The sequence below is a fragment of the Solibacillus sp. FSL H8-0538 genome, from assembly GCF_038003525.1.
Lineage (GTDB): Bacteria > Bacillota > Bacilli > Bacillales_A > Planococcaceae > JBBOPI01.
In genome coordinates, this window is record NZ_JBBOPI010000001.1 from 345686 (window position 1) to 461028 (window position 115343).

Genomic DNA, 115343 nt, shown 5'->3' on the forward strand with positions numbered 1-115343 from the left:
ATTACAAAAGTAAAAGGGCTTGGTTTAATTGCAGGGCTTGAAATGCAGCATGAAACACTCGTAGCACCACTCGTGTTAAAAGAGGCGACAAAGCTTGGATTAATAAGTCGTGCGGTTGTACTAGAAGGACAGGATATTGTTGTATTCTCTCCACCATTATGTATTTCAAAAGAAGAAGTGCAAGAACTTATAAGCATGATCGATCAAGCTTTAGCAATCGTAGCACAAAATATAATGGCAAAAGCATAAGGAGGGACAAGGATGATTACAACTGTAAATAAAAAAAAGCTCTATATAAATGGACAATGGGTAGAAGCCGCACAATACGAGGAGTTGAAATCTCCGTATTCACTGGAGACGATTGCACACATTCCAATGGCGACAGATGATGAGGTAGAAGCGGCAATTCGTACTGCCTATGCTGCTCGGGAAGAAATGGCTGCAATTCCTGCGTATAAGCGTGCTGAAATGTTAGAGAAGCTTGCATCATTACTAAATGAACGCTCGGAGGAAGCAAGTCAGATCATTGCACTTGAAGCAGCGAAGCCGATAAAAACGGCACGCTTAGAAGTGGCACGTACCGTGCAAACGTATAAATTTGCAGCAGAAGAAGCGAAGCGCATTGGTGGAGAGTATATTCCAACAGATGCTGCACCAGGTGGAGAAAATCGAATTGCTTATACGTTTCGCGAGCCAGTTGGTGTTGTGGCAGCCATTACACCATTTAATTTCCCGATGAATTTAGTTGCACATAAAGTAGGGCCTGCACTTGCAGCAGGCAATCCGGTTGTCTTAAAACCTGCCACGCAAACGCCGTTATCTGCTTACTTTTTAGGTGAATTATTGCATGAAGTAGGTCTACCACAAGGTGCATTTAATATTGTGACAGGAAACGGGGCTCGTGTTGGTGACAAGCTTGTCACGGATGAGCGGGTGAAGAAAATATCGTTTACAGGTAGTGCAGCTGTAGGTATTGGGATTCGTAATAAAGCAGGGCTAAAAAAAGTGACGCTTGAACTTGGATCAAATGCAGCGGTTATTATTGATGACAATGTGGAGCTGACAGAAGCTGTTATTAGTCGTATCGTTTCGGGTGCCTTTAGTTTCCAAGGGCAAGTATGTATTTCTGTTCAGCGTATTTATGTTCATGAATCACGTTACGAAGAGTTAGTTGAAAAGTTAATTGCCGAGACGAAAAAACTAAATCTAGGTAATTCACTTGAAGAAGCTACAGATGTATCGGCGATGATCAGTCCACGCGAAGTTGAGCGCTCATTACAATGGATTGAAGAAGCAAAAGCTGCTGGTGCGGAAGTTGTGACAGGCGGAAAAGCGCAAGATACGATTTTACAGCCGACAATTTTGACGAATGTGCATCCCTCACAAAAGGTTTCTTGCCAAGAAGTATTTGCACCGATTGTGTCCGTAGTAAAGGTGGCATCTATGGACGAGGCAATCGAACAGGTAAATGATTCAAAATACGGCCTACAAGCAGGTATTTATACAACTAATATTAATACAGCACTCAATGCATCCAAACGTCTACAAGTTGGGGGTGTGGTAATTAATGATATTCCAACTTATCGTGTAGACCATTTCCCATACGGTGGTGTAAAGGAAAGTGGCGTTGGTCGAGAAGGTTTAAAATATGCAATTGAAGAAATGACGGAACTAAAATTAGTCATTATAAATCAAAACTAAGGGGTAGCGAACATGAAGATTGGTGTGCCAAAGGAAATTAAAAATAATGAAAACCGTGTCGGCATTACGCCAGCAGGGGTAGAAGCATATGTGAAAAATGGTCACGAAGTAGTCATTGAAACAGAAGCTGGTGTAGGAAGTGGCTTTGAAGATCATGATTATGAAAAAGCAGGTGCAAAGATAGTTGCAACGGCAGCAGAAGCTTGGAATGCAGATATGGTCATTAAAGTGAAAGAACCAATTGCAAAAGAATATGGATTTTTTAAAGAGAACTTAATTTTATACACATACCTTCATTTAGCACCGGAGCTAGAACTAACAAAGGCACTAGTTGAAAAGAAAGTCACTGCGATTGCTTATGAAACAATTCAATTAGAGAATGGTGCACTACCACTACTTACACCGATGAGTGAAGTAGCAGGACGTATGTCTGTACAAATTGGTGCACAGTTCTTAGAAAACTCCCATGGTGGGAAAGGGATTTTACTAGGTGGTGTACCAGGAGTGGCGCCTGCCAATGTCGTCATTATTGGGGGCGGGATGGTTGGTACAAATGCAGCGAAAATGGCGCTTGGACTAGGTGCAAATGTGACGATTTTAGATGTCAATACAAGTCGTTTACGTCAATTAGAAGAAATTTTCCAAGGACGTGTACGCACACTCACATCGAATTCTTATAATATTGCAGAGTCGGTTAAATCGGCGGACCTGTTAATTGGCGCAGTATTAATTCCGGGCTCCCGTGCACCGCAGCTTGTGTCAAAAGAGATGATTGAAACAATGCAAAGAGGTTCTGTTGTCGTGGATGTAGCGGTAGATCAAGGTGGTTCTATTGAAACAATTGACCGTATTACTACGCATAGTGAACCAACGTATATGGTCAATGGTGTTGTGCATTATGCCGTTGCAAATATGCCAGGTGCGGTAGCGCGAACGGCAACAATGGCACTAGTGAACGAAACAGTGCCATACGGTTTACAAATTGCAAACAAAGGTTATCGCCAAGCAGCATTAGCGAACAAAGCATTGGCAAAGGGGATTAATGTAGTAGACGGTAAAGTCGTTTATGAAGCTGTGGCATCTGCCCACCAAATGCCATACACGCCACTAACAGATGTATTAATAGAAGAATTAGTAACTATATAAAGTGGAAAAATGTGTGAAATCATAGTGATTTCACACATTTTTATGTTGGCAGACTTTAAATTTCACGTATGATTTTCTGCGATTTTCGTTCGCTTTCCAACGAGCATTGTGTGATAGCTATGTAGGAGCATGCCACCAATAATGACGCCAAGTCCCATGAGTGCGATTGGTTCTGGTAGAGGAACGCTTAATAATATCATTTCGCCAACCATCGCAAATAATACTTCTGTTGACTGGGTTGCTTCTACTGCAGCAAGTTTGCCTTGGTCATTACGCACGCGGTCTGTTGCGATGAAAAATAACACCGTTGCGATAACGCCAGAGGTAACTGCGACAAGTAGTGATTGAAAAACTTGGCTACCAGAGGGCAATCCTACTGTGAAGAGTGCATACACAGCGAGCACAATCCAAGCAGGTAGGGAAGCAATCGTCATGCCAAGCACGCGCTGGAATGTATCTACGCGTCCACTGCATACCTCCATCATTTTACGGTTGCCAAGCGGGTAGGCAAAGGCCGCTACAATAACAGGTAAAATGCCGAGCAGTAAGCTCTCCGTTGATACGGTTTTTGCTTGTGGCACTTGAATGAGCAAAATTCCGATTAAAATAATACAAGAAATTGCTAAAGAAATAAGCGGGATTTGTTGGCGTACAGGCTTTCCTGCAATGACTGTAATAAATAGAGGTGCTAACAAGACACCTGCGACAATTGTAAACTGCCACGTACCCGAAACGAGCCAACCTGGTCCGAACGCTGCGGCAAATGTTAATGGTGCGTAAAATAGTACGAAACCGACGAAGCTCCAGATGACCCACTCGCCTGGTTTGGCCTTTATTTCACTACGTAAATTAGTGAATCCGCCTCGTCCACGCATTACTACAATGACGAATAAAAAGGGTAACATAAAGAAATAGCGCAATGAGGAGCTCCATAGCCAGCTCCCACCTTCTAGCTCCATTGAGTGATTTAAAATAAATGTAAACGCAAAAAATAATGCAGCTACGATTCCTATAGCAATTTCCTTCATGCTGACACCACTTTCCTTTTGAATGAATTTTCTGATTATAATTATACTAAAAAAGAGCTTATCCCGAAAGTCCTTTCGGGATAAGCTCTTTGCGATGAAACAAGCGCAGCTATACAGGGGCAACCGAGAATACCCCCTAAATAATCGGTTTTAGTTATTTTCCTTGTGCTTCGAATAGCTGAACAATTTCTAGGATAACTTGTGTTGCTTTTTCCATTGTTTCGCCGGATACAAATTCAAATTTACCGTGCATGTTTTCGCCGCCAGCAAAGATATTTGGTGTTGGAAGGCCCATAAAGGATAGCTGCGAGCCGTCTGTACCACCGCGGATAGGTTCGATAATTGGCGTAATATTCAGCTTCGCCATTGCTTCTTTTACGATTTCGACGATTTCCATTACTGGTGTAATTTTTTCACCCATATTGTAATATTGGTCTTCAATGTCAACTGTGATTGAATCGTCGCCGTATTCTGTTTTAATTTTTGCTTCAACTTCGCGGAAATAGGCTTTTTTGGCTTCGAATTTTTCACGGTCATGGTCTCGAACAATATAAGAAAGTGTAGCTTCTTCAATATGTCCGTTAAAGCTCATTAAATGAATGAAACCCTCGTAGCCTTCCGTTTTTTCAGGAACAGCATCTGTTGGCATGGCGTTTTGGAATTTGATCGCCATCGTTATTGCATTGACCATTTGATTTTTTGCTGAGCCCGGGTGCACACTCGTCCCACGCGTCGTTACCTTTACGCCTGCCGCATTAAAGCTTTCGTATTGAAGCTCGCCAAGCGGTCCACCATCTAGTGTATAGGCGTAATCTGCATTAAATGCTTCGACGTCAAATTTATGCGGGCCGCGGCCAATTTCCTCATCAGGTGTAAAGGCTACGCGGATTTTTCCATGTTTAACTTCAGGATGCTGCACTAAATATTCCATTGCCGTCATAATTTCTGCGATGCCAGCTTTATCGTCCGCACCGAGCAGTGTTGTGCCGTCTGTTGTAATTAGTGTTTGACCAATATAATTTTTTAAGTTAGGGAAGTAGTTCGGTGACATAATAAGGCCGTTGCCAAGCTTGATCGGCTCGCCATCATAGTTGTCAATTCGTTGTGGATTTACGTTTGTGCCAGAGAAGTCAGAAGTTGTATCTACATGTGCTAAGAAAGCGAGTGTAGGCACAGACTTTTCAGTATTGCTTTCAAGCGTGGCAAATAGGTAGCCGTTTTCATCGAGTGTAATGTCCGTTAAGCCGATTTCAGCTAGCTCTTCCTTTAATAAATTGAGTAAATCCAATTGCTTTGCTGTTGAAGGGGTAGTGTTACTAGTAAAATCAGATTGTGTATCAATTTTTGCGTAACGAATTAAGCGTTCAATAACGGTTTCTTTCATATAAAGACCTCCTGATTATTCAATAAGTTCCTTTTATTGTACCATTTTACTTCGGATGGCAGCGTATTGTGTGATGCTTAAGGCGATGAAAAGCTGTGCGCCGTAGTAGGTGAACATGATGAGTTCGTGTGAAAACGGAACGTCTACAATAAATTTATTGATCGCCAGTACAGAATCCGACGAAATAAACAGCATAGCCCCAATGATCGCAAAACGACTACCTGTGCGAAAGGCCGTCCAGCCCATCGTTAAAATGACGGCAATATAGCAGCAAACTGCCACACCAAGTACGGTTTCCTCATTCTTAAATAATGTACCCGCAATCCACACAATCATGAACGCACCGTAAAGCAACAGTCCAATTTTCACGGCTCCTGGCACGTGGCTTTCATTCGTTGTACGGAATGCAAAAATATAAAAAATATGCCCAATTAGAAAGCTGATTAAGCCAATGATGAACCACTGCAATGTATAGTCACCAATCGCACAAAAAATGAGACCGATACATACGAGCGTGTAGTAGCGTGGGATATTTTTCGCTTTTGTCATAAAGGCGAGTATAATTAGTAAAATCATCGGAATAAGCTTGAATACCATTTTTAGTGAGCTATCAATGAAATCAAATAAAAATACATAAAATAAACCAAAAACTAAAAATAATGCGAGTAAAATATTTCGTTGCATGACATGTGGCCCCCTTTATTTGTCTAGGCATTCGCGCCGCCTGCTAACGGGGGAGAATGCACTATTCTTATGGTTAAGGAAATTATAAAATTTCGCCATGTGGAAAACTTTAAAAAAAGTAAATGCAACGTCTAGGCTAAAGCGCCAGCCCCTCGAGGTCGCTTCGATCCCTTCTGCGAAAGTGATGGAGCGTTTACTTTCGCTTCGGACTCGCAAGCGCTTGTCGGGGCTAAACAGGCGCTTTAGCGCTTTTGTTCTTTGTTTTCTATAATTTTATGAATCTTTATAATGTGCTATTCCGTAAATAACTTAAGAGAGGATGATTAGATGGGACAATTACTATTAATCGCCCTTATTGGATCAATTATGACGACGCTTTTAATTGTTCCGGTAACGCGTAAAGTTCGTAAAGGTGAACTAACAAGCAAACAGTTTAATATAACTACATTCTTTGTGTTTGTTATAAGCTTTATTTCGGTGTTTTTTGTCATTTATGTATCAAAAGTTGATTTAAATTGGACGATTTTTCTATATGTATTACCGGTCGTAGCGATAGCAGGCGCGATTTTATCTATTGGTGTAGAGCAACGCATTAAGTCGGCTATTGTCTTTATTGGCATTATCGCTATCGGCTATTTACTCAGTGCACCAATTTGGAATGCAGATGATAAATATAATTCAGCAGAAATGGCAAAGCAAGTGGAGATTGAACCGTTTGATGAAAGCAAGACACCCGCTAGTGTACCACCGAAATTCGTAAAAAATAAAATGAAAAAAGCGTTCGGACAGGTGCCAAATACGAGTTATTATGAGCTGGGGAATTTACAAATTCAGAAGGTCAATGGGGCGTATGTATATATTGCGCCGGTAGAGTTTTCCGGAATGTTTAAATGGTTTAACGGCAAAACGACGCCAGGTTATTTCACGATGAGCGCAACAGACTCGAGTGATAATCCGAAATTTATAAGTGCCGAGATGGACTATGTACCGTCTGCGTTCTTTAACAAAAATTTAGAGCGTCATATGCGTTTACAGTACCCAACACTTATTTTTTACGGGGAGCCACAGCTTGAAATTGATGAGGATGGCAAACCTTATTACATCCGCTCATATGGGGAATTTATTTCTGCGCGTAACGGTTTTGACGTAAAAGGTATTATCGCTGTGGATGCTGCAACAGGGGCAACTCAAAAAATTACTTTAGCAGATGTGCCAAAATTTATTGATGGAGCGGTGTCACCAGAGGCAGTGAGCTTGCAAAATAGCTATTACGGCAATTATGTACACGGCTTTTGGAATAGCATAGTTGGCAAAAAAGACATCAAGCTCCCTTCAGATGAAGGAACAGAAGCTAGTGTGAGTCCGATTTTCGATGAGGACGGGCAAATGTATTACTTTACGGATTTCACAAGTCCGAAAGAAGGTGTAGATTCGATGTTAGGCTATGCGTTAACAAATGCGCGTACAGGTAAAGCAACGTACTATACCGGTAATTTAGAAGAGTCGTATATGGATTCACAAGGTGCACTTGATATTATTAGTAAGAAATTTATCGAGAAACAGTGGACGGGCGAGATGCCGATTTTGTATAATTTCTACTCCGAGGCAAGCTGGCTAACGGCAGTACTTGATTCAAACGGCTTCCTGCAAAATTACTTCATAGTTTCTGCGGCAAATCCAGAAATTTCTGCGTACGGCACGACGCCAAAAGAAGCGCTTAAGTTATATAAAACAGCGCTTAGTCGAGGTGGTAGCACTGTAGAAGGTTCATCGAGTGCAGACGAGGCAAAGCTATCAGCAAAAGTTGTACGTGTGTATAAGGAACGCGTTGGGGATTTTACAATAGTGTCATTCTTCGTGGCGAGCGGTGAAAACTTTATCGTCAGCTCAGAGGCAGCACCACTTGCAATCTATCTAGAAGAAGGGGATTCTGTTACAATTACGTATTACGCAACAGGGGAACAATTCCTACCAGTGAAAGCTTTAACAATTCAAGGATTACAATAACAAAAGAGGAGAGCCATCGTATTAGCGATCGCTTTCCTCTTTTTAATTGGATAAGAAAGGACATCATCATACCCTTTTTGGGGAGAAATGATATCTTTCTAGAATTCCGCAATATACTGTGCCATTTTTTCTATACGAGCTTCGATTTGCTCATCTTTGTAGGGTTTTAATTCCTTGAAGGATAGATGCTGCTCAGCCAAAATTTGACGTTCTTTTAGGAAAGCGTCTGCCTCTTCGCGTTTGAAAATATAGTCTAAATGTAAAATTTGCATTAACACGACTTCGGGATTTTCAAGATTATAAACGAATTTCATATTCCAAATCGTTGTGTAGGAAATATATTGATCCACAAAGGACGTAGCTGCCGTATAGTGGCTTTTGTCGATTTGTCTTTCGATGGAGCGGTGAACCTTTGCCAATTCCAAATTAATATCAGCCATGGCATGATAAAATTTCCGCGCAGATTTTAAGTGCTGGCGCTCTACAGAACGAGCGACATGCTTATTTGTGAACATAAAAAACTTCCTTCCCGAGCCTTACTTATTTCTTTAGTGTAGCAAATTCTGTTCGTAAAGGGAAAGGTTGAAGGAATTAAAATGGAAAAAAGCAACACTTAAAAGAAGCATTCATTTAGTTCGAAAGTCACTATTCCCAGTTAAATCCTTTAGTGACTAAGAAGTCTTTCATATATGGACGTTTTTGGTCAACAAGAAACTCAGCCATTTGCTTCGTCCATGTCGCCATTTTTTGATTTGATGAACGGCTTGTATAATACGCTTCCATTGTTGCGTCGTATTCGTCTAACAACGTATCGTATTGTTCCACGTTATAGCCGTTTTCATGAAGTACAGCTGCAACAGGTAGGCGTGGTTTTGTTTCATTTCGTTTTGTTGGCGTACCAATTGTTAACGCAAATAAAGGGAATACATACTCTGGTAAGTTGAACAATTCACTAATTTCAGCGGGGTTATTACGCGCACCGCCAATATAGCAAATGCCGTATCCTTGTGCCTCTGCCGCGATGACAAAATTTTGTGCAAAAAGTGAAACGTCCGCAACCCCAACAAGTACATTTTCAGCTGAATCCGCTACGATGTCTACACCGTGTTTTTGACCTGCTACTTGCAAACGCTTGAAGTCTACGCAAAATAGGAAGGAAGCGCCAGCAGTTTTGAACTGGAAGTCATTTTTTGAAAGCTCGCCTAATTTTGCTTTTTTATCCTCGTCCGTTACCCAAATAACACTGTATGCTTGTACAAAATGTGAGCTCGCTGCCATTTGTGCCGTTTCGATTAGATCCATTACTGTTTCTTTTGAAATTGGTTCACCTGTATATTTACGAACAGATGAGTGACTACGTAAAAGTTCTCTTGTCATTTTATTCTCCCCTTTATGTAAAATGATTAGAAAGGCACATCTTGACCAAATATACGGCGAGATGGTGTCCTTTATTTTGTGGTTAAGAAAGTGCTACATTTTTATCCACAAAAAAGCTTAAAGGATTGCCCTTTAAGCTCATTTTATAATAACTTCTTACAATAAACCAATCCATTTCCAATAAGTTGCGCTTAGTAGAAGGATTAATAGGTAGCCGAAAATTGTTAACGGAATGCCTGATTTTAAGAAATCCTTCGTTGTAAAGGCGCCTGTACCATATGCGAGCATGTTTTGCGGTGCGCTAATTGGTAATAGGAAACCGAAGCTAATAACGAATTGTTGGATTAATACGAAACCAACTTGATCGACGTTTACTAGTGTTGACGCTAAAACGATAAATACCGGAATTAAGGCAGAGGCAAGGCTTGTTGCACTTGCGAAACCTAAGTGAATTAAAATGTTGAAAATCGTTACAAGTGCAATTGTTGCTAAAAGTGGCAATGAGTCTAGACCCATTGAACCGAATACCGCATCAGATAACCAAGCAGCACCTTGTGTGTTTAACAGCACTGTACCAAGCATGATTCCTACGGCAAATACAATAATTGTACCCCAAGGAATTAATGGCTCCACTTCTTTCCACGTATACACACCGATTTTCGGTAATAGTAAAATAGCGATTGCAACAATTGTGACTGTTGTTGTATCAAATGGGTGTAGCTTGCTTTCTGTTGCCCAAAAGAATAATAACGTAACAGATGCGATAATTAAACGAATTTCTGGGCCTTTTAGTGGTCCTAAATCGTGTAATTGCTTTTTAATAACTTCTTTACCACCTGCAATATTGTTTGTCTCAGGTTTAATAAGAGTAATCATAATAAAGAACAATGCGATTGACATAAGAATTGAGAAGGGCGCGGCATAAAGGAACCAAGCACCCCAAGTAATATCAACGCCAAATTGTTCTTTAATGAAGTTGGTGGCTACCATGTTTTGTGCGGCTGCTGTTTTAATGCCGACATTCCAAATGGAAACAGCTTGTACAGATGTAATAACGAGTAAAGCAGCAAGACGGCTATCTTTTGCTAACCCGAATGCGGCAACCATACCTAATAAAATGGGTACAACTGCACCTGCACGAGCTGTTGCAGATGGTACGAAGAATGCTAAGATAATGGATACTAAAATAGCACCAAATACGATGGCTTTTGTTTTTGTTCCTACAATAGATAAAATCCATAAAGCTAAACGTTTGTGTAAATTTGTTACTTGCATTGCTGCGGCTAAAAATAGGGCAGCGGCTACAAGTGCTACGGCCGAATTACTAAATCCACCAAGGGCCATTTTTAATGCATCCGATGTACCTAACTCTATGGTTGGATCTTCCATTGAAGGGGCGAGGCCTAACATTAAAGTGACAAGGGCAATAATCATTGCCGAGCTTACTGGATAGCTAACAGCCTCTGTTACCCATAAAATAACGGCGAACGCTAAAATCGCGAGTGCACGTTGACCTGCGACTGGTAAATCGCCGCCGTTTGGTAATAATGTAATGATGGTGAGTGCGACAAAGGCAAGAGCAATCCACAGCGGCTTTAAGTTAAGTTTTTTTTCAGTTTGAGTAGACATAACTAATTCCTCCTCTTGTTATATTTGAATAAAAAATTAAAGCGAACATCACCGTTAAATAAATTATGTTAAAAACGTCACTGAACAAAATGAACGTAATTAAAATGAAGCTGTACTTGCTATAACGATATGTAAATTATAACATTTACAGTAATTTCGATTGTTAAAGTTTGGTTAAAATACTATTTCTATATAAGTAGTATTTGCAATTTAACAAAATAAATGTTTGATTTATCAGAAAAAACTTAAAATTTAAGTTGACTTATAAAACTACTCTGCTTTATACTGTGAAACAACGATGGAACATGAATCACATAACTCTTATCAAGAGCGGCGGAGGGAATAGGCCCTGAGATGCCCGGCAACCAAGTGAGTGAGGAACTGACTAAGGTGCTAATTCCTACAAGATGCAATTGCATTTTGAAAGATAAGGGGAGGAAAACTTGCTCATTTGCGAACCCTCTTCTTAGCTGAAGAGGGTTTTTTAGTTTTCAAAAAATCCTCCTCTATTACACCGATCAAGCCATCGAAAAACAATTTAGGAGGAATTTATTCATGTCTAATTTACGACCAGAAACAGTATTATTACACGGTGGGCAAAAGCCAGACCCGGTAACAGGAGCAATTGCCGTACCGGTATACCGTACAACAGCTTACGCTTTCAAAGACACAGCTCATGCGCAACGTCTTTTCGCACTTCAAGAAGCGGGCAATATATACTCTCGTATTACAAACCCTACAGTAGCTGCATTTGAAGAACGTGTTGCGTTACTTGAAGGCGGATCAGCTGCAGTCGCACTTTCATCTGGTGCAGCGGCAATCGCATTCTCCATTTTAAATTTAGCCGGCACAGGCGACGAAATTGTTGCAGCAGGTTCACTATATGGTGGGACATATAATTTATTTGCGCAAACACTACCACGCTACGGCATTACGGTGAAGTTCGTAGACGAAAAAGACCCTGAAAACTTCCGTGCGGCTATTACGGAAAATACAAAAGCGGTATTTGCTGAAATTATTGGCAATCCGAGCTTAAACGTATTAGATGTTGAAGCGGTAGCAAATATCGCACATGAAAACGGCCTACCATTATTAATCGATAGCACATTTGCTTCTCCATACGGTAGTAACCCTATTGAGTTTGGCGCAGATGTTGTCATCCATTCAGCAACGAAATGGATTGGCGGTCACGGTACGACAATTGGCGGCATCGTTGTAGACGCTGGGAAATTTGATTGGGCGCAGGGGAGACATCCAAGCTATACAGAGCCAGATACGTCTTACCACGGCTTACGTTACGGAATTGACACAGCAGGGGCTGCATTTGCCACAAAACTGCGCGTTCAATTATTACGAGACTTTGGTCCAACATTATCTCCAGATGCGGCATTTAATTTCTTACAAGGACTTGAAACGCTTCATTTGCGTATTGTCCGTCATAATGAAAATACACAAAAAGTCGCGGAATATTTACGCAACCACCCATTCGTGGACTATGTAAATTACAATGGCTTTGAAGATTTCCCTTCGCATAACTTAGCGAAGAAATATTTGAAAAACGGTTACGGGTCGATTTTAACATTCGGCATTAAAGGTGGACGTGAGGCGGGTCGCCAAGTGATTGATAATGTTGAATTATTCTCACATGTTGCGAATGTAGGAGACGCTAAATCACTAATTATTCACCCAGCATCAACAACGCATCAACAATTATCCGCAGAAGAACTTAAAGTGGCTGGTGTATCAGAGGAGCTCATTCGCTTATCAATTGGCCTAGAAGCGGTAGAAGATATTATTGCAGATTTAGAGCAAGCGTTAGCAAAGGTTGCAGTTAAAATAGAAGCAACACCAACAAACGCATAGGTAAGTAATATAGAAGAATGGCGTATCAACCTGCATCATTTCGTAGGGAAGCGCCTTTTTTTTAAATCAAATACCAAGTAAACTAATAAGCTTTATTGACATCTTTAATTCCTAGCATTACAATAGGTTTAAGAATTGTGGATGAACAACCACTTGCAGAGAAATTTTAATAACCGTTGTCTTTATGTAAATAAAGATTAGTAATGAAAACTTACTACTACCGTGCCTTGCCAGCATGAACAACATCGTGTTGGCCTTTAGCACGGTTGGATTAGCTAATATAACAAAAGCAAAAGTTAAATTTGTTTTTTTGAGTGTTCCCCCACTTTATGAATAGATGAGTAAGCACTTTACGGTGGCGATTTTGCCGCTCAGCACAATCACCAAGAAAGCTTGAAAAAAGAAAAGGAGTTGTTGAAAATGGGAAATGTTTATAGTGCACAAAATGTCGCAGCGTACATAATTTATGAACTAAATGATGTCCACACTTTCGTTAATCAATTATCAATCCAACATTTATTGGCGGATGTGGAAATAATGTGGCAGAAGGTATATGGACATTGCGCATTTTCAGAGGCAACTCACTCTCTTGAAGCGGGCTATGTTGTAAAAGAAGTGTTCGATGCGTATAAGGAGTACTATAATAATCATATTCCTGCACCGGCAAAGGAATGGTTTTTAAGATACGGTGAGTTTCAATTAATTCACCGCCCTTATGGAATCCCTGCGTATACTGCTGATGAATTAACAGTAATGACCAAAATTTTAGATGCTTATCGTACTACTATATTAGAGAAGGTTAGCGTTGCGGTGTAACCCCCAATTTTTATAATGGCTGTTTTCTTACTAGTAACATTCGTTGCTAGTATTTTTTTTGGTAGATAAGAAAGTATAACTTTCTTATCTACATAAGTAAGGACATCATCTCGCCCTATATTGGGCGAGATGTGTCTTTCTAACTTTGTGTTGTTTTTTATCTTAATAAAGATTTGTAGGTAAATCTTACTTTCACCATGATCATCACCGTGTTGGCCTTTAGTACGGTTGGATTAGCTAATTAAACAACAGTAGCGTTTAACAGTGCCAAATTGCAAATGGACCAATTCGACATACAACTTAATTGCAAATAAGTGCCGGTGACGCATAATTTCAATTAAGTTGTACATCGATTTAGCCGAATTGAACAAATCCAAACAAAAAAAGAATGTAAAACTTATGATAGCCAAATAAAAAGCTAGCTAGTGCATTTTCACACCTGCTAGCTTTTTTAGTGGTTAAGCAAGTATAGCTTGCTTAACCACATATTAAAGGACATCAACTCGTCCTATTTTGCGCGAGTTGTGTCTTTCTATCGCTCCATGGTGAAAAACGGACTGCCAATTATCGATTCATCATTGGAAAATAAAATCGGCTTTGGTGCTACCGGAAAGATCGGATGAATAGTCTGAAAATTTTAAATTCATGCTCCGTATTATGTGCTTTTGCTGCTCCAGGTCCAAGTGGAGGACGATGTAACACATTTTGCTGGTGGCCAAGCGTTAGTACATACGTTAAGTTGGAATGCCTTGCACCGAATTGCTCGATGGCAAGCCGCTTGTCTACTTAGCCAGGCAAGTTCATTTAGAGCGAGGCCTGCAGTGCTCCAGTAGGTAGTTCCTCACCTTTTCGTACTGGTATTGTATCTTGCATAGTTACTCCTCCGTTTGCATCATTCCTTGTAATAGTAGGGTTGTGTAAGTATCCGCGAGTTCCGATAAGGACATAGTGCCGTCCACATCAAACCACTGGTAGCTCCAGTTCGTCATCCCGAGTAGTGCGTAGCTTGTTAAGCGCGGATTGAGTTCTCGTCTGAATTCCTTCTCTGCAATCCCTTGTTCAATAATGAGCTCGATGACATTACGGAACTGTTTACGTTTTTCTTTAATAAGTTCTGCATGATCCGGCGATAAATGCCGCATTTCGCGGAAATAAACACGAGCCTGTTGACCATTAGTTTGAATATCTAAAATGAGTAGTTCCACAACCGCGCGTAATTTTTCGATTGGAGAGGAGAGGGGAGCAAGCTTGATGAATAGCCGGTCATGTAGGTCATCAATGTAATCGGTATGAAAATCCATGAGCAGTTGTTCCTTGCTATTAAAATGGTAATAAAACGTTCCTTTTGTTGCCCCAGTTGCCTCCATAATTTGCTGAATCGATGTGGCACTAAATCCTTGTCGTTCGAACTGATTTAAGCTTTCTTCAATAATTTTTAGTTTCAATTTGTCACCTCCTAAATCATAGCCGCCATACCACCGTCTACTACGATCGTATCGCCAGTTACATAATTGGAGGCACTAGCTAAAAAGAGTGCTACCCCCTTTAAATCATTCTCAGAGCCGAGACGTTGAAGCGATGTAGCGTTCAGCAGATAGTCGTTGCGACGTTCAATTACCACTTTTGACATTTTTGTATTGAGGATCTGTGGTGCGATTAGTGAGCGCCCCATTATTTCAAAAAGAGGTGCATACTCTAAATTTGTTAAACCAGCGACGTACATACTATCCGGTAAAAATAAATTCCAAAGGTCAGCTTCCTGCGCTTTTAACTTTAATTCCTCCAAAATTGGTGGAATCGCACTAAAACGATTGGCTTGTGCCTCAAGCTGCTCATGATATACAGATTCGTTCGGATATACATGCTCGTCGATAAAAGCGATTAATTTTTCGCGTAATGCCTGTCCTTTTTGTGAATAGGAAAAGTACACTAATAATCCTCCTTTTTAAAAAAAGTGCTAACTGGTTGGTATTTGATTTCATTATAATCTCATTATTTAGGAAAAAACATCATTAAATAGAAAATTATGGATTTATAAAACAGATTTTTGTGAATTGTCATTCAAGATAAGTTATACTAGAAAAATAATATAATCATTCTTTGACCTTTTGAAATAAACAAATGTCCTTCTAGGAGAGATTTCTCTTGTTTTCGGCATACAGATGCGATAAAATTTTCTTTAAGTAAAATTTTTCGAATAGTTAGTATATATAGATGTTTTTATAGTGATTAAGAGAGTTATACTTTCTTAACCACATATTAAAGGACATTATCTCGCCCTATTTTGGAATGGGATGTGTCTTTCTAGAAATTTGGAGGATGAAAACGTATGGCAACAATAAAGGCAGCCATCTTAGGGTTTGGCACAGTCGGTCAAGGTATCTATCATATTTTAAATGAAAAGCGAGAAGAACTACGTGAGAAGCTAGGCGTTGAGCTAGAAGTGGCGAAAATTCTAGTAACGGATGCAAGTCGTGAACGTGTTCCTGGTACGAAGCACTTAATGACGGAAAATATTGATGATGTGTTTGAAGAAACAGGTTTACAAGTTGTATTCGAAGCAATTGTTAATGAGGAGCCGGCATATTCTTACTTAAAATGTGCGGTAGAAAATAAATGTCACGTCATCACAGCAAATAAAGTGATGTTTGCAAAGCGCGGGGAAGAGCTACAGGCGCTAGCAAAAGCGAACGGTGTTTTCGTTGGCTACGAGGCGTCTGTTGCAGGTGGCGTGCCAATTATTAAAACGATGAAAAATATTTTACTAGTAAATGATGTGAGTCGTGTGCAAGGCATTTTAAACGGCACAACGAATTACATTTTAACGAAAATGCGTGCAGAAGGCTGGTCATTTGAGCATGCGCTACTAGAAGCGCAGCGTTTAGGCTATGCGGAAGCGGACCCATTTAATGATGTATCTGGGCAGGATGCATTTAAAAAATTAATGATTTTATCTTCATTAGCATTTGGTGAGCAGCCAGACTGGGCAGACGTTGAAGTCATCGGCATCGATACAATTTCATCAGAGCAAGTAGCAGCAGCAACAGAGAAGGGCTTGCGCTATCGTCATGTGGCTGAGGTTGAAAAGCGCGAGGATGGCACAATTTACGGGAAAGTTGCGCCGCTATTAGTTGATGCAGAACATCCATTATATCCGGTTGATGATGTGTTCAATGCGGTAGCAATGGAAACAAATTATATTGGGACACTTTCGATTACAGGACCAGGTGCTGGTATGTATCCGACAGCAAGTGTCATGGTTGAAGATTATGCAGAAATTATTGGAAAACGAGCAGGTTTCGTAGTGACGATTTAAATTAAAAAAGCGGGGAATCTTAGGGAAGCACCCTTGAGAATTCCTCGCTTTTATTATTTTAGAAGCTATAAAATTTCAATAAATGAGAAATTAATTAATCCTCATCCTTAACGTCAATGTCTTCGGGAATAGGTGTGTTGCGCCAAATTTCAATTTCTTCCTTAATGCGTTCAAGCTGCTGATGGTAGGAGTCAAACTGAGCGCTATTAATTAAATAATCGCTGCCATCATGTATTGCCTTAATACGACCTGCATAAATGTATTGAAATATTTGATGCTCTGGCATTCCTAAATCCTGTGCTGTTTGTTCAACCGATTTATACATAAATGATGACCTCCATTTCTACTATGTACTCCCTTCATTATAATGAAAGTTCGGAAAGAATTCATCTCGCGGCTATGTGGGTGTTGTGGTAGCATAGAAATATTATTGGAATGTTTTTGGGAAGGTGGCTTGAGAGACGTGAATGTATTACCATACATATTTGTGTTACTCGCTGCGATGCTATGGGGAACGGTAGGCACGACGCAAACCTTTTTACAAGAAGGGGTGTCACCGTTTGCGGTAGCTGGTGTACGTTCTGGAATAGGTGGAGGCTTGCTACTACTAACGGTAATTTTTATGCGGAAAATTAATTTACGGGACTGGTCGTGGAAGTGGACGATTTTAGCGGCGCTCGCAATCGCGCTATTCCAGTGCTTATTTTTTACATCCGTCCGTTTTACAGGCGTGGCAGTTGGAACAGTGGTGACGATCGGGAGTTCACCGGTTTTTGCAGGTGTCATTGAGTGGCTTATCTGGAAAGTAAGGCCTACGCGCGTGTGGGGTATTGCGACGCTGCTTGCGATTGTAGGATGTGTGCTACTATTTGTGAATCGCGGCGGTGCAGTTGTGGATCCAGTGGGCGTGCTGCTCGCATTATGTGCAGGCATTATGTTCGCGCTGTATACGAATGTGAGTAAGCAGTTGATGGCGAAGGAAGAAACGCTACCAGCTGTGGCGATGACATTCTCTTTATGTGCATTATTTTTATTACCACTTGCTGCGCGCGGGGGATTTGGCTGGGTAGCTGAGCCACAAAATTTATGGCCTATGCTCTTTATGGGAGTCGTAGCAACGAGTGTGGCATACTTGTTGTTTTTAGCAAGTTTGAAAAAAATTAGTTCGTCGGCTGCGGTGACATTGAGTTTAGCGGAACCGTTAACGGCAGCACTGCTCGGCGTCTTTTTAATCGGGGAATATTTAAGTGCAACATCATGGGTCGGAGTCGCTCTATTATTAGGTGGTATTATCGTATTAACATTTGGAAGTCGGAGAGCCACTTAATTGAGTGGCTTTTTGTTTTGCTTTTGTAGTTAGAATGTGATCTAAATAGGTGGAGAACCGCATTAAACTAAGGGTTCTCCGCTCATAAAAAGGCCAAGCGCACTAAAATAAGAGTTGACCTCACTTAAGGAATGCTAAGTAATCTAAACAGCACGCGATGAGCTCTTAACTAGTAGCTATCCGCACATAAACAATCAAATCTTAAGAATTTCTTCAGAATTATCCTAGGTGAATGTTCATTTTTACCAGTTAATATTAAGTTATAAGAAAAAGTAGTGAGGTGAGTGTATGACGAAGCTTACGGTATTAGTGACGGATGATGATCAGGACATTCGTGACGGAATTGAAATTTATTTAAAGAACGAGGGTTACAACGTGTTAAAAGCGGCGGACGGTGTGGAGGCATTGGCGCTACTGGAAAAACATGAGGTACATTTAATTATTTTAGACATTATGATGCCGAAGATGGATGGCATTACAGCAACGTTTAAAATTCGTGAGTCACGCAATATCCCGATTTTGATGCTGAGCGCGAAGGTAGAAAATACAGATAAAATTCACGGACTGTCGGTTGGCGCAGATGATTATATTACAAAACCATTTCATCCACTCGAACTCATGGCGCGTGTGAAATCCCAGCTCAGACGTTACGTTGATTTAGGGACATACGAGGAGCAAACTACAGTAGTAACCGGCTTAGAACTTGATGCCGCAGCACGCGAAATCCGAGTAGACGGGGAGCCGGTGAAGCTAACGCCGATAGAATACAAAATTACGGAGCTTCTTTTAAAAAATGCAGGACGCGTGTTTTCTATCCGTGATATTTACGAGATGGTGTGGAATGAGGAAGCATACAACGCCGAAAATATTGTCGCTGTGCACATCCGTAAAATCCGTGAAAAAATCGAAGCCGACCCAAAAAATCCCCGCTATTTAAAAGTGGTATGGGGACTTGGTTACAAAATTGAAAAATAAACTAGCAACAGCATGCGGCATTATCAGCGCCGTAATTGGTGTCATACTAATCGGGAATTATACATGGCGCTATATTGACAGTCGGTTTGCGGATACGTTTCAGCTATTATTAAAATTATTTTAGGAGGTTTGTTGAATGAAAATTACTAGCAAGCTACTCCTCACGCTTTTTCTTATATTTTGGACTGTGTTTGCGACTCTTTGTTTTTTGTTTGAAAGCTCCGAGTATGTAGGGAAAACTTATTTTGAGTCAGAGTATTTTGAACAAAATCATTACGAGTTTCTTGATGGACTAAGACGGTATGAATTAAATACTTTTGATGCAGAAGAATCCAAAAAAAGTATAACTGTAACAGAGGAAGAAATCGATTATTACCGTAATTACTATGGTACGTTGGCAGAACAAGTAACAATTATTAAGCAACAGTATGCAGATGATATTGACGAAAATAAATCTACGTATGATGAAGAAACAACCACTATTCTAGAAGAAGAGCGAGACCGTAAAATTGCTGAAGTGAGAGCGAATTTTGAAGATGATTCGGTCGTTGAGGCAAAAATCCGTGCCATTAAAGAAAAGGCTCTAGATAACTTTGCGACTTCTTGGAAACAAGAGAAGAATAACTTTAAAAACAATTATAGTTATTTTGCTTATGATTTTACGAATGTAGATACGGGCCAAAACTATTCTTCAGGCGACGTGAAGGAAGCATCGGTATATAAGCAAACATTTGGTCAAAATAAGAAATTATTTGATGTGGATGAAGAAAGATATATTTATGTGAGTGAATATTCGGAAGAAATCGGTTTGCTTTATGATTCGTTTAAAGTAAATACAGTGGGTGCTCAGTTCAGCGGCACAATTACAATACCAAAATCATTAATGAAGCGTGCTGATTTTGCAGAAAATTATGAGGCATTTACGATTTCGAAAATGATATACTACATTGTTTGGGCAACAGGGGCTCTTACGTTATTGGGGCTATTGTTCTTTGCAAAGCCAAAACTCTCTTCATTTCATGTGTTGCCAGCAGTACGTCAGGTGTTTACAAAATGGCCGATAGATACGCGCGTTGTAGTTGTGGGCATATTTATATTTTTCACAGTTGCGTTTTTAGACGGCTTCACGGATACGATACATGCAATGGGGTATTATTACGAGCATTATTTAGATATTATGAATTTGATTGAGCTTGCAGTGCTCGTTGTACTAAGCTATATAGTCTTCAGTGCACTAATTATTAGTGCGGTTTGGCTGTATGAGGATGTTCGTTCGCTTGAGCAGTTAACACAGCAATTACAACAGACGATTACGTATAAAATCTGGGAAGCGGCAACGGGGATGTTTTTAATTCGTTCAATCGGCGTACAGTCACTCGCAATGATTATTGTGTTCTTCCTTGCAGGGTTGGGCTTGGCGGGTGTGCTACTGGCACCGGAACTGTTATTAATATATATACCACTTTTTGTATTAGTTTTAATTCCAACACTGTTTGTCTTCATGCGTCGAATGGGCTACCTAACTCGTATAATGATGCAGACGAAGGATATGGCAGAGGGGCGTTTAACGAGCAACATAGAAGTAAAAGGCAAGTCGCCGTTTGCGGATCTCGCGCGTAATTTAAATGATTTGCGTGATGGCGTAAGTAATTCAATGACAGAACAGGCGAAAAGTGAGCGTATGAAAACTGAGCTTATTACTAATGTGAGCCATGATTTGCGCACACCGCTAACGTCGATTATTACGTATACAGATTTATTGAAAAATCCGGATTTAGATGCAGAGGAGCGCGCGAAATATATTGGGATTTTGGATAAAAAATCGGCGCGTCTCAAAACATTAATAGAAGATTTATTTGAAGTATCAAAAATGGCGAGTGGCAATATAGAGCTCGTGAAGCAGCGTGTTGATTTAGCACAGCTTCTGCAGCAGGCAATCGGAGAGCACGGAGAAGATTATACAGCAGCGGGACTAGATTTACGTGTGACAATTAGCGAACAACCAATTTTCGCGTATGTGGATGGCCAAAAATGGTGGCGCGTAGTGGATAATTTAATTATTAATGCACGTAAATATTCATTACCGGGCACACGGGTTTACGTGAATTTGAAGGTAACTGGCAATGAGGCCGAATTCACCGTGAAAAATGTAGCGAAGTACGAGCTCAATGAAGACGCAACGGAATTAGTCGAGCGCTTCAAACGTGCCGATACATCGCGCCATACGGAAGGCTCTGGACTCGGGCTTGCTATAGCGCAGTCGATTGTCGATTTACACGGCGGCCGGATGAATATTTCGGTAGACGGTGATTTATTTAAAGTGTGTGTTGTTATTAATATTGCTTATTAGGATGAGGGGTCCCGCAGTGTATGCGGGGCTTTTTGTTTTGGGCGTTGTTGGTGAACGCACTAACTGGGAGTGTGAACGAACGAACTTCGTGTGGTAACGAACCAACGTGCCCCCTGAACGAACAAACAGCATACGCGAACGCCCCAACTTGCCTCTTGAACGAACCAAGTCGATGCGAACGCGAACGCACTAACTTCGGGTGTGAATGAACCCCCCTCACCCCCCATTCCCAATCACCTCTTATTCGCTGCAATGATCACCCATGTACTCCCAATGATAACAACAACTCCAAACAATATCCCAACCCATTCACCGATAAATTCCAATCCAAACGGCAGCAAAATCGCTAAGCCGCCTACTATGTACATAAAAAGACCGACTGTACGGGCTAAAAGTTGTTTGTCACCTTTAAAAGTGGAGGCATTGAAGCCTGATATTAAATGTAAGTATTCCTTCTTCCAAATGAGCCAGCCAAGTCCGATTGAACCGAGCCCGACTAAAAAACAAACAATAAATCCGGCAATGATTTCAGCGTCCATTACTAACACTCCCTTTACAAATATAGTAAAATAGCAAGCAACTACTATTATATACATAAAAAACAACTAGAAAGATTCATAATGAGGGAGGTATGCGATGAAAGCGTTACTTGGAATAATGGCGATTGCTGTTTATGGAGGCATTACTTATTATATTGGCTGGAATTTAAAGACTTGGATGCAATCACTTGATATATATCGTTGGCCGTTAGTATTTTGGCTTTTACTATTTGTGATTTCATTAGGCTTTATAATTGGTAAGCTACATCCGCTACTGACACCGGTTTATGTGCTAGGGAATTATTGGATGTTTGTTTTTCAGTATGGCATTGCGCTTTGCATTATTGCGAATTTACTTGTGAAGTTTACGCCGCTGACGACAAAATTTGCAGGGGCGGGTGTGCTGGTTACGCTAGTGATGCTATTGGCTGTTGGTACGTATAATGCATATTCACCAGTTGTGCGCGAATTAGCCATTCAAATTAATAAACCGGGGGAGGATATGCGGATTGTTGTCGCCTCGGATTTACATTTAGGCATTCTTTCAAATAAGCGCCATTTGCAAAATTTCGTGGACCTTTCGAATATAGCGAAACCGGACCTTGTACTACTCGCAGGGGATCTGATTGACGATGACCCGATGCGCTTTATTAATAAGGGAATGGGTGATGTCATGAAGCAACTGACCACAACATATGGTGTATACGGGGTGCTCGGTAATCATGAATATTACGGAGGAGAGATTCCGCGTTTAAAGCAAGCGATGTTAGATGCCAATGTCCAAATTTTAATGGATGAAACCATTTCTGTTGAAAATCGTTTTATCATTACAGGACGAGAAGACCGGACGAATAAAAATCGGCTCCCGTTACAAGCTCTGGCACCAGAAAGCAAGGATTTACCTTGGATTGTGATGGACCACACACCGGAAGACATACAAACGCCAGCAACTTTAGGTGCAGATTTCCATTTATCGGGGCATACGCACAAAGGGCAAATGTGGCCGAATCATCTAATTACACAGAAAATCTTTGAACTTGATTATGGTTATAATTTAAAAGAGGCAATGCATGCGCTCGTGTCTAGTGGCTTTGGTTTTTGGGGACCGCCAACGCGCATTGGAAGTCGTTCAGAACTTTGGGTTGTAGACGTTCAATTTACAAACATATAGAGTTGCTGTATTGTAATTGAGTATTTAACTTATTTGAGGAGATTTAATTATGGAATGGATAGAATTATTTAAAGCAATGATCCTCGGCTTTGTTGAGGGAATGACAGAGTTTGCACCTGTTTCATCAACAGGTCATATGATTATTGTCGATGATATGTGGCTCAAAACAGAGGAATTTTTAGGTTCGGGCTCGGCGAATACGTTTAAAATCGTCATCCAGCTCGGCTCGATTTTAGCGGTCGTATTTGTGATGTGGAAGCGCATGTTAAGCTTAGTTGGCCTGTATAAAATCGAAGGTCAAACTGCAGGTCGTTTTAATCTTGGACATGTCATTATGGGGATTATTCCTGCAGGTGTGTTCGGCGTATTATTCGAAGATATGATTGATGAGTATCTGTTCGGCATTGAAACGGTAATTATTGGTTTAATTATCGGAGCATTCTTCATGATTATTGCAGATAAATTCGGTCCGAAAAAACCGGCGATTACATCACTTGATGAAATTTCTTATACAAAAGCATTAAAAATCGGATTAATTCAGTGTTTATCGTTATGGCCAGGATTTTCACGTTCGGGTTCAACGATTTCTGGTGGGGTACTGCTAGGTTTAGATCATAAAACTGCAGCGGACTTCACATTCATCATGGCTGTGCCGATTATGGCAGGGGCAAGTGGCCTGTCATTACTGAAGCACTGGGATGAAATTAATGCAGACCACTTCTGGTTTTATGTAGTCGGCTTCGTGAGTGCGTTTGTGTTTGCACTCATTTCGATTAAGTTCTTCTTAAAACTAATTTCAAAAGTAAAATTAACGCCATTTGCGATTTACCGAATTTTATTGGCACTTGTATTAATTGTCATTTTAGCATTTTAAAAAAAAGACAAAATCCATCGTGGATTTTGTCTTTTTTTTTAAAATGTAAGAAAATATACACTTGTAAACTACTATATACTCCCCTATATTGTAAATATACGTTAAGTAATATGTGACAATTTAACTAAATTGTGGAGAGTGATGATGTGTTCTCATTTAAAAAGAAACAGCAAAAACGCTCGATTCCATCTGGAAATTTTTCGGATGTTGGAATATTTATTACAGATAAAGACCGTTTATTACAGCTAGAGATTATTGGCTTAACGAAAGAAGACTTACAGTTAATTCGTCGTATAAAGCCACTGGTAGAAGTTCGGATTCGTGAGGTTGTAGAAGGGTTTTATGGAACCATTGAGGCAGTGCCACACTTCCGAAGTATTATTAGCAAGTATAGTACGTCCGAGCGTCTGCGCCAAACATTACGCCACCACATTGTTGAAATGATGGAAGGGCGCATTGATAATACGTATTTAGAAAAGCGTCGTCGTGTTTCCATGATGCATGTTCATATTGGTTTAACGACGAAGTGGTATTTAGCAGCTTTCCAAAAGCTTGAAAGTACGATTCGTAGTATAGTATTTGATATGAATTTAGAAAAAGTTGAGGCTGAAAAAATTATTGAGGCCATAAGTAAAATTTGTAATTTTGAACAGCAAATCGTGCTTGAGGAATATGAAAAAGTATCGGCTCAGCAAGTAACTGAAAAGCAAAATCAAGTGAAAATGGAAGTAAAGGAAGTCATCGGTAGCATTTCTAAAACGTTAGAAGTACAGTCGCAGGATACGAATGAGGCTGTGTTGGAACTTGTCGCGAGCACAAAAAATGTGAATACGCATTTACGTAATAGCATTAATGACGCGGCGGGTACGAAACATGCGTCTGAGGAGGGTTATCAACAAATGCTGTTATTAAGCAAGCAAACAGCTGAAATTAACGAAAAAACCGTTGAGATGACGAAAATGGTCGCGGCCCTTGATTCTTCCTCATCAGAAATCCATGCGGTTATTGAAATTGTCAAAAGCATTGCGGGTCAAACAAATTTACTCGCATTGAACTCAGCAATTGAAGCAGCGCGTGCGGGTGAGCATGGGAAAGGCTTTGCAGTCGTAGCAGATGAGGTTCGCAAATTAGCGGATCAAACGAAGTCATCCGTTGAGCAAATTGCTTCGTTAATTGGCGTATCTAGTAATGTGACGTCACAAGTAATTGGTTCCATTCATCATATTCAAGCGCTTGTGCATGATGGCATGGCCCAAAATGAACAGTCATTAGCATCATTTGAAAAAATTTCAGTTGCAGTTGATGCAACGATTTCTGATTTCCGCAATGCTGGTCAGCAAGTGGAGGAGTTGTCATCCATCGTCGAGACAATAGGCGAATCGACAGAGCGCTTAGAAGATGCGGCAACAAAACTAGAAGAAACAATTGCTTCTTTTTAATATTAGGTAGACCTATCCCACTCAAAAATGAAGGTGAGATAATGTCTTTTAGTATATAGTGAAGAAAACCGTGTGAGCATTTAACGCTCACACGGTTTTTTGCATTACTTATTAAATAAATCGAATAACCCGCCGATGCCGCCTTCACCTGAAGACTTGCCGCCGCCGCCTTGAGAAATTGGTGCAGCTGCGAAGACACGGCTAGCTAAACGACTGAATGGTAAAGATTGAATCCATACTGTGCCGGGGCCTTGCAGTGTTGCGAAGAATAAACCTTCACCGCCGAATAATGCTGTTTTCACGCCGCCAACTGCTTGAATATCGTAATTTACGTTTGATGTCATCGCCACTAAACAGCCCGTATCAACGCGTAATGTTTCTCCAGGTTGTAATCGGCGCTCGTGAATTGTTCCGCCGGCATGAATAAATGCCATGCCGTCACCCTCAAGCTTTTGCATGATGAAGCCTTCACCACCGAAGAAGCCTGTCCCAAGTTTACGCTGGAATTCCACGCCAACTGAAACGCCCTTCGCTGCAGCTAGGAACGCATCTTTTTGACAAATAATTTTGCCGCCCATTTGACTTAAATCCATAGGAATGATTTTCCCAGGGTACGGTGATGCAAAATAAACGCGACGCTTGCCCATCCCTTCATTTGTGAACGTTGTCATGAATAAGCTTTCACCGGTAATTAAACGTTTTCCTGCACCCATCAATTTGCCCATGATACCGCCGCCTGAATTGCCAGAGCCATCCCCAAACACTGTTTCCATACGAATATTATCTTCCATCATCATTAAACTGCCCGCTTCGGCGACAACGGTTTCTTTCGGATCTAATTCTACTTCTACAAACTGCATGTCATCGCCGAATAGTTTGTAATCAATTTCGTGATTGTTCATTAATAAATTCCTCCTAAAAAAATGTGGTTAATGTTATGTACGTAGAAATAAGGTAAAAGTTTCATCGTTACTGACTAAATTCAAATTAATTGAAATAGAAAAAAAAGGAATAAAGTAGAATTTGTCGAATAATTAAACAGTATAAGTTGTTTTTTGAAAAGTATAGGGGGAGACGTAATGGAAATTAAAAATTTTATCGGTGGTCGTTGGGCTGATAAGCAGAAGTTACAAACGATGCCCGTTATGAATCCGGCAAATGGCGAACAGCTTGGAACAGTGCCGCTTTCGACAAAGGTGGAAGTAGATGAGGCAGTGCAACAAGCGAAGAATGCACAAAAGGAATGGGCACTCACTCCTGCGCCAAAACGTGCGGACTATTTATATGAAATTGCGTTTAAATTAAAGGAAAAGAAAGAGCATTTAGCACAAACGTTGACGCGTGAAATGGGTAAGGTTATTGAGGAAGCGCGCGGCGAAGTTCAGGAAGGCATTGATATGGCACTCTATATGGCAGCGGAAGGAAGACGTCTGTTTGGGGAAACGGTCCCTTCTGAGCTCGCCAATAAATTTGCGATGAGCGTACGTGCTCCGATTGGGGTTGTGGGTCTCATCACGCCTTGGAATTTTCCCATTGCGATTGCGACGTGGAAGGCTTTTCCGGCGCTCGTTGCAGGGAATACATTCATCTGGAAGCCCTCAAATGAAACGCCGTTTATGGCTTACGAAATGGCCAAGATTTTCGAGGAAGTTGGCCTACCAAAAGGTGTAGCAAATATTGTATTTGGTACGGGCCCGACTATTGGGACAGCGATGGTTGAGCATCCTGATATTCGGGTCATTTCGTTTACGGGCTCTACTTCGACAGGGAGTAAGGTTGCGGAGCTTGGAGGCAGGCATTTAAAGAAAATTTCACTTGAAATGGGCGGCAAAAATGCAGTCATTGTCATGGAGGATGCCGACATTGAGCTTGCAGTTGAGGGGATTTTATGGAGTGCGTTTGGTACGGCTGGTCAGCGCTGTACCGCTTGCAGTCGCGTTATTGTGCATAAGGACGTGAAGGAAGTGCTCCAACAAAAGCTACTCGCTGCAACAACAACTTTAACAATTGGAGATGGCCTTGATCCAGCGACAAAGGTTGGTCCAGTTATTAATCGTGCTGCGCTTGAAAAAATCAATCATTATGTGCAGCTTGGGCGTCAGGAAGGGGCAACTCTTTTAACGGGTGGTCGAATTTTAAGTGAGGCACCGTTTGACAAAGGCTTCTATTTTGAGCCGACGATTTTTACGGATGTGCACGCGGAGATGATTATCGCGCAGGAGGAAATTTTCGGACCGGTCATTAGTATTATTGAAGTGGCCGATTTGGATGAGGCAATTGAGGTTAATAATAGTGTGAAATTTGGCTTGTCGAGTTCTATTTTCTCACAAGATGTTAATACGATATTTAAAGCGCAAGCACGCCTTGATACAGGCATTGTGTACGTCAATGCTGGGACAACGGGGGCAGAAATTCATCTGCCTTTCGGTGGTACGAAGGGGACAGGAAATGGTCACCGCGATTCCGGTCAGGCAGCACTAGATGTATATACAGAGTGGAAAAGTATTTACGTTGATTACAGCGGCAAGCTTCAGCGAGCTCAAATTGATACGTAAGAAAACTGTATGCGAGTCCATTTTTATTCGCGCGGCAACCGTTGATTAATCGGCGTATTGCCAACCAAAAGGGGCTTTTAGGGTATGGCGCGAATGCCTGGACAATTTTTAATAAACTAGACAAAGGGGATGTTTACATGAAAGTAGTCGTTCTAGGTGCAGGCTTAATGGGGAAAGAGGTTGCACGTGATTTAGTTGCAAGTCCGTCTGTGGAAAGCGTATTTTTAGCAGATTTGAATGTGGAGCTTGCGGAGCAGTTCGTGGCAACATTAAATACAGATAAAGTTGAAGTAGTTAAACTAAATGCAGAATGTGAAAAGGATCTACGTGCAGTTATTGCCAAAGGGGATGTTGCGGTAAATGCGTTATTTTATGCATTTAATGAACGTGTGGCAAGAGCGGCGATTGATGCGGGGGTACATGCTGTTGATTTAGGTGGTCATATTGGTGGCATAACGGAAACGATTTTACAGCTAAATGAAGAAGCAGTTAAAAACAATGTGACAATTATTCCAGACTTAGGCGTAGCACCGGGGATGGTCAATATTTTAACAGGCTACGGGGCATCGAAATTAGAGAAATTGGAATCTATTAAACTTTTTGTAGGGGGGATTCCAACAGAGCCAAAGCCACCGCTTCATTACACACGCGTCTTTTCGTTAGACGGTGTATTTGATCATTACACAGAGCCATCAAAAATGATTACGAAAGGGAAACTAACAGAAGTGCCGTCACTTACAGGGATTGAGCCGATTTATTTTGATCAATTTGGTGTACTTGAAGCATTTTATACATCTGGTGGCATTTCTACGCTTTATAAAACCTACCCGGACGTCAAAACGCTTGAATATAAAACAATTCGCTATAAAGGTCATGCGGAAAAGTTTAAGCTACTCGCTGATCTTGGCTTTTTAAGTAAGGATAATTTTGTAGAAGTAGGCGGTCAGCAAGTAAGTGTGCGTGATGTGGCACGTGAGGCGCTGAAGAAAAAATTAGATTTAGGTAAAAAAGTGGATGCGGTGCTATTGCGTGCCATCATTGCAGGTGAAAAATCTCAGGAACAAATTACGTATGAATACGAAATGGTGATAAAGAAAGATGTGGAAGCAAATGTAACGGCGATGGCGCGGGCAACAGCGAATACAATTTCTGTCGTAGCACAAATGATTGGCAATGGAGTGATTACAAACCGCGGTGTACATGCGCCAGAAACGGTTGTACCGGGTAGAGAATTTATAGAAGAAATGGTGAAGCGCGGAGTCGTCATTAAAGAAATTTCACACCGTTCATCAATGATTGTGAAATGGTAGGAGTGATGAGATGAACTTTGATTTTACACAAGAGCAGCAGCTTTTAAGAAAAACAGTTCGTCAATTTGTCGATGCAGAAATACTGCCTTTTATAGCCGAATGGGATGCTACTGGTGGCTTTGATGCGCGTATATGGAAGCGGCTAGCAGAGCTCGGTCTCATGGGAGTATGCGTACCTGAGAAATACGGTGGCGTGGGTATGGATTATAATAGCTTAGCGATTGTGTGCGAGGAATTAGAGCGCGGTGATACAGCTTTTCGTACCGCTGTTTCCGTGCACACTGGCCTCAATAGTATGACGCTCATGCAGTGGGGTAGTAACGCACAGAAGGAAAAATATTTAGTTCCACAAGCGCGCGGTGAAAAAATTGGCGCGTTCGGTTTAACTGAGCCAGGTGCGGGTTCGGATGTGGCGGCGATGAGCTCAGTGGCAGTGCGTGACGGTGATTTTTATGTGTTACGCGGGCAGAAAACATGGATTTCTCTATGTGATGTGGCAGATCATTTTATTGTGTTTGCGTACACGGATAAAGCGAAGAAGCATCACGGGATTTCGGCATTTATTGTAGAACGCACATGGGAAGGCTTTTCATCGAAGGCGATTAAGGGAAAATACGGTATTCGAGCAGGAAATACCGGCGAATTATTTTTTGATGAAGTGCGCATTCCAGTGGAAAATCGTCTTGGTGAAGAGGGCGATGGCTTTAAAATTGCGATGTCTGCGCTCGATAACGGGCGCTTTACTGTAGCAGCAGGTGCAGTTGGTCTTATTCAAGCATGTATTGAAGCAAGTGTGCAATATTGTGAGAGCCGTGAAACATTTGGCAAGCCGATTGGGGAGCATCAGCTTGTCGGTCAAATGCTCGCTAAAATGGAGGCCGGGTATGAGATGAGCCGCCTACTTGTGTACCGCGTCGGGGAACTGAAAAATAAAGGGGTGCGTAATACGCGCGAAACCTCGATGGCAAAATGGCAAGCTTGCGATTTCGCGAACCGTGCTGCTGATGATGCGGTACAAATTCACGGCGCTTATGGTTATTCGGATGATTATCCCGTTGCCCGTTATTTGCGTAACTCGAAAGCGCCGGTCATTTACGAAGGCACTCGTGAAATCCATACGATTATGCAGGCAGACTATGTGTTAGGCCGACGCGCGGATAAGCGACTCACGCATATGCTACCAAGCTGGCCATTTGAATAGCTTTTTACTACGAGGGGAATGCGGATTCCTCTCGTTTTTTATTGTTAAGGGAATCGTGAAATTTCCCCTTGTGAATAACGATCAAATAAGTACATGTGGCGTCTAGGAAAAAGCGCCAGTCATTCGAGGTCGCGGTCTGTCCTCAGGCGAAGGCAAAGAGTGGTGCAAGCAAAAGCAGTAATCTAGCTAGTGTATCAATCAATCTCCTAACTAAAAAAACAAACCAAAAATTACCGTTAAATACTGTAACTTTTTCCAGTTTCCGCAGTCTAATAAACAAAAGCTGGAGTAAACGAGGAGGAATTAAATTAAATGAAGAAGAGCAAATTATACGCAGGTGGGCTTATACTAGCCATGCTCAGTTTAGTTATTGGCTCGTATTTTATGTTCAATAAAGAAATTAAAGCGTATGCCACGTCAACAGTGTTTGTAGATCAGGCGTATCATGTATCATTTTCAGGTGCGTTAAAAGAGGCGAGCATTACAGATGGCTCGATTTTTGTTGTAGATAAGGACGGCAAGCAGGTAGAGGCAGAGTTCATTCTAAATGATGCACGCAATATGTTGGCGGTACATGGCTTATCTGTTGGGGACTATACGGTGCATGTGAAAAAGAGCGCTTCTACTTCACGTACGGTTTTTAAAAGGGATAAAACCTTCGATGTAAAAGTGGTGGAGCAGCTGGAGGCAATCACTTCAGTAGATGATTTAACAACGTATTTTCAGGCTTTATTAAATACCGAAAACGTTTCTCCCACAACAGAATCAAAGGAAGAGTCATCAAATTCAGTTTCATCGGACCAGTCGGCAGAGAGTAGTACGGGTAGTGGGCGACATTCAGGGACGAATAATCAAGTAGAGGATATTGAAGAAGGGGATATTGTTGTAACGGATGGTCAGTTTATTTATTCGATTATGGATAATTATTTAGTCATAACGGACGCGAAGGACCCATCGGAAATGAAGGTTGTTAAAAAGCAAAAGCTTGGGAATGATATTTATCCCACGCAGCTAATGTTGCACGACAAAAAGCTAATTGTGACGTATTACGGGTATGAAGAAAAAAAACTAGCAACTGGTCACTATGACGGCAAATCAATTGTGAAATTTGCGATTTTTGATGTGAAAGATGCAAAAAATCCAAAGCTCGTTCGTGAAATTGGGCAAGACGGATCGATTGTGGGTATTCGTAAATACGGTGACGTGCTCTATATGATTACGAGCCAAACGCCGAATTACTGGATAATGCGCGAGAAGAACATGGACATTGATTTGCGCCCGGCTATTTATGACAGCGCAGCATCTACTAGCTCGCAACCGTTACCACTTGAAAAAATTCAGATTTTACCGGGTAGCACGGAGCCAAACTTCTTAATTGTGTCAGCATTTGATTTATCGAATGCCGAGCAGGGAAAGGTTCAAACGGAAAGTTATTTAGGTAGTAGCGGTCAGTTATATATGTCGACTAATGCTATTTATGTAACTGCAACAATGTATAATCCAATGTTTACGACGCGCATGATGGATACCGCAATGATGCCGTCTTCAATGGATACACAAGTTTATAAATTCTCGATTAATAAAACGACGATTGAAATGACCGCAAAAACGACAATTAAAGGGTTAATATTAAATCAGTTTTCAATGGATGAGTACGATGGTTATTTCCGCGTGGCAACGACAGAAGGTCATGGATGGGGCAACACGGCGGATTCTAAAAACCACTTGTTTATTTTTGATAAGGATTTAAAGCAAGTCGGGGAATTAACAAATCTAGCGCGCGGCGAACGAATTTATTCCGCTCGGTTTATGGGGGATAAAGCTTATATTGTGACATTTAAGGAAGTCGATCCGCTATTTGTAATTGATGTAGCGAACCCAGCAGCACCAAAAGTACTCGGTGAATTAAAAATTCCGGGCTTTAGCAATTATTTACACCCGATAGATGATAAACACTTGCTCGGTATTGGCTATGATACGGAAGTGAAAATCGATGACTATTCGAAGCAGCCACTGATTTTAACGAAAGGCATGAAGGTGAGTTTATTTGATGTAACGGATTTAGCCAACCCGGTGGAGCAGGATTCAGTCATTATTGGTGGGCGCGGTACGTATTCAGATGTGCAGCATGATCATAAGGCGCTATTCCGCGATGTGGAAAACGGCTATTACGGCTTCCCGATTACCATTTATGAGAATCAGGGCAAGGACAATAGTATTTACAAAGGAACAGGTGCTCAAATTTATAAAGTGTCTGTAGCTGATGGCATCAAGCTAGTTGGGGATTTAGTGCAACCGGCTGCAAAAGGTGAGCAGTATGAGGATTGGTATAATCTTGTGCAGCGCATGGTCTATATTGATGACGCACTTTACACAGTATCACGTGCACAAATTAGTAGTTATAATATAGAAACATTTAAACCCATTTCAAGTGTGAAGATTCAATAACAAAAGCGTTTCGTCCAGAAATAGGGCGAAACGCTTTTCGTTGGTGGATAAGAAAGTATAACCTTACCATCCACATAAGTAAGGGCATCAATTATAAGGTAATATTTCTGAAACAGTGACGAATTCATAGCCTGTATTTTGCAAATAAATCAGTATTTCTTCTAAGCCGTCTGCTGTTGATTGGTGAATATCGTGCATTAATATGATGGCATTATTATGCATGTTGTTTTGTATGATCGGTAGAAGCTTCGTTGCATCACGGTGCTTCCAGTCGAGTGTATCAATCGTCCAGTTCACAGACGGAATCGGAATCAGTTCCTTAATACGCTCATTTGTGGCACCATATGGAGGACGGAATAAAGTAGGTGCGACACCGAGTATATTCGTAATGGCTTTTTCAGTTGTCTTGTATTCGTGTAGCACTTGTTTCGATGTTAAATTCGGTAAAACAGGGTGGTTCCACGTATGGTTGCCAATTTCATGCTCTTTTGCCTGAATTTCTTTTACGATATCAGGATAATATTGGACGCGGCTACCAAGCATAAAGAATGTTGCCTTCGCATTGTATTTTTCTAGCAAACTTAAAATTTGCTTCGTAACCTTTGGGTGTGGGCCGTCATCAAATGTGAGGGCGACGCGTTTTTTCGTTGCATCACCGGCATGTGGAATAGTCGTCTCCTCGGCAGCCATTTGAATTTGGAATTCAGAGGCTAACAACGGATTTATAAATGATAACGATACTTTCACAACGGGTATGCCTGCAGATCCATCTGCAATTTCGCCTTTGTCAAAGTAAATAATGAGCGAATCATCTTTTAAGGCAAAGCGCTTGAATAGGCGCCATTTTGGTTCAGTTGCTGCAGTGAGCTGCTCCTGTGAAACGAGTCCTTGCAGCTCAGGCTTTTTCATGATTTCTGAGCGGATGTGAGCAGCAAACGTTTCTAGGCTTTTTAAATCTTTATTTAATAACGTTCGAATATCGAGCATTTCTCCTGTTTCATTATTTAAGAAAAACGTTTCAATGGATGTATCGTAGTCCGTACTGTTTAAGGAAGTATTTTTTGTAAAGACAAATGAATAATAATGTTCATCATATTGATACGTTTCAAAACTTATATTGAGTTCACCAGGCAACGGAGCTTTTGGATTTGCATTGTTTTGTAGACGCATCGCATTTATGTAACGTTCTTTTGATAATTGAATGTATGTAGTTACTGCTTCGTTAAATGAATCGAAATTCGTTAATGGGTACTGAAGTGCAAATGGCATCTCCTTATCATTAGAAATGTCTGTCGCAATGCGGACACCGGGGAAGGCTGAATCTTCTTCGGTTAAATCTGAGCTCGATTCCTTTTCAGAAGCGCTCGTTTTTTGAAACTTAAAATCGTCTGTTATAATTGCAAAAAACACAATAACTGCAATTAACGCGATTATGGAACTAATGAGTGTTATGTCAATCCAAGGCCCACGTTTTCTTCGAGGATTGTTTTCCATGCTGTATGCGCCCCTTTCTGTGTTAAAATATTCATAAAAAATTGCAAGCACAGGCATCCAAAAATGTTGAGTTTTTAACGTCAGTTCAGTTAATATGAGCAGAGAGTCTAAGGAGGTTTCCTATAATTCATGATAAACAATGAACAAAACGAGATGGCCATCGACTGCTTTCTATTAGCAGGCCGAATAATGATGGAAAGCGGAGCCGAAACGTATCGAGTGGAGGATACAATGCTTCGTATGGCGCGTTCGCAAAATTTGGGCGATGCGCAAAGCTACGTGACACCAACTGGTATTATTTTTTCGTTAGGAAAAACTCAGCCTACTCGAATCACATCGATTTCACTACGTATCACGGATTTACACCGCATAGTGCTCGTTAACAACGTTTCTCGGAAGCTTACATCTAAAATGATAACATTAGAACAAGCGTATGACGAGTTAAAGCAGATTGAAAAAACGAATTATTTTTTGCCTATAATAATACAAGTTTTAGCAGCCTCCATCGCAAGTAGTTGCTTTTTACTATTGTTTAACGGTATGTGGACGGATATTCCTGCAGCGTTTGTAGCCGGGGGAGTAGGGCTATATGTTGTTACGATTATACATGAAATGACACGTGTAAAGTTTTTCTCGGAATTTTTAGCGGCACTTGTCGTCGGCACGATCGCCTATACAGCCGTGAATTTTGGAATTGGCACGGAAATTGACAAAATTATTATCGCTTCTGTTATGCCACTAGTACCAGGACTGCTCATTACGAATGCTGTCCGAGATTTAATGGCAGGACATTTCACAGCAGGTATGGCAAAAGGGGCAGAGGCGTTTTTAACAGCATTTGCAATTGGTTCGGGTATTGCACTTGTTTTATCATTTTAGTGGAGGCATCAAGTAATGGATTATTTACTTCAGGCACTTTTAAGCTTTCTAGCAACCGCCTGCTTCGGTGTCGTCTTTAATGCACCAACGAAAGCAATTCCGTACTGCGGTTTTGTCGGTGCGGTTGGTTGGATGGTTTATTATGTATTATTTGAGTATGGGTTAGAAGAGGTACAGGCGTCCTTTCTTGGTGCCTTTATTGTAGCGATTATCGCGCATTTATTTGCACGTCGCTATATGATGCCGATGATTGTGTTTAGTGTTTCGGGGATTATCCCGCTTGTTCCAGGGGGGATTGCGTACAATACGATGCGTAATATTGTAGAACTTGATTATATTACGGGTTTGCAGAACGGCATGCGTGCATTTATGATTTCAGGTGCCATTGCGATGGGACTTGTTTTTGCAGAAGTTATTATGCAGCTCTTGTTCCGATTTATGCGTAAAGGAAAAACGTCGATGCAATCATTTGTGAAAGCGAAAAGACCAAGATAATAAGAAGGCTCTCCCTTAGTTTGTATGCTAAAGGAGAGCCTTTCATTTGTTTGTAATTAAAAAAGTAATCCTTTCTTACTTTTTCATTTTATATAGGGATCCGATTTCTTTTTCAGAAACGGGCTTGCTAATGAAGTAGCCTTGAACCGCGTCACAGCCATAGCTTGCAAGGAGCTGCCGTTGTTCGGTAGTTTCAACACCTTCTGCTACAACGGTTAAGTTCATTGATTTCCCGAACTGTACCATACCGTGCATGAGTTGTTGGGATTTCTCTGATTTTAACAGTGAGTTCGTAAATGTTTGGTCAATCTTTAAAATTTGGATTGGTAGTAATTGCATATAGCGGAACGATGCATAGCCAGTACCGAAATCATCTAGCGCAAAGATGATTCCTTTATTTTCAAGAGCGCGCATTTGCTTAATGATGGATGTTTCCGCTTCTGCTTCCAAGGCAAATTTCTCAGTAATTTCAATTTGTAGTAAATTTGCTGGACAGCCTGTGCGTTCGAGCGTTTCTAAAATAGATTTCGCCATATTTTTATCGCGGAACTCTCGTACAGATGAGTTTATACTCACTTTTAAATCAATGCCCGCATCACGCCAAGCAAGTGCCTGTTCACATGCTTTTTCGATCATGAACGACCCGATATTGTTAATTAAGCCCGTTTCTTCGGCGATTGGAATTAATTCATCGGGCGAAACGACTCCGATAACCTCGTCATCCCAACGTACTAGTGCCTCAACTGCTGTAATTTTTCCTGTGTTTAAATCTAATTGGGGCTGATAAAGAACCTTTAGATTTTTTTGATCCAGTGCAAGTAGTAGTCGTTTTTCTACAATTGATTTTCGGTTTAACGCTTGATGCGTTGCTTTTGATAGTGAAACAATGCTATCGCCACCAGCTTGGCGCACCGTGTTAATTGTAGCGAGCGAGGCCTTCATCATTTGTGAGAATGTTGATTGATCTTCAGGGAAGCGCGTAATGCCACCACTAATAGAAATTGGCACAGCAATATTGCCGTTATAAATCGGATGCTGCTGTAAATAATGAAGGAAACCCTGTGTAAACCACTCCGGAAGAGGCGTAATGACAACGAATTCATTTTCGTTAATACGCGCCATTGTACTATCCTGGAAATACATTTTTAAACGCTTAGTAAATTCAAGAATTAAATTATTGCCAGCGTTGTCATCGTGTAAGTCTTTAATTGTATAAAACTTATCGATACTCATATAAACGAACGAGAAATGGCGGCCATCTGCAGTCATTTCAGTAATTACCTGCTCGAGGCGGTGCGCATTCATTAAACCTGTTTCCGTATCAATGTAGGCGATTTTCTCAAGCTGAAGCTGGATCATTTTATCTTTAGTAATATCCTTTTCAATAAGCAGGAAACGTGTATTTTCTGAATTTTGGCTAATCGTCGGGATAGCTGTCAAGTAAACCCAGTAAGGCTGTTCATCCTTCGTAAGTTTTTCGACCTCACCTTGCCAAATTTGCCCGTTATTTAAAGTTTTCCAAATGTTTTTAACAATTTTTACGCTGCTCTCTTTACTTGGGAATAGCTGCCAGATGGTTTTGCCTAGAACACGCTTTGGCGTCCAGTGACTTGCCTTTAGAAATTGCTGATTGCTATTAATAATGAAACCTTCATTGTCTAGTGTCACCATCATAAACGAAGAGTGGATTCCATTCATTAAGTCCATTAAAAGCTGTTGCTGATCATCCAATGTACGGATTAATCCAGTTGGTAGACAAAGAATGTATACTGCTGCCTCATTATTAAAAATCCCAGGTTTTGTAATAATGGAGACGTCGATTAGCTGTTCGTTTTTCGCTAAAACTTGTATATGGTCAAATCGTAGCGTTTGTGTACTTTGTACAATCGTGTGCCATATACCTTCTCTTACTGGTGAAAATAACGTATCGGTAATGGATTTTTCAGAGGACGATGTAAAATTTGCTGTTGTGTAGCCAAATAATTGTGTATTTGATTCATTCCAATCCACTACATGTCCATGTAAATTAACAATAAAAGATGGGAAAGGAGCTAAATTCAATAATTCGCTATTCGGATTGTAAATTTGTTCTTTAGTCATGAATTTCGTCTCCTCAATTCGTAGATATATACTATTATTATAAATAAACTACGTCAGTTAGTCATTAGTATTATGATGGTAATATTTTGATAGGCAATAGTTCTAGAATAATGCTACTTTTAAACTAGGTGAATTACAAAAAAATATAAAAAAACAATAAAATGGATATTCAGTGTGTTAAATAACAATGTTGTTTAAAAATTAGATTTCATTATGAATAAATAGATGCCAAATACCGATTCAAACAATAAATTAGTGCCATGTCAATAATTTTAATTTATTCAAAGAAAAATACATAGTTTAGAGATTAGACATTTCCAATTAGATTTAACAGATTATTCGGAATTTATAGTAGTAAATTTTACTGATTTGCTACTAGATCCACTGGAACTATCAACTAGAAATAACTCCTCCTAAAGGGATTTTTTGAAAGTAAGTGAGAAAGGTTTCTACAAGGTATTATTAACCAAACTTACTAGAAAAATAAAGTGGGTAATAATAACTTAGTAAGAAAAAGGAAATTAAAATCTATAACTTCATCCCCATTTTGGATTTGTTTAAGAGAGAAATAATTTTATTGATTAAAGAAAATAAGTGGTAATTAGAGAAAAAATGTGAATAGTAAAAGGGGCGGGATGGACAGTTTTATTTAATAACAATACTGAAATTAATAGCATATAAATACTAACTGTTTCATAAATGTGGCGAAATTGTTAACTTTCGAATGGTCGGGTCATGTTTAAGGGGGGGCACTGAAATAGCCAGATTGTCAACCTTAGTGCTGACGGTTGTTCGTTCTAATACACGGGAAATTATGTCATAATAGAAATCAATTTATATTCGGAAACCGAATAATTTAGGGGGTGCCTTAGTGAAAACAGTATTTAACTATGTAAAGCCGTATAGATGGCCTGTATGTATTGCGATATGTTTAATGTTGTTTGAGTTATTTGTGGAGCTGATTCAGCCGTTAATTATGGCTAAAATTATAGATGAAGGAATACTACTTGGGAATGCAGATGCAGTGTGGCATTACGGGTTAATGATGTTCGGCCTGTCTATTGTTTCTTTATTGGCGGGGATTACGAATTCTTATTTTTCTTCCCATGTAGCACAGAGCTTCGGCTTTGATTTACGCAATGCGCTATTTAGTAAAATCCAGTCATTTTCCATGGCGACCTATTTGCGTTTTCCAACATCTGGGCTCATTACGCGTCTAACAAGCGATATTTCACAGGTGCAAAATGTACTCTTTATGAGCTTACGAATAATGTTGAGGGCACCGCTATCGGTTATTGGTAGTATTGTCATGGCATTTGTCGTCAATGCAAAAATGGCGCTTTTTTTATTAATCGGTGCCCCGATTTTAGTAATCTTCCTCGCTTTCATGGTAGTGAAGGGCGTGAAGTATTTTAGCTTGGTGCAAACGCGTCTGGACCGTGTGAACCGGGTACTTCAGGAAAGCTTGCAGGCGATACGTTTAGTGAAGGCGTATATGCGGAGTACATATGAAGCGAGCCGTTTTGATAAAGTGGCAAGCTCACTCAAACTAGATACGGTCAAGGCGCTGCGGGTGATGGAGTTGATCATGCCCGTGCTACTACTCATTATGAATTTAAGTTTACTTGCGGTGCTATGGTTCGGCAGTCAAGAAATTGGCAAGGGCAATGCGCAAGTGGGCGATCTTGTCGCGGTTGTGAACTATGCGATGCGGGTGACGGGAATGTTTTCGATGTTTGCTTTTATTATCATTGCTTTTTCTCGTGCGAAAGCATCGGCGGATCGTGTGGAGGAAGTGCTGCTTGTGGAGGATGGAATTGAGGTGTTAAAAACTCATGAGGTAGTAGCTACAAAAGATACTGCTTCAATTGGCACGCTTCGTTTTGACCATGTTTCCTTCTATTATAATGACGGTGTACCGGTGCTTCAGGATGTTTCGTTTACGGTGGCAGCGGGTGAAAAGCTAGCCATTATGGGGGCGACAGGTGCCGGGAAATCGACATTACTTAGCTTAATTCCACGCTTTTATGAGGCGACGGAGGGCGATATATTCGTGAATGGTCGCAACGTGCAGAGCTGGGCTTTAGATGATCTGCGTGCCAGTGTTGGCTTTGTGCCGCAGCAATCAACGTTGTTCACAGGTTCGATTTATGAAAATCTGAGCTGGGGTAAGGAGGGCGCTGTGTTAGAGGAAGTGCAGGCTGCTGCTGGACAGGCACAAATTCACGATGCAGTGGAAAGCTTCCCGAATGCGTACGAAACGCGCGTTGGCCAAAAAGGTGTAAATTTATCTGGTGGGCAAAAGCAGCGTCTCTCGATTGCACGGGCACTTCTACGCAATGCGCAACTACTAATTTTAGATGATAGTACGAGTGCACTTGATGTGAAAACGGAGGCTGCGCTTTGGGAAGCGTTAGAGTATGAGCGCGCGACGATGCTAATCGTCACACAAAAAATTGGGACAGCACGCGGTGCGGACAAAATTTTATTACTCAATGAAGGACGCGTTGTTGCTTTTGGCACACATACCGAATTAATTCGTACGAGTATGCTTTATCAAAAAATTGCGCAGTCGCAGCAGGAGGGGGAGGCAAACGGATGAAATTTTTTGAAAAACCTTTTGGCTACGAGCGCATTTTAATGAAGGAAGATTTACAAAAGCGAACGAAAAAGAAAAAAGGACCTCGTGCCAGTGACTGGAAGGCGACACTTGACCGCATTTGGAAAATTGTTGATGAGCAGCGGGCATTACTTGTGTTCGTGCTTGTAATGGTAGTGGTTAGCTCGGTGCTCGCACTAGTCGGGCCGTTTTTAATTGGTCAGATTATTGATCAATATGTTGTGCCAAAGCGTTACGGGGACATGTTGCCAATGCTTGCAGGGTTGATTGGGGTATATATTGTATTGTCCATTTCATTATTTCTGCAAAATTACTGGATGATTGGCATTGCCCAGCAGACGATTTACCGAATGCGAACGGGCCTGTTTAGTCATTTACTGCGCCTGCCGGTGACGTTTTTTGATAAGCGACAGCACGGTGAGTTGATGAGCCGCGCGACAAATGATATTGAAGCAGTCAGCTCCACACTAAATAGTGCGTTTATTCAAGTGTTCTCCAGTGTGTTGACGCTTGTCGGGACACTGGTTGTCATGCTGTATTTAAGCCCATTACTGACGTTGCTGACGATGAGTATTATTCCGCTGATGTTTCTGGCGATGCGCTGGATTACAAATCGAACGGGTAAATTATTTAAAGAACAACAAGCCGCGGTTGGTGCACTGAACGGCATGATTGAAGAGACAATTTCCGGGCAGCGTGTGGTGAAGGCATTTTCGCAGGAGGAACGAGTAAAGGCAGAGTTCTTAGAAAAAAGTGAGCGCTTGCGTACGACTGGATTTTGGGCACTTTCTTACTCTGGTTACATCCCAAAAGTGATGAATGCGCTCAATAATATGAGCTTTGCGATTGTCGCAGGGATTGGCGGCTTGCTCGCACTAAACGGCCACGTGACAATAGGTACGATCGTTATTTTCACCGAATATGCTCGCCAGTTTACGCGTCCGCTCAATGATTTGGCGAACCAATTTAATACGGTGCTGTCTGCAATTGCTGGTGCTGAGCGCGTGTTTGCAATACTGGACGAGGCACAGGAAGTGGACACAGGAAAAGTGCCGATGACGCATGAACTTCGTGGTGCTGTAGAGTTCCAAAATGTTTCATTTAAATATGAACTCGCAGAAGAAGAGCTAACGTTGGATGGAGTGAGTTTTCGCGTCGCACCTGGCCAAACTGCCGCACTCGTTGGCGCAACAGGAGCGGGCAAGACGACGATTATGCAGGTGCTCGCAAGGTTTTATGATGTGGCGGGTGGCTCCGTGCGCTTTGATGATGTGGACGTGCGTGATATACCGCGCGAAACACTTCGTAGTCAAATGGCATTCGTCCTGCAAGATCCTTTTTTATTTGAGGCGAGCGTGTATGACAATATTCGGTACGGGGCATTGGATGCGAGTGATGAGGAGATTGTGGCAGCTGCCAAAAAAGCGAATGCGCATGAGTTTATTATGAAGCTTCCAAAAGGCTATGATACCGTGCTGACCGCTGATGGCGCCGAAATTTCACAAGGGCAAAAGCAACTGCTGTCGATTGCACGAGCGCTAGTAGCCGATCCGGTTATTTTATTGTTGGACGAGGCGACGAGCAGTATTGATACCGTGACGGAAATGAAAATCCAAGAAGCGTTAGAGGTGCTCATGGCTGGACGCACAAGCTTTGTCATCGCACATCGATTGAATACAGTACGTGGGGCGGATCTTGTATTTGTCATGCAAAAGGGACGGCTTGTGGAGGCAGGTCCTCAGGCAGAACTTCTTGCACGTGGAGGGATTTATGCAAGCATGCTGAAGGCGGGGATTGAGGAATAGATGAGAACGTTCAGAAGCCGTTTATAGCAAGGCGCGTTCACCTCTCAAATTAGTGCGTTTACAATTTCTCTTTATTCAACAGTTGCGGCATCCTAAAACCTCCTCTAAAATAAGGACATAATTTAATTTGAAGTGGAGTATTATACATGAATTTTTCAATAATTACTGTGTCATTTCCGATTGATGAGGAAACTCATGCGGAAATTAATACGTTATGTAGAGAGGCGGCGACAACAGACGGCAGTTGCTATAACATAGTGTTGAATTTGCCGTTTGCCAAAAGCTATGAAACGAAGGGTTTTTATGTACTCGCTTATGATGATGACAAGGATCAGCTTGTAGGGGCGGCAAGTGCTGTTGATATAATGGGGCTCAACACCTATGAATGGTCAATTTTAGTGGCACCGATGTATCGACAGCTCGGGATTGGGGATGTACTGCTAAATGTGTTGCGTGAAGGCATGGAGGTGCGCGGTGCAGAAGGCGAGCTTGCATTAGCTGTTGAAGGCAAAACATACGCGCGTGAATTTTTAGAACGCCGCGGCTATATGTATAGCTTTTCTGAGGCGACGCTTGAAGCGAAGGCGGAAGTAATGACGCCTCGTATGGATTTAGAGATTCGCCCGTTCCAGTCCAAGGATACGGAGGAACTAGTTGATATTTTTAGTGAAGCATTCGGCGATATGCGTGATGAATCTTTGGATTTAATTACGTATAATACGACGACGGCTGGGCTCATTTTATGGGTAGCGGAACTGGATGGTAAGGTTGTTGGTAGTGTCACATCGCGCAAGGAAGGCGAAGTACAGTGGGTTACGGCGCTTGCGGTGCATCCAAAGTTTGAGGGGCGCGGTATCGGCTCCGGTTTACTAATGTGGATCAAGGATGTAGCACTGCGCGGCGGAGAGAAAACGATTTTACTCGACGTCGAAGTGGAAAATGATCGCGCTCTCGCTGTTTACGAAAAAGCAGGTTTTATGAAATCCTCACAAATTGATTATTTTGTTTATGTAGGATAAATTTTAATTGAAAAAGCAAGGGGAATCGTAACACCTGATTTCCCTTGCTTTCTTTTGTTTCATTTTAAACCACATGCAATAGTGACAGTTTATTTGAATAAATGGTGGGAATTTTGTTGAGTGGGCAAGCATTCCAATCAAAGGGAAATGCCGTCAGTTCAAGAACAATAGCTCAAGCTAGGTACATGGTTTCCGCTTCACAATTAGGGAACTCTACTACTGCTTTTTGTCGCATAAATGTGGCGGGGTACTCATACAATTATACAAAGAGGAGGAGGAATTATGCGTTTACCTGCATTGCCAAAGGATGATGACAAGAAACAAGAGAAACGATCGAGTTGGGAAGTACTCCGAGAAGCAGTGGGAAAAAAAGTACCGCTTAAGAAGCCATTTTTTAAAATACCGAAACGTAAATAAAACAGCGTCCCGTTACTCTAGGGCGCTGTTTTTTTATGAGGTTAAGAAAAGACATCACCTCGCCGTTTTTGGACGAGTTGTGTCTTTCTAAATGTCGGAGAGCGGCTAACTGGAATATTAGTTTGGTATTTCTTCTAGTAAAAAGGTCTCTTTACTCGGCCCAATTAAATACAATTCATGCATCGCACGCGTTAACGCTACATACAGCAGCTTGCGGTCAATGGCATGGTCAAAAAATGGAATATAGAAGGCAGCTATCATAACCGCATCAAACTCCAGTCCTTTCGCGAGATGACTCGGTACGACAAGCAGTTTTTCCTGATCAATACCAGAGTTCTCGTTTAAAATCTGCGCAGGGAAATCCGCAGTTTGTAATGCTTGAACAAAGGTTTTTGCTTCATCCGTTGTTTTACAAATAAGTGCGATTGAGCGGTGGCCATGTGATTGTATTGTGCGATACGTTTTTACAATTATTTCTGGATTAAAACTTTCACAGTATAAAAATTGCGGCAGGATGCCATGACGTACAACGGGTTCAACAAGCGGCAAATTGTCGTCCATTTTTTCGAGAATACGGTTAGCCACTTCCATAATTTCGATTGTTGTACGATAGCTTTTTTGCAGTGTAGCATACGTTGCGCGTGGGAATAATTCGAGCACTGGCGCCCATTCTGTAAGAGAACGGTAGCTATGAATTCCTTGCGCCAAATCGCCAACCATTGTGAACATATCCGTATCTAGGCCAGCTTTCAGTGCTGCAAGCTGGAACAAGCTATAATCCTGCACCTCATCAATGAACACGACGCGCATTTTCCATTTGTCATCAATGCCTTTCATTTTCGCATGTAAATAATAAAGTGCGGCTAAATCTTCTAATGCCCATAACTCTTTATGATGTGCCAGCGTAAATTGTTCGATTTCGTCAAGTGTCCATTCTGGTGCCAGTTCGTTAAGTAGCGTACGGTTTGTTACAATATCACGATAACATTTTTTGATTTTTGCTTTCTGGAATTTCCGCATGTACACAGTGGCGGTTGATTTGACTTCTTGCTTGATTTTTGGAATGCGCTCGTCTCGCTCATCGATGAATTTTGTCACAATGCGGCGGCGGTTTTCATCGTTGCGAATACCGTTTAATGCACGACCAATTGCTTCTTCATAACGATTGTTGAGTGCGCTCAGTACTGCTTTTGTTTTGCGTTTCACCTCAGTTTGAACAACTTTTTTAATCCGGTCGAGGCGTTTTTCAATCGGCATATACGCAAATTCAATAAGGAAAAGCTTTTGTAAATGGCTACCCCGTAGGATGCGATATTTTTCGATAAACACATCGTCGAAGAGAGCGGCAAGCTTGTGTTCATGTACGTGTAGATAACGATCCATCATGATTTGGTACTGCCGGGAGCCTTTTATTTGTGAAATATTAAACTGAGATAGTATGGCACTTTTACTAGCGATAATTTGTTCGAGCTGTTCATTTGGATTTTGCAGCTTAAGTTTAATACTCGTTGCATTTTGTACGTATTCGGCATACGTCGTTTGGCATATTTTATCAACGCCAAGTTCTGGTAACACATCACCAATATACTCAATAAATAAATTATTTGGCGCTAAAATCATGAGCTGCTCTGCTTTAAAATGCTCGCCCATCGTATAAAGGAAGTATGATATTCGGTGAAGCGCAATCGTCGTTTTCCCGGAACCCGCAGCGCCTTGGACAAGGATTGGCTGGCGTAGATGAGCACGAATAATTTCATTTTGCTCCTTTTGGATTGTGGACACAATTTCAGTTAAACGTACATCCGCCTTGCCTGAAAGCGCGTCCTGTAAGAGCTCATCGGTCGTTGTTAAATCTACATCCTGGAAACTAAGCAGTGTTGCCTGCTCGATTTTATATTGGCGCTTTGCAAATAGGTGACCCGTCAGTTCCTCATCGCGCACCTGGTACGTCAAATCGCCAAGCCGCCCGTCATAATACACGTTCGCAACAGGAGATCGCCAGTCGACAATGATCGGTTCATGGGTTTCATTATGAAAGAGCGATGTTTTTCCGATATAAAGAAATTCCTCTTCCTCGCCTTCACGCTGGAAATGGATACGCGCGAAGTAAGGCTTTTGACGAACAGCCTCAAGCCCTTCTTTTTGGTTGCGGGCCATCTCAAAAAATCTTGAGTTCGTCAATATATTTAAATAACTATCACTTGAATCAATATATTCTAAATTGGCCATCGCCGTTCGAATATTGTCCTGTGCCGACTGTAAATCACGTTGCGCACTCAGTAAAATTTCTTCCATATAGTGCGTCGTTTCGTGCAAATGGTCGACCTCTTTTTGAAAATCAGGGTGCTCCTCAATCATTGTCTTTCCTCCCATCACCTGTTAAGTTAGGATTTTATACTACTAGAGTTTTCCATCTGATTCAAGGAATGACGTAATTTTCATTTTGAATTATTTGTAATTTTTTTTCGTATCCTCATAATAAGAGAAAAGAAGACTCGATAGGAGATGTTATTGTATGAAAATATATGCGCATAGAGGATACTCTGGTCGTTATCCTGAAAATACATTAGCGGCGTTTAAGGCGGCAGCACGTTTACCAATTCACGGTGTGGAGTTGGATGTGCACGTAACGGCAGATCAGGAGCTCGTCGTCATTCATGATGAAGCGATCAATCGCACATCTAGTGGGCGCGGTCTTGTAAAGGATATGACGTTGCAACAGCTGCGTGCATTTGATTATGGTGCGTGGTTTCATGAGGATTTCGCGGGGGAGGTAATTCCAACACTCGCGCAAGTGCTCGACGTATTTTCAGGCACTCCCCATCAGGTTAATATTGAGCTGAAATCGGATGTATTTGTGTATGCAGGTTTGGAGCAGCTCGTGTTGCGTGAAGTGGAAGCGCATAAAATGACAGAGCGGGTAGTCATTTCTTCTTTTGATCATGAGGCGGTGCAGCGTGTTGGGATGCTTGCTCCACATGTAGAGAATGCGGCATTGTTTTCTACAATAGTATTGGACGTTGCTGAATATGTGAAATCGATTCCAGCAAAGGCAATTCATGTGTCATATCATTATGCACTACGAAAGCCAGTGCGCGAGGCGATTAATGCCGGGTGTGTTATACGTGTGTATACGGTGAACACGTTACAAAGACTAAATATTCTGCGCGAAATCGGAGTGGATGCTATTTTTACCGATGAACCGGAAAAAATGCTGAGTGAGTAGGAGCGTATTAAAGGGGAAGGGGTGTGAACGAACCAAGTGACATGCTGAACGAACGGACTTGTAGTGTGAACGAACCAACTCGTGCCGCGAACGAACTAACATTTGTGAACGAACCAACTCACCATGTGAACGCACTAAACCAGACGCTATCCGCACTAAAATCAGCCCGCATCCCAACCTGAAACCCCAAAAAAACACTCATCCAACCCCCAACCAATCAAAAACCCGCCTCCATCTAAATAACAGATAAAGGGGGGCCAAAAATCACCACTTTGCAATATGTTCTTCGATGCAGCCGAGCATTTGCTGGATATGTAGCACAGTGCCGTCCTCCAAAGAAATTTTACCATTATAGTAACCGATCATTTGATGGACTTCGGAGCGGATGAGCTTGGCGTTCGTTTCGGCAATGCGTTCGAAAAAGGGTGTGAACGTTAATGAAACATTGTCGCTGAATTTTGATGTGACGGTCCAAGGTTTCATGAAATTCCAACGGTCATAAGTAAAAATGACGTCCTCATGAATTTTCGTCATGGTCCCGTTAATGAATACAGCATTTTCGGTCATGCCGGTGCCGTCTGTCCATTGTCCGCCGAAATTCAGTCCGATGCGCCGCCCGCGAATGCGCTGCGAGGCCATACCCCAATTCCATGTTGCTTCGCGTGGCCATACACCGCGGCCATAATCCAAGACGGCGAAGCAATCTTCTTCATTAAATGTAAAGCGGCGGTCGCCAATTGTGACATGGCCGGAAGTTGGCAAAGTATGGTGCTTCGCTGTGAACTGGAATGTTTGGCGATTCCACGGGATGACGACGTTTAACGAATCATCATCTTTTGGATGGTGAATTGTTAACTCTGCATGTAAACGATCACCGTCAAAATTAGGCGAAATGACGGTTAACTGCGTGTTTCCGTTAAAATAAGTAATTTGGATGGATAATTCACTATTAGCAAACGTTACTGTCTCTAGCACCTGTGTGGGCATCTTTATTTTCGTGCCGAGTGGAATGGTGATTGTTTTCTCGAAATAGCGTTGCGTTTCGTATTCAAGGAAATAGACAAAGCAAACGGCCGCATAGTCTAGATGGCTGATTGTTGCAGAAAATAAAATATCCTCGCCGTACACACACCAGTAGTTCCACTTTTTTTTACGTAAAAAGTGGCCAGTTAAATTACAATCAATGATCGGCTTGCGTGCAAAACCAATTGCTTCCGGATTTAAATTCCCTTTTTTATCACATAGTGGTGTGAGCTGAACAATCTCTCTTTCTGCATGCTGCTTCATCTAAAACCCCTCCGTTACTAAACAATTTCTATTGCTCTTATTGTAGCAAAAAAATGTGGATATCGGGTCCTTCTTGCTTTGGATTTGTGTGAAGGTCATGGCAAGCTGTACATACTAGAAAATTTATCAACATATTATGAGAAAAGATAGAGGAAATAGAAAGGATGATAGAAAATTACAACCTTTTATAATCGAGAAGCTGCTGTTGAGTATGCGAAGCGGTGGTGGGACGGACAGAATCCACGCTTTCCGACATTTGAAGTGGATTGTACAAATTTTATATCACAATGTTTATATGCAGGTGGGGCACCTATGCGCGGGATGCCGAACAGAGGGCAGGGCTGGTGGTTGACTGGGCCTAATGAGCAGTGGAGCTATAGCTGGTCGGTGGCGCATTCACTTAGATGGTATTTAGAAACGTCAAAAAGAGGTTTGACTGCAACACGTGTCGGGACGCCTGGCGAGCTATCAATTGGCGATGTGATTTTGTATGATTTTCAAGGGAACGGGCGCGTTGATCATAGTACGATTGTGACAAGTATTCAAAACGGCGTCCCATATGTTCACGCCCACACTTCGAATAGTGAAAATCGTCTGTATAGCTATACCGATTCAACCGCCTACACTCCGCAAATTCAGTATTTTTATTTTAAGATAAGTAATGTATTCCAGTAATTACAATTGTTTATATACCGATATAACATAACGTTCGCATATAAAGGTCAAAATTGTATTAATTCTAGCGGAATCAAGTATATTTTAAATCCTTACAATTTATGATATGGTTGAAAGCAGTTAGTTGGAATTGAGAGAAATAATCGTAGCAAAATTTTATATGGTTAAGAAAGTACTCTTTTCTTATCGACATATTAAATGGCATCATCTCGGTTTTTTTACGAGATGTGACTTTCTAATTTTCTTAAGGGGCGAAATAACAATGAATGAACAATCATTATCTGTAAGAGACGCAGTTATCCAAAGACGTTCAATTAAAAAATTTAACGGCCAACCAGTAGACCGTGAAGATTTACTGAAAATTATTGATGATGCAGTGTGGGCACCGAATCATGGTAACCGCGAGCCTTGGCGTTTAGTCGTTGCTGGTGGCGAGGAGCTAGAGAAGGTGTTTGTATTATTACGTGATTTAGCCGTGCCGAAATGGCAGGAGCTTTCAACAGAAGCGCTTGCGGCACAAATGCAAAAATTCACATTAGCTGGTGGTTATGCATTTATGATCGTACCAGAAGATCCGCGTCAAAAAGAGCGTTTAGAAGATTATGCTGCGGCTTCAAGCTTCCTGCAAAATATGCAACTGCTTGCGTGGGATAAAGGCATTGGGTCATGCTGGAAAACACCTGGCTTCCTAGACGCACCGAAATTCCGTGAAGCACTAAACGTACAACCAGGCGAACGCGTTATTGCGATGCTACAAGTTGGCTATTTTGACGAATTACCAAAAGGAAAACAGCGCAAAACATCAACGGATATCGTAACAATCTTCGGCGAATAATAATAAAGATTTTCTATAAATGAAGGAATCGGCGTAATGTCGGTTCTTTTTTGTGCGTAATTGTGGGGTGTCAGTCACTTCAATTTTTTTTTTGTACAGCTACTTTTTCGACAAATGTTGCAATATAGTGTATAAACAAATCTTTGTGAAAACAGTTGGCGATGGCGATGCGGTTTTTTGTGTAATACGGAATGTATTTAATAAAAACGGAGGTGACTTATGGAAATCATGGTGTGGATTTTACAAGTTATACTCGGCGCAGCGTTTTTAATGGCTGGGCTAGGCAAACTAGCTGGTTCTAAAATGCATAAAGACTCGTTTACTCACTGGCGATTACCTCAATGGTTCCGCTTAGTGACAGGTGGAGTAGAGGGAATTGCGGGGGCTTTACTAATCGCAGGTTTTTGGCAAGGAGATTGGATAGTGTACGGTGCAATCATGACTGCGGCAGTGGGTGTCGGAGGGGTTGCGACACATGTTCGAGTAAAGGATCCTATGAAAGCTACAATTCCGATTGCGGTTCTTGGTATTTTAGGACTTATTTTAACTTATTTAGTTTATTGAAAGCATGCATATTCGAAAGAGGGATGATCCGTATGTTGGATCATCCCTCTTTTTTACGTTATTTTGAAAACGCAATACTCACACCAATAACTGCATAAATAGCGCCTTCGATTTTCGTTAAATGATTTGAAATTGTGCGATTTTTTGATAGTAGTTTGCCAATACGACCTGCGAGTAAACTGACCGCACTGAAAATTACAAACGCCTGCACTAAGAAAATAAAGCCAAGCACCAGCATTTGCTCCGGAATATTTGCTGTTCCGCGGACAAACTGTGGCAATAACGCTAAAAAGAACAGCGACACTTTCGGGTTTAGAATGTTCATAATGATGCCCTTTTTATAAAGCTTGCCGTATGCAATCGTAGGTTTCTCCCCGAACTGAACACTACTTCCAGGTGCACGAATTGCCCCAATTGCAAGGTAAATTAAATACGCAGCTCCGGCAAATTTGACGATTGTAAAAATTGTTGCCGAGCTATAAACAATTGCCGAAATCCCAACAACTGCCGCAGTAATATGTACAAGTAAACCGGTGCACAAACCAAGTGCAGTCGTTACTCCAGCACGCGCGTTTTGAGAAATGCTCTGCGCTATCACAAATAAAATATCTGGCCCCGGCATAACCGTCAGCAAAATTGCTGTACCTAAAAAAGAGAGTAGTACGACAATATCCATTTCAACACTTCCTTTAAGTTTGCGATAGAAAAAGTGTAAAGGGCGCTTTTACACTTTGTGAGTACCAAATATAATCTCTAAATCATTCGTTAATGTAATGTGCTGCAGTACTGCATGCTCCAGCGCACCAGCGCCACCTAAATAAAACTGAATTTGCGGATTTACCGCGGCGAACTGATCCAGCTCTTTAATTTCAGATACATGCTCTTCAAATGGTGTATTTGTAGATGCCGTTAGTAGCACAATGCTTGGTTTTTTTAACTTCACCGTCGCTTGAATGGCAGATGGTGCTGGAGAGGGGCCAAGCATTATCGTACGGTAACCGCGCAACATACATCGGATAAGCAAAATGTGCATTGGAACTTCGTGACGCTCGCCCGGTAAGCAGCTTCCTAAAATAAGTGGGGCGCTGTCTGAAATAGGAATGGTTCTGCGTAAGTTCACTAAAAAATCACGCACAGCTAAGCTCGATATTGCCTCCTGATATTCCCCCCACACGCCTTCATACCATAAGTCCCCAACACGACATAAAAATGGCGTAATAATTTGCTTCAACAGCGTTTCTACCCCCATAGTGAGCTGAGCCTGCTGTAGCACATTCACTATGGCGCCATCTTTTCCACTAGCTCCTAATGTAATAAGCTGATCAACGAACGCTTGCGCAGTTGGATTCTGTGCAGATGGCTGTGCAAAGTTTGCCGTTTGAACGGCGTATGACTCAATCGGATTCGATAGGATAGCGTCACTCATTGTCTCTTGGCTCGCTTGCTGGGATTTGATAATTTCAGCGGCGTGCTTCGGTGAATGGCCCGCATCTGTAAGACGTTTAATATCCTGTAAAATTGCCACTTCATTATATGAATAAATGCGATAACCATTGTCTAAGCGGCAAGGGGCAATAATTTGATAACGATCTTCCCATTTACGGATGAGCTGCTTTGATACCCCCACCATATCGGCCACCTGCTGAATTGAATAAGTTATTTGTTCGTTTTTCATTAAAATCGACCTCGATTAAATTTGATTTCACCGGCGTTCCAGTAATATCGCTTATCCATACAGTATCACTATGTAGTGCAAGAGTGAAACAAGAAATTTAAAATTTTATTGATAAACGTTGTGCAGTGGTTGTATAATGTTTGTATAATGTAGGTGGTGTTCTTTGCATTGTAATCTGCTATTCCTTGTAATATATAGTAGTGTTTTCATAAAAAAGCAATTTGTAATCCGTTTTGTAAGATGATCCAACGTTCTCAATTACTAAAAGTTGTACAATGTTTGGTCAATTAGAATTACGGATGGTAAATAGATGCGGTGAATTTGTAGATAGTCTATCTGGATTTCTAAATCATTCTGTATAATTTCTAAAAGTAACTGATAAAATCATAAAATAAGACTCACCACCAAAAGTTGGGGATGACAACTAGAGTAGGATGATTGTTGATTGGACGGAGCTTAGTGAGGGAAGCGGCTCATCGAACGCCCTTTGGAAAGCGTCCAGCCAGAACGTAAATGAACTCCAAGTTATGTTGTTGAACGTAAAATTTCTAAATAGCTCAAAAAATAAGCAAAAAGAAAAGAGGATAACTTATGAAAAAGCATCCACTTGAAAAATGGGGGGATCTTGTTGGTGGAAAGCGCTCACGTTGGATTACGCTAGCATTATGGCTTGTGATTGTTGGTGTTTTAGCTGCCGTATTCCCGCAAGTGAGTAGCGTGGAAAATTTCGCAGGGGACGATTTACCTGAAGAAATGATGTCGCGCGAAGCAAGTGCACTTATAAAAGAACAATTCCCTTCAGATTCTGGAATTCCGTTACTCATCGTGTGGTATAAGGAAGCAGGACTTGAAATAGCCGATTTACAAGGTATACAAAGCTTGTACAGTAAGTTAGCTGAAAATCCGTTAGACGGACAAACGACACTTCCTCCACTAGGTCAATTACCAACAGAGGCACTGCTCGGCTCGGTTTCTGATAACGGTAAATCCATTGTAACGCCTGTGTTTTTCTCCACAGAGACGAACACGGAAACATTACAAGAAAACCTAGAAAAAATTTCCGGAATTACAGAAGCAGAAATCGGTGAAAATCCGTATACAACGGGTTTAGAAGGGGAAGAGTTACGTGCACGCTTCTCCGGTCCAGTCGGCATTGCCATTGATGCGACAGCTCTATTCAGTGAAGCTGACGTGAAATTAATGACTGCGACAGTCGTCCTTATTTTAGTGCTACTGATTGTATTATACCGTTCACCATTACTTGCAGTTATTCCTATATTAGTAGTAGGGGTTGCGTTCCTTGCGGTGAGTCCGCTCCTTGGTTGGTTTGCAGAAAATGGGTGGATTAGTAAGGATGCGCAGGCGGTTGCAATTATGACGGTTCTGCTATTTGGGGCAGGCACGGACTATTGCTTATTTTTAATTACGCGCTACCGTGATGTATTATTGGAAGAGGAAAATAGATTTCTAGCAATTAGCCGTGCATTAAAAGAATCTGCTGGTGCCATCGCCATGAGTGCGCTGACGGTTGTTATCGGTTTAGCAACGCTTGGTTTAGCGAACTACGGGGCGTTTCAACGCTTTGCGGTGCCGTTTAGCTTCGGTGTTTTATTAACAGGCGTGGCCGTGCTAACGCTACTACCGGCAATACTAGCAATTTTAGGTCGTGCTGCATTTTGGCCATTCATCCCGCGAACAGTGGACATGGAGAAAAAGCGCGCGCGTGAAACGAATAAGCTTTACAAGGAGCCGAAAGAAAACCACCGCTTCATGCGCAAAGTGGGAAACTTCGCAACAGGTAAGCCGTGGATTGTTATTATTATTACAGGGGCAATTTTAATTGGGCTGGCAGTTGTGTCAACGCAAATTAAATACAATTATGATTTACTGTCTTCATTCCCAGAGGATATGCCGTCGCGTGAAGGGTTCGCGCTCATTGAGGAGAACTTTACCCCGGGTGAGCTTGCGCCTGTTCAAGTTTTAGTTAATACGAATGGTGCTACTATGGATGTGAAGGCTGATCTTGAAGCGCTGCCATACGTAGGTTTGGTGAAAGAAGTGCGGGTTGGTGCAGTAGATGCAAATATTCAACTGTACGAGGTAGATTTAAATAAAAACCCATACTCAAATGAGGCAATGGATGATTTAGGAGATATGAAAGAGCAAGTTCCATCTATTTTGACAGCGGCTGGTTTAGAAGATGCGGAGGACAATTACTGGCTTGGCGGAGAGACGAGTGCACAACTTGATACAAAAGATGTACAAAGTCGTGATGAAAATGTCATTCAGCCGGTGATGATCGTCATCATTCTGCTTGTCTTACTTGTCTATTTACGCGCAGTCGTTACATCGTTGCAATTAATGGTTACAGTTGTCGTGTCATTCTTTGCGGCACTTGGCGCGGGCTGGCTTATCCTGACGATGTTCTTTGGAGCGGAATCAATCGCAAGCTCCATCCCGCTGTATGCATTCGTATTTATTATTGCACTTGGCAATGATTATAATATATTTATGATCTCAGACATTTGGAATAATCGTCAAAAAGGCCAGGGACATAAAGAGTCCATTGCAGGCGGCGTTGCTTCTACTGGAGCCGTTATTACATCAGCTGGACTTATTTTAGCCGGAACATTTGCGGTACTTGCAACACTGCCAATCCAACTACTCGTTCAGTTCGGTGTCGTCACAGCAGTCGGCGTATTACTCGACACATTCATCGTACGCCCACTACTTGTACCAGCAATTATCACTGTATTTGGACGTTGGTCTTACTGGCCAGGCAAGCTGTTTAAGAAGGATTTATAAGAAAATGGAGTGCATCTGCTTATAGCGGGTGCACTTTTTAGTGGATAAAAAAAATATCTTTCCCATGTGCATAAGTAAAGACATCAACTCGCCCTATTTTGGGCGAGTTGTGTTTTTCTAAAGAAGATTTCTCTACTAGAAAAAAACAAGTTCTACTCAAACTTATTAGTTTAATTATTGATAATTTAATGCTAAACTATCCAATGTTAAAAAATTTGAAAATGATGAATGTGAGCATGATGTATATTTGTAAATACATAACTCTTTCGTCGCTTATTGTAGGAGGAATTTCTTTATGAAACGTGTAGAAAATAAAGTAGCACTAATTACGGGTGGCGCATCTGGAATTGGTTTATCAGCTGCAACATTATTAGCAAAAGAAGGCGCAAAAGTTGTTATTGCGGACTTTAATATTGAAGGTGCAAAAGAAGTCGCAGAGTCTTTAGTAAAAGAAGGCTATGAAGCAGCAGCAGTATTCCTTGATGCAGGTGATGCAAAATCTATCGAAGAAGCAGTTGCATTTACTGTTGAGCAATTTGGTACTCTAACAGTTCTATTTAATAACGTTGGTGGAACTAATTTACGTAAAGATTTAGATGTTTTAAACATCGATTTAGATGAGTGGGACCGTCTTGTGAACATGAACTTAAAATCAGTATTACTTGGTAGCCGTTTTGCTATCCCTCACATGCAAAAAGCTGGTGGAGGTTCGATTATTAACACGGCTTCAATGGCTGCTTTTGCAAGTGACCAAACACGTACAGCGTATGGTGCAACAAAAGCGGGCGTTGCAAATATGACTAAAAGTATTGCTACTCAATACGGGAAAGATAAAATCCGTTGTAATGCAATCGCACCAGGCCTTATTTTAACACCTGCTGCCAAGGCTAATATTCCACAAGGTATGCTAGATATTTATTCTAAATTCAATGCTCTACCATACCACGGTGAAGCAGATGATATCGGTCATGCCGTTGTATTCTTAGCCTCTGATGAATCTAAGTTCATGACAGGTCAAACACTTCAAATTGAAGGTGGCCATTACCTTGCTAACCCAACAATTGCAGATACAAATATTTGGATAGCAGCTCAACAAAATAAAGCTTAATAAACAATTTCTATGCTTGTTAACCGTGTGAAAAGCTTTGATTAATGTATTTTCACATAATGTCACTTTTTTATAGGATGTTGTACGATGAGCTCAGTCTGGTAAATCTATAATTGCTTATCAAACACTTGTAGCACAATCTTCTTGCCTTAGTACTTTCTTTACTAGTAGAAAGCATTAATTCCGTTATAGGAAATCATGTTAGAGGCATTGACGTTCACAAGCGTATATTTGATCCGATAAGAATCTCTTATTTTCTCAGTTGATAGCTGGAATAAGGGGTTCTTTTTTTTAACTAAATTACCTATTTATGTATAGTATTACTGGGATGAAAAAGATACAACTCGCTCAAAAGAGGGCGAGTTGTGTCCTTACTTATGTGGATGGGAAAGCAATGCTTACTTTTCCAACAAAAAACCCGGAAATAAGATTCCGGGTTTGATTACCACTTACATTTATTCCTCCATGACACGCTGCCTCGCTTCCGCTTGGATCTTAAGATTTACCTAAGACAACCGTACGTTAGCTTTGTTCAGTAATGACGGTCCTTCAGAGCTATTGTTCATTCGCACTCATCGGGTTAACCCTCCAAGTCATATTGGATTTAAAGTGAAATCTTTAATAGTATAGATCAAATATTATTTTTCATACATATTATTTTTTGTGAAAACAGATTTTACTTTTATGCTATTTGGAGTAAATAAAAAAGACACACCTCGCCCAAAATAGGGAGAGGTGATGTCCTTTCTTAGCCACTAAAATAGGGGGATTCTAGAAATTTTAATTCCCAAGAGCCGCCAGTATTTAAACAAGGAGACTAAATGTTATATTGTACTAACGCCACAGGTTAGTTGAATAACAGCAAGTGTTGCGATACGTAAATAGTGAAGTATAGTCTTTATATTATGCAACGAGCTCCCTGTTGAAACTGGTATTAACTCCTAGCGTTTTTTCTGTGTTTCTTTTATTACTAAAATAAATTATAATTGTTAAGAAAATTCAAATGGTTTACAGTTAGACAGTAAAACACCTTAAGGAGAAAAGATAATGTTAAATTCAGATTTGGATATCCGTTTAGAACCGCGCATTAAAGAATTATATGAATTGCATAAGGAACGCTCTGCAAATATTGATTGGAGCTATCACGAATTTATACCATGGGACAAGGCTATGTCCTTTAAACGAGTTCCTTGGGATGAGAGTCAAGTAACACTTCCGGAAGGTGTAATTATTGCGATAGAAACAGCATTACTTACCGAAGTAAATTTACCTTGGTATACGTCGCATTTAGATTATACATTTAAAAATTCAATGGAAGTAATAAATGATTTCGTTCACACGTGGACTGCTGAAGAAGACCAGCACTCTAGCTTGCTTGAAACGTATTTATTGGTGACACGAAACGTAAATCCGAAAAGATTGCATGAATTAAGAAAACGAGTTGTTGAAAACGGATGGTTCCCAGACTTTACTAACCCACTAGCAACAATGGCCTATACGTCATTACAAGAATTAGGTACACTCGTTTTTTATAATAATGTAGCAAAAATAGCAGGCCAGTACGACAAAGATTTAGCAACATTACTTCGACGTTTAGCGAAAGATGAGGCACTTCATTATGCATTCTATCGCGACACAGTGAAGGCACATCTTGAACTTGATCCAAACTTCATTGTATTTTTTGAAAGTGTAATTATTAATTTCTCTATGCCAGGCGCAGTTATGCCAGACTTTAACGAGAGAATGAAAACGATTGCAATAAATACAAATTATGGACCACTGCAATACTTTGACCAAGTATTAGATGTAGTTGTTAAATACTGGGATATCGCTAACTTACAGCCTACTACTGAAGAGGCCAAACAATCACAAGCGAATATCTTGAAATATCACGGGCGTCTACAAAGAATTAAAGACCGTCAACTAGAAAAAAATAAAAAGTAGTTGTATGAAAGGGTTTTTTATTATGAAAACAACTTGCGAATTATGTGAAAAAGAAACGATAAATAAAGTAAGTTATTTAGAACTTGAAACGTGGGAATTTGATTTTTCAAAAAATGAAAAAAAAGATTTCCACACGATTTGTTTTGAATGCTTTGATAAACATACGAATAATTTTATTGACAAAGAAATGGATCTTGATTTGAGAAAAAAACGATCTCTTTTGGTGAATAAAGAGATTCAAGAAGAAATTGAAGCTATTCTTGAAATCGAAAATTAATTTCGTAACTATATTTATTGGGCCTAAGTTGACCGCATATGAGCAAAAAAATCATCTAGGTTCCAATGATGTTAGCACGTTAAAGTTCGATATGACTTGGTGATATTTGGGTAATTTTTGAGGGGCAGAGGGACCGATTTTGAAAAGCAAGATCGCCTCCTTCCTTTTGCCTATAAGTATGGCTAGTAGAAAACTACCGAATAAGAGAATAAATGTGCAAGGGTATATTAGAAGTTGTGAAGAATTCTAATAAAGCTAACGAGGGCTATAGTTGAAACTTCGAATTTAAAACCCAAAAATGAGCAGACTTGATTTATTTAAAATTCAAGTCTGTTTTTGTTTGCGCTTTTTTGAATCTCACAGGTTATTTAGTGTGTTATCCGTGTTTTCCATAAAGCCGGTGCACATTTTTCGTGAGATATGAAAGTATAATTTTGAGCATATAAGCATAAGAGAGAACATCTCCTTCCTTTGATGCGTAAGTCTTTCTAATGGTGGAAATAATTAGTTTGAGCACTTTACTCTTTTGTGTTTGACGCTTACTTGGTGATTCCATACAATGAAATCAGATAGCAGTGCGGTCAAATATTTACTTGAAAAGAGGAGATTATTTGACAAAAGAAGCTGTACTGAGTATTCCATTACCACGTCTAATGGATTTGAAAATTGATTATGCGTTTAAGCAATTGTTTGGCACAGAGAAAAATAAAGATATTACAGTACTATTTTTAAACGCGGTTTTGAAGCGAACAGGTCGCAATACGATTCAAGATATTACCTTCCATAACACCGAAGTGGGCGGCGAATATTTTGAAGATAAGCAATCCAGGCTTGATTTGCTCGTTGTGACACAAGCTGATGAATGGATAAATGTAGAAATTCAGTTTACTAATCAGTTTGATATGGTAAAACGGTCATTATATTATTGGTCAAAAGTGTATGCAAGTCCATTAGAAAAAGGACAGGGATACAGTGCACTCAAACCAGTAATAGCAGTGAATATTTTAAATTTCAACTTACTGCCAAAAACAGATCTTTTTCACACGACCTATCATTTAATGGAGGATGAGGAAAAGACAAAGCTAACAGATGTGATGGAGATTCATTTTATCAAAATTCCTAAGCTCCTTCGTGATTGGAAAAAGAAAAAACTTGATCCTTGGAATGACTTACTCGCACGCTGGCTTTTGCTTTTAGGAATGGTGGATCATCGTAATAAAAAGATAAAGGTGTATGAAGATATTTATAAAGAACTGGAGGGAATTGCGATGAAAGATGAACCATTACAAGAAGCATTTTCAATATGGCAACAGCTGAGTCTATCGAAAGAACATTATTTAGCTTACGAAGGTCGACTTAGACGTATCCAAGATGAAGCGGCAGCAATCGCCGAGGCTAAGCAACGAGAGGAAGAAGCGGCAGCGAGGGCATTAGAAACAGGTCTGCAAAAAGGTCTGCAAAAAGGTCTGGAACAAGGTCTGGAACAAGGTCTGGAACAGGGTCTGCAACAAGGATTTGAACAGGGCCAATCAATAATTGTTCAGCATTTGTTCGCACAAAAATTTACGGTGGAAGAAATTGTTAAATTAACGGGACTTTCCGAAGAATATGTGATGAATATTCAGAAGCAATCCGACAAGAAATAATAATCTTTCATCTAAGGAATCAAAATCCGAGGACTATCCCAATGTAGTAAACGCCACTATATTGGGATTTTTTGCTGTTAAGGAAATTATAAAATGTCGCCATGTGGATAACATTCAAAAAAGTAAATGCAACGTCTAGGCTAAAGCGCCAGCCCCTCGAGGTCGCGGTCTGTCCTCGGGCGAAGGCAAAGAGCGCCTTCACTTCGGACTCGCAAGCAGCTTGTAGGGGCTAAGCAGGCGCTTTAGCTCTTTTGTTCTGCCCGCAACTATCACAGCCTATACTTCGTTCTATTCTATAAAGAAAATAAGTAGGTGAGATTGTGATTACTGCATTTTTGAGCAGTATGATGTTTTATATGGTATGTACGTTTCCTTTGTATATCGTTGCGCGAGTGGTGTATGTGAAGTGGCGCCGAGTGCACTTAAATCTTGTCCGGGAACTGCTACTCGCACTTTTTTCCCTCTATGCGATTGCCATTAGCTCGCAAACAATTATTCCGCACTGGTCGATTGGCGTAGATAGTGAAACAGGCAAACTGTTTGTGGATATGCATTTGCGCCAGTATAAAAGCTATAATTTCGTGCCATTTTCGACGATTGAGATGTACTTTGTTGGCGTAGGGGATACGGCAAGCCAGTGGAGCCTGATTTCTGTGTATAACTTAGCAGGAAACGTGATATTATTCGTACCAATTGGACTATTTGTACCACTTCTTTGGCAGCGTTGGCGCACATGGCTGGGAATACTCATGGTCGCGATTGCGGTGCCTTTTTTTATAGAATTTATTCAATATTTTATTGGCAGAAGCTCGGACGTAGACGATTTAATCTTAAACGCAGTCGGCATTATGTGGGGGTATTTTGTGTACAAGCTGTTCGCTGCGATTCTATCGATTAAAAGGTGAGAAAAGAAACTGAAAATCCCACTAAAATCTATTATTCTCCGATGACACTACAGCATGATATAATGGAAAAAAATTCAATTGTATAGATAGTAGAGTTCATTGGGGTGATGAAATGGTAGCGAAGAAAGCTATTTATGCGGTGTACGGACCGGAATTTAAGGGAATTGTGCGAGCGCATAAGGAATACAAGGAAAAGGTAAATGGTAAAAAGAAAACATTCGGCAAAAAATGTGGCTCGGTGGAGGAGGCCCAGCACTGGCTCGATTCATTTAGCGACACTTTGAAAAAAATGGCTCACAAAGCTGAAAAAATAGAGGGCTACTATGCCGTGCATGGTCCACAATTCAAAGGAGTCGTTACGACATTAACGAAATTTAAAAGCCGCATGACTGGTCAAAAAAATACATTTGGAAAGAAATTTACAAGTGATGCAGAAGCACAGTATTGGCTCGATAATTTTGTAGGTCCAGTCAAAAAAATATCACCTCCACCCCAACCAGTTGTAGCCGAGCCAACCGTAAAAAATGTTACACTCCACCACATTCCGCCAACGCAAGAAGTGGTCATTTATATTGATGGTGGCTTTAAAGATGGTATTGGAAAATACGGAATTGTGGCCTATTCACCGAAAAAAAGCGACCGTATTTATCAAGATTTTGGCTTTGTTTATGATCAACAGTTTAATAATTTGAAAAATACTGGGGCAGAATTAATGGCGTGCTTACGTGCATTGGAATGGGCATTTTCTAATGGTATGAAGACCGTGCATATCATTTATGACTATGAGGGGGTAGCCGATCATTTGGCGAAGGCACAGTCCAATTCGGCAATGCACTTATATCAAAATATGATTGCGGGTTTCCAACAACATTTGTACATTCACTTCCTCCATGTGCGCCATGGCAACAAGGAATTTCACAAGCAAGCGCATAATTTGACGCAGCTTTCATTATAAAGGATGGGTACTTTAGGGTGACCGGCTCACACTGTTATAGGGGATGATTACTATTTTACTTTGGGTGAAACTTTTTTATGGGTGATCTCGTATAAATTAATATCCAAAAAGAGGGGGACTTGTACATGTTTAAAAAATTTGCTTCAGATGCGCTTGGTTTATCGGATATTGGCGTGGTCGTTCCGAAATCGGATTTTGATAAAACCGATGCCGACGATTTTATTTTCAATGAAATGGATGAGGAAATTTACTTCCTTATCAAAACAAAAGCGGATGAGTACTGCTTTACAAATTTTGCGCTGATTCACGTGGACGGGGCGAATGCGATTAGTAAAAAACGGATGCTACGCCGCTATGATTATGAGTATCACACAATTGATCAGGTGCTACTTGAAACAGCGGGAACGATTGACTTAGATGTTGAAATCAAGTTCACGATTGGCAATATCCCGATGTCGATTGATATTCACAAAAAACATTTAACGGAAATTAAAGATTTATATAAAGCGTTACATGCGATTTCACTTAAACAAAAATCGAATGCATTTAGCATGGATTCGGCGAAACAAAGCTTAACCTTGGCGGCAAGTGCGTTAGGGCGTATTGGCAATGATGCCATTTCACCTGCCGCAAGTTTCAAGGAAATCACGAGCTTTTCTCACCGCTGGATGATGGATCAAAAATCGGAGTTTGTGAAAAAAGATTTCGGCGATGTGTTTGAGAAATATATAAATAACTAATGAAATAAAAGAAACCACTCAAATCGCAATTTTTGAGTGGTTTCTTTTTTGATAGATAAGTAAGGACATCATCTCGCCCTACTTTGAGGCGAGAGTGATCTTCCTAAATTGGTGTGTATTGCATGATTATTTATGCTGTTCATATTGCAGTTGAGAAGGACTACTTTTCCGTTTAAAAGTTGGCTTCACTTCTGCAAATAGTATAGCGACGAAAATTAAAATACACCCTATAATCATACGCCCTGTTAAAATTTCATGTAAAATGATTACCGAAAAAATTGTCCCAAATAATGATTCTGTGGACAAAATAATGGCCGACTTTGTAGGATTTGCATATTGCATCCCGATGTTTTGACAGACATAAGCAACCGCTGTAGAAAACACGGCCAAATACACAATTGCGTATATGCCTTCGTTTGATACCGTTGTTGGGATCTCACCTAAAATGATTACCGCAAAGACGCCTAATAACGAAGCAGTGAAAAATTGTACGATGGTTAATGCCAGTGCATCTTCTGTTTTTACGAAAACATTTGTGTAAAAAATATCAAATGCGAAACCAACTGCACATAATAATGAAAACACATCGCCAATATTGATCGTCATCGAACCTTGTAGTGACAAGAAAGCAATGCCGATAAAAGCCATAATTGCTGCAATCATTTCAAAGCGGTCAATTTTTCGTTTATAAATTACATAAGCAATTATAGGAACGATCATCACATTAACCGCAGTTAAAAATGCGTTTTTCGATGGCGTCGTATATTCGAGCCCCATTGTTTGAAGAGCAAAGGCAATAAATAAAATTGTCCCGAGCACAGCACCCTTCCACAAAACGGATTTGTTAATTAGCTTCAATTTTTTATAGAAAATTAAACTTAAAATAATTGTTGCTAATATAAATCGACCTGCCATTAACTGAAAAACGGTTAAATGATTGAGCCCAATGTCCATCCCAATAAATCCGCTTCCCCACATAATGGCGGTAATAAGCATTAAAATCTCACCAGTATATTTCTTCATCTTACGCCTTCTCTCTATGGCCCTGAAAATAAATTGAATAAATTAACAATACTCAAAAAAGAAGTAAAAATAAAGTGTATTTTAATAATTTCTTTTGGTTGTTTATGCAAACGCTATATTACTGCGCCTTTCTAGAATCTTTCTAATGAAGAAAATGGGGTGAATATAAACAGTGGGAATGTAAAATGTGATCTATTACGTTAGAGAACTGATCAATCGACTGCTGAAATCGCTCAATTAATTTCACCTGCATCATATCAAGCAATTCGTTTACGTACATGCGCGGCAAAACCTATGCGGTTTATTTCGCCATAACCGTAGAATAAGCTCAAGCCCTACACCTACAGATTCACAGCGCACCCCTCCAAAATAGAAAAGTACTTACCGATAGATAGCACGTTTATTATTTCCGGCGCATCCGGGCGTATTTGATGTTATGTGAGTTGTAGGAATTTCTTTGATGTATAGGGGAAGGGGAGGAATGGAAAAAGCAAAGCCGCTTGTGAAGGGCTTTGCTTTAATAGGCCAAAGTTCTTCACGCAGTAACGAAAATTACTTATATTTGTTATTGATGAATCCTTGAATATATTCCTTTTTCAAAAATTTAGACTCACTAATCATAATATCACCAATATCTAGATGCAACTGAGGCATTCACAAGCTTTTTTGTATTCCGAGTCGCTGGATTGCCTCGTTTTCTCAACTTCTGAATGATTTGCTCGACTTCTTCATTCATGCTGTCAGCGGCGACGACTTTATTGATGAAACCGATGTTATAGCAAGCTTCTGCCGAAACATCATCACCTAGCATTATTAATTCTTTCGCCTTTACTACACCTACTTCTTTTACTAATTTCGGTGTGCAGCTCCAAGTTAAAAAGATGTCTATATCTCTTTCTGGAAGGTTTAGTACAGAACATTCAGTCATGAGACGGAAATCCGTTGTCATCATTATGGCGATACCCGTACCATAAGAAGAACCGTGAAGTGCCGAAATCGTAATTTGTTCTAACCTTTCAAGCTTATTCATCATTTCTTGACCGATAATTTGCATATGGCTTAACTGCTCAGAGTTCGGAGTTTTTCCATGTAGATGTTCCAATTGTTCAACGAAATCTGCGCCTGGAGAAAAGATTTTTCCACGGTTCGTAAAGACGACGAATTTAATTTCGTTTGTATCTCTTAGTAAATCTGCTAATTGGATTATTTCCTGGATCATCACAGAATTTACAGTATGAGCTTTGTTTTTACAATTTAATGTAACGGTTAACACGTCAGTATTTTTTTCGAGAAACAATGTTTGAAAATGTTGCATACTTACGCAACTCCTTTAATGTACATAAATGACTTGTGGTTACTAGTAATTTTTTCGAATACAGGTGTTTTCGCCATTGATTTCTCTAAAGTACCTGGTCCATACCAAGTAACTCTTGGCGTAACGCGTGCCTCTTGTTTCAACGCTTTGCACATTTTTTTTCTAAATTTGATTAAGTATTCGCATCTGTATTTGGAACATATTTCATTTTAACGAGTAAAGACGGCTCAACTTGAGGACAAGCTTGTTTTAAAACAATGCGCATTTCGCCGTTTACGTCAGGCGTTAAGTTAGCGAGGGCTCTTTTTGGTGAGTCATGATCCGTTGGCAATGTATGAACGCTTCAATGCATGGTATATGTTGCGCCAAAACATCAATATGTTTAAACTTTTGCTGCTAAAATCAGGAGTTATTGTAGCAATAGTTGATTTACTTATGTATGTTTGGCGCGCGGTATTGCATAATATCGTCATTGTTCATTGTGTTCAACAATTCATTTACATAGCGTATTTTTCTCACAGGAACATTTCCTTAAATTATGGAATCCACGTCTGAATTCGTTTTCTTAAAAGTGTTTGCATATCCTGCACATCATAAAATCCGATAATAAATAAAGTACTTTGCTGGATCGTAAAGCCAACAATATCCCAAGCGATTGTTCGCACGTCCATCGTTAAATGCAATAGTCCATCATCGGTCCCTTTTTGCAAAATAGACTCATATATAGATGCATAATTTTGATAGGAATCTCTTAATACTTTTCTCACATCGGATTCATCTACTTCAGAAATTGCCTGGTAATAGACTTTTAGTTCTTTTTGGAATTGCTCCATATTATTGAAATAAGCCCATAAACTTTTTTCAATCGTCACAATGTAATCATCTTTCGTTTGTAAATTCTCAGGTTGGAAAAACTCCCTTGTAAAAAATTTAACAATCGTTTGTTCACTAGTCGTAATAAGAATCTCTTGAAACAGCTCACTCTTTGATTTGAAAAACTTATAAATCATTGGATCCGTAATCCCAGCTCTTTCCGCAATATCGGATACTTTAGCTACCCGATAATTAGACTCTGAAAAAACATCAATCGCAGCACGTATAATCATTCGTTTTCTTTTTTCAGCAGGAATCCTTTTTTCAGTAAGCATGATCGAATCCTTTCTAGTGAGATGTAATAATAGGTTAGTTAGTAGCTACTAACTTATTTGAATATTTAAATTTTATTGAAAGTTAAAACTCATGTCAATCTATATATTTTTTGTATGTAATGAAATTGCTAGTTATTTCATTAGTAACTTCCATTATACTGGTATCCTGTTTTTGGCATTAAGGAGTTCTAGGTGAGTCTAGTATTGTATGGGGAAAGAAGAGAGGGGATGGAATGAAATGAAAAAACAAAGCCTCTGGGTAGGGGCTTTGCTTTGTTACTAAAACAAATTCAACTTCTGTGTGTTTTCAATTTGTCTTGCTTGAATCGCATTAACAGCCCATTCCGCAATCGGTGTGGCTACTGCTTTTGCAAGTAACACGGTAACGGCATTGCCGATTTGTTTGTATTGCTTATCTAGACGGTTATTTTCTTGCACGCTCATATTTCCGCCATCACTGAATTCATACCAATCCGGGAACGTTTGGATACGGGCAATTTCTTTTACAGACAGGCGGCGATGATTTTCTGCCCCATCTGGGAAAATCCATTGATCCTTGTCCACTTTTTGCATTGGCAGTCCAGCTGGATATAGGGGAGCCTGACGCCCGGATGCTTGAATCGTAAAACTTTGTTCATCCCAACATTTTTTACGGTTACGGGACATATAAATACTTGAATACGAACCAGTAAAGTAAGGACCTGGCGCCTCTTCTAAATCACCGATCGCATCACGTAGCGTAACAAATGGAAATAATGCAGTGCCATGCGTCGGCTTCGGATACTTATATTTAAAGGATAAATCATTGCGAACACCAACGATAAAAACACGTTCGCGCAGTTGAGGAACGCCGTAATCCCGACTATTCAATAGCTTATATTGAACGCTATATCCAGCAGCTGCAAAGTCCTTCGTAATTTGACGAATCACTTGACCCTTACCAAGCGTCAGCATACCCTTCACATTTTCGGCAACAAACACAGCTGGCTTTGCTTGTGTAATGCAGCGAATAAAATGGATATACAGGAAGTTACGCTCATCATCAACTAAACGGGGGCCCGCCTCACTAAATCCAGGACATGGAAACCCACCAACGACTAAATCCGCTTTGGGAAAGTTTCGCACTTTGCGAATATCAATGCCATGCTGAAAATTATGATTAGGGAAGTTGCGGCTATACGATTCATTCGCCTCGACAAATAAATCATTCGTATAAATCGTATGGAAAATACTTTGCCCACGCACCTCATCGAATGCTTCCTTAGATTGAAATGCCTCCATCGCTGCTTCTTCACCAATAACCGCAGCTAGACCGGCAAGCTCGAAGCCCAAGTCTAGCCCCCCACAGCCGGTAAAGAGGCTTATTACATTAAACTTTTCTGGCATTCCCAATATATTTCTATTGTCCTCGAGTCGTATGATTTTACGGTTATGTTCATTCTCTATTTTCTTGTGTAATATATCCCGAATACTTGAATGTTCATCATATATTTCTTTTGTCCGTACCATGTTGAATGCACCTTCTATTGTAGATTAGTCGGTACATTCTAGCACGGAATATGGGGGGAAGTCGGCCAGTTGAAAGGGCCAATATTAGGTGTGTATGGATAGTAAAATGGCCACTTTAAGGCAGTAATAAGAGAATATTCTCAAATAAAGTATGACTCTTTAAATGATATTAAAATTACTTGGACACGGAAAAGTCCACGAAATATACACTATCTGACAAAAGAGATATGCTTATATAATCACGCCCGTAAGCATCTAAGTCAGCCTTTCTAACAGTAGCTGTAGGAGAAAGCCCTAGTCTTTTTCTAATATATACACCTATTAAATTTTTATTTTGAAAAGTTGAGATCTGCTTAGGATAATCAGTTCCTCTAAACGATTGGGAACCTTCAAATAGAGCTTCCATTCGTGTACCATCATCCCAAACCAGTTCTACTGGGTGATTTTGTATTTGTAGTCTTCCAATTGAAGTACTTAAATCCATACTTACTTGTTTTGGAGGAAACAATTTTGGATGATTTTTAATATGTGATTTTCTAATAGGAATGTATGTATCACCTGGATTTGTATTCCCTTTACTATTACCCCAATTCAATCCGCTTTTACTTTGTACCTCATTTGTTTTAGGGTCATATAATTCCAAATTACATTGATTTATAAGTATCAATAGAATCTTCCTCCTTCTAAATTATATAAATAAAATTTACCATAATTTATATAAATAGGTCATTGTATTACTCTATTAATTCACTATTAAAACTAAAAATGCAAGTATAAAACTAATTGTTTGTTAAGCCATGAGTAGAAGTATAAAATTATATAAATATGTTAGAAATTTTTGATTGAGGATATGTTAAAATTTTAACCTGTGGATATAAATTTAACATACGTTTATATAGAGAAAAATAACTAAATATATTTAGAATTAATTGGAGTGGAGTAACATTGAGTAACAAAAAACCGACTGTCATAGATATGTTCTGTGGCTGCGGAGGACTTTCTAGAGGTTTTATGGATGCAGGATATGAAGTTTTGCTTGGAATAGATAATAATGATCATGCTTTAAAAACATTTAAAGAAAATCATGGTGATGCAGTTGCCATGAATGGAGATCTTTTTCAAGGATCAACAATTTTACAGATGGCAGATCTAACTAATAATAAAAATGTTGATTTAATTATCGGAGGACCACCATGCCAAGGCTTTTCACTTACAGGTAAGCGTGAAGAGAATGACGAAAGAAACTCGTTGTTTCAAGCAATGGTTAACGCCGTAGCATTTTTTCAACCAAAAGCTTTTGTGTTAGAAAATGTGCCGGGTCTTGGGACTTTATATAAAGGAAAAGCTAAGGAAGAAATCTATAAGGAATTTTCAAAACTAGGCTATACTATTACGGATAAAATTTTATTTGCGCCAGATTATGGAGTGCCGCAAATAAGAAAACGTTTATTCTTTGTAGGATTAAAAAATGGAGAAGTGTTTGAGTTTCCGGAACCCTTAGTAACTTCAGATAAATATGTTGGATGTGAAGCAGCTATAGGAGATTTACATGACTTTACAGATGATTTGGGATCAGATATTGCGGAGTATAAGAAACCTGCTACAACACCGTATCAAAAGAAAATGAGAAATAATACGGATAAATTATTCAATCATGTTGGTACAAAACATACTGATCTTGTAATAGATGTAATTTCACAAGTACCTGAAGGTGGAAATCACAAAGATTTACCCCCAGGTGTTGGCGAGAGTCGTAAATTTAATGAAGCTTGGACACGTTACCATAGTCAAAAACCTTCAAAAACAATAGATACAGGACATAGAAATCACTTTCATTATAAATATCACAGAGTACCATCTGTTCGTGAAAATGCTCGTCTACAGTCATTTCCAGACGATTTTGTATTCTATGGGAATAAGACACAACAATATAAACAGGTCGGAAATGCAGTGCCCCCATTATTAGGCTACGTATTAGGCAAACAGCTAGAGAAGTATTTAACAGATGGTGAGAACTGATGAAGACATATAATTTTATTGATATTTTTGCTGGTTGTGGGGGACTTTCAGAAGGGTTTAAGAAGAATGGTGCATTTAATATGCTTGCGGCTGTAGAATGGGAGAAACCACAAGTTGAAAATTTAATTAACCGTTTATCTACAAAATGGGGGTATTCTGATGCCACAGAAAAAGTAATGCGTTTTGATATTCAACGCACTGAGGAACTTTTCAACGGATGGGACAATGACCACGAGTATGGAGCACATAATGGTTTAGATAAACTTGTAGGTGAAAGAACAGTGGATTTAATTATTGGTGGGCCGCCATGTCAAGCTTACTCAATGGCAGGACGAATTCGCGATAATAAAGGTATGAGAGAAGACTATAGGAACTATTTATTTGAAAGTTATTTGTCAGTAGTTCGACGTTATCAGCCTAAACTATTTGTTTTTGAGAATGTACCTGGAATGCTAAGCGCTAGACCAGGTGGACAGCAATATGTTACAGATCTTATAAGAAAAGATATTGAAGCATCAGGGTACAGTATTATTAATGATTTAAAAGGATTTGCACAATTAGACTTATCTGAGTATGGTGTACCTCAAAAGAGAAAACGAGTAATTATTATTGGATTAAGAAATGATTTATTTCTTAATGCGCAAGAAGTTTTGGAAGAATTTTATAAAGTAGGTTTACCAAAATATAAAGAACAAACAAAGACAGTGAAAGATGCAATAAAAGATTTACCTAAGCTGTATCCTCTAACGAAAATAACAAAAGTAAAGGGTAAAAAGTACTCGCATACAATTCATAATAATGAGGGCGTATACAATCACATTCCTAGATATCATAGTGAGCGAGATATTGAAATATTTCAGTTATTAACTTTGGATATTGAAAAAGGTGAGTATAAATATACTTCAAGTGAAGAGTTAAAAAAACTTTATACCCAAATGACAGGTAAAGTGTCTAATGTGCATAAGTATCATGTGCTTAGATGGGAGAATCCGAGTAACACGATCCCAGCCCATTTGTATAAGGATGGACTAAGACATATCCATCCTGACTCAAATCAAGCCCGTAGTATTACAGTTAGAGAAGCGGCCAGATTACAAACATTTGATGATGATTATGAGTTTATTTCAAGTGCAGGAGATAACTATAAAATGATTGGGAATGCGGTTCCGCCTAGATTTTCAGAGAAATTAGCGGAAGCGTTAATTCCTATTTTAAATTAATTAGTAAAAGGCTAGAGGAAATTATTCAAATTTCCTTTAGCCCTTTTTTATGTGAATATTTCTTGGAATAAAATCTATAGTCTTCCAGAGGATAAAAATAGACCATAAACATTTTCACGATGATATTTAATATTGGATTTATCGGGCTTAAAAAAATCATTTTCAGGTGTTTTAATTTTTACACCATTTAGAGAAGTTAAATACTCGTTCTCAACCTTTTCATGTACCATAATAGTAAATTCATCACTTAGTGTGAAAAATCCTTTGTCAAAGGCCCAGTGAATATCTCTACTCAATGGAATTCCATTGTTAGGTATATAGGATCCACCATGACTTTTAGGTCTAATATGTGCTGTTTCTAAGTTATTAAAAGCTCCATATTTTATAACGTTTCCAGTAATAGCACAAACCCCTCCATAACCAGTCATAACAAAATCTCTAAATGATATAGCATTAAACAAATCTTCTAGATTATTTGATGATTCTTGAGCTTTCTTTGCGACGGTATTATCAATAACGGGACTTAAATTTCCGTTTTTTAGGAATGAGTTAATTTTTTTGTCAGTTTCACTCAACTGTTCTTCGTGTATGGCATGTTCTCCTCGAATATTGGATTGAGTAATAATGTCGCAATATTTGTTATATAATGGATCATTTGCCTTTACTAAATCCAAAAAAAATACGGACTGAATGCCTTCTTCAACAGGAATTTCCTCTTTTTTTAAAATTACAATATCATTACTAGAAAATAGGTATAAATTGTCTTCTAATGCGTTATTCAAATATATTCTGTACTCATTACGAGTACCATCATGATATGCATCATTATGATATATATAATTGCAATAAATTTTTGCTGGTCTACTTAAGTAAAGTGGAACTATAGGTAAAAGAAATGAATCATTTTTAACGGTTTTTGAGAGATACGGAAAAAAAGAAAGTACATTTTCATTCTTAGAAATATAAATATATCTACCTCTTGATGGTATAGGTTTAGATGGAGTAACGCTACCTAATTCTTGATGCCCAAGTTTTTTTAAATAATAAGTCATAGAAATTTCCACTCCTATAATAATTCAAATATATTATATTATTAAATTATACTATACAATTAGCCTAAAGATATTTCTTTAATTTAGTAATAATATAAATTTTGTAGGTGAATATGTATGGAAGTTGAAATTGTGAATCCAGTTGTAGGTAACTTTATTAAGTCATTGCGAGATATAGGTTATATTTTTGAAGTTGCGGTAGCGGATATATTAGACAACAGTATTACTGCTGGGGCGGAGAACATCAAAATTTTGTGTTTGCCGGAACCAGAAATAAATTTCTCAATACTAGATGATGGTTGGGGCATGGAGGAAGAAGATCTAATAAATGCGATGCGATTAGCGACGCATGATCCAGACAGAACTCGAGATCCGAATGATCTAGGTAAGTTTGGTTTAGGGTTAAAAACTGCATCTTTTTCACAATGTCGAAAACTTACTGTGTTATCTAAAAGGAATGAGACTATCTCTATTAAACAGTGGGATTTGGATTATATTTCTGAGAAGAATGAGTGGTTATTAATAACTCCTGAAGTTGAGGTTTTTGAAAATCACCCACTATTTTCTGAATTTAAAAATTTGGAATATGGCACATTAGTAATCTGGGAGAACATAGATTCGTTCAAAGCAGAAGATATCCCTGTACGTGTCGAAGAATTACATCATCATCTTTCATTGGTATTCCATTATTTTTTAGAGGGTAAAGTTCCAAAACGCAAACGTCTTAATATATTCATTAATGGGGCAAATGTAGAGGCCTTTAATCCATTTAATCCAAATCATAAAGCAACGCAAGAATTTCAAGAAGAAAAAATTTACTTCAATAACTATAAAATAAATATTCAGCCATATATCCTGCCACATCACTCTAAGTTATCTCAGAAGGAATTTGATCGTTATGCTACTGCAGAAGGATATACAAAATCACAGGGATTTTATCTTTATCGTGGATATCGATTATTGATTTATGGTACTTGGTGGGGGCTGCATAAGATGAATGATACCCACAGGCTAGTAAGAATAAAAATTGAGATTCCGTCGAATAAAGATTCTGAATGGGGAATTGATATAAAAAAATCTACTGCCCGTCCAGTACCAGAGCTACGAAAAGATTTAAAAAGAATTATTCAACAGGTTACTACTAAAGGTTCTAGGCCCTATACAGGTCGAGGAAAACGAATGACTACAAGTAGTACTATTCATTTCTGGGACCAAATAGCAGATAACGATCAAATTCGATTTGTTATCAACGAAAAACATCCACTTTTAGATCAGCTACAAGTTGATTTAAATGAGCAACAACAAAATCTTTTAAAAATCTTTTTGAAAAGTTTAGAAGGTTACTTGCCAATTGATACGATTGTGGCACAGATTCATGCTAATCCCCATAAGGTGAAACAAGAGGCAACAATTGAAGAAATTGATTTGAGCCAATTGGTTCAAAACTTGAAAGCAAAGGGGCTTAGTAAAGAAGAAATTCAAGAACTATTAAGTACAGAAATTTTCAGTGGTGAGAATGCGGGGTTGCTTAAATGAAGGTAAACGAAACCTATCAAGGTATATATAGAGCTATTGTTAATGTATTACAGCATAAAAAAGGTGCGCTTGAATCGGATGAAATAAGTAACAGTATCCGTAAATGGAGAGATAATGTTGAGAAATTTGGATGGGATTTTTTAAATGCATTTGGTATAGATGACATAACGCCACTTGATGAAAAAGATTGGAGGGCTTTACAGGAAGAATTAGAATCAAATTTCATTGTGCGAATTGAAAAAGGCATTTTAGTTCAAAGTAAAGAGTCACGCAATCGAGATTTGACATGGTGGAGTGGTAAAAAGAAATTAGTGAATGAAAACTACTATTTCAATAATTATCAAACTTATATGCAAAATAGTTTACCTAAAAATGTATTGGATATAACAGATGAAGACACAGCTGTAGTAATGAATAATCTAGCAGATCCAGAAGGAAATCCATTTTCGATTAAGGGGATGGTTGTAGGTCATGTACAGTCCGGCAAAACAGGAAATTACGCTGCTCTAATTTGTAAAGCAGCAGACGCTGGATACCGATTTATTGTGGTCATAGCGGGTGGGCAAAATAATTTACGTGACCAAACACAGAAAAGGTTACAGGAATCTTTTATTGGAGTAAATGCCAAAGGTGTAGGAAGTTTAGCTGGATTTAGACCTGATAAAATGCCAGATTGTTTAACTAGTGAAACCAGTGATTTCAAAAAAGAAATTGCTCAGGGACGTCAAACTACAAATTTTGAAAATATGCAATTACCCATATTAGTTGTGATTAAAAAGCATACAAAAACACTTGATAGATTATTAGAGTGGCTAGATAAGTATCCAAATCAGATTGATAAGCCAATGCTAGTTATTGATGACGAATCGGACTATGCATCAATTAATACTAAGGATGAAAATAATCCTACTGTAATTAACAAAAAGATTCGTTTATTATTACGAAAGTTTACGAAAAGTGCATATGTGGCATATACAGCAACACCATTTGCTAATATTTTTATCGATCATGCAGCTAAAAGTGAACAATTTGGGGATGATTTATTCCCACGGGATTTTATTTATGCTTTAAGTCCGCCAGATAACTACTTTGGGGCACAGGTAATTTTTAATGAAGAAGATAGTGAAGACAGTGAAGAAATTAAAAGTAAATATGTAGTTCATGTGCCAAATGATGAAGTTATATTAGATTTAGACTTTGATAAAGAAGAACAATCCTATGAAGAAGCACTTGCATTGAATGCTAGTTTTTTAATTCGACATAAATCTGATTACATTGTAGAAGAATTACCACCTTCTTTATTAGAAGCGGTACGGGTGTTCGTCTTAAACGTAGGGATTCGTAATTTAAGAGGTCAATTTAAACATAATAGTATGCTTATCCATATTACAAGATTCACTAGCATCCATATGGATATTAAATCTTTAGTAAAGGAATATCATGACAATCTGAAGCGAGCTTTAAAGACATACGGTAAACTTCCAATTGATATGCATCGAAGCAAAAGTATTTTGGATATAAAAGATACTTTCAATAAAGTTTTGGGAGATATTGAATTTTCTTTTGAGGAAGTATTATTGAGTGTTTGTGATTCAATCGAAAGTATTCAGGTCATTGATGTTCATCAAAAAATGAAATTACCCCTACAATACAGAGATGATAGTCAAACTAATGCAATTGTAATAGGCGGATTAAGTTTAGCAAGAGGATTCACATTAGAAGGATTAAGTGTTAGTTATTTCCTTCGTACAACAATATATTATGATACTTTAATGCAAATGGGACGTTGGTTTGGTTATAGAATGGGCTACCAAGATTTATGCAGAGTGTATATGACAGAAAGTATGCATCGGAATTTCGCTCATATTAATAATGCAACTAAAGATTTAATGAAAAAGTTAAAAGTTATGGAGTACGAAAAACGTACACCAGAGGAATTTGGATTAGCTGTCCAAACACATCCAGATAGTATTTTACAGGTCACAGCTCGTAATAAATCTAAGTTTACAGAAGAAATGTATTTAAGTATGGATTTAAAAGGCCAACTTAAAGAAACTCGTTATATTAGTAATAAAGAAAAAGACATTACAATAAATGAAGAGTTAGCTAAAAAATTTATAGGAAACTTATATAATAATCTTGAATATGAGAGAAAAACTGCCGGATTAGTTTGGCGTGAAGTCAATAATGAATTAATTGAGCAATTTATAAGACAGTATAAATTCTATGCACAGGATTTATTAGGATTACGAACGAGGTTCCCGATTGCATTTATTCGAGAGTTTATAAATGATTATGAAGGTAAATGGGATATTGTAATTAATAATGGTGAATGTGAAGAAATCGAAATTGAGGATGGCATTAAGATTGGTGTTAATAGACAAAAAAGGACAGTCGATTTAGTAGAAGGTTGTTTTAAAACTAAAAAAAGTCAATTAGCACGGGGTAACGCAGAGTCAATTATGTTTGATAATGATTTAAAAAAAGAGAAACCAGAGAAAATGCGTGAAAATCTAAATAATCCTTTGTTGTTTGTTCACTTTTTAACTTTAAATGTAGAGGATAAAATTACAAAAAAAATATTGACTAAGGATGTTATTGGATTAAGTTTTAGCTTCAATAATGATGGCGCATTAAATACAGATTTAGTTAAAGTAAAAATTAATAGTGTTTACATAAAACAAATAGAAGATGCGATAAAAAATGTTGATTTTGATGAAGAATATGATGAGGTGTATGAAGATGAGTAATCCATGGGAGAAACTAACACCATTGACACAAAATCGTGTTAAAAATATTCATCAACATGTGATTCATTGGGTTGCTGATGCTAATAATAGAGTGGGTTTAATGATCCAGTGTAAAGAAAGTTCGTTCACAGAAGATCACCTTATTAAGTTAAAAGGTATTCAAGTAGAATTGGATAAAACAAGCTCACCTAATAAATTAATATTAATTTTGAATGATAAAAGTGATTTGGAAATCTTTGAAGTGCTATGTAAAGACTTGATTTCTGTTGCAGCGGCTAATGAAAATGATCAAGATATGATTTCGAAAATGGCACAAAGACTATTACGTTGGAAAAAGCTGCTACAACAAGATTTGAAAAATTCTTTCTCGCCTCAAAAGCAAATGGGGTTATTTGGAGAGCTGACTTTTATACAAACGGTTTTAAAAGATAAAATAGGTTTAGAAGAATCTATTAAAAATTGGAATGGACCAAAATTCGAGAAACAAGATTTTGTTTTAGAAAATTCAGCTGCTGAGGTAAAAACTTATAAAACATCGAATGAAAAAGTAGTTGAAATTTCTTCAAAAGAGCAACTATATACACCCAAAGAAAACTTATTTTTAGCCGCATTTTCTTTATCAGAAAATAGAGCAGGATATACAGTAAAAGATCTTGTGAATGATATTTCTGAGAATGCGAAAGATCCATTAATACAAGAACTGTTTATGAATAAAATAGAAGCATATGGTTTTTTCCCAGAGTTAGTCAAAGAACCATTGATTAGTTTTATAGTTGATGATTCAACCTATTATAAAATTGAATCAGAGTTTCCTAGAATTATTCCTGGAGATTTGTCTCAAGGAATTCAGCGCTTAAAATATACAATTGATTTAACATCTTGTAACGCTTTTGAAGTTGAAAAAGAGGAAATGGAATTTTGATTAGGGGGTAAATCATGTTTACAATAAAGGATTTCCATCAAGATTTTTTACAATCTATTTTGTCAGATACAGAAAGCCGAGGATTATTAAAACCTCAATCATTTTTCGAACTTTTTTGTCAAGACTTAGTAGATGTCGGAGATTTGTCAAAAAATTATACAGCGGCATCCTATTACAAAACTGGAGTAGAAGTTTATGGCTATGATTATGATGAAGAACGTAAATTATTTACACTAATTAACTTTCAGTTTTTCCAATCAGATGAAATAACTACCCTAAATAGACAACAAATACAAACAAAGTTTAATAGATTAAAAAAATTTATAGTTGAAGTGAAAAACGGTCTTCATTTAGATTTAGAAGAAACATCAGATGGTTATGAATTAGCCTTTAAACTGTTCCATGAACTAAAAGCTGGGCATATAGAAAAGTTTCGATTAATGGTTTTGACAGATGGAAATGTTACAAGAACTATTTCTGAAATACCATCAGAATCTATTGATGATATAGGATATGATTACCGAGTTATAGATATTAATTATTTATATAAAATTTATGCTTCTCAAATGGACGGTGCTTCATATGAGATTGACACAAAAATTCCATGTTTGCCAATTAACAATGATTCGGATGATTATCAAGCCTATTTATCAATATTAAATGGTGAACAATTATATGAAATCTACGATGAATACGGCCAAAAGTTATTAGAACAAAATGTAAGGACATTCCTGCAATTTAAGGGCGGAGTTAACAAGGGAATTAAAAATACAATTGAAAACAGACCAGAGTTATTTTTTGCATATAACAATGGAATTACAGCAACGGCAACATCGGTAGAATATGAAAATGGTTTTATTACTAAGTTAGTTGATTTTCAAATTGTTAATGGTGGTCAAACTACTTCTGCTATATACGCTGCCAAAAAGAATTCTAAATTGGATATTTCAAAGGTAAAAGTACAAATGAAATTATCTGTGGTTAAGGAGATTGAAAATAAAGGTCAGTTTGTTTCAAAAGTATCTGAGTATGCAAATACACAAAATAAGGTCAACAAATCGGATTTCTTTTCTAATAGTCCTTTCCATAAAGAAATGAAAGACTATTCAAAACGTATTTGGGCTGCCGCAAGTGGTGGGTCTCAATTAAGAACACACTGGTATTATGAGCGCGTGCGTGGAGAATATTTAAATGAACAGGCATATTTAACAACAGCTAAAAAGAAACAGTTTGTAATTGAACATCCTAAAAAACAGCTAATTGATAAAACATTACTAGCTAAAAGTGAAAATACATGGTTAAAGAAACCTTGGATTGTTTCTAAAGGTGCACAGTATAGTTTCGCAGAGTTTGCTGAACAAACTACGGAGAAATTAGAAAAAGATGCTTTAGCTATTACAGAAAGCTATTTTAAAGAATCAATAGCACGTATTATTTTATTTAAAGCTACTGAAAATATAATTTCTAAAGCAGATTGGTATGAAAATGCTTATCGTGCGCAAACAGTTACTTATGCAATAGCTTATTTGGCGCATCTATGTGAAAATCAAAAACTATATCTTAACTTCCTTAAAATTTGGGAAGAGCAAATAATCTCTACAGAGTTAATAGAAATTATGAAGGCTATAACAAGAGAAGTTTATGAACTTTTAATGGACCCACCTGGTGGATTTAAAAACGTAGGTGAATGGTGTAAAAAAGAGCAATGTTGGCATGTTGTAAAAAATGCTGATATGGATATTGTATTGCCAAAGAAACTCGTAAATACAAAACAAGAAACTCAATATGTCCAAAGAGAAGAAAGAGAGACTAAAAAAGTAGATAAAGGTATCGAACTTCAAACTTTTGTAGTAACTATGAATTTTGAAAACTGGATGGATTTATTTGCTTATTATAGTAGACCTGAGAATAGAAGAGACCTTTCAGTAACACAAAGGGACATTTTGATGAAATATACAGAAGGAAAAATTGCATTTCCATCTGAAAAACAATGCAAAATATTATATGATGTGTATCAAAAAGCCAGTGAAGTTGGTTGGGAACCAGGAATAAGAGTGTGAAAATAAAGCTGCTAAAATATTTGGCGGCTTTTTAATTTATATTATAGATGGCTAGAAAGGGGGATCTAAATGCGGAAAAAAGCATTTGCAGACTGGTTAACCAGTATTGGGTTATCTACAGTAACTATAGGAAATTATCTCAGAGGTATAAGGTACACGGAGGAAAAATTTTCTCATTTAAGTGTTGATGGATATTTGAATGTATACGAATTAAATGATGCGGCAAAATTAGATAGAATCCTTCAAAACGAAAGTTTTAGAGATTATGATAAAAAAGGCAACCGTATGTGTAGTTCCGGTCTAAAAAAATACCAAGAATTTTTAATAAGCACAAACTTATCGAATAGTGAGGAAGGAATTATGCCGAGTAACTTGGAAGATGTAGTCCTTATCAAAATAAATAAATCATACAAAGCAAATATGACACCAGAAGAATTATATAAAGCAACAAGTGTTAGCTGGGTAGCATCTTTCGAAAAGACAGATAAGCGTGATATCAAACATTATTGTGCAATTTATCAAAATAAAATTATTGAAGTATACGATTTTTTAGGATCGGAAGAAGAAATTCCAAAGAGAACGCCTTCACGTTTTATTTTACATGGAAATGTTGCTGACGAAAAAATTCGCCAGAAACTAATGTACCTAGATGTTAGTTCTATACATAAAGGTTCAGGTAATCCGATCAAATATACAAGTCTAGATACTTTACTACAACTAAAAGAAAATCCAGATGCTTTATTACCCAATCCAATGGAGGATGAAGATGAGTTTAATGAGGAAATATCAGTACAACAGATCCCTTCATCGGACCTAATCCCACACATTCACCAATACATCACTTCAAAAGGCTTCAACTATTCCCTATCCAACATCAAAAACCTCTACCTTTCCCTACGCAGCAAACCATTCGTCATCATTTCCGGTATTTCCGGGACGGGGAAGACGAAGATTGTGCAGTTGTTTGCGGAGAGCGTTGGGGCGACGGAGGAGAATGAGCAGTTTAAGTTGATTCCGGTGCGTCCGGATTGGAGTGATAGTTCGGAGTTGCTTGGGTATACGGATATTAAAGGGGAGTTTGTGGAAGGGCCGATGACAAAGTTGGTGAAGCATGCACTAGCCTATTCAGATCACCCACATTTCTTATTACTTGATGAGATGAATTTGGCACGTGTGGAATATTATTTCAGTGATGTACTGAGTATCATGGAAAGTCGTAGAAAAGTGGATGACGAATTTACTTCATCCACACTAATAGAACTTCAGGAAGGTGAGAAGTTAACTTTACCAGGCAATGTGTACATAATAGGTACTGTCAACATGGACGAGACAACGCATCCTTTTAGTAAAAAGGTGTTAGACCGTGCAAATACAATTGAATTCAATGAAATCAATTTATCGGATTTCGGCTTTTTAACAAGCGCAGAAAACGTCGAGCCTGTACAACTTGCAAATAGCTCACTACAAGCAGACTATATTCAGTTAAAAGATGCGATTGTAGGCCACGAAGACATTGTGCGGGAAGTATCCACAGAACTTGAAAAAATTAATGCTATTTTACAAGTTACAAATGCACAAGTAGGCTACCGCGTTCGCGATGAAATTTGTTTTTATATGATTCACAATCAAGAAGGAAGCTTGCTTGATAAAAATATTGCCTTGGATTTCTGTTATATGCAGAAAATTTTACCCCGTATTTCAGGTACTGGGGAAAGTGTTGAGAAAGTGCTAGCACAGTTGTACAAGTTCCTGACAGACCGGGAGTACTCGCGCGGGGAGTATATTGATTTTGACCGAGAGAACTATCCACAAAGCGTGAAAAAAGTAGTGGATATGTTAAGGAGGTTAAAGGAGGATGGCTTCACGTCTTTCTGGGTCTCGTAAAGATATTGAGCTAGTGGTCATTGAGCATGATGCATTTACACTCATCATGAAAGGGAAGCTTGATTATTCCAAGCATATTGCGCAGAGTGAGGATACGTTTATGCGTTTTCGTGCAAAAAGCGAGCAGCCTGTGCAGGTGAAGGTATATGATGCCCTGCAAGGTGAGCTTGTGGATTATGACGAGCAAAAGCTGTATCCGATTTTCTTTGAGAACGGCTATTATGAAGTCATTATTTTACCGAACAACAGTGAAAAGAAGCTGACGTTTTATCATGAATATGCACGTTTTCGGGATGCCATTAGCCCGCTTTCAAGAAGTGACATATTAACAGGTTATCTACATTTTCAAAATGAAGTCGGTTTGTCTGATTTTGAAATCCGTCAAGAAGGCAATATGTTGCTAGAAGTGCAAATGGAAGTATTTCCGACGAAGCTGGATTATCAGAAAGACTATAAAAATTTGATCGCTAGTGTGAATGAGGAAATTTATAATTTGGCCTATCATTTCATTAAGCGTACCTATATGCAGGGGAGCGTGGAGCTGTATAAAGATCCGTCCCCTAGTGAATTTTATCGTTTGATTACGACGCATTTTGGCACGTATTTACGAGCGGTGGGACAAGTGGAGCGGATGCCACATCATCAGCTTGTGACGCATTACGAGGAAGTGCGCGGTGATCGTTTGCGTAAGCAAGATAGCCACAGCCGTGCGTATTTGCGAAAACATGCACATAAAATGGTGGATGTTGCGCGTGGTATTCCAATTGGTGATCGAACAGTGATGCCAGTAAAAGGGCTCCTGGTAAAGAAGCAACATACCGCTGACACACTTGAAAATCGCTATGTGAAATTTACGATAGAGCGCATTGTTTCGAAGCTTGAAAATTTAAAGGCGTCGATTGCGAAATTTAAAGAGCGCCAAGATGATGACACGGACTTATTGGGTCGTTTAGATGACATGACGAAGAAACTACAGCACAAGTTAAAGCAACCTTTTTGGCGTGGGATTGGCAAGCTAGACCGTTCTGTAAGTAGCCTAGTGTTGCAACTGGGTGCTGGCTACCGCGATGTTTTCCAGGTTTACGTCACGATTTCTAAAAGCATTGTTCTACAAGGTGAGCTATATAAAATGTCCGTTAAAGATATTGCCACGCTTTATGAATACTGGACATTCCTGAAGCTTGGCCGCATTTTACAAGATAAATGTGATGCCGTTAGCCAAGATATTATTCAAGCTTCTACAGACGGTTTATTCGTGAATTTGCAAAAAGATCGTAGCGCACTGCGTACATACAAGCATCCGCAAACAGGTGAGCTTATTACACTCCGTTACCAATACAGTACGGGGAAAAGTGTGCCAACTGTTACGCAAAAACCAGATTCCATGCTCAGCATTGGCAAGCAAGGTAAAGATTATTTATTCCAGTATGTGTTCGACGCGAAATACCGTATTGAGGTAGAGGAAGGTAAAATGCCAGGCCCGAAGCTGGATGATATTAATACAATGCACCGTTACCGCGATTCGATCGTTATGGAGCGCAGAGGGTCTTATGAACGCACTGCTTTTGGAGCATATGTGTTATTTCCTTGGCATGAAGAAGAAACCTACCGTGAGCATTCTTTGTATAAAAGCATTCAATCCGTGAATATTGGCGGCTTACCGTTTTTACCAAATTCCACACAGTTAGTAGAAGAAATCATTGATGCTTTGTTGAATAAAACAGCTAACGAACTACAAGCTGAAGGTATTTTACCCATTGGAACAAAGTCGCACTTTAACTATGCCGAGCAGCCGGAGCAATTGATTTCAGAAGTAAAACCAGGTGTCGCAGCCGATTTAAAAGAAAATCAATTTTAACGAGCACAGCCTTTGGTGGTTTTGCTTTTTAATGTGGTTAGGTACGATGGGCTCAAAAAAAGGTAGTGGATTAATGGAAACAAATATTTATTACAATTGAACATGGCATGGTGCAATCCGTGTTTGGCGAAGAAGATGTGGGAATCGTTTTTTTTAATGCTGACGGAGGACATGAGGATGCATGTGTAGAGCTGACACAAGGTGAATATTATGTCGAGCGCTTTGAGGCAAAGAAACATGTTAACGAAACAAATGAAATACGTAAGGAACTCCGAGTGAAGTGAAAAAATTATTTATGAAAATCGCATCAGAACAAATACAAATGAAGCAATAGTTTTCATGACTTGCAAAATAAGGCGCTGTATTTTTTTCGCTAAAAACCCAAATTGACGAATTCCACATACAACTTATCCGTAAATATGTGTCAATGTCACTTAATTTCGAATAAGTTGTACCTCGATTTGGCTAATTGAGACAAATCGAGCAAAAAAATGACGATGAAATTTTGCATTGCTGATTTTATCGAGGTTATCGTAAACTAGTATTAACAAATATTCCCTACTCGAAAGGAGCTCGCTCAATGCCAACCAACTACACGCAGCTACAAATCCGCGACGCTAAAATGCAGATGGGGCGTGCGCAGCATCAGAAACGGCATAACCGATTAGCACAACGAGAAGCAGTACGGCGGATGCTACAGCAGGCAACGAAAGATGATCGGAATAATGCGGAAATGCTGTATCGCTATGGTTATTTTTTAATGTCGGAGGGTCGCTACTCCAAAGCAATTGGCCGTTTTGAGTTAGCGCTTGAGAAGAATGGCAAGCGCAACTGTACGTTCCCGCTGACTGAAGCACAACTATACAAAGCGCATATGTATATTGGCTATTGTGGTAGCCAGTTGTTGAAGCAGAGCTGGCAAAAAGTAAAGGAGCTTGACATCGAACAGGCCGCGATGAAGGAGTTAGAAATTGACGGAAAAGATATCGATGAAGTACTGCGTCAACTGGAAAATCACAGTGAATATTACTACGCTGTGGAAAACGGTGTGGATAAAATGATTTCGGCTGAGGAATATATTTCTCACAAGAGTGGTGTGAGCGAGCTGCTAGTTATCAGCTATGTTGAAGATGAACCATTCATGAAATACGGGATTGACGACCCGATTACTTTAACCGAACAACAAGCGGCATTTAGCAAGTTCCTCATGGAGCGCTTAGTGAGATGTGCGCAAGTGGATATTGACGAAATTAACTTAGAATTCAGTGAGCGCCCATGGGAAACGGTACGTAGAGCAAAGGACCGCCTAAATGACATTGTGAGCCGTTTTGAATCGTTGCGGGACCGAGAGTTGTTCATTATTCCACAAGGTAATTTCGAAAAAATATACCCGCAAGCCTTTGCACTCGGTAATATTCCGTACATCTACATCACCCGCAAGCCAAATTTTGCTGAATAATGCTATCACATCGCTAAGACGGAGCTGGTCTTAGCTTTTTTTTATAATTCTCTATACAAGCTGATTCATTCGCTTAGTAAACGTATAGGGGAGAGCGATCAAATGAGACCATATCAATTAAAGGACTTATTCACGCGTTTTGGATTTTTTGTGGGGGAACAAGATGGCAAGCTGCATTGCACAAGCTACACGAAGCATAATAAACAATTATTCTATGCGGTGATGGACGTACTGGGATGGCCAGATACGAATGCTACTATGACAGAAGAGGCATTTCTTCAAGTATTACGTCCGTTTTTTGCACATGTGGACCAAAGTTATGGTGCATTTGAAGAGCTGCATATTAACGGGCTGGATTTATACATGGTAGGGGTTGTTATGCAGTTAAATCGTCTCGGACTGCGAACAGCGCTTTGTTGTGAAGGGCATCAGGGGCGGTTGCCAAAGCTCTATTTCCATACAAAAGTGATGCAAAAGAAAGCGGCGGCGTTATTGAAAGTGTTTCGTATTCGCTTCGGTAATGATGAATTACTATTGCAAAAAGAAGGACTGCCACGTTTAGCACAGCGGTTGGCGGAGCTTTCACCAGAAGAAATCCCTTCTTTACTTTCACCACATTATTACGAAATGCCGCAGTCTGAATATGCAGAGATGCTAGAGGAATTGCTATCCATTGACGGGGTGAGCGGTGAGGAGCATGAAATTCGCGAGCATGTGTTGAATGAACTAAAACCGCTACTAAATGCGGTGAATGTGGATAACTACGGCAATGTATATGGCCAGCTAAAAGTGGGGAACGGGCCGGTTGTGCTAGTTAATGCGCATATGGATACGGTATACAATTTTGAGCCAGGTCGCGAAATAGTGAAGGACGGCGATGTGTGGACTTCGAGCGCGGGCATTTTGGGTGCAGATGACCGCGCAGGGATTGGTGCAGTGCTAGCGGCTATCAAAACGGTGAAGAGCAATCGTGATTTCCGCGGTACGCTAAAAGTGATTTTTACAGTAGAAGAGGAAAGTGGCTTACATGGCGCCCGAAATTCAAATGAACAGTTCACAAAGGATGTGGACATGGCATTTGTTGTAGATCGCCGTGGGAACAGCGATTTAGTAACATCGAATTGGGGCGGCGATTTTTGTACGGAGCATTTCGCAAATCGTCTACGAATGACAGGACGCGGCTTTTCAAGACAATATGATCGTCCGGAATGGCAAACGGTTGTAGGCGGCTCTAGCGACACAGTTATTTGGGCAGCGCGCGGCATTAACAGCATCAACATTTCAGCGGGCTATATGCACGAGCACACAGCAAATGAATCACTAAACATCACAGATAGCTACTACAGTTACTTGCTATTAGTTGAGCTTATTACCGCAAGTAGAAGCTTGCTCCCGAACCCAGCACGCCGTATTTCTAATAGCATTTCAAAAAGTGGTGTGCGAAAATAGAAATAAATGGTTTTGGAAGGGGATATCGCATGAAAAAATTTGTACCAATCATCACTGTATTTTTCATCGCATTAGCGGGCGCATTCCTTTTCTCATGGCTATCCCTACCAATTCCTTGGATGCTCGGACCATTGTTTGCGGTGTTAGTAAGTCAGTTTTTTGTAAAGTGGGAGCTCCACTGGCCACCGCTGTTTCGCAATGCTGGGCTAGTTGTTGTGGGAGTCGCAATCGGGCAGGCGTTTGATTTGGCATTATTTGATGGACTAGGGCTCCTTGTTGTGTTGATGGTTGGCGTGAATGTGGCGCTCATGCTGTTTTGTGTGGGGCTTGCGTGGGGGATGCATCGCTATAGCGGAATTAGTTTTAAGACGGCGCTTACGGCGAGTGTGCCAGGCGGGTTGTCTCAGCTTGTGTTGTTTGCAGAGGAGGAGGCGGATATTGATCTTGCTGTCGTCACGTTTTTCCATGTCGTGCGCATCATTGCAGTTGTTATGCTCATTCCGTTCCTCGTGTCGGGGCATGTTGTAACAGGCGGGGAGGTGGCAGTAGACGGCACGATTTGGCAGCTTGCGTTACTCGTTGCGGCCGCGGCTTGTAGTGTGTGGGTGGGAAAACGAATCCGGCTCCCAGTTGCACACTTTTTAACGCCAATTTTATTTGTCATGCTGCTACATATTGTAGGCGTACAAACACCAGTCATTCCAACGAGTTTATTGCACGAGGCACAGCTTTTAATCGGCGCATACATTGGGTTACTATTAAAGCCACCAATGCTCCGTTTACCAATGCGCGTACTAGTGGCTGGGGTGGCGAGTTCATTTGCAATGATTGTGATGGCCTATTTGAGCAGCGTTGTCATCGCGCATTTCCTAGAGCTATCCTTTGCGACAAGCTTTTTAAGCACAGCACCAGGAGGACTCGATCAAATGGGGCTGCTTGCTACGGCAGTAGGCGCAGATATTTCCGTTGTTACTGTGTTTCAATTGTTCCGGCTGTTATTTATTTTTTTAGTGGTACTTCCTGTATTGAAATATGTTTGTAAAAAACTATTATCCACATAAAAACACGATCTCTAAGGGAGGTCGTGTTTTGCGTACGGAATTATTTTAAAATACCAACTTTCTTCGCTTCAACGAGCCAGTCTGGAAATTCATTTAACAGCTGCTCATAAAGCGTTTCATCGGATACTTCCTCCAAATTATTAAGGTGGAAGAAGTTGGCGTTATCCACAACACGCCCCTCCATCGTATCTAATCGACGCAGCACATCGAAATTCGAATCCCCAATGCCGACAAACTGCCAAAAAATCGGCTGAGAAGAGGATTTCACAATAAATTTCTTAATCCCGGGCTTACATCCACCATCATTTATGAACACAATAAACGCAGGATCATCGCTCGGCTCTTCAATTAAATACTTTGTCAAAATATCTTTCATCACAAGCGGCTCATCATTTCGTCCAAATTTATGAATCGAATTATCCGATAAAATTGCTTTTTCAACATAGTTTGGAAAGCCCATTTCCGTTACTGGCGTAAGGCGAGAGAATTCATTATCATACACCCACACATCCAAAGCCCCGTCATCATCTAACTGACTTGCCACCGCCAAAATCCGCTCCACTGCCTGTTGTACAACCCCGTCCCGGTAAAGCTTTTTCATCGAACCCGAAATATCCAAAATGAGTGCCACCCGAGCCTTCACACCCGTCAACTTCTTCTTCTCGAGCACAATCTGCACAGCCTTCTTCTGCAATTCAATCGTCGCCATACAACCCCTCCTTATACTATTAAACTACTATAAATGTATATATTTGTAAAATTTAATAAATTGAAGTGTTTGGGGGGGGACTGAGAGTGTATGCGAACGCGCTGACATTCAACGAACGCACCAAGAATCCCCGCGAACGCACTGAGTGGGGCTGTGAACGAACTAAGTGTCCAGCAGAACGAACTAACCTGGCCCACGAACGCACCAACATTCAACGAACGCACCAAGAATCCCCGCGAACGCACTAAGTGGGGCTGTGAACGAACTAAGTGTCCAGCAGAACGAACTAACCTGGCCTGCGAACGCACCAAGAATCCCCACGAACGAACGAAATTCCTACAAACGCACCAAATTACCCCCAAAAACGCACTAAACAACCAGCTGTCCGAACAAAAGCCTCCGTTAGCGCTCTCCCTTCATTCCTAAATACTGAAAAACTAGCTTATAGCCCTAGAATCCCTCTTAGACATGTGTACTTTCAGAGAAAAATGTTTATACAATAGCAGTAGGACTACTGTTTAGGTTATACTAGTAGGAGTGACTATAAGAGGAAGTAGGAAAGAGAAATAACATGCAAATGCAATCCTATCGAAAGTTGTGGGCACAGGCTGTGAAAACGGGCATTATTAAATCCAACTTAATCCCGATGGTAGCAGGATTGATGCTTGCACTTTATACGTATGAATTAAGTTTTATTGACCATATACCCACGATAATCTGTGCAGTGCTCGGCTCGGCAGCTGTAATTGCCGCGGCGGGGACGTTTAATAATGTGTATGATCGTGATATCGACAAAGTAATGCCACGTACGCAATCACGACCAACCGTTACTGGAGAATTAAGCGCACGTTCTGTACTGATCGTAGGTATTATTTTATTAATTGTAGGTACGGTTTTACTTACATTAACAACACCACTTGCTGGATTTCTTGGATTCCTTGGGGTATTTTTCTATGTTGTGCCTTACACAATGTGGACGAAGCGCCGCACCATTTGGAACACAGAGGTGGGGAGTATTTCAGGTGCAATGCCGCCGTTAATCGGTTGGGCAGCCGTGGCACCGAATATTTGGCATCCGGCAGCATGGGCGCTATTTGCAATTATGGTAATTTGGCAAATGCCGCACTTTTATGCAATTGCCATTCGAAAAAAAGATGATTATGCCGCAGCGAAAATCCCAATGCTACCTGTAGCAAAAGGGGAGCGCCGCACGTACATCCAATCGAATGTCTATTTAGTGCTGTTAATTTTATCGAGCTTCTTATTCCTGCCATTAAGCCTAGGTCTAACAATTGTCGCATTCATTTTAAGTGTGATTTGGCTATGGATGAGTATCGTGGGCTATCATAAAAAAGAAGGCAAGAAATGGGCAAATAAAATGTTTGTCTATTCTTTGATTCATATGATGGCAATCTTCGGCACGGTCATTATTTATGCGTGTGTCGGCCTAATTTTACAAGCACAATAAGAAACGGGAATTCGTTTACCTCCGATAAGAGCGCGAATGCCTAGACAAATAAAAAAAGCTGTACAATACGATCAGAACATCTGGCCTATTGAACAGCTTTTTTTAGTGGTTAAGAAAAGAAAGAACAGCTTTCTTAACAACATAATACAGGACATCATCGCACCATATTTTGTGGAGCGTTGTGTCTTTCTATTGAAATTACTTTATTTCCTACATCAACACTATATAAATAAAATGCCCAGGCTTCCTCGATGCGTGCTAAAGAGCGTTCTTGATTTCCAAATAGAGTTTCTACTAAAATGCCTTCTAAAAGCACGCAATATAAACTAATCATTTCACTTATTCTCTTAGGTTCCATTGCCCTAAAAATCATGGCATCATGTAAGGCATCCATAATAATTTGTTTGGATTGTTCGTTATGTAAAGTTGTAGCCTGTTCGAGCTGTTGCTTCATATGAAAGGGTGGGAAAATCATGAAACGAAAAAGGAATTTTGAGGATGTCGATTGTGAAAAGTGGGACGTTTTCTGATCGATAAAGGTTTTTAATAATTGTAGCGTGGGAAGCATGGCATCGTTTGCGAAAAATCGTTTGTAAAAAGTGAGTTCTCCTTGAGAGCAAGTTTCAAAGATGGAGAGAAAAAGATCATCCTTACTTTTGTAATGATTGTAAATGGAGGATTTCTTCATGCCAACGACTTCCGCGATATCAGCAAGGGACGTACCTTCATACCCTTTTTCAGTGAAGAGCTTAAGTGCGGTATCTTTTATACGTTGAGATGACAAGTTGCATGTTCCTTTCTACTGATTTTTAAAATTCACGAAATAATTACATAATAATTATACTAAACTACGAGATTAATAGCGAAATCTTTGCCTAGTAAGAGTTTGATAAAGGAAAAAAGATGAAAAGCCAATCTGTACCGTATCAGTATTGTATGCAAATCCAATGTATTATTATGTTGAATTCCTTATAGATACAGAGTTTGGCTTTGTTTAACCATAAAAAAACGGAAGTGTTATACAACAATTCTACAAAATTGTGAACGAAAAATGTGATAGAAATGTGTCTTTATAACTAAAAGCTTTTCTTTTGGATATGGGGGATGTTATGATAATTTTGTCATTAAGAGATTTGCCTTTGATTAATTTTTTTGACATTCTCGCTCTTTCAGTAATAATGATAAGTTATGCTCAAACGAACCTTTAATTAGCTATGTTCGACAACATATATAACCTCCCCTATGTTTATATATAAGACGCTTTAACTAAAAGGTTAGTAATGAAAAAACCCGGTGCATCAGTGGCCCGGGTTTTTTTTGTTCTTTTTTAGTAAATAAGAAAGTATACCTTTCTTATCTACATAAGTAAGGACAGCATCTCGCCTTATTTTGGGCGAGAAGTGTCTTTCTAATATGAATTGTCCAGGCATTCGCGGCACACCCTCGAGTTCGCTTTGGTCCATTGGGGGGAAGTTGAACATGCACTTTCACTTCGGTTCCACCAGCGCTTGCCCGCGTGCATACGGGTGCCAATGCACTTTTCTTATAAAGAGTGGCTCATATTCGATAGGCTGACAATTTGGTTTTTTCCTTGATTTTTGGCCATATACAGAGCTTGGTCGGCAACGCGGAACAGTTGCGTAAATCTCTTTGACGGGACACTATCATTGCAAACAAGCCCCATGCTGATCGTAATGTTTAGTGAATAGTCATCAAGTTTGACCTGTTCTGCTGTTATTTCTTCAAATAGCGCACGAGCAGTACTCATAATATGCTGTTGGGGATAATTTTTCAGAATAACTACAAATTCATCACCGCCGTAGCGTGCAATAAGTGTATCCTTTTTATTCAGTACAGCATTGCAGATGCGGCCAATCATTTTAATCACTTCATCGCCGAAAAGGTGCCCATAATTATCGTTAATATGCTTAAAGTTATCAACATCGAAAACGATACAGCACAAGTGGTCATTGGTGTCTTTTGATTGCTCAAGCCATGTATTTGTTTTTTTCTCTAAATAATAGCGGTTGTACACACCAGATAGCGGATCTATATTAGCGCGGTGTTCAATCACTGCGACACTATGCTTCAAATCAAGCTCGGCAATTTTTGAAGCAAGTCGAATTGCATGCATGGCCTCTTTAATGCGTATATATTCCTTCATACGACAAAGGGCAGCGCGGTAGTCTTCCAGCACCTCATAAATGTCAGCTAGCTGTAACGCAATTTGTTTTTGCATATGGTAGTCATTGAGTTCATGTGAAATTTTTTCTGCTTCCTTGAAATAGTGAATTGCTCCCTGTAGCTCACCAGTCCGTAAATTGTACATCGCCTGGACATAGTTGTAGCGGCTGCGTTCACGCTGATTGTGCAAAATTATCGGATTTTCCGCTAACGCTTGGAGTAGGGGAGAAGCTTTGGTATAGTACCCGAGCTCAATTAGTGCGGCAGCGAGAATAGTATCATTTTGGCAATGTATAGTGAACTCGTTAGGACAGTGCAAGTTTGCTAATTGCTTGGCATGAGCACCATTTTTTGCAGCTAACTCAAACTCACCTGCTAATAATAAAATATGATTGTAAAAATTATACGATATACAAAGATCTAGGTAGTCTTCATGCTCTTGTGCAATTTCCATGCACCGTTCAAGTGATTCCTTCGCTTTATGATAATTTTCCTCAAACTCATAAATATAGGCATTGATGTAGTACAAATAGTATTTTTCACGCGTTTCACCGAATTCCTCACATAAATCCTTATATTGGAGTGCATGTTCGAAAGCGCTTTCAATTTCACCTAAACAAAAATGAGCGTAAGCTAAATACAAATGAGCTACCATGGTATTCTGCATATTTCCCTGTAATTTACTTTCCTCTAATAGCTGCTTTCCTCCATTTATTACTTCGCTATAACTATTTTCTGTAAAATATCGATCTAAGAGGGGCTCTAACTGCGTAAAATGTGGTATGTGTATGTTCATCCAGTCACCTACTTTATTTGAGAGTAATTTCCTTTTGAAAAATTATGCTTATGGGTATTATGTACTTTTATTTATTATAATATATATGATTATTTAGGTGTGTAATATACTGGAAATATATTGGTTAATTAGTTTAATTTGTGACGGAAATGTGAACAGCAATGCGTTACTGACAGCCGCAGAAAATTCAGCTCAACACCAAGAGAAAAGGCTGCGCCAAGAGTGGGGATTTCCACTATTGGCGCAGCCTTTTTCTATCTACTAAAGCAAGGAACGCATTTCGCTCTATTTGGGTGAAATGTGTCTTTCTAATTAGAAAGTTAATGCAGCTATTTCGTACATGTAATCGCCTAAAACGCGCAGTCCATTATCAAAGTTTTCTAAGTGGAAATGTTCGTTCGGTGCATGGAAGTTTTCACTCGTAAGTCCGAATCCCATTAACACAACAGGAAGATTTAAAATTTCACCGAAAGCTGCCACGATTGGAATCGAGCCACCACCACGTGTATAGGCTGTTGGTACGTTATATACTTTTTCATATGAACGGCCAGCTGCTTGAATAACTGGGTGATCAAATGGTGTAATGAAAGGTTTCCCTTTATCAAACTCAGAAATGCTCACTTCAACGCCTGTTGATTTATATTTCTCGATATGTGCTTTTAGTAACGCAACGATTTCAACTGGGTCTTGGTCCGGCACTAAGCGGCACGTAATTTTCGCACCCGCTTCAGCAGGAAGAACGGTTTTGATGCCTTCACCAGAGAAGCCACCAAATACGCCATTTACTTCTAAAGTAGGGCGGGCCCACGTTTGCTCTAGGTAGCTATAGCCTTCCTCACCGAATAATTCTGTCACGCCAACTTCTTCTTTTAATTCATTTTCGTCAAAGTTCAGCTCACGGTAAGCCTGACGCTCTTCTTCAGATAGAGGACGTACATTATCGTAGAAACCTTCCACTTGAATTGTACCGTGCTCATCTCGGAATGATGCAAGAATTTCAGCCAATGCGTGAATTGCGTTTTGCACACCGCCACCATAGAGGCCAGAATGTAGATCACTTTTCGCACCGCGCACATCAATTTGTACGCCTGTTAACCCGCGTAAACCGTAGCATACAGCTGGTTTGCCTTTAGCGTAAAGGCTTGTATCAGAAATCAGAATAAGATCCGCCGCTAATTTTTCTTTGTTTTCTTCTACATAAGCAGGCAAGTTCGGGCTACCGATTTCTTCTTCGCCTTCAATGATGAATTTCACGTTTACAGGAAGGGACCCTGTTGTCTCAAATAATGCTTCAAGAGCTTTTAAATGCATAAATACTTGGCCTTTGTCATCAGATGAACCACGCGCAAATAATTTATTATCACGGATTTCCGGCTCAAAAGGTGCAGAGTCCCAAAGATTTAGAGGATCTACCGGCTGCACATCATAATGACCGTAAAATAGAATCGTCGGCTTACCCGGCGCGTGTAACCATTCACCGTACACAACTGGATGCCCAGCTGTTTGATCGATTGATACGTTTTCGATAGTTAAGTTTGTTAATGCATTCGCCAACCATTTTGCAGCAGTTTGCATATCTTCCTTATGCTCTGATAATGAACTAATACTCGGAATGCGGAGAAATGTGTTTAATTCTTGGAGGTGCTTGTCGCGATTTTCAGTAAAATACGTGTCTAATTGTTGTAAATAACTCATGTCGGGGGCTCCCTTCAAAATATCGATAATGGAAATAGTATAGCACAAACGAATGGAATGAGCGGTGCGAGAGGTGAGGGGAAGAGGGGTTCGAAATAGAACTGCAAAAAAATAGAAAATACAATTCAAAATAAACCGCATCTGCGTTCAACCTTACATCATTGTAAGTTAATTGAAAGCAAATCCGATAGAGTGTAAGCGATCGTTTTGAGAAGATGGGTACAACAAGAAATGTGTATGGAGGAATTGACAATGAACGAAACATTGACAAAAGTTTATGATGAATATAATCGTTACATTTATCACCTATGTCTAAAATTGACGCGCAACAATGAGGAAGCGCAGGATTTAATGCAGGAAGTATGGGTAAAGGTTGTACGCTACGAAGCATCAGTTGCTGAAGTAGACCACGTAAAAGCATGGTTAACAACAATTACGATGAACACATTCCGCGACCGCTATCGCAAAAATGTTCGACGTAGCAAATATATGATCAGTCAACCTGAACAATTAGACGTGCCGATTCTTGATTTGGTTCCCAATAATGAAATTTCAACAGAAGAAAAAATAGAAAAAGTTGAAATCACAAAAATTGTCCAAGAAAAAATGGATTTATTAGATGCAATATACCAAAAAACATTATGGTACTTCTATGTGGATCAATTCTCTCTAGCAGAAATCTCTTCATTAATGAAAGTTTCTATTGGTACCGTGAAATCACGTCTATTCCGTGCAAAAGCCCGTCTAAAAGAAATTCTTTTATCAGATGCAGCTATCGCAGAAGCAGTATTGCCAGCTTAATCGGAGTTACTCGCAAATGAATGAGCTCAAAGAAAATGGAATACATGCTATTCCTATATAAAAAGTACAAAGTAATAAGTCGCCATAAATAGAAAACCGTTCACCTAAGCGAGCCGCAACAAAGCCGCCGCCGAGTGAACGGTTTTTTTATTGGTTGAAAAGCGTATTTTCTAAAACAAAAATAATTAAGCATTTATCTTCTTTTATCTCGAGTAAACTCATATTTTAAGAGGACAAATTAAATAAGCATAAGGTACTCATACATTTTCGTGCTATGCATGCGCATAAACATTGGAAAATTTGGAGAAAATAATTCTTAATAAAGGAGTTGCTGGCATGCCAAAAATTGCTTCAGTCAGTACATATCAACCACCTTACACTTTGGAACAAACGAATATAGAGCGGTTAACAAAAGAACTATTTCAAGATAAAATCTCCCAGTTGGACCGTTTGCTGCGTGTATTTGAAAATGGCGACATCAAAACGCGGCAATTCTGTGTTCCGCTTGAATGGCATAGAGTTGAACATACCTTTGAGGAACGCAATAATCTTTATATTAAGCTCGCTTCGGAATACAGTGTGGAAGTCATTAAAGCATGTCTTGAAAATGATGCATTTTTAGAACATCCAGTCTATCCAGAGGAAATAGACGCGATCATCTTTGTGAGTAGTACAGGCATGTCTACACCAAGTATAGATGCGCGTGTCATGAACAAGCTCCCTTTTTCTGACCGCATGAAACGGCTGCCGATATGGGGATTAGGTTGTGCGGGTGGTGCTTCGGGCGTGAGTCGGGCATTTGATTACTGCAAGGCACATCCAGCTGCCAAAGTGCTCGTTGTTTGCGTGGAGCTCTGTAGTTTAACCTTTCAACCAAATGACTATTCCAAAAGTAATCTTGTTGGTGCGTCGCTGTTTGCTGATGGTGCGGCGGCGATCCTCGTATGTGGGGATGAAGTTAATTTAACAACGAAAAAACCAGTCCCACATATTATTAATACCGCTTCGAAGTGGATGCCAGATTCGGAAAATGTGATGGGCTGGGATATTAAAAATAACGGCTTGCACGTCGTTTTCTCTAAAAGTATCCCTACGATTATTACCAGCTGGCTCGGACCCTTTATTGGTGAATTTTTACATGAGCAGCACATTCGAAAACGGGAGATCGTTAATTTTATAGCACATCCTGGTGGTAAAAAAGTATTAAAAGCTTATGAAGATACGCTAGAGCTTGTCGAAAGTCAAACTGCAATTTCCCGTAATGTACTAAAAGGAAATGGCAATATGTCGTCGCCAACCGTACTTTATGTGCTAGAGCAATATATGTTGCAGCAAAACAGGGCTGGTGACTACGGTTTATTGGTTGCACTAGGTCCGGGTTTTTGCGGAGAAGCGGTGTTATTGAAATGGGGGGATTAGTATGCTATTTTTCGTAATCATCTCGCTTGTCATTGCACAAAGACTCATTGAGGTTTTGATCGCCAAGCGTAATGAAAAAAGAATGTTTGCACAAGGGGCATATGAAGTAGGGGCATCTCACTATCCGTACATGCTAGCTCTCCATAGTAGCTTTTTTGTGAGCTTGTTTGCAGAAGTTTTATATTTTGAACGCTCTATTTCGCTTATCTTTCCGGTACTGTTCGTCATTTTTTTAATCGTGCAGGCTTTGCGTATCTGGTGTTTAACGTCCTTAGGGCAATTTTGGAATACAAAAATCATTATTTTACCCGGTTCCAACGTCATAAAAACGGGCCCATATCGATTCATACGCCACCCGAATTATGTAATCGTTTGTATGGAAATCTTATTGTTGCCACTCATGTTTCAGGCGTACCTAACAGCGCTCGTTTTTACGTGCCTTAATTTTGCGATGCTGCTCGTGCGCATTCCCCAAGAGGAAAAAGCTTTAAGGGAAGCGACGGATTATAAAAGCGATTTTTAAAAGAAGGTTTCGTCCACGTGACAGAAATCTCTTTTTTTTATTTCATTAAGCACATCATCTCGCATTATTTTGGGTGAGATGTGTCTTTCAAACGAAAAAAAGAGAACCCCTTTCAAAAAAAGGGTCCTCATCTATTTCGAGCATTTATTAAAAATATTACGTAATGTTGTAATCTCATCTTCGGAAAGCATTCCAAAAAGTTGCGTAAATAGTGTGTCGACCTGTTGGCGAGATTGCTCTAGTACATCAAGTCCAGCGTTTGTAATATGAATTTGCGAAGCACGGCGATCGGCCTCGTTCTGCGTTTTTTCGATAAAGCCTGCTTTCAAAAGCTTTGTCGTCAAAACCGTCACGCCACCCGTTGTCACTTTTAAGCGTTCGGCGATAGCGGAAGGACGTTTTGGCCCCTCGCTTGCTAAAAACTCAAGAATAAAAATATGCGATTTTGAAAATCCTAATTCATTGTGACTATTCCACTCGTTTGCAATTTTGCGTTCAAGTGTGGCTACAGCTTCAAATAAAGAAGCTAGCTTTTCGCGTCTTTGCTCATCCATCTTTGTCAACTCCAAAACATATTCACTATTCTACTGCCAATTGTTGTAATGCATTCAGCTCAAATGCACGCACTTTCCTTGGGATGAAACGGCGAATATCCATTTCATTGTAGCCTACCTGGATGCGTTTTTCATCGAGTAAAATCGGGCTTCTTAGCATACGTGGATGCTGCTGAATTAAATTATATAGCTCTTGGATCGACAACTGATCGATATCCAAATCTAAATTTTTAAAGTCATTTGAGTTCGTCGCGATAATTTCGTCTGTCCCGTCCTCTGTCATGCTCAAAATATTTTTAAATTCTGCAAGCGTTAGCGGCTGAGACGTCGTACGCTTCTCTGTATAAGAAATGTTGTTTTCGTTTAACCATTTAAGTGCTTTTCGTGATGAGGAACAACTTGATTGTGTATAGATTGTTACTGTCATAAAAAATTCCTCGCTTTCCAATTAATTGTTTCATAATAGCTTACTTATAAGATATATACCAATACGAATATCTTACTAGTAAGGTAATGCTAATGCAACCGTTTTTTTTTGGTAATAACAGTATATGTTTACCCAGAGTTCTACCAATATATACGTCTCTATAAGCGAAAAGTTTCAATTTTTTTGTTACAGATTTGTAAACAGTGTATACTGGAAAAATATAACTAAATGAAAGGAGCTGAAACGCACGCGGTGATTACTTTGCGACGGGTAATACCCGAAAAAGTAAACGTATTACAAAGCGTGCTCAAACGTTTATCGGCCGTAGATGAGGAATATACCAATTTGCAAGAACAGCTAAGGAGAGCACGAACAGGCTATGCTGGTGAACAGCGTATTGATGAATTGTTGGATGGAGTACCGCTACTGGACTCCGCGCACATCTTATGTGACGTAGAATTAATGCAGCACCCGATTGATTGTTTAATTATAACGACAAGCTTTGCACTAATTTTAGAAGTAAAAAATATTTCTGGTCGAATTGATATTGATGATTCGAAACACCAATGCATTCGCACGCGACTCGATGGAACACTTGAACCATTTTCCAACCCTACAGATCAAGCACGTAAATACCAACTCTTTATACAGCATTTATTTCAACAATGGAATGTCCAGCTACCGGTTGAATGTGCCGTAGTATTTGCAAACCATAAGCTTATTTTAGGCAATATCACAAGCGATGTGCCGCTATTTCACGTTAGTGGCCTAACTTATCGTATTCACCAATTTTTTCAAAAATACCCCGAAAAGCTATCATGCAACCAAGTCACTAATATTGCAGACAAATTAAAATCGCTGCATACACCGTATCAATGGCAACTAAAAACGGCACGGCACAAACTGCGAACTGGTGTGCTTTGTGAAAGATGCAATAAAGTGATGCATTATTTAAAAGGAAGTTGGCAATGTGAAAGCTGTCAGTTTAATAGCGACGCAGCCTTAGTACAGGCAATGCAAGACTACCGCCTCATTTGGAACCATAAAATCACAAACCGCGAATTTCGCCACTTCACAGGCATAGAAAGCATCTACACCGCCAACTATTTACTCAAGAAACTAAACTTTAAAAGCGAAGGCAAATTTAAAGACAAAGTATATTTGATTGAAAAACGAAGTGACTAAAATCACTTCGTTTTTTCTTTTTGAGGAGATTTTTTAGGGGATGCAAGTAAAGCTGCTGGAGTTGCAAGTAAAGCTGCTAGAGTAGCAAGTAAACGCCAAGAATTTGCAAGTAAATCAGAAGATCTTGCAAGTAAAATGAAAGGTTGCAAGTAAAGCTGCTGAAATTGCAAGTAAACCAAAGAATGTTGCAAGTAAAAGACCAGAGTTTGCAAGTAAATCAGTAGATCTTGCAAGTAAAATGAGAGGATGCAAGTAAAGCTGCTGAAATTGCAAGTAACCCAAAGAATGTTGCAAGTAAAAGACAAGAGTTTGCAAGTAAATCAGAAGATCTTGCAAGTAAAATGAGAAGATGCAAGTAAACCTGCTGAAATTGCAAGTAAACCAAAGAATGTTGCGAATAAAAGACCAGAATTTGCAAGTAAACCAGAAGATCTTGCAAGTAAAATGAGAGGATGCAAGTAAACCTGCTAGAATTGCAAGTAACCCAAAGAATGTTGCAAGTAAAAGACCAGAGTTTGCAAGTAAACTAGAAAATCTTGCAAGTAAAATGAGAGGATGCAAGTAAACCTGCTAAAATTGCAAGTAACCCAAAGAATGTTGCAAGTAAAAGACCAGAGTTTGCAAGTAAACTAGAAAATCTTGCAAGTAAAATGAGAGGATGCAAGTAAAGCTGCTGAAATTGCAAGTAACCCAAAGAATGTTGCAAGTAAACGCCAAGAGTTTGCAAGTAAATCAGAAGTTCTTGCAAGTAAAATTGGAGGATGCAAGTAAACCTGCTAGAATTTTCAAGTAACCCAAAGAATGTTGCAAGTAAACGCCAAGAGTTTGCAAGTAAATCAGAAGTTCTTGCAAGTAAAATGGGAGGATGCAAGTAAACCTGCTGAAGTTGCAAGTAACCCAAAGAATGTTGCAAGTAAAAGACCAAAGTTTGCAAGTAAATCAGAAGATCTTGCAAGTAAAATGAGAAGATGCAAGTAAACCTGCTAGAATTGCAAGTAACCCAAAGAATGTTGCAAGTAAAAGACAAGAGTTTGCAAGTAAATCAGAAGATCTTGCAAGTAAAATGAGAAGATGCAAGTAAACCTGCTAGAATTTTCAAGTAACCCAAAGAATGTTGCAAGTAAAAGACCAAAAGTTACAAGTAAATCTAAAAATAGTGCAAGTAAACCAGAAAATTGTGCAAGCAAATCAAAAAAGAGCTTCGCAAAAATTGCGAAGCTCCCGAAATCCTATTCCAAATCCAATTCAGCAGTTTTACCTGTTGTGAACCAATCTTGTACGTTCCAAACTTTCGTTACTAAACCATCATAAAATTCAGGTTCATGGGATACGAGAATAATTGTGCCTTTGAATTCTTTCATCGCACGTTTTAATTCCTCTTTCGCATCAACGTCTAAGTGGTTGGTCGGTTCATCGAAAATTAAGCAGTTGGCCTCATCCATCATTAATTTACATAGACGCACCTTTGCTTGTTCGCCACCTGATAATGAATTCAGTGGGCGCGTGATGTGGTCAGTTTTTAGACCTGCTTTTGCAAGTGCACCCCGAATTTGTGCTTGATCCATGGAAGGGAAAGCATCCCACACATCATCAATTGGTGTAATTTTATCTGCTTTTACTTCTTGCTCGAAGTAAGAAGGGGCAAGGTAGTCACCTAAGATTACTTTTCCGTCTAGCGGTTTAACTTTGCCAAGCATTGTTTTTAGTAGTGTTGATTTACCTACACCATTCATGCCGACAAGGGCGATTTTTTCTCCGCGCTCAATCATGAATGAAAGAGGAGGTAATAACGGTTTTTCTTTATCGTAGCCGATTACAAGATTTTCAGCTTCTACGACGAAACGACTAGGCGTGCGAGCTTCTTTAAAGCGGAACTCTGGTTTTACAGCTGTTTCTGGACGGTCGATACGTTCTAGACGGCCAAGTTGTTTCTCACGAGATTTTGCACGACCTGAAGTTGAGTAGCGTGCTTTATTTTTCGCAATGAAATCTTCTTGCTTTTTAATAAAGTCTTGTTGTTTTTCATACGCGTCAATATGCTGGCGTTTATTAATTTCGGCAAGCTCCATAAACTTTTCATATGTTGCTGTGTAGCGCGTTAATTTTGAAAATTCTAGTTGGAAAATAACGTCGACTGTTTCATTCATAAATTCTGTATCATGGGAAATTAATAAAAATGCGTGTGGATAGTTTTTAAGATAGTTTTTTAACCAAGTAACATGCTCTTCATCCAGATAGTTGGTAGGCTCATCTAGAAGTAACACTTTTGGTTTTTCTAATAATAGTTTTGCTAGTAATACTTTCGTACGTTGACCACCTGAAAGTGCTGAAACGTCGCGGTCTAATCCGATTGCATCAAGACCAAGTCCGCGTGCAACCTCTTCAATTTTCATATCAAGCGTATAGAAGTCACCGGCATCTAGTGCGTCTTGAACTTCTGCCATATCATCTAGTAATGCTTCTAATTCTTCCGGCGTTGCGTCGGCCATTTTTGCTGCGATTTCATTTAATTCTTCTTCCTTTTTATAGAGAGGAAGGAATGCATCGCGAAGTGCATCGCGCATTGTGCGACCTGGTGTTAGTACTGTGTGCTGGTCCAAATAGCCGTAATGCGTGCCTGGAAGCCATTCGACTTTTCCATCATCATGAATTGTTTGACCTGTAATGATGCTCATCATTGTTGATTTACCAACGCCGTTTGCACCAACAAGTCCGATGTGATCGCCTTCGACTAAGCGAAATGATACATCTTTAAATAGTGTGCGGTCACCGAAAGAATGACCTAAATTTTCAACTGTTAAAATTGCCATTTATAATCCTCCAATAGTATCTTCAAATAATGTTTAGGGTGCAGACTTTTGCGAATGCATGGTACTTTTCGTGCATTTGCTTCTGCAAGCTATAGTGCTACGAAAAAATACGCTCTTTATGTCAGTAGAAATAGAAAGACACATCTCGCCCTAAAATCGGACGTGATGATGTCCTTTATGATGTGGTTAAAAAGATTTCACCACTAAAAAAACTCGCGGGCTATGCAAATGCCGCGAGCTGCTTATTTAACTGTGCAAGCCGTGCTTCCATATTTTCAAGACGTGTTAGTGCTTGCTTCACGGAGCCAGCATGTCCTAGTGATTCAAGTTTTTCCATATCACCTTGAAGGTTGACGTAATCCATCTTTAGCTCAGCGATTTCCTGCTTTAATTGGTCTTTTGTTAGCATAATATAAAGCTCCTTCAACAACCACATTTATTCTTTCAATATTGTATCATATGCTCGCTGAAATTTTCACTAAATGTGTGCGATATTGTGACGTTCGTATGCAAAATCAAGGAGTAATGCTTGTAAAATTTCGTTATTGTGAATGATCTCTAAGGAACGCTGCTTGCGAACCGCTCGCTCGCGGCGATGGTCATGCAGCAGGAGCTCCATTACCGCATTTTGAATAAAGGACTGCTTCATTTTACGACCAAGCCCTAAATGAATAAAGCCGTTTGCCTCGCGCGGAAATGCATGGCCAAGCTCGCGCTCATTTTGCGCAGCGGTAATGCAAGCGATGCCGGCAGCTGCGACTTGATAAGGCGTGTAGCTGGCATTGCAAATAATGAGGTCCGCATCAGGCATTAAGTGAAGCAGGGCATCAGGTCTCCGGACAACCTTTGTATTCCGTCTGCTAAGCACCATCATTTGCAAATCCTCCACTGAATGTGCATAGTCATCATCAATTGCAACGGAGATTTTCAGCGGTATATGCAGCTGAGTTAAATGGCGTAGAGTACGGTACGTAAGGTTATTCGCATCGCCGTCCTCAAAGGCAACGACAATATGTGGAAGCGAGTCGGAAAAGCTTGCCTCAGTTTCGGGCTCAGTCTCTTCAGCTAATCTATCGGCCACCAACTTTACTTCATCACTCACAGCATACGCATAGCTACCGGCCAGCTCATTAATATGAGGATGCTCACGAACTTCCTCAAAGAGTGCAACAATATTGCAGTCTGCCAGCTGAGCCCCTTCACCGAAATCATCAAAGTGTACAAGCGTTGTACAAAACGGTCGAATTTGCTCAACAGCATCAATGGCCGTATCCTTGCCATCATGTACGATCAAATCTGGTGATAACTCTCGTAAATGTTTTGGCAACTGTGTGAAGCGCTCAAAAAGAATTGGCGTAAAGCCTACCTCTGTAAAATAGTGAATCGCCTGGTTATTTGTTGTTTTAATAAAAACAAAAACCGTTTCCTCACTTAGCAGCTGCGCTAAAATTGCTGCACGTTTAAACGGATATAGGCCTTTTAATTCACAATGCTCCACAATAAACGCAACTTTCCTTTTTTGCATAATCATCCCACCCTTTCCGGTTTCTATTTAAATTATGGTGAAAACTACTAAAGTATGTGTGAAAATGAAAGACATACAATAGTACGGAGAAAAAGTGCTCGGATAAACGGCGCTTTAGGAAGGTGGTTTTAATGATGGGAATGCGTTCAGCGCTTGTTGTGGGAGCGACCGGGTTAGTTGGTTCCGCGCTCGTCCGATTATTATGTGAAAGTGAGGAATACGCCGCAGTTAATGTAATTGCAAGGCGCCCACTTAATTTTTCACATCCGAAATTAGAGGTGAAGGTGCGGGAATTTGATGAAATTGCCGAGCTGGATATTGAATTTGCACATGAAGTATTTTGCTGTCTTGGGACAACGATTAAAAAAGCTGGATCTCGTGCACAATTTGAAAAAGTGGATGTGGAGTACCCGCTCTACATTGCTGCGCTTGCGAAAAATCGAGGCATTGGGCATTTCATCGTCATTTCGGCAATGGGGGCTAGTGAAAAATCATTTGTTTATTACAACCGGGTAAAGGGAAAATTACAAGACCAGCTGATTGCGATGGATTTTCCGCAGCTATCCATTGTGCAACCGTCACTGCTAACAGGGAACCGGACCGAGCGCCGCATTGGTGAAAAAGCAGGGGAGAAGCTACTGAATGTAATGGGGCCATTGCTAATAGGGCCAGGTAAAAAATACCGTTCGATTTCAGCCGAGCAAGTGGCGCTAGCAATGAAGGTCATCGCGCTGCACGGTAAACGGGCAAAGGTGTCCATTTATAAGTCCGATGAGCTAGCCGAGCTGCAAATGCCTGTTGTTGCAGAGGAAAATGTGCCTTCGCGCGAGGAGCTGTTTAACTGGGATAAATTAAAGAAGGAAGAGCTTACACCGATTGATGAGGACGTCGTGTTTGACCGTTCTAAAAGAAAAGAAGTAGAGGAACTAAACGACCAGTAATCGCGTAAACGCCAGTTCCGACCAAAGTCTGAAATTTATCTATTGAAAAACAGTTCCCTATTCTAGCATTGCTGCATCTGTTACAATAAGCGATAGGAATTACACAGAGATGAGCTCTGTAAACAGATGGAGGAACGAACTACATGAAGATTTTACTCGTAGATGGCACAGTGTTTGGACGTAAAACAGGTGCAATGCTACAACAAGTTGAACATTATATTAACGACTTTAATAGCGAGCTAGAGCTTGAAATATTATATTTCAGTGATTTAAAGCACCAAATTTTAGACGGCAGCCCGTTAAATGACGACATGAAAATGATGATTCAAAAATTTGAAGAGGCGGACGGTTACATTATTGCATCACCGATTTTCCAAGCGTCAATCCCAGGTGTGTTAAAAAATGCATTTGACATGATTTCGCCAAAAGCAATGCGTTACAAACCAGTCGCAATGGTTGCAAACGGTGGCACGTATCAGCATCACCTAGTAGTAGAAAATCAATTAAAACCAATTCTTGATTACTTTCGCTGCTTAGTAACACCAAACTATGTGTACACACACGCATCTCATTTTGATGCTGACAATTATATTGTGGATCCAGACGTGCACGAACGCCTACGCGAACTAGCACGCGTTTTCGTTCAATACTGCGAGATGAGCAAATCATTATGCAGAGAACCGATTGATACACCTTAAGAGAAACTAGCCAAAATTAGGATTTTGGCTAGTTTTTTTATTGTTAAAGAAATTATAAAATTTCGCATTGTAGATAATATTTTAATAAGTATATGTGACACCTAGGCGAAAGCGCCAGCCCCTCAAGGTTGCGGTCTGCCCTCTGGCGAAAGTTGTGGAGATTTTACTTTCACTTCGGGCTCGCAAGCAGCTTGTCGGGGCTAAGCAGGCGCTGTAGCACTTTTGTTCTTAGGAAGGAGTTAGTTAGAAATAATGAGTGTCTATTTAGAAATCCCAGAGACCTACTCATATTTCCCTACAAAAAAACGATCCTAAATAGAAATGATATTCAAAAACGTATCACTTTTATTTAGAATCGCATATTTCATTAAAATCAAGCTGTTACATCCATGACTTCTCCGATACAAGCTAAAATTTCTTCCGCTACGTTATGCGCGAGCTCGAGTTCAGATGTGAAGCCTACACATGAACAGTTCATTTCACCAAGAATGTACGTATCCTGACCAAATGCATCTGTATCTAAAATGAAATCGGCTGTCCAAATCAAGGGCAAATCATAGCCACCTAATAAATCAGTAATTTCAGGAAGCTTAGCTAGGAAGCCATCTACTAACACAGACCATTCTTCTGGCTTGTCATAGCGGTACTGTGCGCCAGAGAAAAGCGTTGCGCTGAAGGCATCCGCATCTTCTGCAGGCTTTTTATGCACGACATTGATTGGCTTATCACGTAGCATGAATAAGCGAATTTCGCCTTCCTTAATGCGTGGCAGGAAAGGCATATCGACTAACATGCCGTTTGTACCGACGATGTATTGTTCACAAAAGTCCATAAAAGCACCTAGCGCATGATATTCCACATGATTATCTTTCGCCTCTGTACATTTCACCTTAGCATCCAGCGGCACCTCAACAGCATCGGCGGCCAGCTCATCCACTAATTGAACGCGCCAAATGCCTTCACCTGTTGACCCACGATTTTGCTTTAATACACGTTCATTATTCACTAATGATTTTGGGAATGTTGATTTGAATTCTTCAATTGTATAGTAGGCATACGTATCCTCAGGAACAAACGTCGTATGTCGTAATTTTACTAAAGCATCTTTAGCACCGTAACCGATCATTGCATCGGGATGCGGCATGCCAATCACACCTTCATTACATAGCTCACGAAGCATTTCAAAATACTCGGCTTCATGTTTTAAATTCCCCGGATTAATGCGTGAAACATAAGCAACTGCATTTTCTTTTACATAATTAAAAATCGCATCACGTTTTTCGATGTCAAAAAAGATTACTTCTGCATCCTGCCCTCGTTGCTTCAAAGCATCAACCATGGGCATCGTATCTTTACGATGACCATCTAGACCTTTATCGCTACCACCTTGTACTTCAAAAAATATGACTTTACTCATATTATCTACTCCTTTCGAATTATGTATTACTAGTTCATCATAACTTGAAAATAGTAAAAGAAAATAGGTGGAATGTAAAGAATTTGTTGTGGGATTTCTATATTAATAAATAAATATGCTCGTTTAAAACATAGTATTCTAGTTGAAATTAATACAGCGATTAGTAAAAATCGGATATAGCTGTTGCTGTAATAAAAATACGTAGAATGTTGTTTTTGTTGCTGTCAAAAGACAAAATAAATACAAAAGAACATCTCAATAAACCCTTTATATTTCTAGGAAGAGGGGCAAAATACGGTATTCCAAATAGGTCGCTACTTCTATTGAATTTAGCCTAAAAAATATGCTAAAAATCAGCTAAAAATTAGTTCTAATTAATCAACGGATAATAAAAATTTGCTTTGTTAATTTTATTGAGCCCTTCGGTGAAATTGTGTCTAAAAAAGCAAAATGAAAACGCAATATAAAGGTGGTCGTCATAACTGAAAATTAATGCTAGTTTTTTTGAGCGATTTCGGGAATAATGGCATATACGTGTTTTTCTGGCCTAAGAGGGGCTTTTTCAAGGAGGTACAAGATGGAACAAACAGTTTGGCAGCAGGAACAGCAACATTTAAAGGAAATTAGTGAAATGCTGGGTTTGCACATTGCAGCACTCAATCTACAACTAAAAAAACAAAAGGGCGAAATTGTAGAGGAACGGACAGCCGTTTCTTCTGAGTTCAATGACGTTTCGGGCGAGAGCGCGATTCAATTTTCACAAATGCTGCAAACGATGCAGCTCCGTGAACGCCAATATTTAAATGTTAGTGACCAACTTACAAAATCGGAAATTTTATATAAAAGCCCGTATTTCGGACGTATTGCAATTGACAACGAAGAATGCGAGCAGGAAAAGCTGTACATTGGGCTTTCTACGTTTCGTGATCCGGTGTCTGAGGATGTGCTCATTTATGATTGGCGCGCACCAATTTCAAGTCTTTTTTATGAAAATAAAGTCGGACCGTCACGCTATCAAATTCCGGACGGGGAGTTTATTGAAGTGACGATTAAAGGACGTCGCCAGTACAAAATTAAGTATGACGAGCTGCTCCAACTATTTGATGCAGATATTTATATCGGAGATGAAGTGCTGCAGGGCTTGCTTGCGGATACAGCGAAGGAAAAAATGAAGTCCATTGTCGCAACGATTCAAAGCGACCAAAACGCGGTCATCCGTTCATCGAACAAGGATAACTTAATTGTACTTGGCCCGCCCGGTAGTGGGAAAACGTCTGTGGCGATGCAGCGAATTGCGTTTCTACTATATGAATACCGTCAAACGATGAACGCCAAAAGCATCCTACTCATCTCGCCGTCGGATTTATTTAACGATTATATTTCGAATGTTCTCCCGGAGCTTGGCGAGGAAAATGTGCAACATACGACGTATTACCGCCTGCTACGTGATATGAATTTAACGCGCTACCGTTGCGAAACGAATTATGAAAACATTGAGCGACTGCAAAATGCATCAGCTACAGAGCGTGAGCATTATGCATTTAAAGGATCACATCGTTACGTAAAGCAACTGCTTGCGTATATCGACCATATTCAAAAACAAAATATGCCATTTTATAATTTAAAAATGGGTGAGGAAATGTTTGCTTCGGCGCGTCAGTTATCACAGTTGTTTTATGTGAAATTCAAAGGACTGGATATCGATTTTCGCTTGAAGAAAATTCGTTCAACACTACAGACACAGCTTGAAGAGCGCAAGAATAAAGAATTTACGACCCGCTTAAAAGAACTGCGCGCAGTGAATTCTTATATCGGTTCAGACGAAGAGCTTGAGCAGCAAGCAAATAGTGACATGAACAAGCGCTACGGAAAGCTTGCAGCGACGATTGAGCAGCTTGGCTTTATTAATGTGCATAAAATGTATTTACAGTCATTAACATTCAAGGATGATAATTTATTTACACAGGAAATTCAAGCAGCAACGGCGGAGAACTTACAGCAAAAACGCCTGTACTATGAGGACTTGGCGCCAATTATGTATTTAACGGCCATGATCAAAGGCTTATATGTCAATAATGTTATCAAGCACATTGTCATTGATGAAATTCAGGATTACTCGTACTTGCAGCTGCTGACGATCAAGGCGATACATCCGAAGGCACATTATTCTCTACTAGGTGACCGCAATCAACTCGTACATCCGCAAATGAAGGACTCACTGACGGGTCCGTTGGCGAAGCACTTCAAAACCGTGGAACTGAATAAATCCTACCGTTCCACAAATGAAATAACGGAATTTATGAGTGCGATTTTAAACAATACGGAAACGCTGTCGCTCGGAGTTGCAGGGGACAAGCCGCAAATTATTCAAACGACAAATCGTGCACAAGTAATCCAGCGATTGGTCAAGCAGCACTACAAGGAGCAGGATAGTTTCGTACTCCTCTGCAAAAATAAAGCAGGATGCGAGCAGCTATACCGTGAGTTAAAGCCGGTTATAGATGCCGTTCAGCTCATTAATGCGGAGCAAAAAGTCTATATGAAGGGCATTTTAATTATGCCAGGCTATATGGCGAAAGGCTTTGAGTTTACGAGCGTCGTACTGGCGGATGCCAACGCAAAAACCTACAACGAAGAAATGGATGCGTATCTTTTATACACAATTGCTTCGCGCGCTACACGAAAACTATTTCTATTAGTCGACGGGGAATGGCCAAAAATGATTCAACATATTCCAGTAGAGTTATTTGAACGGAAAGGGTAACTAAACAAGGTTATGTATTCAGCGATAAGCTGTTGCATAGCCTTTTTAATTGTTAAGGAAGTATTAATATTTTTGTAGCGATGAAAGTATAAGTTTCTTAAACATATAATAAAGCACATCATCTGGCCCTATTTTACGCGTGATAGTGTCATTCTTATTAACGAGAGGGGGCACAGATCAGACAAGAATTTTCCTTTGTATGCAGCGCACTACAACCTCACGCTCTCGTGTCACTAAAATACTTTATAAAACGTTTATTAACTGGAATATCACTGACATATTGTATATATTACATGAAAGTGATAAAATTTTGAAAAATCCGATAAAAGGGAAGAGATTAAATATGCAATATTCAGAGAGAATTTTAAATACACCGTCATCATTTATCCGGAATATTTTAAAGGTAACAGATGCAGAGGATGTTATTTCATTTGCAGGCGGTTTACCAAACCCAATTTCATTTCCAATCGATGCGTTAAAACAGTCAGTAAATCATGCGATTGAAGTAAGTGGGAGTAAATTATTCCAGTATTCTACAACACAAGGCTACTTGCCATTACGTGAATATATTGCAGAAAAATATAATAAGAGGCAACCAGGTCTTGATTACAAACCTGAAGATGTATTTATCACAACGGGTTCACAACAAGCGCTTGAGTTAATGTCAAAGGTATTAATTAATAAAGATGACGGCATTATTATTGAAGAACCTGGCTATCTTGGTGCAATTCAAGCATTTACACTTAGCCAACCAACTTTCTATGGTGTAACACTTGAAGAGGAAGGTCTAAACTTAGAAGAACTTGAAAAGGCACTACAACAGCCAAACGTGAAGTTCATCTATACAGTACCGAACTTCCAAAACCCAACAGGCTTAACGTATTCTAAAGAACGCCGCGAGCAAATTTATGAAATCGTAAAAAAACACGATGTAATTTTATTCGAAGACGATCCGTACGGTGAATTACGTTTCACTGGTGAATCATTACCTTACATCGGTGCGGGCAAGCTAGAAAACAGTGTCGTACTTGGCTCATTCTCTAAAACGGTTACACCGGGTATGCGTCTTGGCTATATTTTAACAAAAAATCATGAGCTATTAGGGCATATTGAAACAGCAAAGCAAGCATCAGACTTACATACAAATATTTTTGCACAATATGTAATCCATGATTATTTAGCAAATAATGAATATGATGCACACGTGCAAAAAATTATCGCATTATACAAAGAACAGTCAGATGCAATGTTAGCGGCAATGGACAAATACTTCCCAGCGCATGTAACCTACACAAAACCAGAGGGCGGTATGTTCATCTGGGCAACGATGGGGAACGGTGCGTCTGCACTTGAGAAATTCCACGAAGCAATGGAGCAAAAGGTAGCATTCGTACCAGGCGATCCATTCTATACTGACAAAAAAGGCGTTAGCACAATGCGCCTAAACTACACGAACGCAACGCCAGAAATTATCGAAGAGGGCATTAAGCGTTTAGGTAGCATCCTATAGTTCAGAAATGAGCCTATCCTTTCGCGGGTAGGTTTTTTTTGGTTGTGAAGGAAATTATAAAATTTCCCCATGTGGATAATATTCAAATAAGTAAATGAAACGTCTAGTCGAAAGCGCCAACCCCTTTAACATGATTGGAATAGCTATTAAAACAACTGTAGCGTGTAACAGCGCATTATTAACAAACAGATTCTTAAAATAGTAAATTTTTGAAACCTTTTTCCTCAAAATCCGTATACATTAGTACTAAAGATTGAAGGGAACGAAAATTATGTTAGGGAAAATTATTAAATCACTTTTTAAAAGTAAATTCGGCCACCGCCGTTATTCATCATCAAGCAGTCATCGTCGCTATGCAAGCCATCATAATCACTACGGTCATAAGCACTATAAACGTAGCCATAAAAAAAGCTCGGGATCCTTTAGTTTTTTCAGTAGCTAATGCATCGCTATTTTGAGAGGAAGTATGACGCATTAACAGCGCAATTTTTACTAGATTCAAATTATGAATTAATTGAACAGCTCGGTATGGGCGGCTACGGTGTGGCCTATTTAGTAGAGCACAAAGAAACGAAAGTGCACTATGTATTGAAACGTTTGCGCCGTAAGCACCGAAAATCTGAGAAAAATAAAAAGAAGTTTTTTTTAGAAATTGAAATTTTACGTAAGCTACAACATGTACCAGTACCACAAGTCATTGAAGAAGGATTTATTGCAGATGTGCCGTTTTATATCATGACCTATATACAAGGCGACACGTTTGAGCAACGGATTTTTCGTGACGGGGCGAAGTATTCTATTGTGGACTGTTTAAATATCATCGAGCAACTCATGCACATTGTGTCGGAAATCCATGCGCAACAAATTGTGCACCGAGATTTACGCATTCCGAATGTGATTATTCAGGGGCAGGAACTTGCTGTCATTGATTTTGGACTCGCAGTGGAATTACATCATGATGCGGACATGAAAATAAAAAACCCTAAGAAATTGCAAACACCCGCCAGTGATTTATATTTTTTAGGCCATTTTCTATTGTTTTTATTGTATTCGGATTATGAAAGCACGGAGAGAAAAGAACGTAGCTGGCAGCAGGAGCTCGATCTCCCGCAACAAGTAACTGCATTTCTGGAACGCCTGTTAACGATCCGTCCGCCGTTTCAAACGTTAGATGACGCTTTACAGGAACTTGCGTTGGTAAAAAAAGTGATTAAATCCGAAGTATAAAAGTGAGCGACTTAAAGGTAATTGAAATTATCGGCTCGTCTTCCAGTAAGAGCTTTAGTGAATAGTATGGGCTGAGCCAAAAGTGGTAAATTCACTTTTGACACAGCCCTTTTTTAATTTTGAAAGCGTTGAAGGAAAAGTATTCGTTTATGTCGCAGCCAAGGCCAATCCGTGCAACCTTACATTAAAAGAACTTGAAAAAAACTGACTCCACTTGGATTTTTCCGCTGTCACCGTTCGTATATTGTGAACTTAAAAAAGGTACGGGAAATCATTATAGTTAAGTACTCCAAGGTCCGAGAAAAATAATCGATCTCTGCTATTTCAAATAAGCTAGCTGATTTAAAGGGGGATTGTAGGAATATAAATAGTTTCATGTTATTTCCTGGGGAATACCGCGGAACACTCAGCGCAAATTACACAGAAATAACACGTATTTCCTACTATTCACCATGAAACTACTCTTTTCAATACGCCAATCTCCTACATTAAGAGTAACCAATCACCTAAAGGAGGTTGGGACATGACAGCGGTAATTGATGTGCACAATTTAAAAATGACGTTCGGCAAGGAGGAAGCTTCGATCGCAGTTTTACCTGTGATGGTAGTATTCTCATCTGGCCCGTTAGCGCTCGCTTTATCCGAAACTTATCCCTCAGTTAAGGTGGCAGAATAGCTTCCGAGTGAACAGTTATTGTTACTGGCAGAGTAAGTCTAGGGCGTATTATTTTGCCTATAGCGATGATGTTTGTGTGGACGGTTGCCGCAGTCATTTATAAAAAAAGAATGATGGAAAAAAAGCTGCCCAAGTACTGTTGGGCAGCTCTTCCTATTTCGGGATAGTCAGTATAATAACCGTACCCCATCCTTCCTTACTTTGCACAATGAGCCCGTATTGCTGGCCGTATGCGACTTTTAGACGGCGATGTGTGTTTAGAAGACCGATATGCTTTAAATGGTCATTGTTCGTTTCGAGTCGAGCCCGAACTTCTGCCAGACGAGACTTTGACATACCGTGTCCATTATCAATAACCCGTATTTCAATTGATTTTGGTAAATTTATTAATTTAATCTTCATTTTAAATGGTCGTTCAGAAGTAAGTCCGTGCTGTAAGGCATTTTCAATGAGCGGCTGTAAAATGAGCTTCTTCACCTGATAATGACGGATGGTATCATCAAGCTCCCATTGCAACGTAAACTCATTATGATACCGGATCTTTTGTATTTCAATATAGTGCATCGTATATTTAATCTCCTCTGAAATCGGCACTAACCTAGTTTCTTCATCTAAAGAATAACGTAAAATGACGGCGAGATTTTCAATCATTGCATTTAATTCATTGGGGCTACCCGTTAGCGCAATAGCTTTCCAATTAATTGTTTCGAGCGTATTAAATAAAAAATGCGGATTAAGCTGTGAATGAAGTGCCATATATTCCATCGCCTGCTCCTTATATTTTTTCTCCGCTACATGCACCTTTAATATGTTCGTTTCTCTGTAATTAATTAAAATACTATGTACGATATAGCTATAAATATCACGTACTTGGCGAGGCAGTGGAGGGAGTGGTTTATCGGCTTCCGCTGCTTCAAAAATTGCGACGATGGTTTTGACGTTCCGAGATGTAATATTCGTCAAATAGAGCGCTAATAAAACGCTCCCCCCTATGCAAGCTACGAGTAATACGAGCGCGATTTTAATTAAACGAATCGGCACTTCGTAGATTGATGATTTCGGGCTAACTGAAAAGTACGTCCAGTTATATTTCTCAGAAGTGATTTTCGACACAATAAATGAATCTCGGTTAATGACCTTAGAAAAGACATCTTCTTGCTTTTTCATAATATCCGCAATATCCGATTTCTTTAGTGAAAAACGCTCCTCATTGAATAAAACTTTATTTTCTTCATCAACGATAAATAATCCGAGTCCAGCTGTTTTTGATAAGGTGTTCAGCTGTTCTTCAATATATTCTGTTTTAATATTTAACACGATGACGCCATCCATATGTGGGATTTTTCGGAACATCGTAATTAAATCAACCTTATCAGAAGGCTCGTTAAAAATTTGTTTTGAAATGGTGCGCGCTTCAGCCCATGTCAATTCATCGCTTGCGGCATGACGCTGAAAGCTATTAAACCAGTACGTATCGTCAAATTCCTCAAGCTCTGTTAGACCACCCGCTGTAGAGGAAATAAATTTACCATTTTGATTTGCTACATAGATATAAATGGAATCAATGTATGGTCTCGCAATATTCGGTGAATCAATGAAATTTTTCAGGGCTGCTAGTTCCTTATGATCCTCCGTATTCAAGATAGATTTATTCATCACCTTCTGCAAATTTTCAAACTCAGACGCACTCGCAATAATATATAAATTTAATGAATCGAGCTCGTTTAAAATAAGTTCCAGATGTTCACGCGTTTGCTTCAGAAGATTCGTGCTTTCATCGTTAATGCTCTCCTTTACATATTGCTGGATAATTACAATTGACAAAGCACCCATGACAATAAGCGGAATTAGCATCGGAATGAGGAGCGTTAGGAAATTTTTAAAGAAGTAATCTCGATAATAATTATTATTCACAAACTTTCTTCACTCCTCTTGGCGGTATTCTCTTGGTGATTTGCCAAACGTTTTACGAAACGTCCGCGTAAAATTTTTGGAGTTACTGTAGCCAACCATTTCGCTAATTTCATAAATTTTATACTGTACATCATCGAGAAGTTCTGCGGCTTTCTTCATTTTCACTTGCACGACGTAATCGGAGAAATTTGTTCCCGTCTTTTCCTTGAAGTACTTGCTAATGTAGTAAGGGTTCATATGGACAAGCTTTGCTGCGCCTTCCAGTGAGGCATTTTGATAATGACTTTGTACATACTTTTTGATCGTGTCGATAATTTTATCGTTTGACGATTCGAGCTGTGGAAGCAAGTAAGGTTTTTGATTGGCGTCGAGTAATTGTTTAATTTTGCAAAATACATCGGATAACTCACTATATTTTGTTGGCTTTGTAATGTAATTATTGACCCCGTATGCAATCGCCTGCTGAGCATAATGGAAATCTTGAAAGCCACTTAAAAAAACGACTTTAATATTTGCTTGATGCTCAAATAAGTGTTGCGCCACCTGAATACCCGTCATGACAGGCATACGAATATCAGTAAGTAGCACATCCACTGGCTGCTGCTCGATAAAGGTGAGTATTTCAACACCATCGGCAGCTTGCCCCACAACCTCAAAACCAATTGACTCCCACGGAAAATAACTGCTAAGCCCGTTACGGATTTCATATTCATCATCTGCAATGAGCAATTTATACATCGAAAAACACCCCTATTTTTCTAATTGTTTAATTCTTTTAAATATATTGTGAATTAAATCTTACTCTTTTTTAGATATTTTTCCACTCTTTATATTAAAAAAAGATACCTTTTTGCAAAAATATCTAAAAGTTGTTAAGCGAAGATACCAATTGTGAAGATATGTATCTATTTATGTAAAAAAACTTCGTGTTTAATAGAGAATATACTTTTATTGAATTTTCAGTTTATTAAAGCGTCAGCTGGGGGTGGTTAGGGTGAATAATCTTTTAGAAGTGAAGGATTTGCAAATTGTTTTTGAAAAAGAGAAAAAAGAGCTCGTTTCTGTTGATAATGTAAGCTTTTCATTAAAGCGTGGAGAAACTCTTGGAATCGTAGGGGAATCAGGGTGCGGCAAGAGTGTTACATCGTTATCGATTATGCGACTGCTTGGAAAAAATGGTCGTATTCGCCAGGGAGAAGTACTATTTGCTGGTGAAGATATAGC

General features: G+C 39.6%; 99 protein-coding genes, 2 pseudogenes and 1 riboswitch (2 of these 102 running past the window's edge). Of the genes and pseudogenes, 62 read left to right on the plus strand and 39 right to left on the minus strand.

Going from position 1 to position 115343, the window contains the following annotated elements; all coding sequences use genetic code 11:
* The 3 genes in view from MHH87_RS01650 to ald are tightly spaced (at most 12 nt apart) and all read left to right on the plus strand, a layout consistent with a single transcriptional unit that may run on beyond the window.
* Window positions 1-249 carry the final stretch of an aminotransferase family protein gene (locus MHH87_RS01650; protein WP_445683111.1) on the plus strand. Its footprint begins 1059 nt before the window's first position, so the window shows 249 of its 1308 coding nt (coding positions 1060-1308); its start codon lies beyond the left edge, outside the window; its stop codon occupies window positions 247-249.
* 12 nt (window positions 250-261) lie between these two features.
* Complete coding sequence (locus MHH87_RS01655) at window positions 262-1701, plus strand: aldehyde dehydrogenase family protein (protein WP_340747591.1); 1440 nt, start codon at window positions 262-264, stop codon at window positions 1699-1701.
* 12 nt (window positions 1702-1713) lie between these two features.
* Window positions 1714-2847 (plus strand): alanine dehydrogenase, encoded by a 1134-nt coding sequence (ald, locus tag MHH87_RS01660; protein ID WP_340747592.1) that lies wholly within the window; start codon window positions 1714-1716, stop codon window positions 2845-2847.
* Between the two features lie 62 nt (window positions 2848-2909).
* Here ald and MHH87_RS01665 read toward each other — a convergent pair whose 3' ends face one another.
* From MHH87_RS01665 to MHH87_RS01675, 3 genes are all read right to left on the minus strand, one after another.
* Window positions 2910-3875 (minus strand): DMT family transporter, encoded by a 966-nt coding sequence (locus MHH87_RS01665; RefSeq protein ID WP_340747593.1) that lies wholly within the window; start codon window positions 3873-3875, stop codon window positions 2910-2912.
* Window positions 3876-4029: 154 nt separating this feature from the next.
* Complete coding sequence (pepT, locus tag MHH87_RS01670; RefSeq protein WP_340747594.1) at window positions 4030-5259, minus strand: peptidase T; 1230 nt, start codon at window positions 5257-5259, stop codon at window positions 4030-4032.
* 33 nt (window positions 5260-5292) lie between these two features.
* Window positions 5293-5943 (minus strand): lysoplasmalogenase, encoded by a 651-nt coding sequence (locus tag MHH87_RS01675; RefSeq protein ID WP_340747595.1) that lies wholly within the window; start codon window positions 5941-5943, stop codon window positions 5293-5295.
* A 327-nt stretch (window positions 5944-6270) separates the two neighbouring features.
* Between MHH87_RS01675 and MHH87_RS01680 the strand changes: the two genes are divergently transcribed.
* Window positions 6271-7950 (plus strand): hypothetical protein, encoded by a 1680-nt coding sequence (locus MHH87_RS01680; protein ID WP_340747596.1) that lies wholly within the window; start codon window positions 6271-6273, stop codon window positions 7948-7950.
* 98 nt (window positions 7951-8048) lie between these two features.
* On the opposite strand, the gene MHH87_RS01685 is transcribed toward MHH87_RS01680, so the two are convergent.
* The 3 genes from MHH87_RS01685 to MHH87_RS01695 form a co-directional block, all read right to left on the minus strand.
* Window positions 8049-8465 (minus strand): hypothetical protein, encoded by a 417-nt coding sequence (locus tag MHH87_RS01685; RefSeq protein ID WP_340747597.1) that lies wholly within the window; start codon window positions 8463-8465, stop codon window positions 8049-8051.
* A 130-nt stretch (window positions 8466-8595) separates the two neighbouring features.
* Window positions 8596-9327, minus strand: a complete 732-nt coding sequence (gene nfsA, locus MHH87_RS01690) for an oxygen-insensitive NADPH nitroreductase (RefSeq protein ID WP_340747598.1) — start codon at window positions 9325-9327, stop codon at window positions 8596-8598.
* Window positions 9328-9483: 156 nt separating this feature from the next.
* Window positions 9484-10956 (minus strand): DASS family sodium-coupled anion symporter, encoded by a 1473-nt coding sequence (locus MHH87_RS01695; protein WP_340747599.1) that lies wholly within the window; start codon window positions 10954-10956, stop codon window positions 9484-9486.
* A gap of 318 nt (window positions 10957-11274) precedes the next feature.
* Window positions 11275-11390: riboswitch (SAM riboswitch) on the plus strand.
* Between the two features lie 121 nt (window positions 11391-11511).
* On the opposite strand from MHH87_RS01695, the gene MHH87_RS01700 reads away from it, so the two are divergent.
* Together MHH87_RS01700 and MHH87_RS01705 are read left to right on the plus strand one after the other, a co-directional pair.
* The gene (locus MHH87_RS01700; protein ID WP_340747600.1) at window positions 11512-12819 is read left to right on the plus strand and encodes an O-acetylhomoserine aminocarboxypropyltransferase/cysteine synthase family protein; all 1308 of its coding nucleotides are present in this window, start codon (window positions 11512-11514) and stop codon (window positions 12817-12819) included.
* Between the two features lie 420 nt (window positions 12820-13239).
* Window positions 13240-13635 carry a hypothetical protein gene (locus MHH87_RS01705; RefSeq protein ID WP_340747601.1) on the plus strand — a complete coding sequence of 132 codons (396 nt, stop codon included), beginning with the start codon at window positions 13240-13242 and terminating at the stop codon, window positions 13633-13635.
* Between the two features lie 875 nt (window positions 13636-14510).
* On the opposite strand, the gene MHH87_RS01710 is transcribed toward MHH87_RS01705, so the two are convergent.
* From MHH87_RS01710 to MHH87_RS18850, 3 genes and pseudogenes are all read right to left on the minus strand, one after another.
* Window positions 14511-15080: a TetR/AcrR family transcriptional regulator gene (locus tag MHH87_RS01710; RefSeq protein WP_340747602.1), complete on the minus strand. Its 570-nt coding sequence runs from the start codon at window positions 15078-15080 to the stop codon at window positions 14511-14513.
* Window positions 15081-15091: 11 nt separating this feature from the next.
* The gene (locus tag MHH87_RS18845; RefSeq protein ID WP_445683112.1) at window positions 15092-15265 is read right to left on the minus strand and encodes an SDR family oxidoreductase; all 174 of its coding nucleotides are present in this window, start codon (window positions 15263-15265) and stop codon (window positions 15092-15094) included.
* A gap of 6 nt (window positions 15266-15271) precedes the next feature.
* Window positions 15272-15565, minus strand: a pseudogene (locus MHH87_RS18850) (acyl-CoA dehydrogenase); the annotation flags it as partial.
* 399 nt (window positions 15566-15964) lie between these two features.
* Here MHH87_RS18850 and MHH87_RS01720 point away from each other — a divergent pair.
* Entirely contained in the window at window positions 15965-16951 is a 987-nt protein-coding gene (locus MHH87_RS01720) for a homoserine dehydrogenase (protein ID WP_340747604.1), read from the plus strand.
* A gap of 94 nt (window positions 16952-17045) precedes the next feature.
* On the opposite strand, the gene MHH87_RS01725 is transcribed toward MHH87_RS01720, so the two are convergent.
* Complete coding sequence (locus tag MHH87_RS01725) at window positions 17046-17276, minus strand: DNA-binding protein (RefSeq protein WP_340747605.1); 231 nt, start codon at window positions 17274-17276, stop codon at window positions 17046-17048.
* 138 nt (window positions 17277-17414) lie between these two features.
* Here MHH87_RS01725 and MHH87_RS01730 point away from each other — a divergent pair, with 138 nt between their 5' ends.
* The 4 genes from MHH87_RS01730 (at window position 17415) to MHH87_RS01745 (ending at window position 21603) form a co-directional block, all read left to right on the plus strand.
* Window positions 17415-18278, plus strand: coding sequence for a DMT family transporter (locus MHH87_RS01730; RefSeq protein ID WP_340747606.1), 864 nt, complete (start codon window positions 17415-17417; stop codon window positions 18276-18278).
* A 288-nt stretch (window positions 18279-18566) separates the two neighbouring features.
* Window positions 18567-19253, plus strand: coding sequence for a response regulator transcription factor (locus tag MHH87_RS01735; RefSeq protein ID WP_340747607.1), 687 nt, complete (start codon window positions 18567-18569; stop codon window positions 19251-19253).
* On the plus strand, window positions 19243-19377 hold the full coding sequence (locus tag MHH87_RS01740) for a hypothetical protein (RefSeq protein ID WP_340747608.1): 135 nt from the start codon (window positions 19243-19245) through the stop codon (window positions 19375-19377). The genes MHH87_RS01735 and MHH87_RS01740 overlap by 11 nt, the downstream gene beginning before the upstream one ends.
* Before the next feature lie 12 nt (window positions 19378-19389).
* Complete coding sequence (locus MHH87_RS01745) at window positions 19390-21603, plus strand: sensor histidine kinase (protein ID WP_340747609.1); 2214 nt, start codon at window positions 19390-19392, stop codon at window positions 21601-21603.
* A 233-nt stretch (window positions 21604-21836) separates the two neighbouring features.
* Here the strand turns inward: MHH87_RS01745 and MHH87_RS01750 are convergent, their stop codons facing one another.
* Complete coding sequence (locus MHH87_RS01750; RefSeq protein WP_340747610.1) at window positions 21837-22142, minus strand: DUF3784 domain-containing protein; 306 nt, start codon at window positions 22140-22142, stop codon at window positions 21837-21839.
* A gap of 97 nt (window positions 22143-22239) precedes the next feature.
* On the opposite strand from MHH87_RS01750, the gene MHH87_RS01755 reads away from it, so the two are divergent.
* The 3 genes from MHH87_RS01755 (at window position 22240) to MHH87_RS01765 (ending at window position 25626) form a co-directional block, all read left to right on the plus strand.
* Entirely contained in the window at window positions 22240-23313 is a 1074-nt protein-coding gene (locus MHH87_RS01755; RefSeq protein ID WP_340747611.1) for a metallophosphoesterase, read from the plus strand.
* A gap of 49 nt (window positions 23314-23362) precedes the next feature.
* On the plus strand, window positions 23363-24187 hold the full coding sequence (locus MHH87_RS01760; protein ID WP_340747612.1) for an undecaprenyl-diphosphate phosphatase: 825 nt from the start codon (window positions 23363-23365) through the stop codon (window positions 24185-24187).
* A 146-nt stretch (window positions 24188-24333) separates the two neighbouring features.
* Window positions 24334-25626 carry a globin-coupled sensor protein gene (locus tag MHH87_RS01765; protein ID WP_340747613.1) on the plus strand — a complete coding sequence of 431 codons (1293 nt, stop codon included), beginning with the start codon at window positions 24334-24336 and terminating at the stop codon, window positions 25624-25626.
* 104 nt (window positions 25627-25730) lie between these two features.
* On the opposite strand, the gene MHH87_RS01770 is transcribed toward MHH87_RS01765, so the two are convergent.
* A complete protein-coding gene (locus MHH87_RS01770) occupies window positions 25731-26528 on the minus strand; it encodes a TIGR00266 family protein (protein WP_340747614.1) in 798 nt (265 codons plus the stop codon).
* A 177-nt stretch (window positions 26529-26705) separates the two neighbouring features.
* Between MHH87_RS01770 and MHH87_RS01775 the strand changes: the two genes are divergently transcribed.
* The 4 genes from MHH87_RS01775 to MHH87_RS01790 all read left to right on the plus strand — a co-directional run bounded on the left by MHH87_RS01775 (window position 26706) and on the right by MHH87_RS01790 (window position 33140).
* Entirely contained in the window at window positions 26706-28181 is a 1476-nt protein-coding gene (locus MHH87_RS01775; protein ID WP_340747615.1) for an aldehyde dehydrogenase family protein, read from the plus strand.
* Window positions 28182-28318: 137 nt separating this feature from the next.
* Window positions 28319-29491 carry a saccharopine dehydrogenase family protein gene (locus MHH87_RS01780; protein ID WP_340747616.1) on the plus strand — a complete coding sequence of 391 codons (1173 nt, stop codon included), beginning with the start codon at window positions 28319-28321 and terminating at the stop codon, window positions 29489-29491.
* A gap of 10 nt (window positions 29492-29501) precedes the next feature.
* Window positions 29502-30692, plus strand: coding sequence for an acyl-CoA dehydrogenase family protein (locus tag MHH87_RS01785; RefSeq protein ID WP_340747617.1), 1191 nt, complete (start codon window positions 29502-29504; stop codon window positions 30690-30692).
* A gap of 312 nt (window positions 30693-31004) precedes the next feature.
* Entirely contained in the window at window positions 31005-33140 is a 2136-nt protein-coding gene (locus MHH87_RS01790; RefSeq protein ID WP_340747618.1) for a beta-propeller domain-containing protein, read from the plus strand.
* An 87-nt stretch (window positions 33141-33227) separates the two neighbouring features.
* On the opposite strand, the gene MHH87_RS01795 is transcribed toward MHH87_RS01790, so the two are convergent.
* Complete coding sequence (locus MHH87_RS01795) at window positions 33228-34634, minus strand: polysaccharide deacetylase family protein (protein WP_340747619.1); 1407 nt, start codon at window positions 34632-34634, stop codon at window positions 33228-33230.
* 129 nt (window positions 34635-34763) lie between these two features.
* Here MHH87_RS01795 and MHH87_RS01800 point away from each other — a divergent pair, with 129 nt between their 5' ends.
* Both MHH87_RS01800 and MHH87_RS01805 read left to right on the plus strand, forming a co-directional pair.
* The gene (locus MHH87_RS01800; protein WP_340747620.1) at window positions 34764-35513 is read left to right on the plus strand and encodes a threonine/serine exporter family protein; all 750 of its coding nucleotides are present in this window, start codon (window positions 34764-34766) and stop codon (window positions 35511-35513) included.
* A gap of 15 nt (window positions 35514-35528) precedes the next feature.
* On the plus strand, window positions 35529-36008 hold the full coding sequence (locus tag MHH87_RS01805; RefSeq protein ID WP_340747621.1) for a threonine/serine exporter family protein: 480 nt from the start codon (window positions 35529-35531) through the stop codon (window positions 36006-36008).
* 75 nt (window positions 36009-36083) lie between these two features.
* Here the strand turns inward: MHH87_RS01805 and MHH87_RS01810 are convergent, their stop codons facing one another.
* On the minus strand, window positions 36084-38108 hold the full coding sequence (locus MHH87_RS01810) for an EAL domain-containing protein (RefSeq protein ID WP_340747622.1): 2025 nt from the start codon (window positions 38106-38108) through the stop codon (window positions 36084-36086).
* A gap of 871 nt (window positions 38109-38979) precedes the next feature.
* On the opposite strand from MHH87_RS01810, the gene MHH87_RS01815 reads away from it, so the two are divergent.
* The 4 genes from MHH87_RS01815 (at window position 38980) to MHH87_RS01830 (ending at window position 43969) form a co-directional block, all read left to right on the plus strand.
* Entirely contained in the window at window positions 38980-40710 is a 1731-nt protein-coding gene (locus tag MHH87_RS01815) for an ABC transporter ATP-binding protein (RefSeq protein WP_340747623.1), read from the plus strand.
* The gene (locus tag MHH87_RS01820) at window positions 40707-42533 is read left to right on the plus strand and encodes an ABC transporter ATP-binding protein (RefSeq protein ID WP_340747624.1); all 1827 of its coding nucleotides are present in this window, start codon (window positions 40707-40709) and stop codon (window positions 42531-42533) included. The genes MHH87_RS01815 and MHH87_RS01820 overlap by 4 nt, the downstream gene beginning before the upstream one ends.
* 146 nt (window positions 42534-42679) lie before the next feature.
* Complete coding sequence (locus MHH87_RS01825) at window positions 42680-43552, plus strand: GNAT family N-acetyltransferase (RefSeq protein WP_340747625.1); 873 nt, start codon at window positions 42680-42682, stop codon at window positions 43550-43552.
* A 282-nt stretch (window positions 43553-43834) separates the two neighbouring features.
* Window positions 43835-43969, plus strand: a complete 135-nt coding sequence (locus MHH87_RS01830) for a hypothetical protein (protein ID WP_340747626.1) — start codon at window positions 43835-43837, stop codon at window positions 43967-43969.
* 117 nt (window positions 43970-44086) lie between these two features.
* Here MHH87_RS01830 and helD (MHH87_RS01835) read toward each other — a convergent pair whose 3' ends face one another.
* Window positions 44087-46327 carry an RNA polymerase recycling motor HelD gene (gene helD / locus MHH87_RS01835; RefSeq protein WP_340747627.1) on the minus strand — a complete coding sequence of 747 codons (2241 nt, stop codon included), beginning with the start codon at window positions 46325-46327 and terminating at the stop codon, window positions 44087-44089.
* 157 nt (window positions 46328-46484) lie between these two features.
* Between helD (MHH87_RS01835) and MHH87_RS01840 the strand changes: the two genes are divergently transcribed.
* Together MHH87_RS01840 and MHH87_RS01845 are read left to right on the plus strand one after the other, a co-directional pair.
* The gene (locus tag MHH87_RS01840; RefSeq protein WP_340747628.1) at window positions 46485-47195 is read left to right on the plus strand and encodes a glycerophosphodiester phosphodiesterase; all 711 of its coding nucleotides are present in this window, start codon (window positions 46485-46487) and stop codon (window positions 47193-47195) included.
* Between the two features lie 23 nt (window positions 47196-47218).
* Window positions 47219-47377, plus strand: a complete 159-nt coding sequence (locus MHH87_RS01845; RefSeq protein WP_340747629.1) for a hypothetical protein — start codon at window positions 47219-47221, stop codon at window positions 47375-47377.
* 82 nt (window positions 47378-47459) lie between these two features.
* Here MHH87_RS01845 and MHH87_RS01850 read toward each other — a convergent pair whose 3' ends face one another.
* Window positions 47460-48482, minus strand: a complete 1023-nt coding sequence (locus MHH87_RS01850; protein WP_340747630.1) for a DUF2804 domain-containing protein — start codon at window positions 48480-48482, stop codon at window positions 47460-47462.
* Window positions 48483-48656: 174 nt separating this feature from the next.
* Here MHH87_RS01850 and MHH87_RS01855 point away from each other — a divergent pair, with 174 nt between their 5' ends.
* From MHH87_RS01855 to MHH87_RS01865, 3 genes are all read left to right on the plus strand, one after another.
* Complete coding sequence (locus MHH87_RS01855) at window positions 48657-49157, plus strand: amidase domain-containing protein (RefSeq protein ID WP_340750850.1); 501 nt, start codon at window positions 48657-48659, stop codon at window positions 49155-49157.
* 262 nt (window positions 49158-49419) lie between these two features.
* Window positions 49420-49992 carry a nitroreductase family protein gene (locus tag MHH87_RS01860; protein WP_340747631.1) on the plus strand — a complete coding sequence of 191 codons (573 nt, stop codon included), beginning with the start codon at window positions 49420-49422 and terminating at the stop codon, window positions 49990-49992.
* Between the two features lie 219 nt (window positions 49993-50211).
* A complete protein-coding gene (locus tag MHH87_RS01865) occupies window positions 50212-50556 on the plus strand; it encodes a DoxX family protein (protein ID WP_340747632.1) in 345 nt (114 codons plus the stop codon).
* A 58-nt stretch (window positions 50557-50614) separates the two neighbouring features.
* Here MHH87_RS01865 and MHH87_RS01870 read toward each other — a convergent pair whose 3' ends face one another.
* Together MHH87_RS01870 and MHH87_RS01875 are read right to left on the minus strand one after the other, a co-directional pair.
* Window positions 50615-51232: a LysE family translocator gene (locus MHH87_RS01870; protein WP_340747633.1), complete on the minus strand. Its 618-nt coding sequence runs from the start codon at window positions 51230-51232 to the stop codon at window positions 50615-50617.
* Window positions 51233-51280: 48 nt separating this feature from the next.
* Entirely contained in the window at window positions 51281-52231 is a 951-nt protein-coding gene (locus MHH87_RS01875; protein WP_340747634.1) for a MerR family transcriptional regulator, read from the minus strand.
* A gap of 591 nt (window positions 52232-52822) precedes the next feature.
* Between MHH87_RS01875 and MHH87_RS01880 the strand changes: the two genes are divergently transcribed.
* The 8 genes from MHH87_RS01880 (at window position 52823) to MHH87_RS01915 (ending at window position 62611) form a co-directional block, all read left to right on the plus strand.
* A complete protein-coding gene (locus MHH87_RS01880; protein WP_340747635.1) occupies window positions 52823-55036 on the plus strand; it encodes an MMPL family transporter in 2214 nt (737 codons plus the stop codon).
* 295 nt (window positions 55037-55331) lie between these two features.
* Entirely contained in the window at window positions 55332-56144 is an 813-nt protein-coding gene (locus MHH87_RS01885; protein WP_340747636.1) for an SDR family NAD(P)-dependent oxidoreductase, read from the plus strand.
* A gap of 1047 nt (window positions 56145-57191) precedes the next feature.
* Window positions 57192-58088, plus strand: a complete 897-nt coding sequence (locus tag MHH87_RS01890; protein ID WP_340747637.1) for an acyl-ACP desaturase — start codon at window positions 57192-57194, stop codon at window positions 58086-58088.
* Window positions 58089-58110: 22 nt separating this feature from the next.
* The gene (locus tag MHH87_RS01895) at window positions 58111-58365 is read left to right on the plus strand and encodes a hypothetical protein (RefSeq protein WP_340747638.1); all 255 of its coding nucleotides are present in this window, start codon (window positions 58111-58113) and stop codon (window positions 58363-58365) included.
* Window positions 58366-58976: 611 nt separating this feature from the next.
* Window positions 58977-60011: an Rpn family recombination-promoting nuclease/putative transposase gene (locus MHH87_RS01900; RefSeq protein WP_340747639.1), complete on the plus strand. Its 1035-nt coding sequence runs from the start codon at window positions 58977-58979 to the stop codon at window positions 60009-60011.
* A gap of 320 nt (window positions 60012-60331) precedes the next feature.
* Window positions 60332-60916, plus strand: a complete 585-nt coding sequence (locus MHH87_RS01905; RefSeq protein ID WP_340747640.1) for a VanZ family protein — start codon at window positions 60332-60334, stop codon at window positions 60914-60916.
* 112 nt (window positions 60917-61028) lie between these two features.
* On the plus strand, window positions 61029-61871 hold the full coding sequence (locus MHH87_RS01910) for a reverse transcriptase-like protein (RefSeq protein WP_340747641.1): 843 nt from the start codon (window positions 61029-61031) through the stop codon (window positions 61869-61871).
* Window positions 61872-61996: 125 nt separating this feature from the next.
* Window positions 61997-62611 carry a PH domain-containing protein gene (locus tag MHH87_RS01915; RefSeq protein ID WP_340747642.1) on the plus strand — a complete coding sequence of 205 codons (615 nt, stop codon included), beginning with the start codon at window positions 61997-61999 and terminating at the stop codon, window positions 62609-62611.
* Between the two features lie 126 nt (window positions 62612-62737).
* On the opposite strand, the gene MHH87_RS01920 is transcribed toward MHH87_RS01915, so the two are convergent.
* The 6 genes from MHH87_RS01920 to MHH87_RS01945 all read right to left on the minus strand — a co-directional run bounded on the left by MHH87_RS01920 (window position 62738) and on the right by MHH87_RS01945 (window position 68273).
* Window positions 62738-63634, minus strand: coding sequence for a DMT family transporter (locus MHH87_RS01920; RefSeq protein WP_340747643.1), 897 nt, complete (start codon window positions 63632-63634; stop codon window positions 62738-62740).
* Between the two features lie 625 nt (window positions 63635-64259).
* Window positions 64260-64949 carry an enoyl-CoA hydratase/isomerase family protein gene (locus tag MHH87_RS01925; RefSeq protein ID WP_340747644.1) on the minus strand — a complete coding sequence of 230 codons (690 nt, stop codon included), beginning with the start codon at window positions 64947-64949 and terminating at the stop codon, window positions 64260-64262.
* A 172-nt stretch (window positions 64950-65121) separates the two neighbouring features.
* Window positions 65122-65280: a hypothetical protein gene (locus MHH87_RS01930; protein ID WP_340747645.1), complete on the minus strand. Its 159-nt coding sequence runs from the start codon at window positions 65278-65280 to the stop codon at window positions 65122-65124.
* A gap of 205 nt (window positions 65281-65485) precedes the next feature.
* Window positions 65486-66097: a TetR/AcrR family transcriptional regulator gene (locus MHH87_RS01935; RefSeq protein ID WP_340747646.1), complete on the minus strand. Its 612-nt coding sequence runs from the start codon at window positions 66095-66097 to the stop codon at window positions 65486-65488.
* Between the two features lie 279 nt (window positions 66098-66376).
* A complete protein-coding gene (locus tag MHH87_RS01940) occupies window positions 66377-67606 on the minus strand; it encodes a DNA cytosine methyltransferase (protein ID WP_340747647.1) in 1230 nt (409 codons plus the stop codon).
* Window positions 67607-67781: 175 nt separating this feature from the next.
* Window positions 67782-68273 (minus strand): hypothetical protein, encoded by a 492-nt coding sequence (locus MHH87_RS01945; RefSeq protein WP_340747648.1) that lies wholly within the window; start codon window positions 68271-68273, stop codon window positions 67782-67784.
* 278 nt (window positions 68274-68551) lie between these two features.
* On the opposite strand from MHH87_RS01945, the gene MHH87_RS01950 reads away from it, so the two are divergent.
* A complete protein-coding gene (locus MHH87_RS01950) occupies window positions 68552-69625 on the plus strand; it encodes a DNA cytosine methyltransferase (protein ID WP_340747649.1) in 1074 nt (357 codons plus the stop codon).
* Window positions 69625-70845 carry a DNA cytosine methyltransferase gene (locus MHH87_RS01955; RefSeq protein WP_340747650.1) on the plus strand — a complete coding sequence of 407 codons (1221 nt, stop codon included), beginning with the start codon at window positions 69625-69627 and terminating at the stop codon, window positions 70843-70845. Before MHH87_RS01950 ends, MHH87_RS01955 begins: the two co-directional genes overlap by 1 nt.
* A gap of 74 nt (window positions 70846-70919) precedes the next feature.
* On the opposite strand, the gene MHH87_RS01960 is transcribed toward MHH87_RS01955, so the two are convergent.
* Entirely contained in the window at window positions 70920-71897 is a 978-nt protein-coding gene (locus tag MHH87_RS01960; RefSeq protein ID WP_340747651.1) for an HNH endonuclease, read from the minus strand.
* Window positions 71898-72014: 117 nt separating this feature from the next.
* Between MHH87_RS01960 and MHH87_RS01965 the strand changes: the two genes are divergently transcribed.
* The 10 genes from MHH87_RS01965 to MHH87_RS02010 all read left to right on the plus strand — a co-directional run bounded on the left by MHH87_RS01965 (window position 72015) and on the right by MHH87_RS02010 (window position 86876).
* Complete coding sequence (locus tag MHH87_RS01965; RefSeq protein WP_340747652.1) at window positions 72015-73433, plus strand: ATP-binding protein; 1419 nt, start codon at window positions 72015-72017, stop codon at window positions 73431-73433.
* Complete coding sequence (locus MHH87_RS01970; protein ID WP_340747653.1) at window positions 73430-76183, plus strand: Z1 domain-containing protein; 2754 nt, start codon at window positions 73430-73432, stop codon at window positions 76181-76183. The genes MHH87_RS01965 and MHH87_RS01970 overlap by 4 nt, the downstream gene beginning before the upstream one ends.
* Window positions 76176-77105, plus strand: a complete 930-nt coding sequence (locus MHH87_RS01975; RefSeq protein WP_340747654.1) for a PD-(D/E)XK motif protein — start codon at window positions 76176-76178, stop codon at window positions 77103-77105. Before MHH87_RS01970 ends, MHH87_RS01975 begins: the two co-directional genes overlap by 8 nt.
* A 14-nt stretch (window positions 77106-77119) precedes the next feature.
* Window positions 77120-79165: an AIPR family protein gene (locus MHH87_RS01980; protein WP_340747655.1), complete on the plus strand. Its 2046-nt coding sequence runs from the start codon at window positions 77120-77122 to the stop codon at window positions 79163-79165.
* Between the two features lie 69 nt (window positions 79166-79234).
* On the plus strand, window positions 79235-81049 hold the full coding sequence (locus MHH87_RS01985) for an AAA family ATPase (RefSeq protein ID WP_340747656.1): 1815 nt from the start codon (window positions 79235-79237) through the stop codon (window positions 81047-81049).
* Window positions 81021-82907 carry a restriction endonuclease-like protein gene (locus MHH87_RS01990; RefSeq protein ID WP_340747657.1) on the plus strand — a complete coding sequence of 629 codons (1887 nt, stop codon included), beginning with the start codon at window positions 81021-81023 and terminating at the stop codon, window positions 82905-82907. Before MHH87_RS01985 ends, MHH87_RS01990 begins: the two co-directional genes overlap by 29 nt.
* A gap of 107 nt (window positions 82908-83014) precedes the next feature.
* The gene (locus MHH87_RS01995; protein ID WP_340747658.1) at window positions 83015-83191 is read left to right on the plus strand and encodes a hypothetical protein; all 177 of its coding nucleotides are present in this window, start codon (window positions 83015-83017) and stop codon (window positions 83189-83191) included.
* 296 nt (window positions 83192-83487) lie between these two features.
* Complete coding sequence (locus MHH87_RS02000; RefSeq protein WP_340747659.1) at window positions 83488-84366, plus strand: hypothetical protein; 879 nt, start codon at window positions 83488-83490, stop codon at window positions 84364-84366.
* A gap of 102 nt (window positions 84367-84468) precedes the next feature.
* Window positions 84469-85815, plus strand: coding sequence for a M20/M25/M40 family metallo-hydrolase (locus MHH87_RS02005; protein ID WP_340747660.1), 1347 nt, complete (start codon window positions 84469-84471; stop codon window positions 85813-85815).
* Window positions 85816-85844: 29 nt separating this feature from the next.
* A complete protein-coding gene (locus MHH87_RS02010; protein ID WP_340747661.1) occupies window positions 85845-86876 on the plus strand; it encodes an AbrB family transcriptional regulator in 1032 nt (343 codons plus the stop codon).
* A 40-nt stretch (window positions 86877-86916) separates the two neighbouring features.
* On the opposite strand, the gene MHH87_RS02015 is transcribed toward MHH87_RS02010, so the two are convergent.
* Window positions 86917-87585: a vWA domain-containing protein gene (locus MHH87_RS02015; RefSeq protein WP_340747662.1), complete on the minus strand. Its 669-nt coding sequence runs from the start codon at window positions 87583-87585 to the stop codon at window positions 86917-86919.
* A 571-nt stretch (window positions 87586-88156) separates the two neighbouring features.
* On the opposite strand from MHH87_RS02015, the gene cyoE reads away from it, so the two are divergent.
* Window positions 88157-89053, plus strand: coding sequence for a heme o synthase (cyoE, locus tag MHH87_RS02020; protein ID WP_340747663.1), 897 nt, complete (start codon window positions 88157-88159; stop codon window positions 89051-89053).
* A 154-nt stretch (window positions 89054-89207) separates the two neighbouring features.
* On the opposite strand, the gene MHH87_RS02025 is transcribed toward cyoE, so the two are convergent.
* The 3 genes from MHH87_RS02025 to MHH87_RS02035 form a co-directional block, all read right to left on the minus strand.
* Complete coding sequence (locus MHH87_RS02025) at window positions 89208-89837, minus strand: TetR/AcrR family transcriptional regulator (protein WP_340747664.1); 630 nt, start codon at window positions 89835-89837, stop codon at window positions 89208-89210.
* 759 nt (window positions 89838-90596) lie between these two features.
* Window positions 90597-92033 (minus strand): tetratricopeptide repeat-containing diguanylate cyclase, encoded by a 1437-nt coding sequence (locus tag MHH87_RS02030; protein WP_340747665.1) that lies wholly within the window; start codon window positions 92031-92033, stop codon window positions 90597-90599.
* Window positions 92034-92345: 312 nt separating this feature from the next.
* Window positions 92346-93728, minus strand: a complete 1383-nt coding sequence (locus MHH87_RS02035; protein ID WP_340747666.1) for a dipeptidase — start codon at window positions 93726-93728, stop codon at window positions 92346-92348.
* Window positions 93729-93980: 252 nt separating this feature from the next.
* Here MHH87_RS02035 and MHH87_RS02040 point away from each other — a divergent pair, with 252 nt between their 5' ends.
* From MHH87_RS02040 to MHH87_RS02050, 3 genes are all read left to right on the plus strand, one after another.
* Window positions 93981-94529 (plus strand): RNA polymerase sigma factor, encoded by a 549-nt coding sequence (locus MHH87_RS02040; RefSeq protein ID WP_340747667.1) that lies wholly within the window; start codon window positions 93981-93983, stop codon window positions 94527-94529.
* A gap of 336 nt (window positions 94530-94865) precedes the next feature.
* Complete coding sequence (locus MHH87_RS02045; protein ID WP_340747668.1) at window positions 94866-95948, plus strand: type III polyketide synthase; 1083 nt, start codon at window positions 94866-94868, stop codon at window positions 95946-95948.
* Between the two features lies 1 nt (window position 95949).
* Window positions 95950-96471 (plus strand): isoprenylcysteine carboxyl methyltransferase family protein, encoded by a 522-nt coding sequence (locus MHH87_RS02050; protein WP_340747669.1) that lies wholly within the window; start codon window positions 95950-95952, stop codon window positions 96469-96471.
* A gap of 131 nt (window positions 96472-96602) precedes the next feature.
* Here MHH87_RS02050 and MHH87_RS02055 read toward each other — a convergent pair whose 3' ends face one another.
* Both MHH87_RS02055 and spx read right to left on the minus strand, forming a co-directional pair.
* Window positions 96603-97025, minus strand: a complete 423-nt coding sequence (locus tag MHH87_RS02055; protein ID WP_340747670.1) for a MarR family winged helix-turn-helix transcriptional regulator — start codon at window positions 97023-97025, stop codon at window positions 96603-96605.
* Between the two features lie 25 nt (window positions 97026-97050).
* Complete coding sequence (spx, locus tag MHH87_RS02060; RefSeq protein WP_340747671.1) at window positions 97051-97452, minus strand: transcriptional regulator Spx; 402 nt, start codon at window positions 97450-97452, stop codon at window positions 97051-97053.
* Between the two features lie 228 nt (window positions 97453-97680).
* On the opposite strand from spx, the gene MHH87_RS02065 reads away from it, so the two are divergent.
* A complete protein-coding gene (locus tag MHH87_RS02065; protein WP_340747672.1) occupies window positions 97681-98637 on the plus strand; it encodes a nuclease-related domain-containing protein in 957 nt (318 codons plus the stop codon).
* A 2-nt stretch (window positions 98638-98639) separates the two neighbouring features.
* Here the strand turns inward: MHH87_RS02065 and MHH87_RS02070 are convergent, their stop codons facing one another.
* The 5 genes from MHH87_RS02070 to MHH87_RS02090 form a co-directional block, all read right to left on the minus strand.
* On the minus strand, window positions 98640-98786 hold the full coding sequence (locus tag MHH87_RS02070) for a hypothetical protein (RefSeq protein ID WP_340747673.1): 147 nt from the start codon (window positions 98784-98786) through the stop codon (window positions 98640-98642).
* A 377-nt stretch (window positions 98787-99163) separates the two neighbouring features.
* Window positions 99164-99508 (minus strand): hypothetical protein, encoded by a 345-nt coding sequence (locus tag MHH87_RS02075; protein WP_340747674.1) that lies wholly within the window; start codon window positions 99506-99508, stop codon window positions 99164-99166.
* Window positions 99509-99866: 358 nt separating this feature from the next.
* Window positions 99867-101447: an ABC-F family ATP-binding cassette domain-containing protein gene (locus MHH87_RS02080; RefSeq protein ID WP_340747675.1), complete on the minus strand. Its 1581-nt coding sequence runs from the start codon at window positions 101445-101447 to the stop codon at window positions 99867-99869.
* A 220-nt stretch (window positions 101448-101667) separates the two neighbouring features.
* Entirely contained in the window at window positions 101668-101856 is a 189-nt protein-coding gene (locus tag MHH87_RS02085; protein WP_340747676.1) for an SE1832 family protein, read from the minus strand.
* 69 nt (window positions 101857-101925) lie between these two features.
* Window positions 101926-102972 (minus strand): CMP-N-acetylneuraminic acid synthetase, encoded by a 1047-nt coding sequence (locus MHH87_RS02090; protein WP_340747677.1) that lies wholly within the window; start codon window positions 102970-102972, stop codon window positions 101926-101928.
* Window positions 102973-103106: 134 nt separating this feature from the next.
* Here MHH87_RS02090 and MHH87_RS02095 point away from each other — a divergent pair, with 134 nt between their 5' ends.
* A complete protein-coding gene (locus MHH87_RS02095) occupies window positions 103107-103913 on the plus strand; it encodes an NAD(P)H-binding protein (RefSeq protein ID WP_340747678.1) in 807 nt (268 codons plus the stop codon).
* A gap of 143 nt (window positions 103914-104056) precedes the next feature.
* The gene (locus MHH87_RS02100; protein WP_340747679.1) at window positions 104057-104611 is read left to right on the plus strand and encodes an NADPH-dependent FMN reductase; all 555 of its coding nucleotides are present in this window, start codon (window positions 104057-104059) and stop codon (window positions 104609-104611) included.
* Window positions 104612-104984: 373 nt separating this feature from the next.
* On the opposite strand, the gene MHH87_RS02105 is transcribed toward MHH87_RS02100, so the two are convergent.
* Window positions 104985-106028, minus strand: coding sequence for a Cj0069 family protein (locus MHH87_RS02105; protein WP_340747680.1), 1044 nt, complete (start codon window positions 106026-106028; stop codon window positions 104985-104987).
* Window positions 106029-106605: 577 nt separating this feature from the next.
* Here MHH87_RS02105 and helD (MHH87_RS02110) point away from each other — a divergent pair.
* The 5 genes and pseudogenes from helD (MHH87_RS02110) (at window position 106606) to MHH87_RS02130 (ending at window position 112205) form a co-directional block, all read left to right on the plus strand.
* Window positions 106606-108792, plus strand: coding sequence for an RNA polymerase recycling motor HelD (gene helD, locus MHH87_RS02110; RefSeq protein WP_340747681.1), 2187 nt, complete (start codon window positions 106606-106608; stop codon window positions 108790-108792).
* Window positions 108793-109135: 343 nt separating this feature from the next.
* Window positions 109136-110302 carry an aminotransferase-like domain-containing protein gene (locus MHH87_RS02115; protein WP_340747682.1) on the plus strand — a complete coding sequence of 389 codons (1167 nt, stop codon included), beginning with the start codon at window positions 109136-109138 and terminating at the stop codon, window positions 110300-110302.
* A gap of 441 nt (window positions 110303-110743) precedes the next feature.
* Window positions 110744-111529, plus strand: a complete 786-nt coding sequence (locus MHH87_RS02120; RefSeq protein ID WP_340747683.1) for a serine/threonine protein kinase — start codon at window positions 110744-110746, stop codon at window positions 111527-111529.
* Between the two features lie 169 nt (window positions 111530-111698).
* A pseudogene (locus MHH87_RS02125) lies at window positions 111699-111805 on the plus strand (LytTR family DNA-binding domain-containing protein); the annotation flags it as partial.
* Between the two features lie 247 nt (window positions 111806-112052).
* Complete coding sequence (locus MHH87_RS02130; protein WP_340747684.1) at window positions 112053-112205, plus strand: hypothetical protein; 153 nt, start codon at window positions 112053-112055, stop codon at window positions 112203-112205.
* 153 nt (window positions 112206-112358) lie between these two features.
* On the opposite strand, the gene MHH87_RS02135 is transcribed toward MHH87_RS02130, so the two are convergent.
* A complete protein-coding gene (locus MHH87_RS02135) occupies window positions 112359-114119 on the minus strand; it encodes a sensor histidine kinase (protein ID WP_340747685.1) in 1761 nt (586 codons plus the stop codon).
* 9 nt (window positions 114120-114128) lie between these two features.
* Complete coding sequence (locus MHH87_RS02140; protein ID WP_340747686.1) at window positions 114129-114857, minus strand: response regulator transcription factor; 729 nt, start codon at window positions 114855-114857, stop codon at window positions 114129-114131.
* 256 nt (window positions 114858-115113) lie between these two features.
* Here MHH87_RS02140 and MHH87_RS02145 point away from each other — a divergent pair, with 256 nt between their 5' ends.
* Window positions 115114-115343, plus strand: the beginning of a protein-coding gene (locus MHH87_RS02145; protein WP_340747687.1) for an ABC transporter ATP-binding protein. It continues 748 nt past the right edge of the window; only the first 230 of its 978 coding nucleotides appear in the window; it begins with the start codon at window positions 115114-115116; the stop codon falls past the right edge of the window.

Bases quoted from the DNA above. Each gene is read 5' to 3' on its own strand.
- MHH87_RS01655 (WP_340747591.1), top strand. From the start codon at position 262: ATGATTACAACTGTAAATAAAAAAAAGCTCTATATAAATGGACAATGG.
- ald (WP_340747592.1), top strand. From the start codon at position 1,714: ATGAAGATTGGTGTGCCAAAGGAAATTAAAAATAATGAAAACCGTGTC.
- MHH87_RS01665 (WP_340747593.1), bottom strand. From the start codon at position 3,875: ATGAAGGAAATTGCTATAGGAATCGTAGCTGCATTATTTTTTGCGTTT.
- pepT (WP_340747594.1), bottom strand. From the start codon at position 5,259: ATGAAAGAAACCGTTATTGAACGCTTAATTCGTTACGCAAAAATTGAT.
- MHH87_RS01675 (WP_340747595.1), bottom strand. From the start codon at position 5,943: ATGCAACGAAATATTTTACTCGCATTATTTTTAGTTTTTGGTTTATTT.
- MHH87_RS01680 (WP_340747596.1), top strand. From the start codon at position 6,271: ATGGGACAATTACTATTAATCGCCCTTATTGGATCAATTATGACGACG.
- MHH87_RS01685 (WP_340747597.1), bottom strand. From the start codon at position 8,465: ATGTTCACAAATAAGCATGTCGCTCGTTCTGTAGAGCGCCAGCACTTA.
- nfsA (WP_340747598.1), bottom strand. From the start codon at position 9,327: ATGACAAGAGAACTTTTACGTAGTCACTCATCTGTTCGTAAATATACA.
- MHH87_RS01695 (WP_340747599.1), bottom strand. From the start codon at position 10,956: ATGTCTACTCAAACTGAAAAAAAACTTAACTTAAAGCCGCTGTGGATT.
- MHH87_RS01700 (WP_340747600.1), top strand. From the start codon at position 11,512: ATGTCTAATTTACGACCAGAAACAGTATTATTACACGGTGGGCAAAAG.
- MHH87_RS01705 (WP_340747601.1), top strand. From the start codon at position 13,240: ATGGGAAATGTTTATAGTGCACAAAATGTCGCAGCGTACATAATTTAT.
- MHH87_RS18845 (WP_445683112.1), bottom strand. From the start codon at position 15,265: ATGTCAAAAGTGGTAATTGAACGTCGCAACGACTATCTGCTGAACGCT.
- MHH87_RS01720 (WP_340747604.1), top strand. From the start codon at position 15,965: ATGGCAACAATAAAGGCAGCCATCTTAGGGTTTGGCACAGTCGGTCAA.
- MHH87_RS01725 (WP_340747605.1), bottom strand. From the start codon at position 17,276: ATGTATAAATCGGTTGAACAAACAGCACAGGATTTAGGAATGCCAGAG.
- MHH87_RS01735 (WP_340747607.1), top strand. From the start codon at position 18,567: ATGACGAAGCTTACGGTATTAGTGACGGATGATGATCAGGACATTCGT.
- MHH87_RS01745 (WP_340747609.1), top strand. From the start codon at position 19,390: ATGAAAATTACTAGCAAGCTACTCCTCACGCTTTTTCTTATATTTTGG.
- MHH87_RS01750 (WP_340747610.1), bottom strand. From the start codon at position 22,142: ATGGACGCTGAAATCATTGCCGGATTTATTGTTTGTTTTTTAGTCGGG.
- MHH87_RS01755 (WP_340747611.1), top strand. From the start codon at position 22,240: ATGAAAGCGTTACTTGGAATAATGGCGATTGCTGTTTATGGAGGCATT.
- MHH87_RS01760 (WP_340747612.1), top strand. From the start codon at position 23,363: ATGGAATGGATAGAATTATTTAAAGCAATGATCCTCGGCTTTGTTGAG.
- MHH87_RS01770 (WP_340747614.1), bottom strand. From the start codon at position 26,528: ATGAACAATCACGAAATTGATTACAAACTATTCGGCGATGACATGCAG.
- MHH87_RS01775 (WP_340747615.1), top strand. From the start codon at position 26,706: ATGGAAATTAAAAATTTTATCGGTGGTCGTTGGGCTGATAAGCAGAAG.
- MHH87_RS01780 (WP_340747616.1), top strand. From the start codon at position 28,319: ATGAAAGTAGTCGTTCTAGGTGCAGGCTTAATGGGGAAAGAGGTTGCA.
- MHH87_RS01785 (WP_340747617.1), top strand. From the start codon at position 29,502: ATGAACTTTGATTTTACACAAGAGCAGCAGCTTTTAAGAAAAACAGTT.
- MHH87_RS01790 (WP_340747618.1), top strand. From the start codon at position 31,005: ATGAAGAAGAGCAAATTATACGCAGGTGGGCTTATACTAGCCATGCTC.
- MHH87_RS01795 (WP_340747619.1), bottom strand. From the start codon at position 34,634: ATGGAAAACAATCCTCGAAGAAAACGTGGGCCTTGGATTGACATAACA.
- MHH87_RS01800 (WP_340747620.1), top strand. From the start codon at position 34,764: ATGATAAACAATGAACAAAACGAGATGGCCATCGACTGCTTTCTATTA.
- MHH87_RS01805 (WP_340747621.1), top strand. From the start codon at position 35,529: ATGGATTATTTACTTCAGGCACTTTTAAGCTTTCTAGCAACCGCCTGC.
- MHH87_RS01810 (WP_340747622.1), bottom strand. From the start codon at position 38,108: ATGACTAAAGAACAAATTTACAATCCGAATAGCGAATTATTGAATTTA.
- MHH87_RS01820 (WP_340747624.1), top strand. From the start codon at position 40,707: ATGAAATTTTTTGAAAAACCTTTTGGCTACGAGCGCATTTTAATGAAG.
- MHH87_RS01825 (WP_340747625.1), top strand. From the start codon at position 42,680: ATGAATTTTTCAATAATTACTGTGTCATTTCCGATTGATGAGGAAACT.
- MHH87_RS01830 (WP_340747626.1), top strand. From the start codon at position 43,835: ATGCGTTTACCTGCATTGCCAAAGGATGATGACAAGAAACAAGAGAAA.
- helD (WP_340747627.1), bottom strand. From the start codon at position 46,327: ATGATTGAGGAGCACCCTGATTTTCAAAAAGAGGTCGACCATTTGCAC.
- MHH87_RS01840 (WP_340747628.1), top strand. From the start codon at position 46,485: ATGAAAATATATGCGCATAGAGGATACTCTGGTCGTTATCCTGAAAAT.
- MHH87_RS01850 (WP_340747630.1), bottom strand. From the start codon at position 48,482: ATGAAGCAGCATGCAGAAAGAGAGATTGTTCAGCTCACACCACTATGT.
- MHH87_RS01860 (WP_340747631.1), top strand. From the start codon at position 49,420: ATGAATGAACAATCATTATCTGTAAGAGACGCAGTTATCCAAAGACGT.
- MHH87_RS01865 (WP_340747632.1), top strand. From the start codon at position 50,212: ATGGAAATCATGGTGTGGATTTTACAAGTTATACTCGGCGCAGCGTTT.
- MHH87_RS01870 (WP_340747633.1), bottom strand. From the start codon at position 51,232: ATGGATATTGTCGTACTACTCTCTTTTTTAGGTACAGCAATTTTGCTG.
- MHH87_RS01875 (WP_340747634.1), bottom strand. From the start codon at position 52,231: ATGAAAAACGAACAAATAACTTATTCAATTCAGCAGGTGGCCGATATG.
- MHH87_RS01880 (WP_340747635.1), top strand. From the start codon at position 52,823: ATGAAAAAGCATCCACTTGAAAAATGGGGGGATCTTGTTGGTGGAAAG.
- MHH87_RS01885 (WP_340747636.1), top strand. From the start codon at position 55,332: ATGAAACGTGTAGAAAATAAAGTAGCACTAATTACGGGTGGCGCATCT.
- MHH87_RS01890 (WP_340747637.1), top strand. From the start codon at position 57,192: ATGTTAAATTCAGATTTGGATATCCGTTTAGAACCGCGCATTAAAGAA.
- MHH87_RS01895 (WP_340747638.1), top strand. From the start codon at position 58,111: ATGAAAACAACTTGCGAATTATGTGAAAAAGAAACGATAAATAAAGTA.
- MHH87_RS01910 (WP_340747641.1), top strand. From the start codon at position 61,029: ATGGTAGCGAAGAAAGCTATTTATGCGGTGTACGGACCGGAATTTAAG.
- MHH87_RS01915 (WP_340747642.1), top strand. From the start codon at position 61,997: ATGTTTAAAAAATTTGCTTCAGATGCGCTTGGTTTATCGGATATTGGC.
- MHH87_RS01920 (WP_340747643.1), bottom strand. From the start codon at position 63,634: ATGAAGAAATATACTGGTGAGATTTTAATGCTTATTACCGCCATTATG.
- MHH87_RS01925 (WP_340747644.1), bottom strand. From the start codon at position 64,949: ATGCAACATTTTCAAACATTGTTTCTCGAAAAAAATACTGACGTGTTA.
- MHH87_RS01935 (WP_340747646.1), bottom strand. From the start codon at position 66,097: ATGCTTACTGAAAAAAGGATTCCTGCTGAAAAAAGAAAACGAATGATT.
- MHH87_RS01940 (WP_340747647.1), bottom strand. From the start codon at position 67,606: ATGGTACGGACAAAAGAAATATATGATGAACATTCAAGTATTCGGGAT.
- MHH87_RS01955 (WP_340747650.1), top strand. From the start codon at position 69,625: ATGAAGACATATAATTTTATTGATATTTTTGCTGGTTGTGGGGGACTT.
- MHH87_RS01960 (WP_340747651.1), bottom strand. From the start codon at position 71,897: ATGACTTATTATTTAAAAAAACTTGGGCATCAAGAATTAGGTAGCGTT.
- MHH87_RS01965 (WP_340747652.1), top strand. From the start codon at position 72,015: ATGGAAGTTGAAATTGTGAATCCAGTTGTAGGTAACTTTATTAAGTCA.
- MHH87_RS01970 (WP_340747653.1), top strand. From the start codon at position 73,430: ATGAAGGTAAACGAAACCTATCAAGGTATATATAGAGCTATTGTTAAT.
- MHH87_RS01975 (WP_340747654.1), top strand. From the start codon at position 76,176: ATGAGTAATCCATGGGAGAAACTAACACCATTGACACAAAATCGTGTT.
- MHH87_RS01980 (WP_340747655.1), top strand. From the start codon at position 77,120: ATGTTTACAATAAAGGATTTCCATCAAGATTTTTTACAATCTATTTTG.
- MHH87_RS01985 (WP_340747656.1), top strand. From the start codon at position 79,235: ATGCGGAAAAAAGCATTTGCAGACTGGTTAACCAGTATTGGGTTATCT.
- MHH87_RS01990 (WP_340747657.1), top strand. From the start codon at position 81,021: ATGGCTTCACGTCTTTCTGGGTCTCGTAAAGATATTGAGCTAGTGGTC.
- MHH87_RS01995 (WP_340747658.1), top strand. From the start codon at position 83,015: ATGGTGCAATCCGTGTTTGGCGAAGAAGATGTGGGAATCGTTTTTTTT.
- MHH87_RS02000 (WP_340747659.1), top strand. From the start codon at position 83,488: ATGCCAACCAACTACACGCAGCTACAAATCCGCGACGCTAAAATGCAG.
- MHH87_RS02005 (WP_340747660.1), top strand. From the start codon at position 84,469: ATGAGACCATATCAATTAAAGGACTTATTCACGCGTTTTGGATTTTTT.
- MHH87_RS02010 (WP_340747661.1), top strand. From the start codon at position 85,845: ATGAAAAAATTTGTACCAATCATCACTGTATTTTTCATCGCATTAGCG.
- MHH87_RS02015 (WP_340747662.1), bottom strand. From the start codon at position 87,585: ATGGCGACGATTGAATTGCAGAAGAAGGCTGTGCAGATTGTGCTCGAG.
- cyoE (WP_340747663.1), top strand. From the start codon at position 88,157: ATGCAAATGCAATCCTATCGAAAGTTGTGGGCACAGGCTGTGAAAACG.
- MHH87_RS02030 (WP_340747665.1), bottom strand. From the start codon at position 92,033: ATGAACATACACATACCACATTTTACGCAGTTAGAGCCCCTCTTAGAT.
- MHH87_RS02035 (WP_340747666.1), bottom strand. From the start codon at position 93,728: ATGAGTTATTTACAACAATTAGACACGTATTTTACTGAAAATCGCGAC.
- MHH87_RS02040 (WP_340747667.1), top strand. From the start codon at position 93,981: ATGAACGAAACATTGACAAAAGTTTATGATGAATATAATCGTTACATT.
- MHH87_RS02045 (WP_340747668.1), top strand. From the start codon at position 94,866: ATGCCAAAAATTGCTTCAGTCAGTACATATCAACCACCTTACACTTTG.
- MHH87_RS02050 (WP_340747669.1), top strand. From the start codon at position 95,950: ATGCTATTTTTCGTAATCATCTCGCTTGTCATTGCACAAAGACTCATT.
- MHH87_RS02055 (WP_340747670.1), bottom strand. From the start codon at position 97,025: ATGGATGAGCAAAGACGCGAAAAGCTAGCTTCTTTATTTGAAGCTGTA.
- spx (WP_340747671.1), bottom strand. From the start codon at position 97,452: ATGACAGTAACAATCTATACACAATCAAGTTGTTCCTCATCACGAAAA.
- MHH87_RS02065 (WP_340747672.1), top strand. From the start codon at position 97,681: ATGAAAGGAGCTGAAACGCACGCGGTGATTACTTTGCGACGGGTAATA.
- MHH87_RS02080 (WP_340747675.1), bottom strand. From the start codon at position 101,447: ATGGCAATTTTAACAGTTGAAAATTTAGGTCATTCTTTCGGTGACCGC.
- MHH87_RS02085 (WP_340747676.1), bottom strand. From the start codon at position 101,856: ATGCTAACAAAAGACCAATTAAAGCAGGAAATCGCTGAGCTAAAGATG.
- MHH87_RS02090 (WP_340747677.1), bottom strand. From the start codon at position 102,972: ATGCAAAAAAGGAAAGTTGCGTTTATTGTGGAGCATTGTGAATTAAAA.
- MHH87_RS02095 (WP_340747678.1), top strand. From the start codon at position 103,107: ATGGGAATGCGTTCAGCGCTTGTTGTGGGAGCGACCGGGTTAGTTGGT.
- MHH87_RS02100 (WP_340747679.1), top strand. From the start codon at position 104,057: ATGAAGATTTTACTCGTAGATGGCACAGTGTTTGGACGTAAAACAGGT.
- MHH87_RS02105 (WP_340747680.1), bottom strand. From the start codon at position 106,028: ATGAGTAAAGTCATATTTTTTGAAGTACAAGGTGGTAGCGATAAAGGT.
- helD (WP_340747681.1), top strand. From the start codon at position 106,606: ATGGAACAAACAGTTTGGCAGCAGGAACAGCAACATTTAAAGGAAATT.
- MHH87_RS02115 (WP_340747682.1), top strand. From the start codon at position 109,136: ATGCAATATTCAGAGAGAATTTTAAATACACCGTCATCATTTATCCGG.
- MHH87_RS02120 (WP_340747683.1), top strand. From the start codon at position 110,744: ATGCATCGCTATTTTGAGAGGAAGTATGACGCATTAACAGCGCAATTT.
- MHH87_RS02130 (WP_340747684.1), top strand. From the start codon at position 112,053: ATGACAGCGGTAATTGATGTGCACAATTTAAAAATGACGTTCGGCAAG.
- MHH87_RS02140 (WP_340747686.1), bottom strand. From the start codon at position 114,857: ATGTATAAATTGCTCATTGCAGATGATGAATATGAAATCCGTAACGGG.